Consider the following 114321-nt stretch of genomic DNA (forward strand, 5'->3'; position numbering starts at 1 on the left):
CGCCTGGTACGAGTCCATCCTGGACGCGGTGCCGTTCCCGGTCTCGGTCACCGACCTCGACACGAACTGGACGTTCATCAACCGGGCCGTCGAGACGTTCATCGGCAAGAAGCGGGCGGAGGTCCTCGGCCGGCCGTGCCGCGAGTGGAACGCAAACATCTGTAATACCTCAAACTGCGGCATCACCTGCCTGCGGCGGGGACAGCAGCAGACGTTCTTCGAGCAGAGCGGCGGCAACTTCCAGGTCGACACCTCCTACGTCAGGAATGCAAGGGGCGAGAACGTCGGGCACGTCGAGGTCGTCCAGGACATCTCGAGTACGGTCAAGGTCGCCAACTACATGGACGTCGAGGTGCAGCGGCTTGCCGGCAACCTGAGCCGGCTTGCTGCGGGGAACCTCGAGTTCGACACCGCTGTCGCCCCCGCCGACCGCTACACCGAAGAGGTCCGGCAGAACTTCGTCAGGATTGCAGAGAGCCTCGTCGAGGTCCGCGGGAATATCGGCGCGATGCTCGAAGACGCCGCGATGCTGGCGCAGGCGGCGCAGGACGGAAACCTCCGGGCCCGCGCCGACGTCGCCCGGCATGAGGGCGAGTATCGCAGGATCGTCGAGGGCGTCAACGCCATGCTGGACTCGGTGATCGCCCCGCTGAATGTGGCGGCGGACTTCATCACCGATGTCTCGATGGGTAACGAGCTCGAAAAAGTCACCGGCGACTATCGCGGCGATTACGCCAGGATCAAGGAGAGCATCAACCGGTGCCGCGAGATCCTCTACGGGGTGCTGGGCGAGATCACCATGCTCACGCAGGCGGCCGTGGACGGCAGACTCGAGACCCGTGGAGATACCCGGAAGTTCGACGGCGCATGGGTCCAGATGATCGGGGGCATCAACGCCACCCTGGACGCGGTCGTCGGTCCGATCAACGAGGCAAAGAGGGTCTCGGAGGAGTACGCGAACGGAAACTTCAGGGCCCGCGTCGATGGGAACCTGAAGGTCGCCGGGGACTTCGTCGCGTTCAAGAAGGCGCTCGACAACATCGGCGTCCAGGTCTCCGCCACCCTCGCGGAGACCAGCCGGGCGATCGTCCAGGTCGAGGAGGGGACCGCGGAGACGAGCAAGGGGTCGGAGGAGATCGCGAAGGCGGCCGAGCAGGTCTCGAACACCAGCCAGCGGTGCGCCGACCTTGCCAAGCAGGTGCTTGACCGGATCGAGGCCGTCGACCGGCAGATGGCCGACCTCTCGGCCTCGAACGAGGAGATCGCGAGCACCTCGCAGAACGTCCTCGAACGGGCCCAGAACGCGGCCCGGCAGGGCCACCAGGCGCAGGGTCTCGGTGACGAGGCCTCGAAGAAGATGCAGATCGTCGAGGGGATCGCACAGCAGAGCGTCGAGGAGATCGAGGGGCTCAACGCCCGGATGCGCGAGATCAACAACATCGTCAAGCTCATCACCGATATCGCGAACCAGGTCAACCTCCTCGCCCTGAACGCCGCGATCGAGGCTGCCCGGGCGGGAGAGCACGGGCGCGGGTTTGCGGTCGTGGCGGGCGAGGTCCGGAACCTCGCCGGGGAGGCGAAGAGCGCGACCCGGCAGATTGAGGACGTGATCGGCGGCATCCGGGCGAGCAGCCAGAAGACCGCGGCCGCGATCAAGTCGGCGCACACCGAGGTCGGGGCGGGGGTGTCGAGCGTGAACAAGACGATCGAGGCGCTCAACACCATCATCAGCGAGGCCGAGGTGGTCGCCCACGGGCTCGGCGAGATCGCCCGCGCCACCGAGGACCAGGCGAACGCCACGAACAACGCCGTCCAGGGGATGGCGGAGGGCACGAGGCTGACGAAGGAGATGCAGAACCAGATGGACGACCTTGCGGCCCTCGCGGAGGAGGCGAGCGCCTCGACCGAGGAGATCGGCAGCGCCGCCCACGAGATCAACAGGATGGCCCGGGGCCTCAAGGGGACCATGGACCGGTTCCAGGTCTGAGCGGGGGGCCTGCGACACTGAGTATCCCGGAGCCCGGCGACTGCTCGCCGGACGACCGGGAAACTCATCCCTGGAGTTCTGGGAGTGGTTAGCTCAGGATCCTGCTCTTGCAGTGCGGGAGAGTGGTGATTGGGAAAACAGGGATCCTACATGGGCGGCCGTCCTGCGGGCGCAAGAATTTTCAGATCGAACCGGCCGGATGCCTCTCCTTCCTGCCGCAATGTTGTGGCGGTTCATTCGCCGCAGGGTCTACTGGTATATCGTAAGCGCGGATCGCTGTCCCGCCGGGTTCTTCAGGTGGAGGGCCGGGGTTGAGGGAACGATGGTGCAGGGAGGCGTTACCTCCTGTAACCAATCCGATACCCCTCTCGCGCATCGGTCCGCTCATGGGATGCCGGCCCCTGCCTGCTGGAAGTTCTCTCCAGCACTAACTATGAGTTATTATTCAATACGGGTGCGGATTGGCTCTGTCGTGCTCCGCATCGCTATAATCTGACCCCCTTACTATGATCAGTTCCGGGAACCCATGCTGATATGGATCGTAGTTGCGCATGTGGTTGGGTATATCATCCACCACAATGTATGGGAATACGGTTCTGGTTGTATATGCGGTGAAATTCCAGTTCAGAGTCTGTTCGCGGCTCAGATTCTGATCGAAATAGAAGTGCTCAGGCGTCCCCATAGTATCGGACATGCCCCTCTCCTTCCATCTATAGTGTTCAAACCCCTCAAATGTGGTGACATAGAGGTTCACTGGTACTGGGGACACTATGGAGACATATAACTCGTCGCCAGGAAGCATGGGGGCAGGAAATCCATCATTCAGTCTGTCGGTAATCTCAACCTGCCCGTTCCAGAGTTCGGTAGTGTAGTTGTGCTCATACTCGAAGGGAGCCTCAACAGGCTCTTGCGGTTGTTCAGGCTCTCCGAATATGGGTTGGTTCGGTGGAGCGGGAGCATCGCTCGAATCCGGGGGCTGTGCCGGGGGGAGCCCACTGGATTGAGTCGGTTCCACCATCAGCGGTTGCGTGGGTTTTGTCTCTTCCGGTTCGGCTCCCTGCATCGGGAGCGGCTGTGCCAGGACGACCCCTGTCACACAGATAACGGCGATGATGGCGGCGATCATCGTCCTGGATGCTATACGGTTCATACGTTTCACCTTCGTTAGACTGCTGCCGGCTCTCACCTCAAGAAGGGGAGCGGGCCGTCTGCGTGCGACCACGGCCCCGCGTACGGTCTTCAACGGCAGGTGAACGGTAGATTCACTGGTTTCCGGGCGCCTCCTCCGTGCCGGGTATGCACATCCCCCGTTGGCCGTTCTCAAACGGGGCGATCTGCCTGCAGGTGGTGTAGGGTGAACTTATCCGCGGTATCGATGATCCCACGCTGCGGCGTGGTGGATAGAGGGATTATATAAGAATGACTGTGCCGGGCTTTTACGTTCAAAAAACCTGGCGATCCGGCCGGCGGCCACGCGGGATCGCCGGCCGCGGTGCCGGACCCCGCGCCTGAAAGAGGTGAATCCTGCGCCCTACTGCGCAAGGATCTTCCGCTTCTCCTGCTGGAACTCCTCCTCCGTCAGGGCCCCCATCTGCTTCAGCTCCGCGAGTTCCCTGAGCTGCGCCATCTTCTCCTCCTGGGTTATGCCTGTTCCGGCAGGCGCCTGCACCTGCTCCTCGTATGGTGCCGCCTGCTGCGCCTGCGCCGCCTTCTTCATCTCCCTCTCCCGCATCCTCCTATCGACAGCGCGGGTGGTCACGGTGGCTGTTCCCGCTATCACCGCGGTGCGGGCCACGGTGCCGATCAGGCCCGGCCGGCCGCCTCTCATGGTGCCACCCCCAGCGCTTCCTGCTCTTCGGGCTTCCATGCCAGCGCGGCGTCCACCGCCTCTTTCGGGATGCGCTCGCCCGCGATCAGCCTTCCGTTGGCGTTCAGGACGGCGTCGCGGAACCTTGTCGCCCATACGTGCTCGAACAGCAGCAGCGCCACGGAGCTGTTCTTCTCCATGACCTCGCCGACCTTCTTCACATCCTCCTCGGCGAAGAGCGTGCTCGCCTCCCGCGCAAGCGGGGCGAACGCTTCCGCCGCATCCTTCTGGAGGTCGGCAAGCTCCATCACGCTGATGCTGCCCCGATCGTCTTTCGTCACGAAGACGAGATCGATGATGCGGATGACGCCTTTATCGACCACCTCGCGCAACGCCGGGATGATCTCGCCTTTGAACTGGTTTCCCGGAAACTCGATGACCATGTATTCTACCGGACCAAGAGACATAGCACGCCTCGGCAGCAGGATGCCGGTTCGACTATATAACTCATCCTGGTGCAGGTCACCTGCGTTGTCCCTGTCTCTCGCTCCACTGTTCTTATGGCGGCGCCTCCTGGAGACCGTCATCCGCATCAGAAGACCACCCGGACGAGCCCGAGCGCCACGAGCAGGAGGAAGCCGGTGATGAGGACCCATCCCAGCGTGACGAAGAAGATGGACTGGAGTTTGTTCCAGCGCAGAAGCCACCCGATGACGACGCTGGTGTAGAGGCCGATCACCGGGAGTGCGGGGAGGACGATGAGCGTGACTGCGCCGTACCTGTGCAGGATCGGGTACCTCGCCATCTTCGCTTCCGTGCTCTTCGTGAAGCGCCGGACCCGCTCCGACTGCTCGGCAAACACGTCCAGGATCTCGTAGATGGCAAGGACGATCCCGAGCTCCGTGAGCGTCATGACGGCCAGGATGAAGAGGGGGCTCAGGCCGAACCCCACGCCGACGAACGCGGCGTTTGCCTGGAGGATGAGGGTGGAGACGATCAGGGAAAAGACTCTCCCGACCGGAACGGAGAGGAGAAGGCCGAGGAGTACGGGAAGCAGGGTGGCGACGACGAAGGCGATGGCGATTGCCCGAAACCCCTTCCGGACCCCGTCAATCGCCCTGGATCTCTCCATTCTTCCACCCGGACGCCGGGGGGCATGGACCCCGGAGGTCTAGCAATTCCGGCGTGCCATAGGATGCACACTTCGATATATGAACCTTGCCCGGAAGCATGTTCCAGACCCTCGTGCATCTGCAGCAGTCCGGGAGCATGAGGGTCCCAGGATGCTGCGGAAAACCGGGAAAATCCCCCAGGGATGAAACAACAAAGTTTCCGGCATTTATTTATGCAGACCTGCACGATGATCTATGCATGCGCCGTTTCGTGGAGCGGTTTGAGCATTGTGTCTACATTGCGCTGATTGCGTTCCTGGTAGTGCTGCTCTTCTTCACGCTCCTCGAACTGGGGTGGATGGTGGCCGTGGGCGTGTTTGAGGTCTCCGTCTACCGGCTTGACAGCGAGGAACTCTTCGGCCTCCTCGGATACTTCCTGCTGGTCCTCATCGGCCTCGAACTCCTGGCGACGATAAAAGCGTACCTCGATAAAAGGGAGTTCCACGTCGAGATCATCATCCTCGTCGCGATCATCGCCATCGCGAGAAAGGTCATCCTCCTCGACTCTCCGGATGCAGGCGAACTCATCGGCATTGCGCTGCTCATCACTGCCCTCTGCGGCGGCTATTACCTCGTGCACCGGGCTGGGATGCCGTTCTCTCTCCCGCCCGACGACGGCGCGGCTCCGCCCGGGCGGCGGGAGGCGCCGTGATACGGGTCCTCCGACCCGACCCGACGGGGCCGCTCTCCTCGTCGCTTGCGCGGAACGACTCCTGCTGAGGGCCGGAGCGCGTCACCTGAACGTGGGCGATGGCCGGCAAACACGGAGGGTTCCGGCGGCCCGTCGATCAGGCAGGGCCGGGTCAGGGTTCCGGGGCCCGGGGCACCGGGGTGGCGGGCAGCATGAGCGCGGCTACGAGGCCTACACCCGCAAACACCACCAGAACTACCAGGGCGAAAGCATAGCCCATGTTCCCCACGGCCAGGCTGGATACGATGACGGTTCCCGCAATGGCCACGCCGAGCGAGGAGCCCAGGTTCGAGACGCTGCGCGAGAGGCCCGATATCTCCCCCTGGTCCTCTTCGGGGAAGGCGGACTGGACGACGTTGACCGAGGAGGTCAGCATGACGCCAACGCCCACGCCGACCAGGAAGAGGCCCGGCACGAACGTAAAGACGTTGGATGTCTCCCGCACCAGCAGCAACAGGAGGAGGATGCCGATCACCGTCACGATAAAGCCCCGCCGGATCAGTATGGCCTGGGGACGCCTCCGTGCCAGCCTGCCCGCGGCCATCGAGGAGAGCAGAACGCCGATCGTGGCCGGCGTGAGGATCAGGCCGGTCTCGATGGCGCTATAGCCCCGCACGGTCTGCAGGTAGACGGAGACCACAAATGAGAGGCCTAAGAGGACCAGCCACTGGATGTTCTGCGTGATGAGGCCGAGGTTGGATGTGCGGTTCTTGAACATCCTGGTGTGCAACAGAGGCTCCTTGCCCGCCCGTTCCATGGACCGGATATGCCAGAAGAACAGGGCGAGTAGTACCACTCCAATAAGCACGAAGACCCATACCGGCGAGATGCCGCCTTCCGGGATCACGACCGTGTTGCCGATGACAAAATCCTGGCTGGCTCTAAACCAGCCGTACGTCGAGGCCTGCAGGATGCCGACCACCACAAAGAAGAGTCCCGCCGCCGAGAGGATGGTTCCGACGATGTCGAAAGCGGGTTTCTCGCCCTGCACTCCCGGATCGACGATCTTCCGGCTCTGGATGATGACTATCCCGACGACGAGAGCCTGCACGACAAAGGCGGCGCGCCAGCTGATCGCGGTGGTGATGATCCCGCCGACCAGCGGGCCTGCTGCCGCCCCGACGCCGCCCGCCGCACTGATCGCACCGAAAGCGCGGGCACGCGAGGTGAGGTCGGGAAAGAAGACGGTTGCAAGGATGTACACGGGCGGGATCAGCAGCGCGGTCCCGATGCCTTCGAGGAGCGAGTAGCCGAGGATCAGGACCCCGAGCCCCGGCGCCGCTGCCGCTACCAGCGCTCCCACGCCGTAGATTAGGAGGCCTCGCCTGAAGAGGTACGTGCGGCCCAGGATATCCGTCAGCTTGCTGCCGGGGATCATCAGGGCTGCCATGGTGAGCGTAAAGACGGCGATGGTCGTCTGGACGCCGCTGACCGTCGTCCCCAGGTCGGTGGCGATGTTGTTTATGGCCACGTTCATGTTCGAGGCAGCGTAGCTGCAGATGAACTGGGCCAGCGCAAGCGGCAGGAGCACGCCCTGCGGGGTTGCCGCCGGTGTCGGGGGAGCCGGATCTGCGGAGTGATCCATCGTATCAGCCTTTGAATAGAACCCTCCAGATGGGCATGGCGTATATTAACCTAACTGACCGGCGCCGTTACGGGCAGCGTAGCCTTTGTACGGGAAGACAGGGGGCCGGCGACAGCGGCTAACGTATCCTCCTGCCCCGCTTCCTCATCTGGCATTCCCGGACAGGCCGTGGGCCATGAGCCGGAACTGCGGGTCTCACGAAAACAGGAGATCCAGCATTGCATGGTGCCATTGAGCAACTCGAAATTTTATTCGTCGAAAAATATATTATATGGCGGATGGTCTGGCTCACGCATGACACCTGTGACGTTTGTGCCCAATGTGCCTGAGGGGCAGCGGCTGCTTGAGATCCGTAACAGCGGCGTCCCCTGGCGCAGGTGGGGACCCTACCTGAGCGAACGGCAATGGGGAACGGTGAGGGAGGACTATGGGGGGGACGGCGATTCCTGGGCCTACTTCACGCACGATCAGGCACGGTCCCGCGCCTACCGGTGGGGGGAAGACGGGATTGCCGGCATCTCCGACGACTCCCAGCGCCTCTGTTTTGCGCTTGCCCTCTGGAACGGCGCCGATCCCATCCTCAAAGAACGGCTTTTCGGGCTTACGAACGCTGAAGGGAACCACGGCGAGGACGTGAAGGAGTATTACTACTACCTCGACAACACCCCGACGCACTCCTACATGAAGTACCTCTACAGGTATCCGCAGGCCGCATTCCCCTATAACGATCTTGTAGAGACGAACCGGCAGCGCAACCGGTACGACCTGGAGTACGAGCTCCTCGACACCGGCATCTTTGCCGACGACCGCTACTTCGATGTCTTCGTGGAGTACGCGAAGGCGTCCCCGGAGGATATTCTTGTGCAGATCACCGTCCATAACCGCGGCCCGGAGGAGGCATCCCTCCACGTGCTGCCCACCCTCTGGTTCCGCAACACCTGGTGGCAGGGAGGCGGTGCGGAGAGGCCAACCCTCCAGAAGACGGAGGGCCCTCCGGGGACCGGCGTGATCGCGGCCGATCACCCTGACCTCGGAAAGCGCTACCTCTCCTGCGAGGGCGCCCCCGACCTGCTCTTCACCGGGAACGAGACCAACACGGAGCGCCTCTTCGGCACCCCGAACGCCTCGCCGTTCGTGAAGGACGGTATCAATGACTGCATCGTCGAGGGGCGCGCCGATGCCGTGAACCCGGAGGGTTCCGGGACCAAAGCTTCCGCGCATTACCGGTTAACCCTCGGTCCGGGGGAAACGCAGAGGATACGGCTGCGGCTGAACCAGGCCCCGCCCTCCGGGGAGAGCCCTCTCTTCGGGAACCCCTTTGAGAGCGTGCTCGCAGAGCGAACGCAGGAGGCGGACGCATTCTACGAGAACATCACCCCTCCGTCGGTCGGCCCCGATGCGGCGAACGTGATGCGCCAGGCGCTTGCCGGGATGCTCTGGACGAAGCAGTACTACCTCTATGAGGTCGACCGCTGGCTGGACGGGCACGATCCCGGCCAGCGGCCCTCCCTCAGGAACAATTCATGGTTCCATATGGTGAACGCCGACATCATCTCCATGCCCGACAAGTGGGAGTATCCCTGGTATGCGGCATGGGACCTGGCGTTCCATACCGTTGCCCTTGCCATGGTGGACCCGGAGTTTGCCAAGAACCAGCTCGACCTGATGCTGCGCGAGCGTTACCTGCACCCGAACGGCCAGATCCCGGCCTACGAGTGGAATTTCAGCGACGTCAACCCTCCCGTGCACGCCTGGGCCGCCCTCTTCATCTACCGCACGGAGAAGGAACTCCTGGGTGCGGGGGACGTGCAGTTCCTGGGACGGATCTTCCAGAAACTCCTGATGAACTTCACCTGGTGGGTGAACCGCAAGGACCGCACCGGCCAGAACATCTTCGAGGGCGGGTTCCTGGGCCTCGATAACATCGGGGTTTTCGACCGCAGCGCACCCCTGCCTACGGGGGGATACCTGGAGCAGGCCGACGGGACGGCGTGGATGGCTCTCTTTGCCCAGACGATGCTGGATATTGCCGCCGAACTCGCTGTCCACGACCCGGTCTACCAGGAGATGGCGACCAAATTCTACGAGCATTTCGTCTGGATCGCCTCGGCGATGAACAATATCGGAGAGCACCAGGAGGGGATGTGGGACGAGGAGGACGGTTTCTACTACGACCTCCTCCGCCTGCCCGACGGCAGCGCAACGCGCCTTAAGGTGCGGTCCCTGGTGGGGCTGCTGCCTCTCGCTGCCAGCACGGTCTTCACCAGAGAGATGATAGAGCAGATGCCGGAGTTCATAGAGCGGGCCCGATGGTTCAACCGGTACCATACGCGTATGGCTTCCACCGTCTCCAACATCGGCCGGCCCGGCGCCGGAGGGCGGCTCCACCTTTCGCTGCTCACCGAGGAGAGGCTGCGAAGAGTTCTTTCGCGAATGCTGGACGAGAACGAGTTCCTGAGCGACTACGGGATCCGGTCCCTCTCCCGTGCACACCTGCACGACCCCTATATCTTCTACCAGGACGGGCAGGAGCACAGGGTGCAGTACCTGCCGGCGGATTCCGACTCGAGCATGTTCGGCGGGAACTCCAACTGGCGGGGGCCGATATGGTTCCCGATGAACATCATGCTGATCCGGGCGCTGTTAAACCTCTATGCGTACTACGGAGACGATTTCACGGTAGAATGCCCGACGGGGTCGGGGAACCGGATGAACCTCTACCAGGTGAGCGAGGAGATTGGACGCCGCCTGACCCGGGTCTTCCTCCGCGATGAGAGCGGCCGCCGCCCGGTCTTCGGCTACGCCCAAAAGTTCCAGGACGACCCCCACTGGCGCGACTACCTCCTCTTTTACGAGTACTTCCACGGGGATAACGGGGCAGGAGTCGGCGCCAGCCACCAGACCGGGTGGACGGGGCTCGTTGCCCGGATCATCCAGATCTTCGGGTATATGACCCCCGAACAGGTGCTGGGAGAGGAAGCGCGGAGGCTCACCTACAGGAAAGAGGGTTCTCCTCCCCGGCCGGTAGAGGGGCCTGCTGCCCGATAACAGGTGCACCGGTCCGGTGAAGCGAGCGGTGCTCCGCCGGACCTGGCCGGGTGGCCGGGGGCAGATACCTATATATGGTGATAGCGAGCCCTCCGCGTGGTGTTGTTATGGTTGACACGCAGTTTGGTGCCGGCACCTATGAGTCCGGCGCTGCTATGGCTCCGTCACGCTGGCTCGTGCTGCTGCTCGGCGTTATCGCGGTCATCTTCGGCGTTCTCTTCTTCATCTACCCCGTCCAGACGCTGACGCTCCTCGTCACGTTCCTCGGCCTGTACTGGTTCTTCAACGGTATCGTCGCGCTCATCGGCCTGTTTACGGATAGCACCGGCCGGGGCTGGAAACTCCTGGTCGGTATCCTCGGCGTCCTTGCAGGGATCCTCGTGCTCACCTATCCCCTCTACAGCGCCGTCCTCATCCCGACCGTCCTTGCCATCATCATCGGCGTGGAGGGGCTGATCATCGGGGCGGTCTACATGGTGCAGGGCTTCTCCGGCAGCGGGTGGGGGACGGGGATCCTCGGCATCCTGAGCATCATCTTCGGCCTGGTCCTGATCGCAAACCCGCTCGTCGCCGCTGTCGGCCTGGTGCTGCTCCTCGCGGGGCTCGCCATCGTCGGCGGCATCGCGGCCATCGTCGTTTCGTTCCGGCTGCCGGGGTGACCGGAGAGAGGGGCCTGACCGGCGACCCCGGTCTTTGGGCACGACCTCCCCTCCCCTTTGCCCGTAATGAAGTGTATCCTGCTGCCGCCCTCACCGGGAGCGCTATTGCGTGACACCCGGTTCGCTGCAATCAATTGGGATAATTTTATATAAGTCGCGTTATTATCCGGCTCCGGGCAGTCATCCTGCCCGGGAGATAGGTATGAAGAAAATTGGGGTATTGTTCGTTGCGCTGTTCCTCATCCTGGCCTGCGCCGGTGCCGGATGCGTCCAGCCTTCGGAGGAGGAGGCGGAGGCACAGCTCTGCCAGGATCTCGCAGAACTCAGGGCAGCGCTTGAGAGCATGGAGAACACCAGCCTGAGGACTTCTGTCGGAGACCTCCGGGATGGGCGGGACCAGGTCCGGTCTGCTATGGAGGATGTCAGGGAGTCCGCAGGAGAGCTCGCCGATGTCCGGGTCGATGAGCTCAACGCTGCCTACGAAGACCTCGACCGGGCCGTAGAGGACCTCCCCGACGATGCGACCGTCGTTGGAGCCATCCAGGCCATCCGGCCGCAGATCCAGGCCGTCCGGGAGGAACAGCAGAACCTTTACGCAGACCTGAACTGCACGGCGTAGTGAGGGCCGCAACAAATTGGAGTAATTATATATAACTCCACATATCATCCGGCCCCGGGCAGTCGTTCTGCCCGGGAGGAAGCATGAAGAGAACAGGCGCGCTGTTCATCGTTCTGGCCCTCGTCCTTGCCGGTCTTGGTGCCGGATGCGTCCAGCGGGAGATGGGGGCCCAGCTCTGCCTGGACCTTGACGGGCTCGGAGATGCGCTCGATACGCTGGAGGATACCGGCACTCTCTCCTCGGTGCAGGATATCCGGAACGCACGGGACCAGGTCTGGTCCGCCATGGAGAACGTCAGGAACTCCGCGGTCCAGGTCCCCGGCGTCCGGATCGACGGGCTCGATGCGGCGTACGGCGACCTTGACCGGGCCGTGCAGGACCTTCCCGACGATATGAACGTCGTCGGGGCCGTCGAGACGATCCGTCCGCAGATCCAGGCTCTCCGGGATGAGCAGCAGAGCCTCTCCGCAGACCTGAACTGCACGGGGTGGTGAGCGTAGCGAGGACCGGGGTCGACCGATGAACGGATCCAACGAGAGGGCGCTCCCCGCCTTCCATGTCATGGCGAAACCGACCGGGACACGGTGCAACCTCGACTGTGCCTACTGCTTCTACAGAACGAAGGAAGGGCTGTACCCGGAGAGCGACTTCCGGATGACCGATACGGTGATGGAGGAGTACATCCGCCAGACCCTCGCGGGGCATCGCGTCCCCCATGTGACGATCGCCTGGCAGGGGGGAGAGCCGACCCTGATGGGACTGGATTTCTTCCGGCGGGCAGTGGCGGTGCAGAAGAAGTATGCAGGGCCCAAAACCCGTATAGAGAACACCTTCCAGACAAACGGCATCCTCCTCGATGACGACTGGTGCCGGTTCTTCCACGACAACCGCTTCCTCGTCGGCCTCTCCATGGACGGCCCCCGCGAACTCCATGATGTCTACCGGAGAGACCGGCAGGGCCGGGGCACGTTTGACCGGGTCATCAAAGCCGCCCGTCTGCTCCAGAAGCACCGGGTCGAATTCAACATCCTCTGTGCGGTCAACAGCATGAACGCCGATTACCCCCTGGAGGTGTACCGGTTCTTCCGCGACGAACTCGATGCGCGATATATCCAGTTCATCCCCATCGTGGAACGGGCGAACGAGGGGAAGACGGTCACCGACCGATCCGTCCGGCCGGACCAGTGGGGGCGGTTCCTGACCGGGATCTTCGATGAGTGGATCCGAAGAGACGTCGGCCGGACATTTCTCCTGAACTTCGACTGGGCGCTTGCGGGATGGTTCGGGATGGTGGGGACGGTCTGCGTCTTCGCCCCGACCTGCGGCCTGGGGGTGGCGCTCGAGCATAACGGCGACCTCTACTCCTGCGACCACTTCGTCGAACCGGACCACCTCCTCGGCAATATCCTCACGACACCGCTGGGCGAGCTCGTGAACTCCGAAAAACAGCGGCGGTTCGGGGCGGCCAAGCGCGATACGCTCCCCCGGTACTGCCGGGAATGCAACTTCCTCGCCGTCTGCAACGGGGAGTGCCAAAAGAACCGGTTCGTCGAGACGCCGGACGGCGAGGCGGGACTGAACTACCTCTGCGAGGGGTATCGGACCTTCTTCGCCCACGCCGACCGGCCGATGCGGATGATGGCCGGCCTGCTCCGGCAGGGGAGGTACGCCGACGAGGTGATGCCGATGCTCGCGGCAAAGGTGGGCCGGAACGAGCCCTGCCCCTGCGGCAGCGGGCTGAAGTACAAAAAATGTTGCGGGAGGCCGACGGCGCCCCGGAACGGTGATGGCGTCAGAGGGCGGTAAGATGACATCTCCGTCGTCTCCTGCTCATGGGTGTCGGCATCCTCAGTACTTTACTAATTCAGACATCCGACATCGAACGGTGCAGCCTCGCGTGACGACTTAAAACGGAGTTAGCAGTACCCGGACACGGGACTCGCATCTCCGATGCTCCAACTCCGCTCCGTAGGAGCGTCGTCTTTCGAAGCCTGAGGGCTTCTCACGCCCCGGTTCTACGAAGTATCACACTTCGCCCCTGGCGGTGCTCAAGCTCGTTTACGCTCGTACTTCGCGTTCTTCGCGGCTTCGCGTGAGTTTTCAGCACTGTGGTGATAGAGCCTCACGCGAAGCCGCGAAGTCGCGAAGGACGCCTCCCCCGTAGGGTGCGACGGTTCAGAGCGCGAGGGTTCCCTCAGGACCGGAGCGTGAGAGGCCATCAGGCTTCGAGAGAATTCGAGGGTTTGGCCTCCTGAGGACCGTCTCAAACATTTTAGCGGAGTACTGATCCCACATGGCGCCGTTCTCCGGGCAGTTTTGCGCTGTTCCTGTGCGGTTTGCCGGCTTCGCCACGATAATTCCGGGGAGATTTATTCTCTACCGACAATTATAATTACACCACAATATAATCGGCGCCGGCAGCTGTTCGCCCTACGTATCTCACCCGCTCGGTCACCGGGCCTGTAGCGACCCGGGCCCCGTGAGCCGGAACAGGGGCGTGGGGGCGACGGCAGCCAGAGGGTGATATCCATGATGCGAAGAAGAGCGGAAGGGGGCCTTCGCGGGCGCGAAGAGGCCGGCGGCACGCACCGGTACAAGATGAAAGAGAAACTCGTCTCCATCGGGGACGACTATTGGATCGAGGACGCGGCGGGAGAGCGGGCGTTCAAGGTGGACGGGAAAGCGCTCCGGGTGAGGAACACCCTGGTGATCCAGAGCAAGGAAGGGCAGGACCTCTACAAGATCCAGGAGCGGATGCTCCGGATCAAGGACACCATGGAGATCGAGAAGGGCGCAGGCGGCACGGCGGCGACGATCAAGAAGGCGCTGATCGCGCCGCTCCGTGACCGCTGGACGGTCAGCATCCCCGGTGGCGAGGACTGGGAGGTGCAGGGGAACATCCTCGACCACGAGTACCATATCGAGGCCGGGCGGCGGGAGCGGGTTGCCGAAGTCTCGAAGAAGTGGTTCCGGATCCGGGATACCTACGGCGTGGAGGTGGAGCCGGGCCACGACGACGCGCTCGTCCTTGCCATTACTGCGGCGATCGACCAGATGGCGCACGATTAGGCCATAAAGAGAGAAGAAAGGGGCGATGGACGACTGACGGGTTCGCCGGGGCGGGAGTACCGGAGGTCACGGACAACCCGAATGGGGAGAAACTGCCAGGAATTGGTAAACATCCGGGTCATACGATAATATGAGCACTTTTTTATACTCGACCAAATATTTTGGTTCTGAACCGCCTCCGCTCGGAATGGGGTAATGATATGTTCGAAACCGTATCGTTCACGGTATTCCTCGAGACGATCGGCGTTCTCGCGGTAGTGATCTTCGTGCTCTCGAGCATGATCGGCATGGGATTCTCCCTTACCGTGCGCGAGATCATCGAATCTCTCAAGAACCTGCGGCTGGTGATCCTCTCCCTCGTGGCGAATTTTATCCTGGTGCCGCTGCTCGCTCTCGCCCTCCTGTTCGTCTTCCCGCTCTCCGAAGGGCTCTCAATCGGCCTGTTCGTCATCGGGACCGCCGCAGGAGCGCCCTTCCTGCCGAAACTCGCGCATGCGGCGAAGGGGAACATGGCTTTTGCCATGGGGCTGATGGTGCTCCTGATGGTGGTGACGATCGTATACATGCCGCTCGTCCTGCCGCTGATGCTGACCGGCGTGGTCATCGATCCCTGGGCGATCGCCCGATCGCTCATCCTGCTGATGCTCATACCGCTTGCGATCGCCCTCTTCGTCAGGGCGCGATACGAGGAGGTTGCCAGAGGGCTTCTCCCCCTGATGAACCAGGCAGCGAATCTCTCGATGCTCACGCTGATCGTGGCGTTCTTCGTCGTCTACTTCGAAGACATCGGGGGCGTCGTCGGCACCACGGCGGTCCTCGCAACGATCGTCTTCATTTTAGTCTCGTTTGTCATCGGCTACCTCCTCGGCGGCCCGGGCGGCGACACAAAACGGGTGCTCGGTGTCGGGACGGCACAGCGAAATATCTCGGCGGCGCTGGCGATTGCCGCCCTCAACTTCACCGACCCCGACGTGATGGTCATGATCCTCGTCGTAGCGTTGGTCGGTCTCATACTGTTGATGATCACCGGCGTGGAGATGGGAAGACACGCCGGATCCACGACCGGAGCATCTCCGGAGACAGAGTGAGGCCAGAAGAAGGCTCAACCGTGGGATGGGAGCAGGAGTGCGAGCAGCAGAGTACCCGGTGGGGCATGTTCCGCGGGAGTCCGCTCGATGATCGTCGAACCTGCCGTATTTGTCGTTGTTTTTGCAGGACTTCTCTTCGCCTTCAGCCTGCTCTCCCGCCGGATATCGGGGACCGTGCTGACGGCCCAGATCTTCTTTGTCGCCATCGGGATTCTGCTCGGCCCGGCCGGTATCGATCTGCTTGGTATTCCCGCGACGAGCAGTTTTGTCCTCCTTTTGGCCGAGGTGGCGCTGGTCATCACCCTGTTCACCGATGCCGCCCGGATCGATATCCGCTCGCTCGGCGAGAACCGGCAGCTCCCCGGCCGTCTGCTCCTCTTCGGACTCCCCCTCACCATCGGTGCAGGAGTCGCTCTTGCGGCTCTCCTCTTCACGGATCTGACCCTTGCCGAAGCGGGTCTCATCGGCGCGATCCTGGCGCCGACCGACGCCGGACTCGGCCAGGCGATCGTGAATAATCCAGGGGTTCCGGTCCGGGTCCGGCAGGCCCTGAACGTCGAGAGCGGGCTGAACGACGGCGGTGCCATCCCCTTCTTCTTCCTCTTTCTCGCCCTGACGGAGGCCGAAGCGGAGGTGGCCCCGCTCTCTCTCCTGCTCTCTCTGGTCGTCGAACAGATCGGGCTCGGGGTGATCGTCGGCCTCGCCATCGGATTCGCAGGCGGGTGGCTGGGGAGATGGTCCTTATCCCGCGGGTGGATATCCGGAATCTACTGGCGGATAGACATTCTGGCACTTGCTATCATCGCCTGGCTCGTGGCCGATGCCGTAGGGGGAAGCGGCTTTATCGCTGCTTTCATCGGAGGCCTTGCTACGGCTGCGGCGTTCAAACGGGTCCGGGAAGAAGAGGTCAGTTTCGCGGAGGCCGAAGCGGATATCCTGAATCTTGCGGTATTCTTCATCTTCGGTCTCATTGCGGGAGGGCTGATCGGGAGTATCGACTGGACCGTCATCCTCTACGCGGTGCTGAGCCTGACCGTCATCCGCATGGTTCCCGTGGCGATCTCGCTTATCGGGGCACACCTGGGGCGCGATTCCGTCCTTTTCCTGGGGTGGTTCGGCCCGCGGGGACTCGCCTCGATCGTCCTTCTGCTCATCGCCGTCGATGAAGCGGGCGGCATTGCCGGCATGCAGACGATAAGCCTGATCGTGATCACGACCGTCCTGGCCAGTGTCTTTGCCCACGGGATTACCGCAAACCCGGCGATCCGCTGGTATGCCCGGCGCCTGGCAGCACTGCACCCGGACGCACCGGAACGGAAAGGAGGAGAGGAACTGCCCACACGAGGCGGCATGTCCACGACCGGCCGTGCATCGGATGGCTATAGGGGGAGGAATCCGCCGTTGTAGCCATCCAGGTGCCAGGAGGAGAGATCGGGGCGGATGATCCCTCCTTCCTGCGACCCGTTCGAAAAAGATCCGCCCCCGGCCGTACTCTCCCCGTGAGGGCGGGAGCGGGGGTGTTAATCCCGCATGATCCAGGCGGCCACCTCCTTCTCGTGGTCGACATAATGCTCGCCGCTGACATCGATCACCACCCGGTCGATGGTCCCGCCCGTAAAGGCGAAGGGTGCGGAGTAGTCCGGCGATACCGGCGATCCGCTATCCCGGCCAACGCAGAGACCGTCGCCGGTGAGAGTGAAGAATCCGGGCTGGGTCCTGATCCGTCCCTCTCCCACCTTCTCCATGTCGACGTACAGGGTGAGGGTGCCCAGAGCACTCTTTGTCTCCGTGTCCTCCCCATCCATGGCGAATTCCGCAGTGAAGGCATGACGGCCGGTGGGCACGATGCTGCTCGAGGAGATCTTCTGGATCGCATCCCCGAGCCAGTTGTAGACATAGTGAAGCCGCCCGTCTGCGATGTAGAGGCTGTGACCGCCGCCGACACCCCCGTGGGCGAAGAGCACGCCTTGCGCCTCCGGTCCGTCGATAACGGCGCCGGCCGCGATTGTATACGATCGTCTCCTGATATTGACGGCTACCGACTCGGGAACCTCGGCAGTCCCCGGGTAGTAGACGTAGCGGTTCCTCGGCCGGGAGGGTTGAGGGCGCGGAGTCGAGATGAGTTCCAGCGCGCTACGGTCATCGAGCGGCATGCCGTTGTAGATGCCCGCGTAGTAGAACCAGAGTCCCTTGAGGAGCTCGAGCATGTCCCTGTTTTCGTCTGCAATGTTCTGCACCTGGGCCCGGTCCTCCTTCAGGTCGTAGAGCTCCCAGACGTCGTGTCCGTAGTTGCCCCAGCCCGAGAGAGGCGGGTGGATGGTGTTTGCCAGCCAGCCCTTATGGTAGACCGCTCTCTGGCCGAGCATCGCGTAGAACTGGGTCTCCCGTCCCGGCGCATCGGGCTCAGTAAAGCTGGCCCTGAAACTCTCCCCCTCAAGCGGGCTCTGGGTGTAGCCCTTCAGCACCTTCGGCGGCTCGATTCCCAGCAGGTCGTAGAGCGTCGGGACGATGTCCACGGCGTGGACATACTGATGGCGCACCTCTCCGCGGGCACTGATGCCGCGTGGCCACGCGATCAGGCACATATCCGCGATCCCGCCCTCGTACCCGGCAAACCGCTTCCAGTAGGGGAACGGGGTGTCGAAGGCCCACGCCCATCCGGTACAGTAGTGGTTGTACGATCCGGGGCCGCCGAGTTCGTCGATGTGCGGCAGGTTCGCCTCGACCGTATCGGGGATGTTGTTGAAGAACTTGTGTTCGTTGAAGGAACCGCTGGGACCGCCCTCGGCGCTGGAGCCATTGTCGGATACAACGACGATGATGGTATTTTCGAGCTGCCCTGACTCTTCGAGATAGTCGAGGATCCGCCCGATCTGGGCATCGGTGTAGGTGACAAAGCCGGCAAACACCTCTGCCATGCGGATAAAAAGTCTCTTTTCGTCCTCGTTCAGCGAGTCCCAGGGAGGCACGAAGTCGATAGGAGGCCAGGGCTGGCCGTCCGGTCCGGTCGTTGCCGGCTCGCCGTGGGGGTTGATGGGCGAGAGGCTGGTATCCTCCGGCAACAGTCCCATCTTCTTCTGGTTCCTGAGGATCCGCTCACGGATCTTCTCATATCCCTCATCGAACCGGCCCTTGTAGCGGTCGGCCCACTCCTTGAAGACATGGTGCGGGGCGTGGCCGCACCCGGGGCAGAAGTACATGAACCAGGGCTTTTCGGGGGCGATCATCTTCGAGTCGCGGACGAACTCGATCCCTCTGTCGGCGATATCCCTGGAGAAATGGTAGCCTTCGTCCGGGCTGTAGGGCTGATCCAGGTGGTGGTTGTCGTAGGTGAGATCAGGGTACCACTGGTTGGTCTCCCCGCCGAGAAACCCGTAGTAGCGCTCGAATCCCCGGCCGAGCGGCCAGCGTCCCTTCCACGAGGACATGTCGGTCTCCTCCCCCGGCGTCAGGTGCCACTTGCCGATGGCGTAGGTGTTCCAGCCCCGATCGTTCAACACCTCCGAGATAAACCCGTTCTCAAACGGGATGCGGGCGGAAAGCCCCGGAAAACCGGCGGACGCCTCGGTGATGCAGGCCATGTTGTTGCTGGTTGCGTTGCGCCCGGTGAGCAGGCTCGAACGGGTGGGCGAACAGAGCGCCGTGGTATGGAAATTGCTGTAGCGTATGCCCATATCGGCGATGCGCTGCATTGTGGGTGTCTCGATGGGGCCGCCGAATACGTCCATGGCCCCGTAGCCGACGTCGTCCCAGACGATCATCAGGACGTTGGGGGCATCCCCCGGTGCCTGCGGCTGCAGGTAAGGTTCCCAGTCGGGCACCGAATCCCGGATATCGAGATTGACCGTGCCCTTCCATCTCTCGGACATCTTGCACTCTCCATGCTGTGAGGCCCGTGTAGAGTGCCGTCATGGATTAATCCCTTTCGATGCCCGGACCCGACCTCTCTGTCCGGCGCCTGCTCCTGCCCCACTCCGTCGAGCGGGCGCTTCGTCCTCTCGATCTCCGTGGTCCGGCCCGGGGTCTTCGCCGTGACGGGCCGCATGCCCCAAAAAATATAATATATTGGCAATATTATTGCAGTCCGCCGGAATCTGCGATCAGATCGGAAAAATATCGACATAAATTCATCGATGAGAGGATTGGACTGCTGATGGAGCGGAGCTGATGTACGACGGGGCCGGCTGGCCGGTGCGGGGACGGGGAGACCGGAGCGTTCGGGCCCATACAGTATGGAGGGTGCTCTTCCTGGCTCTCCTGCTGGGGGCACTGGCAGGCACGGTAGCCGCCCGGGACGATGCCGCAGTCCAGGAGCTCACCGGACGTATCGAGCCCGGCCAGGCAATCGTCTACGATCTTGACCTGCAGGCGGGCCAGACCCTGTATGCCTATGCGGAGGGGACCTCAGGAAACCTGGACCCGTTCCTCGCCGTCGCCGGCCCGGATCTCAACGCGAGCCGGGTGCATACCGAGTTCGCAAACGACGTGAACCGCTCCCTTGCAGCGGGGCAGGACGCGCTCGGGGTGATCCCGGAGGTCGCCGGCAGATACTTCCTTGCCTGGAACGACGATACGAACGGCACGTATGATTCCGCCCTGCAGTACCGGGCTCCCGCCGCCGGCGGCTATCGCCTGATCGTCATCGGTTCTCCGGCAAGACGCGGGCAGACCTTCGGGGATTACCGCCTCCTGGTCGGGATCGACGCGCCGCAGGTGCTGACCGGCCAGGCCGAGCCGACCGGAGCCGCCGTCGCGGTCCTGAATACATCCGCTTCGAGGATGCGCGTCGGTGTCCGGGAGGTGACGGGAAACCTCTCCGCCAATAGATCCTCGACCTTCTACATCCTCGACCCGGTAGAGGCGAACGACACGTTCTACGCCTCCATCGAAGCGGCATCCGGGAACCTGGTCCCGGCGATGATCCTCCGGGACTACGGCGGCAAGCCCCTCGCAGCAGTGGCTTCTACAACGGAGACGACGGGCGCCACGCTCCAGTACACCTTCTCCGGCGCCAGCAGCAACAACCGGCTGGAGGTGCTCTCAAGCCCGCTGAACGGGGTCAACACGACAGGAGATTTCCGCCTGCTGACCGGCTTGAACGCCCCTGGCGTTCTGGCGGGCAACGAACCGCCCGGAGGCCGGCCCGTCCTGCAGGAGCCCATTCAGGTCAAAGTCGGCGTCGAACTGGAGCAGATCACCGATGTGGACCAGGTCAGCGAGAACTTCGCTGCCGTGGCCAACATCTGGATGGAGTGGAACGACCCCGCCCTGGCGTTCAGCCCGGACGAATGCAACTGCCGGGTCAAGATCTACCGGAGCATCGGCGACTTCGTCGATGCCGAGGGCTCGCGGTGGCCGGAGTTCACGCTCTACAACCAGCAGGCGCAGCGCTGGACGCAGAACCAGATCATCGTGGTGCAACAGAGCGGCACCGCCACCTACTTCGAACACTTCTGGACGACCCTGCAGGCGCCGGACTTCAACTTCAGGGCTTACCCGTTCGATACCCAGGACTTCTTCATCCGCATCGACTCGCTCTATCCCGAAGAGCTGTACGTCTACGAACCCTGGCCGGAGAAGACCGCCGTAGGCACCCAGCTCGGGGAGGAGGAGTGGTACATCACCGCGAGCGACACCGGCATCAGCACGGTCGAGATCACGACCCGGAACTCCCGCTACTCCTTCCACTTCGAGGCGGCCCGCCACCTGACCTACTACATCCTCCGTATCCTGGTACCGATCCTGATCATCATCCTGTTGACCTACGTCACGTTCCTCCTCAAAGACTACGGGAAACGTGCCGAGATAGCCAGCGCCAACCTGCTCCTCTTCATCGCGTTCAACTTCACCATCGCCGGAAGCCTGCCGCGTCTCGGCTATCTGACATTCCTCGATGCCGTCCTGGTCGCCACCTTCGTGATCACCGGCGCCACGGTAGCCTACAACCTCTACCTGAGGTGGCTGGCGACGGAGAGACAGAAGGAGATTGCGGAACGTATCGACCGGTTGATGGTCTGGCTCTACCCGGCCGCATACGTCGCCGCGTTCGTTCTTGCCTCATTGTTTTTCTGAGGAGAGCGGCGCCGCGGATCTTCGCCCCCGGCCGGGCCATGTCCCTCGTGCGGCAGGGCCGCGGTCTCGAAGAAGTGGTTCCAGGTCAGGGACGCCTGCGACGTGGAGGTGGAGCCGGGGTACGATGACGAGCCCGTCCTTGCCGTGACGGCGGCGATCGACCGGATGGCGCATTGATCCGGGGCGGATAGGGGGGCGCTGGAACGGTGCTTATCCGGGGATCCGGAGATGCCAGATTTCCATTCACATAATTTTATATCTTATCGCCCATCTGGTTCTGACCCGCCCCGGGTGTGCACACTTCCAGAGAGACGAGACGTTCGCAGGCAGAGTTGCCTGCATTTGTATCCCGGCACGGGGGCAATCACGGGTGCGGGCAGGCAATCTATGCATCTGTCATAGGAGGAATCGAAAATGGCTGAAGTTATGTATGGGCCGATGCAGCTCCTGGTCATCGGATTCAAGAGCCCGGACTTCCACGGCCAGATCCGGCAGGCGTTCGGGTCGGCGATGGAAGCGGGTGTCGTCAGGCTGATCGACGTCCGGTTCGTCTGGAAGGATGCGAACGGGAACGTCGAGGGCATGGAGGCCACACAGCTCAGTGATGAGGAGCGGCAGCGTTTCGGCTCCGTCGTCGGCGCGCTCATCGGCCTTGGCGCCGCCGGTGAGGAGGGGGCACGGGCAGGTGTGGAGGCCGGCGCCACGGCGGCCGCCCGGCGGACCTTCGGTATGACCGAGGACGATGTCCGCAGAATTGCGGATCTCATCCCCAACGACAGCGCCGCCGCGATCTTCCTCATCGAGCACCTCTGGGCGAAGGAACTCAAGCAGGCGCTCCGCGATGCCAACGGCCACCTCATCGCCCAGGGCATGGTCACGCCGGAAGCCCTCGTGCTCGCCGGCGCGGCGCTTCATGAAGCGCTCGAGACTGCGGCATCGGGGGAGCAGAAGAGGTCGATGGCGGCACCGGCACGCTGAGAGAACGCCGGGCCGGCCCCGCTCTCAATTTTTATCAGGGTATCCTCCATCCCTGACGTGCCTGACCGGCGGGATCACATCCTCTTCCATGAGTACTTCCACGGCGATGACGGCACCATCGCCCGGCTTATCCGGGGATACGCGCATCTGGTGCAGGAGATGATCCTGACACCGCCAGCAAGACCGCTCAGTTACAGGAAGAATGGAACGCCTCAGAAGGCTCCGGAGGGCCCGCCGCCGATCCCCGGTGAAGTGTGCCGGGACCTCATCCCTGCAATTATATGAATACTCCCGGAAATAGTGTTATTAACTCTGGCGTAATGTTTCGGTCAGTCCCGGAGAGACAACTCCGGCAGTACCGGTACATCCCGAGGAGAAGCCGGATCCGTTGAGGAGGGAGCAAGGTTGAGCACGCTTGAATCGTATCTCGATGCCCTGCACCAGGGGGTCTTTCAGGTCGTCGTCCCGAAGGCCGTGGTGACCGAGCCGCTCGGACCTGACTGGAAACGGTCGCCGATCAACGTGCCGAGTCCCGAGACCGTCGCGAGTTACCGGAAGGGCCAGTACCACGCCCACGAGACCGTCTCGGAGTACCGCGTCCACATGGACCGCTACGACCCGGAGAAGAACCCCATCATGCACCTGGTCGACGACGCTCCCCTTCTCCTCATGATCCACGAGACGATGGAGACCATCTTCGTGACGGGCAGAGATGCGACGCGGCGAGGTCCCCGGCAGCGCCTTGCCGATCAGCAGATGAGCTGGAGACTCCGGATGGGCCTCGGCGCGGTCCTGCTCGCGATAGGCGCCGTCCTCCTCCTCCTGACACTCTACGAGACTGTAGCCGTCTTCGCCGTACTGTTGCCCTCCTTTGTTCTCCTCTTCGGCCTCCTCACGATGATCAAGGGCGTCCGGCAGAGGGACCGCAAAGAGCATGCAGACGGCGACATCGTCCGGGGCGGTATGCTGGCCGGTGCAGGTATCGTTCTCTTCGTCCTCTGGGAGCTCTATCTCCTCCTTATTCTGCTGATTCTCGCGGTCTGGTTCTTCTCCAGCGCGGTCGTCACGCTGCTCCGGGTGTTCCGGAAGAGAGGTAGCTTAACGACGGGTTTCTGGTATACGTTCGGGCTGGGCGTAAGCTCGCTGGCTCTCGGTGTCCTCGCAGTAACCCTGCCCGAAGAGCTGGTTGAGCTCCTCCTCTCCCTGCTCGCCGGGATCGTGCTCATGAGTGGTGGCTTTCTGGTCCTCGATGCCTACGGGTTGAGGAACGCCGCCCGCCTGATGGGGGCGGGGGGATGACCCTCGCGGTCCTCCGACCGTCCTGCAGCGGGGTGTCGGCCCCTTTCCGGCGATGAACTCCCGGCTCCCTTTTCCGGATGAACATTTGAAGCGGTTCAAAAGAGGTGCATTTATATTGCCCTCTCTCTCATCTTCAACTACCTGAAATGGGACTCTGGTGAACCATGCTTTTCATTGCACTGGCCAAAATGAAAGCCCCGATGAGCAAGGAAGTCATCGTTCAGAACCTGAAAGATATCGCGGCCGATACGAGAGGAGAGGTACGATACCTGGGCGTCTACTGGACGCTCGGGAGGTACGATACCGTGGCCATCTTTGAGGCCCCGAACGAGAAAGTGGCGATGAACCTCTCCTTGAACCGGGCCGATCGGATGGAGATAGAGACTCTCGTGGCCGTCCCGAAGAAGGGGTTGCCGCTGGACTGGCCAGAAATGGTTGTTGAGTAGGTTCTCCGCCCGATCCCTCTCCCGGAAGGAGGCAGATCCGCAACGGTTTTTCTCCTGCGACCGCCATGCCGGGAGAGGGCATGCCCCCACTTCAGGGGGGGAGTCATGTGTAGTGCTTCTTCAGGTACTCCTTCACTTTCCTTGAGACCAGCCATCCCTGGTCGAGCCGGTCGATGATCGCGTCGATGGCCCAGGCCTGCTCCATGATCTTTCTGTCGATCTCCGTATCCCCCATCTCCGCAAGGGCGACGATGACGGTGAGGGGGTTGCGGATGGAGTCGTTCAAGATCGCGAGCTGCTCGATGTTCTCCTCGATCTGGAGGAGCGCCCTCTTCTTGAGGTTTTCCAGCTGCTGCCGCTCGGAGGTGTCGCGGGCGCTTGTGAGCACCAGCTGCCGGCCGTCGATCGTCACCGGAAATGCCGTTATCTCTATGGTGAACCGGGTGCCGTCCCTGTCGACGGGGAAAAACTCAATCGGGCCGGCAGCGGTCCCGGCCGTGAGCCGACCGAGCATTATCTCTACCTTTGGCAGTTCCTCCCGCGGCACGAATCCGGCTTCGACAAGGCTCTTGCCGATGAACTCCTCCTTCAGGCTGCCCGCCAGTCTTTCGGCCGCCCGGTTCCCGTCGATCAGGATCCCGTTCATGTCGGTGAGGAAGAAGGCATCCGGGGCGCACTCGAAGAGGATCTTCAGCCGCTCCTCTGAATACCTCAGCGCCTCGTCCGCCTGTTTTCGGTCGGTCACGTCCACCAGGTTGCCGACGATCGCCGGCCGCCCCTCGAAGAGGAGGCGGGTAGCGAAGTTCTCAAGAAAGATAGCATGCCCGTCCCGATGCACCCCGCAGAATTCGTGGTGCTCCGACCCGGTCTTGCCGCGGAGCAGGGCCTGTAGCCGCCTGCGGAACTCCTCCTTCTCCTCCGGGTCGACCAGGGCGGCGTGTGTGCCGGGAGTCCGGAGCTCGTCACGTGTATAACCGAAGATCTCGGCGAACCGCGGGTTGACATACGCGAAACGGTCATCCTGATAGAGGTAGACCCCCACCGGCGAGTGCTCCACCGGGTTCCGGTAGACCTCCTCGTTCATCGTGCGCAGGATGGCGGAGCCGATGATGCTTGCCGCCGCTTGGAGTGCGTCGAGCTCTGCCGGCGACCATATGCGCTCCCTCCGGTTCTCGTCGAACCCGATGAAACCCCACCACTGCTCGTTGACGAAGACCGGCACAACCGCGACGGACCGGATCAACCTCGGCTCGAAGTATTCCCGCTCGTAGTCGGGGAACGTCCGCACCGGCCCGGCGATCGATCCCCCGGCCGAGAGCGCCTCATGCCAGCGGGGCATCTCTCTGTAGGAAATATTCTGCGACTCCGGTTCATCGATCTCCGCAGCGACGCCCTCCGCCGTCCACTCCCATCGCTGGCTGCAGACGGGCTCGCCGGTCCCGGGGTCCTTACCGTTCTCAAAGACGTAGACCCTGCTGACGTCGGTGGCCCTGCCGAACCGCTCGAGAACCTCCGGCATCTGCCCCTTCCAGTCCGTCTCCTTGAGGAATTTGTCCGCCGCAAAGTTCACCGCGCCCATGATGGCATCGTGCCGGCGGAGAGCCTCGGACGCCTTCTTCCGCCCGGTGATATCCTCAAAGAGGTAGAGCCTCCCGAAATACCGGTTATCCTGATCGCGGATCTGTGTGGAGACCCGCCGGATATGCCGCCCGTCAATGAACTCGATCTCGTCTTCGACCACGGCGCGGTTCTCTTCATCCTGGAGCGGTGCGCTGGACGCATCGACCGCTGCCGGGTCACGGGTGAGCGGGATGCAGAGGGGGATGATATCGCTGTTCTTGAGGTCCCCAGCCCGCATCTCATCCTCCAGGTGCGAGAGCCCCCACATCTCGCAGAACCTGCTGTTGAAGTAGAGGATGGTGTCGGTCCGATTGTCGACGACGTAATAGGCGAGCGGGGAGGCCTGCGCCATCCGGGAGAGGAGGGCTTCGTTCCACCGGAGCCGCTCTTCCACCTGCCGCTCCCCGGTCACGTCGCGGCCGCATCCCACGGTCCCGATCGTCCGCCCGCTCTCGTCACGAAACGGTGCCTTGCTGACGTCGAGGAAGAGGAACTCCCCCCTGACGTTCCCGAACTCGTCGAACCGCGCCGGCTCTCCGTTTTCCATGACGATCGTATCGGAGTCCCGGCAGATCTCGCCGAAAGTGTGCCAGGCCGGGTCGTCGGGCCGGGCCTGCTGCTCGCGTTCGGCAAAGAAGAGGTCCGTCCGGCCGAGCGGCTCATCGGTGTCTGCCGCGTTGAGGAGTTTCTCGCAGATGGCCTTGTTCGCAAAGAGGTATCGCCCCTCCATGTCTTTTGCCCATATGAGGTCCGGCACGTTGTCGCACATCATCCGGACGAGGCGGTAGAGGTCGCGGTACCGCTGGTTGGTCCGGGCGAGTTCGCCCTCGACGCTCTTCCTCCCGGTGATGTCGCGGAGCGTGACGAGGTTTGCTTCCCGCCCGTTGAACGGGACTCTCGTGCCGAGCCCCTCGACCCACTTCTCGTTCCCCTGAAGGTCCCGCATCAGGTAGTGGGCGAGGTAGCCGTCGTGCCCGGACAGGACGTTTGCCAGATCCCGGACGACGGCCTCGGCGTAGTCGGGATGGACGAACTCCATCGGGGTTCTGCCGAGCAGGTCGTCCGGGGAGGTGAGGCCGACAAGCGTTGCGGCGGCGCTGTTGGCAAAGAGGGCGGTGCCGTCCCGGTCGAGGATGAGGACGGCGTCGGGCATGGCCTTGCAGATCTGCTGGATCTCTGCGGTTTGCGTCCGAGAAGAGACGATACAGACTATCTCCGTCTCCGGGAGGGAGGATGCGGCGATTGTCACGGGCAGGAGCGTACCGTCCCGGCGGGCGAGAGTGGCGGGATAATCCGCGACCGCGTTCCGGTCGTTAAGTTTCCGGCAGAATTGTTCTCGTTGTGCTGCATCCGGCCATATGCTTGAGAGCGTGAGGGAGGCGAGGTCCTCCGGCAGGTAGCCGAGCATGCCGGCGAAAGCATCGGTGAGCCGGGAGATGCTGAGTGTTTGCGGGTTGAAGGTGAACGTGCCTGCCGATCTGTCCTTTTGCCGACATTCGGGCAGATCGGGTGTCCGGGTACCCTTGCTCATCGTAGTCAGAAATCTATTTGGCCTCCTTCCTTATACTCGTGCCTATTTTTCAACCGATAGCCGATCGGAGTCTGGTCCGGACGTTGTGAGTTTCGGGCAGGGGGCTGCTATGGGGGTTCGCTCCTCTGGATTGTGCGGGCCTGCTGGAGGACGGCGTATCTGTGGGTGCCGGTGCATCCCCCTGCCGGGCTCCCGGTTGCCTTCGACAGGGGTTGTCGCCCCCTATCAAAGCAGTTTTTATGTCCGGACCGATCGGGGCTTTACCAACACGGCGTACTCGACTGGAGCACTCGACGCGACGGCAGAGTCCCGGACCACGTTGAGCTCTGCCGGCACAAGCCCCGTCCCTTCGACGAGGTCCCGGACGGAGCAGAAACTCACGGGGGGCAGGTGCCCCCGCCACGCGATTAGGGCCCGCAGGAGGAATTTCGCCTTGCCGATCCCCGGAAGAAGCAGGATGTTGGGATTTGCGACGATCAACCTGCCGCCGGGCTTTAAGATCCGGTGGCTCTCCCGCAGGGCCTGTACTTTGTCGTCCACGCAGGGAATGACGAACCCGGCGAAGATTGTATCGAACGATGCGTCCGCAAACGGGGTGTGCTGGCAATCGACGTTCTGGAACCGGACGTTGCTGCAGCCTTTCAGGTGCTCTTCGGCCATCCGGAGCATATCGTCGGAGAAGTCCGTCGCGACCACGCTCTCTGCTCTCTCCGCGAGCGTTCTGGTGAAGTAGCCGGTCCCGCACCCGAACTCGACGACTACACCGAGATCCTTCTCTTTCTTCAGCAGCTTGTTCACGAGCGGGCGGGTATTCCCCCCGAGCGAGGCATCTACCGAGGTGTCGTAAGTGGGCGACGACCTCGACCAGTATTCCACCTTTGCTTTTGCCATGCGGTTTCTCCCCCGTACTCCGACTGTTGCTCATGGGTTATATTCTCAGGGGCGGGGGTAGTGCGTTCGCCGTGGAGGGGGCCGGGCAGGGGCACAAAATTGATGCTCGCTGTCGGGACCACCCGGTTCAACTTCGCGGTCGCGCTGGCGATGGCGGCCCTCAACTTCACCGACCCGGACGCTAGGACAATGATCCTGGTCATGGCACCTGCCGGTCTCCTGCTGCAGATGTTCGTTGCCGGGGAGCCCTGGAAGCGGGCGGAGGCACCGCTGGGGTGAGGAACAAAGAGGCGAGGGCGTATTTCTTGTTCTGCGCTTCCGGGGCGATCGATCGAGGGAGAATGCCGGTAAAAGAAGATAGTAGTCTTTTATCTCCCTGATCGACGTCTTGCGAGAACGATTGCTGAGATACCGAGGGCGGCAATCAGTGACCACAGGGAAAGGGGGGCCGAGGGGCCGGGCGCCTGTGCGGATGCATCCGCCTGTCCGGGAAGGAGTCCGGCCTCCTCATCTCCGAGTGTGAAGAAACAGACATTCCCTTGCTGATCTAACCCGGTGATAGCGATCCCCCCGACGATGGGCCGGAGGTCGATGGTGCTGCTCACATTCTCAACGGTCATCTGCCACAGGGTCTGCCCGGCGTCATCGAGACGTACGAGCCGCTCGTCCTGGCCTGAATACGGACGCTCCGCAATAACGCATCCTCCGTCTCGCGTGGATGTCATGGCGTGGAATAGACCAGGGTTCTTCTCGCCGATGCTCTGTATCCAGTCGAGGTTCCCCGACGGCAGGAGTTTTGCGACCACGGAAGAGCCGCCTCCATTGCGCTGCGCTAGGTCGCCGTCTTTCGACAGTGTAACGCCGAGAATGATATATTCGCCGTCCGGCGTCCGGACGGCCCCTGTCGCTCTGTCTAAACTGCTTCCCCCGATCGCCTTCTGCCATTTCAGATTCCCGCCGGAGTCCACGTTGAGTATCCAGATGTCCCTCGATCCGTGGCTGCCGGACACGTCGCCATCCATCGACCGTGCGTCTCCAAGCACGACGTAACCGCCGTCCCCATCCGGAATGATGGCATAGGCCAGTTCGCTGTCCGTCCCGCCATATGTCTTCTGCCATTCCACCTCGCCCTTTGAGTCCAGTTTCACGATCCAGATGTCAAGATAGGACGACATGGTTACTTCGGCAAATAGTTCATCCGGAATCGATGAAATCGGCAGTCCCTCCACCATCTCCTTTTTCTTATCGGCGCTCATGAGATGGTTCGTATAGTCGTCCCTGTTGAGGGCCTGCCCGACGAAAACGTAGCCGCCATCACGGGCAGGAATAATCTCGATCCCCATCCCGTAGTCTGTGCCGCCGATGGCATCCTTGCGCCACTGAATCTCGCCTTTCGGACTCAACTTGACCAGCCATGTCGTGCTGCCGGTAGCGATGTCCGTACGATACTTCCCGTAGGACTCGTTGTAGCCGAGGACCAGGTATCCGCCGTCGGCGCTCTGGATCAGGGACCTCGCATAAACCGGCGTATCCCCGAGTGTCACCTGCCACAGCACCACACCGGCTTTGCTCATTTCGCCCGCCACGATGTCCCGTGCCGATTCGCCCTGATTGTCGATATAACTCCCTGTACACCCCAGGTACACGTATCCGCCGTCCGGCGTCTTAAGGAGGCTTTCCAGGTAGACTTCAGGCACGCCGGCGACGGTTATCCAGGACGTGACCTCGGGGGCATCCGATGAGTTTACCAGGGACTGCTCCGGTGCGGCAGATGCGGGCTGGACACATATTAAGAGGAGGATGGTCAAAATGCCGGCAATTCCATAACAGCGATCTCTCAAGCGAGATTTAATCATGAGACATTTTATCCCACCTCGCGTGGCAAAAATCTTTCCAAATGAGGCGTGGTTTCCGGCTGCGGCACCCGTCTCCCGCGTCGGCATTGTAGTTCTCCGTGAGGATCGTGTGCGTTCGGGAAAAACGTTCCAGATAAGTGAGAATTGGGAGGGGCTTCTCGGCCGAGACCGATTACTGCCTATGGTGGGCACAGGTGGCTATAAAACTGCTACGTTAACGTCGCCGGACCTCGAACTCGTCGCCGAGCTCTTTTTTCAGATCCTCATACAGTTCTGTCGCGGCTTTATCAAAGCGCTCGTTTTCTTCATCGGTCCAGGGGCTGGCGCCCCCAGGGTTGTCCCAATCAAGAGCGGTATCGTGCCACTGGATCATCGCTTCCACGCGTTCTTTCATCCGGGGCGCGAGGGGCAAATTATCGATGTTTATTGCATAGCCGTATTTTTCATGGGCCCTGATATTCTCTCCCCATAGGCATGGCCCTCTCCACTCAAACCAATAGTTAAGCACGTACTTATCGTAGTATTCCCATTCCACGCACCAGACTTCGATAAGTTCATCTGCATCGGGGTACTCTTTCCTGAACGCCTCTCTACTCGTACCGGACGCTATACTTTTCCTGGCAATGATATCTCCATCGCTAAAGACCAGGATTCTTCTGAAATCCCAGGAAGAAGGGTGGCGGAACGGGGATTTTTTACACTGTTCCCACATCAGCGGTCCGGAGTAGTAGATCCCATTCGGACCTTCGGTCAGCACTTGCTCGTAATTGATACCATAAAAAGATCTCAGTTCGGCACTCAGCGTGCAGATGTCCGGAACTGCCTCAAAATGAAAGAATACCCCGCCCGGAAGAATCGTTCGAGGAGCAGACGCAATGATGTTTCCATATTTCATCTGCTTAATTTTCTGATCCTGCAGATCAATATGCTCGTCCGAGTAGGTGAGGCTCTCGCGAAAGTCTCTATATGCCCCTTTATTTAGAACAAGTATCTTCATACCAGCCGCAGTTGAGGTTCACTCAATAACTTTTATTCTTTGCGACTTGTAAATCGAATTCTTTGATTTTCATCCTTGAGCAATCGTGTTTTGACAATGCGAGGTGAAAACCCTATCCAAAGTCAACAGTTAATCAGGGCTTCAGCAGGCCAATCTTCACCTCTAAATTCGGCTTATGAGGTTCTGTCACGAATCCGTTGATGAGGCCGGCGTCGTTGCAAGTGAGTTTGCGGTGCTTATCGGTCTCGTGCACTGATGCCGGTCACCGGGGAGCCCAAGGAGCGGGCGGAGGCACCGCAGAAATGGGGAGCGAAGAGAAGATCTGCGCCTCCGGGGGGAAGCGATCGAGACTAGACTGCTGGAAGGAGGGCGCACGTCGTCGGGAACAGCGCAACCGGCCTGCGAATCTCCTCGCCGGATGACTGCAGTTTATTTATACGGGCCGGGTGCCACACACCAGCAGATCCTGGAATCATATATGGAGGAACGTTCATGCGCACGGCTCAGATCGTGGTCATACTGCTGATCGGCGTCATCGCCGTCCTCTACGCCCTCGACTTGGCGGGGGACGGACAGGGAGTGACGGATCTTGCACCTGCGGAGGTGCGGGAGTACCAGGGGGAGCAGCTCTCCTCGATTACAGATTTTCGTGAGAACTCGATCCGCGGTCCGCAGTACGTGAATGCAAGCACGTATACGCTCACCGTCGACGGGCTGGTGGAGGACCGGGAGGAATACTCCTACGATGCGCTCATGGAACGGTTCCCCCGCTACCGCAAGGTCGTTACCCTCTACTGCGTGGAAGGCTGGGACGTCACCATCCTCTGGGAGGGGATACGGGTGGAGGACCTCCTTTTGGAGGCAGGGGTAAAACCGGGGGCGAATACGGTCATCTTCTACGCTGCGGACGGCTACTCTTCCTCGCTTCCCCTCGCCTACATCGAGGACAGGGACATCCTGCTGGCCTATGCCATGAACAACGTCACCCTGCCGGCGGAGCGGGGGTTCCCCTTCCAGCTGGTGGCCGAGGACCGCTGGGGCTATAAGTGGGTGAAATGGGTGACCCGGATCGAGGTATCCGACGATGCGAACTACCGCGGCTACTGGGAGAGCCGGGGGTATTCGAACAACGGGAGCCTCGACCGGTCTTTCTTCGACCGGGGATAGGGAGGAAGAGGGATGGTGCGGTTCGCCTACCGGAAACTGGTCTCCCGGACCCTCCTCGTATTAACGCTCCTCTTCGTGATCAGCGGCTTTGGGATCACGGAACCCTGGCTCGTCCGGTCCCTGACGTTCGGGCTTCTCGATAAGGCGCTCTCCCAGCAGATCCACTTCCTCCTCTGGGGCCCGTTCCTGATCGTGCTGGTGCTGCACCTGTACTACTCCTGCGGGATCTTCAGGAGGTGATGCCCGTTGCGATGATGCCTCCCCGGGAGCCGGAGGAGCGCGATGGGGTCCCGGGATACCGTTCACATCATCGAGATGTTCGGTTTTGCGAGCCATGTTCGTTCGGAGCCTGCCGGGGTGCTATGCCGTCTCGATCTCCCCGACCATCAGGGAGATCCCGCCGTCGATGCCCAAAAAGAATGCAACGCCGTTCCTGCTGAACGAATCGTAGGGTAGATGGCCCGCCTGCACAAAGCCGCAGCGCTCAAACGCTCTTCTGGAGGCCGGGCCGGTGCAATCGGCAACCGCCCGGGAAAACCCACGCCTCCGGGCAGAGAGAAGCGCGTGCCGGATCATCGCCTGTGCCAGCCCGCGCCCGCGGTACGGCCGGGCCACGCCGATCTGGAAGACATGCAGCACGGTGCCTGCGGCGATCCTGTCCCGCTCGATATACTGTTCTTCCAGTTCGTCGATCATCTCGACGGTTTCACGGAACTGCGCAAGAAACTCCGCCATCGTCGCCCCTTCGGCCGCGAGGTCGCCGGTGAGGTCGAGGCAGAAGATGAACCCGGCGATCTCGCCTGTCCGACTGTCGCGGGCGATATGGCTGAGCTCTTTTCCCGCAAGAAATTCGGCGTACCGCCGTGCATACGGCAGAAAGATCTCCGGGTCCGGCGCATGACGGTGCGTTGTCGGCTCGTCGGCGATGAAGACGTCGGTGTAGAGCCGTGCCGCCTCTTCGACGTCGGCCGTTTTGAAGGGGAGATAGACGGGGGAGCAGGGGTGATCGGGGTGGGTGGCGTCCCCGGGGGGTCTTTCCATGGCTCAGTGTTTGGGCTGGCCGGACTTATAAATCCCGGACGGCATCGGGGAGACTTTTTACAAAAAACGCCTGCATGCCTGCTATGGTGCCGTTTTGAAGCAACGTCCCGATCTCTTCCTGAACTGGCCGGGGGCCGGACGTTCGAGGGATTCGTGGGCGACCGCATGTGCCTGCCGTCGTGCTCAGGCTCATCACCATCGGGGAGGCGACGAACCGGATCTCCCTGAGCGTCACCGCCCGCAGCCCGGAGGTCGAGTGGCGGAAGATTGCCGGACTACGGGAGATCAGCGTCCACTCTTACTATGCAGCGAAACCGACGCTCCTCCGGGATATCAGGAGGGTGCCTATCTCCCCTGCGTGGAGGGTCCGGTATCTTTGGCTCCCGGACCTAAAACCTCCTCCGCACCGAAGATTACGAACGCTATCAGGATGAAGAGAGCCGCCGCGATAGAGAACGTGTACTGGAAGGCCTGGGCTGTGGGCAGGGTTTGCAGGGTCCCGTTGCTGGTAACGGTTACAGTGAACGTGGCGATAAGGGCTCCGGCAATCGGGGCCCCGATGCTGCGCCCGAGATTGCGGAAGACGGCATTCATGGATGTCGCAATGCCCATATCCTGGGGATCAACGGTCAGGACGAGCAGGTTGATCGTCGAGGCGTTCAGCATGGCGATTCCCGATCCGGTGACAAATATGGCGAAGATAAAAGATGTTGAACTTTCCGAGACTGAACTCAACAGAAAGCCAGAGGCACCCACGACCGCCCCGGCGAGAGCGACGGGTTTCACACCAAAGCGGGGAACAAGCCTCCCGGTCAACGGTGCGAAGATGGCGATGGCGACAGCGAAGGGGAGGAGAGAGAGCCCGGCCATGAAGATGTCAAACCCGAACCCGACGGGGGGCGGCAGTTCGAGCCTGTACGCGTACGCCTGGAACGCCAGGAACATCCCGAGACTTGCTATGGCAAAGGTGACATGCGTGCGTGCGACGTTGCGCATCGAGAGCAGCCGCAGGTTGAGGATGGGGTCACCGACATTCTTCTGGTAATACTGCTCGTATACTGCCAGAAGGGGGAGGAGGAGCAGTCCGGCGGCAAGCAGCCAGAGGGGGTTCACTCCAGACCCGGCCAGCGCAGGGGACAGGGAGATTGCCAGCACGATCAACACCAGCGAGCCGCCGAGAAGCGCTGCCCCGATATGATCGACTTTTGCGCCGGGACGGGTGTATGGGGATTCCCGCACCTGGCTGTACACGAGGTAGGTGAGCAGCAGCACAAAGGGGATCGCCGTGTGGTAGGTGGTCTGCCAGCCGAACATGTTCGATACCAGGGCGCCGAGAGGCAGGCTTATCGCGGTTCCAATGCCGAACATCCCGCTGATGATACCCTGCGCCCGCGGGATCACTTCACGGGGGAACTCCTCCCGGAAGATACTCATGGCAAGCGGCATCACGGCGAGACCGACCCCCTGGACGGCTCTTGAGACGAGCATGAAGGGGAAGGTGGGTGAGAACCCGGTCATGGTGATGGCAGCCGAGTAGACGAGGAGGACGTAGACGAGGATTCTTTTCTTCCCGTAGATGTCCCCCAGTTTCCCGACGATCGGGGCAAGGGCAATGCCGGACACGAAATAGAGGGCAAGGACGAGGCTGACTTCCGCGCTGCTGATGCCGAAACCGGCTGCAATCGACGGGAGCGACGGGGTCAGCATTCCTTCGATGTAGAGGATCATGAAGTTGAATCCTACGAGGATGAACATCGTCCGGTAGGCATACTCCACATCAAATTCGTTGACGTCTGCCGGCTGCGGGGGAAGATTCATATTATGTACATCTCCCTGACTCCTGGATTGCGTCGCAGGAAATACGGATGAGCATGATCGCGAAGCTGAATGCGAGGAAAGTCAATTTTGAATTCAAATACCTTTCGATTCCTCTATGCGGCCGGGCAGTTCCGGCGGGCCGGGGATCCGGTGGGTTTCAGGCACATGCCGTCCTCGCAGTCGCTGAGCGGGAGTACGATGCGGTGGCCGGTGAGAGCGAGCGGGAGGGGATGTCTCCCGCCGGCCAGAAGAGAAAGTGTTGTATCAAAACGAACCACCATACATCCTCTCTACTGTGCGGCAGCAGTAAAACAGTCCGCCATACAGCTGCCGTCACCTCTTTTACGGGAGTTGTCGGCTCGTAGAACCGTTGTTACAAACGAGTTCTCTTTTCCCAGGTTAATTTTCCATGTATTCTCTTCTCCTCTTCTCCCAGTAATCCCTATCTTCAACCGTTATCGGACGCAGGACCCTGCACGGATTGCCGGCGGCGATCACGTTATCCGGTATATCTTTCGTCACGACGGAGCCGGAACCTATTACCACGTTGTTCCCGACTGTTACTCCCGGATTGATGACAACATCCGCCCCAACCCAGACGCTGTTGCCTATCGTTATCGGTCTTCCATACTCGAGAATCGCATTTCTCACCCCTGCGTCGATCGGGTGTGCGGCGGTATAGACGCCGACCCGGGGGCCGAAGAAGACGTGATCGCCTATGGTCACGTCGCAGACATCAAGGATGATGCAGTCATAGTTCGCGTAAAAATTGTCGCCGATACGGATGTGACTGCCGTAATCGCAGCGAAACGGCGGTTCGATAAAGATCTGCTCGCCTGTGGATTGGAAGAGTTCCTTGAGCAACTCTGTCCGATATGCCAGTTCCTCTTCAGTCGTCCCATTGAATAGTCGTGTCAATCTTCTGGCTCTCTGGCGGTCCCGCTTCAGTTCTTCGTCGTATGCGAAATAGAGTTCTCCGCATACCATCCTCTCTTTCTCTGTCATAGCCGGTCGCCTCATCCGGGTATAGTTGAGGCACTGGAGAAAAGGTTGATCATGAACCGTGACCGGCCCGGTGTGATCGTCCTTAGATGGTCGGGGAGGGCGGCCGGCGCTCCGGCCATGCACCCAATAGAATGGCCGGGGGCGCTCGACGGCTTACGTTCTGGCAGAGAGAAAATGAGAAGCGAATCGTCAGATAATCGTCAGGTGCGTCACCGGTAACGTCAGGACACTGATGGCGGCCACGACCGCCACGAGGAGCACGATGATGGAGGTGAGAGGGGAGGAGAAATTTCTGTCATTTTAAGCGGGGACGGGGCGGCATAACCTCGAGCGATGGCATCTCTCGTTTTCGGTTGAATCCTGGCCGGGTAAGCCTCCCGATATTCGACCGGACGCTTTAGCGAAATGACTTTCCGATACAGTCTGCTCCCGGTGCGACTATGGGACGATCTGTTGCTGGAAGGCGCGGTAGGGCATCTGATCGAGAGCCCGGGCCAGGCTCTCGCTACAGTTCATCGGTTCCACTGTTTTTCAACACATCGATAACAGAAGTTGATCGTGGGTTTAATGGCGGTGTCGATGTGCGTATAGTATTCAATCTCCCAATCAGACTCTTTTTCGGCGATCAGCCCCTTGCACACATTTCCAGCACTTCCTGCGATGCAGTCGGTGAGCCCGTCCTGGACAAGGAGCATGACGTCCTGCCGGCTTTTCAGTCCGTACTCCATGAGCGTGGTGAGTCGTTCCAGTTCCATCGAGACCGATTGTATCAGGTTGGCCGGTTCGTCGCTCTTCGGCATTGCGAGGACAAAGACATGGGCCACACTCCGGTCGATCAGTTGTTTGCTTAAGAGACGATCGTATTGCGGGTCTGAGCGATATTGCAATTCGTGAGATCTATCGTCTAAGTCTTCTGATATGCATGCGTTGAGGTAGTCGTGCCTCCTCATGGCATCTCTCAATCTGAGCAGGTCATTCTTTCTCTCCTGATAGAACGAGCCGTAAATGCCGATGGGAAGCTCTCGTTTCAACCTCTCGAAGCGGCTGCGATCCGCATTCTGTCTGGTCGAGCGTTCCCATGGAGATACCATATCTGGAAAGTATTATCATTCGGGTATTATAACTATTAGTTAGCATGTGCTAACTGATTTCAGGGTGGGAACTAATATTAGTTAGCACACTATAACTTACATTCGTGTTGGGTGAGATATGGAGCCGGCGGTTGTCGAGAAATACCTGAGTGAAGTCCCCTGTGAAGCCCGGGCTGCTATTATGGGACTGAATAATGACCTGCGGTGGGCTGTGTATACCGCCCTGGTGCTTGGGGGCCGGAAGTACTTCAACGAGATCAAAGGCGAGTTCAAGGCGAACCCAAACACCATCGGTCCGGTCCTGAAGGATCTCGTTGACAGCGGGCTGGTTGCCAGAAAGATCGCGAAGTTCGAGGACTTTACTGATAAGCGGAAGGTATTTTACGAGCCGACCGGTCTGGGGCTTCGGCTGTTTGAGGTATTGAGCGATGTCGCCATTCCGGGGGGGCGGACGTCTCGGGAGCCGCGGGCAGGGGTTACGCCGGCATCAGCCTCGGGCGCAGACGCAGGAAGGGACACAGGAACCGAGGACAGATACGCGAGGCGACCAGATACGCCGGCCTTGAGATATGCTGCAGACGTGTGCAGGCGGTGGAAACCGGCGAGAGAGATCCGGAACAGATCCGCCCGGAAGAGGGCGGCAAAACAACCCGGGCTGGTCTGATCGGGTGGTTACAGGCCCCCTTCTTTCTCTCGGGCAAGGACACGCCCCTGGAGGGCGTCATGGGTCTGGAAATCCCCCTGTTCCTGTAGCCGGTTCGTCTCCTTCGCACGCGAGGAGACCTGTCTTTTATCCTTCGCCTGGATCAGCAGTCCGATAATGTCGGGGAAGGCTGCACTTAGTACCCGAACCGGCGATCGTAGCCGGTATGGTCTGGCCACTCGATGATGACCGCTCGCGGCCTTCATCTGATCCGCAGATCCTCACGGGCCTGGTACCACCGGACAAGGTCGGGATCATGGATCCAGCAGACCTTCCCCTGTGCGTCGATAGCGATTTTATTTGATTCCTGGAGGTATTCAACGATTGTCTTGAACGTCTGGTACATGACCTTCCGCGGCAGGCGTTCCCAGAGTGCCCGGCGGCGGTATTCGCCGCTGTGCTCCCGGAGGAAGTCCTCGACCATTCGGATCGTGTCGAGTGTGGGGGAATGGGCGGATCCGGCGCTTGCAGACATGATCTCAGGGTTGTTGTATGAAGATATATGACAAACGGATCCGGCCGCGGCCATGGTTCTCTTGCGGGTCGTCACCCTCCTGGTGCTGCTTTCGGGTTCATGGGCGATCGGATGTGCCTGTCGCCGTGCTCAGGTTTATACCCATCGGGGAGGCGACGAAACAGGTTTCCGCGACCGTCACCGCCTGCCACCTTCGAAGATTTAGCCGATAAGCGGAAGTTGTTTTACGAGCCGACCGGCTTGGGGTTGAGGCAATTCGAGGTGCTGAATAACGTTGTCACTCTGCAAGACCGACCCATCAGGAACCTCGCGCCAAGGATGCGGCGATGTTAGCAGCACCGGCACTTGGCACAGAGATAAGTACAGACACACGAACTGGCGGGAAGTGTGTGAGGCAATCGAAGACAAAGACTTCGAGAAATGCTGTAAATCTGTTCAGACCTTGGAAAAGATCGAGATCTATGCGAGACAGGGTGCCTGCAGGAAGAATGCACACTGACGAAAAGCGGCGGATGTGGTCGGTGCGGCTGACCAGCGAGAGGTGAATCAGCAGTGAGGAATTACTGACCACAAGTGAGTTAAGTGATATCTTGGTCGGATTTCATTGGCACATTACTGGGGAGTTTTCCGTATCCTGAGCAGTTCTTCGCACCATCATGTCCTTGAATGGAGTCAAAACATCCGGGATGCCTGAGTCACACTAGATGAACATGCGGATACTCTTGTGGTGAAGAAACCCCATTAGCCCGCCTACATTTATACTGAGCCGAGGAGGTTCCATGAAGAAATGTAACTGATACTTCCAAACCAAAGAATGATTGGTCTGGGGAACTACCTCTTTTCACCGGTTAAAAGTCCCCATATTGTCATATAATCCTCTCCAGATAAGTATGAGTCCCTTGGACGAACCCGCTCCCAGTCGTTAATGGCTAATCCTCGCAAGTATTCTCGTGCCCGCTGTACCTGATTGCGATTTGTATTTACTCCGCGCTTTGTCCTGAAATCCGTTGCTAGATTTTCTGCTACACTTCTTGGGACAAAATTCATTCGCATCAGAACTGCTTCTTCAGTCATTACTCCATGGTAGATCATTGCGGGTAGCGTGTTAATTTTCCGCCGTTCATCTTCTGAGAGTGAATCGAAGTTAATTCCAGACATTTTACTCAGAGCAGACATGCCCCAAGATCCATTATTTACAAGAGTTTTGTATACCGCCTTGCATGTATTTGTTATAGCATCAGTATCATCGCCTCTGAAGTAAGCAGTCGCAATGTCATGAACGCTCTTTCCAGAAACCCAATCCATTGTTATTTCTGCGATATGCTTCTTCTCCAACCCTTCCCCTGCGATTTCTGAAAAAGATCTTGACAACTGGGGAACTCTCATCATCACTCCAAATAAACTGGATAAGCCACTGTTACTGTTCTTAAAAAGACTTTCTGGAGTCCAGTCGAGGGGTGTCAATTTCTTCTCTAGTTTATTTAGTCCAGTTAAGGCTCTAACAACTCCTTCTGGAGAAAAACCTGTTGTATCAGCTAGTTCTGCATAGTTCGGGTTGTTCGATAACTTCTTTGCATATTGTTTTGTGGCGTCTAGAAGGGCACGTGCTTTTCTCTCACCGTTCTGAGTTGTGCGCAGTAGTCCATATCCATAAGTACTTCGTAGCAGCACTTCTGTGTTGGAGAGAACGTCTTGGAGGTTCTTTTTCTCGTTCCATAGGTGAGCTACATAACAGCGGAAATCTTCCCATTGTTCCTCATCCATCACCGTCGCTAGATCCTGAAGACGTCCTGCCTCCTCAAGTTCATCAAGCATCTGTACTAATCGAGAAGCCAGCTCCCCTGTTGCACGTTGGACATACTCAATAATGTCTTTTTCATTTTCTCCTGCTGCAATGCCAATAACGCCCACACTGTCATGATCTATACGCCCAGCACGACCCGCAAGGTTCCAAAAGTCTCTAATCGGCATCTCTTTAGAGACTCTATTATGCTGCGGTAGAAAGCGGGTTTGCAAGAACACAGATGAGACTGGAAAGTTAATCCCTTGGGCAATTGTAGTTGTTGCACAGAGCACACGCAGTTGATTTCTTTCTGCTAACCATTCAACCAATGCTCTTACCTCATCTGAAAGTCCAGCATGGTGAACTCCAACACCGCAGGAAAGCATCTGAATTAACTCAAAGTTAGGGCTAATTTCTGTCTGCAAAAATCTATTAACTAGTGAAATCTCCTCAGGGATTGGAGAGAGCGGCTCTAGCGATTCTGAAATTGTTCTAGCCATATTCCAGACTGAATCGATTCTAGATGCCACAGCTATGCTGGTACCTCGCTCTGAGAAAACTTTTGCCATTGCCGCTGTTTGAAGACTTAATGATAACTTGCTTCTTGCCACTTTTAGTGGTTTTACACTACCCACCTCATGCACGCCATCCAAATGCATAGTCTTAGGCGTCGTAGTGAGTGTGTGGTATTTTAGTTTCCAACCTGCCTTAACAGTATTATCCGGTTCCGCGGAAAAAAGTCCAATAATTCTCTCGTTAGGCTTCCAAGGTGTGCTTCCTATGCTTATTGTCCTGCCACCACTTACATCTTGAGCCAGCCATCGAGCAAGTGTTTGAGCGTTTTCAACATATGGCATTAATAGCAAGAAATTTGCGTTTCTATATTCTTGTTTTATTGTTGCTAAAAGGAGCTCAATACGAAGTCCACGGGACTCATCCTCTATGTTTTGAGCTTCGTCCATTACCACAAGAGCCAGTGGACGCTGATGTTTCTTATTTCGAATGACAAACTGTAGTTTTTCTGGAGTTGTCACAAGAATGTCAAAATTGTGGCTATTGCTCGATTCGTCCAGTAGATCTTCTTCAAACGTATCTAGTTCGACTGCACCAGTTAAGTGTTCAACTTTTATCCCGATTGGTTCGAAATCTCTTCGTAATCTACGTGTGATTTGAGCAACGAGAGCCTTTGTAGGCGCAATATATGCTATCCAACCGCTGTCAACATCGAACTGATTCAGTGCCTGAAGAATGCGGAATTGAGCTAAAAGTGTTTTCCCGCCCGATGTAGGTAACTCAACGATAACCGCAGTGGTCCCCGGATCCAGTAATCCCTGTTCTCGTAAAGCTGCTCGCTGAGGTGGTAATAACTCAAACAGGCTTTGTTGCTTAGTAATATTGTTTATAAATCTAGTAGATCGCGGGTTAATTGTCTGTGCAACCCACCATACTGACCCTGTCACCATCTGACGCGATGCAGCGTGCAACCATTTGATTAGAATTTCCAACTGTACATCACGCGCTGCTATTGCGGCGTCGATGCTCGATTCGAAGTGTTTATCCAACTGGATCGTAATATCGGTGGGTTCCCCTTGCAGCATGTATGTGGCAAGGATCTCACTACCTTTAGCCCAGTGGTAGAACGAAATTAAACGCAGAGCCATCGCACGATCTGCGGCATTTGAACCGTTATTTAATACTTTGGGTTCATATTCGATCTGATCTTGTCTTAACCCCGCAATTATTTTTGGGACCTGGTTAAGATCTTCCCACTGTCTCTTCCGGAACAGTCTCAGCCAGCAATCAAAGAGGTGATATAATAATCGTCGATCCCATGGCGCATCGACAACAGGGGGAATATTAATAGCATCTGCATGCTCGTCTAACCAACGACGTAGATCAGACCAGCGGTCTCCACAATAGGCAAGTGCAGATAGATGGAGAATATGGTAAATCTTATCTTCAGTTGCTTCTGGTAAGTCCATGAGCCTTTCGATCTCGAAAGATCGAAAGGCACCCGCAATAGCCTGGTTACGTAGAGCATCGTCTCCATCTGCAGGGTTTATTATTGTATTAAGTCCTTCTATCGCGGCCATTTCATATGCTAGAGCGAGATCTCTCAATATCTCTAAGTCACCTTCTTGCTCTTCAAAGTTGACCCGCATTGCCTGTTTTAGGGCGTTTTTAACCAAGCGATAGTTGGCAACTTTTATAGCCCTGTTACGCTTTTCTTCGTCTATAGAGAAAACAGCCCAATGCTCATCAACTGCCCGAAGAGCAGCATCAGTGATCATTATGTCTCACACTCTCTAGCAAGACATATTGGACATTTTTCTTCCCATGATCCGATTACTTTTTGAGGTAGATAGATAGCTAACAACTCAATGGTCAATGGGGTCGAGCAATCTACACCCAGTTTATCTACTCTTGTGCGGAGATCGTCTATATGGGCTGTAACATCACGTACTAAAACTCCAAAAATTGAAAAATCAAACTTATCTGAGGTCATATAACGCGTAAAAGCCTGCTGAAATTCGCTCTTCCACGATGAATTAACTGCTCGATGCGTAAGATATCTTATAAGAGCAGATTTTACCTCAATATCATTTTTTAAATCCTCAATTTGTCCCTTTAGGCCTGAACGACCATACATTATACCTGGTGGATACTCTTCCTCACCCGATGTTTTTACTTCACCAAACGCAAAACGGCACCCATTATTATCCACTTGAAATCCTACCAAGTCTGCTCCCGGTAGACTGGAACCCCATTTTCGTTCATCTCTTCCATCCGGCCAGGGGAAAAAGCAATCTCTGTGCTCAACCAAGTAGCATTCCGCTAATGCCTCTCCTATGCGCCAAGGTTCGGGCTCACCGGTTCTCTCAAGAGTCCGCAGTGCTTCTTGTCTGTCAAAACCCGTCTCATCGATGCTTGTTATTAGTTCAGCAATATCAGCATATCCTTCATCATCCCGCAATAATGCAGCAACGGGGCCGTTGATGGCCAGTTCAAGCTCGCCATTATTTAGTGATAGACCGCATCCTGTAACCCTTGAGCAAACGAGACTATAAACAGTATTACCAGCAGCCAAGGCCATGTCTAATCTCCTCTTTCGCATCTGGTAGCCGATATCACGTTGAATACGCTTGCGAAGATACTACTGACATTGAGCACTTGGTTTCCAGAATGCAATAACAGTTATATCTGGAAAGGGTAAAATAATAAACCTTATTATTCAATCCTCGTGATTATATCTGCTGAAACTTGAAATTGCTTCTGGGTTTTATTTCTAATGTGAGGTGTCTAGATCACCCTAATGATCATGTATAATCTTGTCCACTAGGAGTTTCTATCGCCCTTTTTCTGTCCCTTGATCGATAATCAGCCGTATAGATTTACCGCTCTCTCATCTAGATCCAAACTGATCTGATTCAGGTCAGTCCTAGTCTTCCTCAGATTTCTGCGTCACGTAGAGACCATAGGCTGTTTCACAACATGACACGATAATTTCAAATTTTGAATTGGTCGAATTGTGGGACTTGATCTAGAAAACTCTAGTGTCTTGTTAAATAACCCTATATAATCCCCGTTTTCAAAAACAAGATGCTGCTAAGGGGATTTGAACCCCTGTCGTCGGCGTGAAAGGCCGACATGATTGGCCCCTACACTATAGCAGCGCGCACAACGTGCCATACAACTTCGATGCCTGAAGATAAAAAAGTTGCGCCGGGAGACCCCCGGCCGGCCGCCCGGGGACCGGGACTTCCCCGCCCCGGAGACCAGGCCCCGCTCACCTGTCGATCGGGGTTCCTTCCTTCTGGGTGGCTGCCTTGAAGGCCGCCATCAGCTGCCGGGTGATGGGGCCGGGCTTGCCGTTCCCGATGACGCGGCCGTCGATCTCGCGGATCGGCCCGACTTCCGCCGCCGTTCCCGTGACGAAGACCTCGTCGGCTGCATAGAGGTCGTAGTAGCCCAGGTTCCGCTCGAGGAGGGTGATCCCCATCGACTGCGCGAGTTCCAGCACGACCTGGCGCGTGATGCCGCGCAGGTTGTTTAAGGTCGGCGGGGTGATGATCGCGCCGTTCTTGACGACGAAGATGTTGTCTCCCGAGCCCTCCGAGATGTTGCCGTGGATGTCGAAGAAGATCGCCTCGTCGACGCCGCGGTAGTTCGCCTCGATCTTCGCGAGGATGTTGTTCAAGTAGTTGAGGCTCTTGACGTTCGGCGGCATCGCTTCCGGCGGGGTCCGCCTGACCGAGACGCAGACCGCCCGGAGGCCCTTCTCGTAGAGGTCGCCGTACATCGCGCCCCAGGTGACGGCGATGACGATGACGGTCGGCTTGGGGCACTTCCGGGGGTCGAGGCCGAGGTCGCCCTTGCCGCGGGTGACGATCGGGCGGATGTAGGCGTCCCGCAGGTTGTTCTTCCGGAGCGTCTCCTTGATCGCCTCCGCCATCTCCTCCTTCGTGATCGGGACGGCGAGGTCGATCGTCTTCGCCGAGTCGTAGAGCCGTGCGAGATGCTCGTCGAGACGGAAGACCCTTCCGTTGTAGGCGCGTATCCCCTCGAAAACGCCGTCGCCGTAGAGGAGGCCGTGGTCGAAGACCGAGACCTTCGCCTCCTCCTCCGGGACATATCTGCCGTCAAGGTAGATGATCATATGAACAGTATGAGACCGGGGCGTTTGTATGCTTTGCGCTTCACGCTCCCCCGGGGCGGTGCGGCGGCCGGTCCACGGCTGGAGAAGCCGGGTGCCTCTCACGGCGGCCAGCGTGATCGGCCTCGCCCGGTGGAGGAGTATTGCAGGATACCGGTGACTCTCATTCGCGGCTTCGCGGCTTCGCGTGAGATCCTATCACCATCTCTATACTTAGCCTCACGCGAAGGCGCGAAGAACGCGAAGAAAAGGATGGGTTGCCGATGACTTCGTGAAGTCGCAGCCTCGCGGTGCTCAAACTCCGCTCCTGTGGAGATCGTTCCCCGAAGCCTGAACAACCTATGGAGCCGGGAGTTGGGACCCGCAGCACGGGAGGAGGGGTCGCTTCGAGCCTCTCAGCCCCGGCAGCAGTCCGTGAAGTGGGCGAGCATCCCCCGGCTCGTCACCGGGTGGAGGTGCGTGTAACTCCCGAGCGTCTTATCCCGGACCGCACCGTCGTATCCTCCCCGGATCCCGCTCCCCCGGCTCAGCCGGTAGGCAAACCGGGTCTCCGGCGCGAGATCGACGCTGCTGTAGTGGAACTCGTGCCCCTTGAACGCCGCCTCGCCGACGGGACTTTCGGCCGCGCTGGTCCCGACGACGTAGCCGAGCATCCGTCGGGCCGGCATCCTCGTCTGACCTGCAAAGACCCCGGCGAGGTCGTAGGACTTCTCCTCGTCCGCGTCCATGAAACCGCGGGCAAGCACCATCCGCTCGGTGAGGTAGATCAGCCCCCCGCACTCCGCGTAGATCGGGGTGCCGTTCCGCGAGGCCTCAAAGAGCCCCTCCCGCATCGCGGTGTTCGCCTCGAGTTCCGCCCCGAAGAGCTCCGGGTAGCCGCCGCCGAGGATGTAGCCGTCGGCCTCCGGCAGCCGGTCGTGGATCGGGGAGAACGGGACCACCTTCGCGCCGCACGACGCGAGGACGTCGAAGAGGTCGGCGTAGTAGAAGTTGAAGGCCTCGTCGAGCGCGACGCCTACCCGGACGTCCGGCTCGACCGCCGGATACAGGGAACGCTCCTCCGCCGGCGACCCGGCCTCTTTTGCGAGTCCAAGCAGCGCCTCAAGGTCGACGTGATCCCCGATCATCCGCTTCACGACCTCGATCCGGCCAAGGAACTCCCCGTGCTCCTGCCCCTCCCGGTAGGGGACGAGGCCCAGGTGGCGCATGGCAAGTTCCATCTCCGCCGTCCGGGGGATGGCGCCGACGACCGGAATACCGCAGTAGTGCTCGATCGCCCTGACCGCTTTCTCCTGGTGGCGGGTCCCGGTGATGTTGTTTAAGATTACCCCCCGGATATCGACGTCCGGGTCGAAGGCCTGAAAGCCCTTCACGATCGCCGCCGCGCTCCGGGTGATGCTCCGGGCGTTGATGACTAAAACGACCGGCAGGTCGAGCTGCTTGGCGATAGCGGCGGTGCTCCCGAGGTCGGTGAGGGCTTCCGCGCCCTCAAAGAGCCCCCGCACTCCCTCGACGACGGCGATATCCGCTCCCCGGCAGCCGTGTGCATAGACCCCCCTGACCTCGGCCGGGCTCATCACGTAGCCGTCCAGGTTCCGGCAGGGCCGGCCCGTCACCCCCGCAAGGTAGGAAGGGTCGATGTAGTCCATCCCGACCTTGAAGGTCTGGACGGTCCGGGTTGCCGAGAGGAGGGCCGAGAGCGCGAGCGTGATGCTCGTCTTCCCGCTCCCGGAGCGGTCGCCGGCGACGAGGAAGGACTTCATCGCCGCATGCTCCGCAGGACTTCCCCGAACTCGCTTGCGACGATCTCGCGGACGCCGAGGGTCTTGGGGTGCAGGTCGATCTCGACCATGACGTGCCGGTGCCCCATCTCCCGCAGAGGCTCCACCTGTCGGGGGCCGTTCGTGATCGAGAAGACCTCGATGCCTTCGGTATACTCCGGCGGGACGGCGTGCGGCACCCCGACCATCAGGGCGAAGTCGGGGCTCTCGTCCCGGATCCGTTCCCCGATCGCGGTCCCGTTCGCTCCGTACTCGTCGAGCGCCCCGAGGAGGACGGGGTCGACCCCGCGCTGGCGCATACCGGCGAGGATCCGCCCGGCGTCGTCCCGCACCTTCGGGAGGCCGCGGTCCTCGAGGTTCGCGATATACGTGACGGCAGCGTCCGGGCAGGCATCGTGGAGGGCGACGAGCTCGTCGGCGAACATGTAGGCGGTCTCCTTCTTCGCGTTCATGACCGCGACCCCCTTCGCGCCGGAGTCGGCGAGTTCCACCAGCCGCTCTGCCGCGACGTGCTTCAGGTCGCCGCGGGAGGGCTCGATGTAGGTCCGGGATGCCGCCCCCCGGAGCCTCTCGACCTCGTTTGCCTGTTTGAGAAGGTAGCGCTGCCGCTCCAGTTCGTCGGCGCCGATCCAGCCTGCCGCTGCGGCGGGTTCGAGCGTCGCGAGCACCCCGTCGATGTTCTCGCGGAACCCGGCGTGGATGTCCACGGCGATCGCGGGCGTCGAGACCCCCGCGTCCTGGATCGCCGACTGGAGGTCCTCGCCGATGATCATCGAGACGCACGTCCCGACGACCGCGATCCGCTGCGGCGAGAACGTCTCCTCCGCGTAGCGGAGGACCCGCATCAGGGGGTCGTGCCCGCCGAAGATGAACTCGTTGTCGGCGAGCGACGTCGTCAACACCCGCATGCCGTCCTCCTCGAGGAGCCGGGCGTGCTTGAACGAACAGCCCGACGGGCCGTGGAGGATCGCCACGTCCACCCCCAGGTCGCGGGCGGTATACAGCGCCGCGACGATTGAACTCGGTCTTGGTTGAATGTAGTCCATAGTTATCTCCACGTCTTGACTGCGAGGACGACCGCGCCTGCCGGGGTCATCTTCCGGGCGAGGGCGAGCCCCGCCTCGAGTGTCGGGGCCTCGTGCCCCTCCCCGACGTAGACGGTCGCCGCCGGGTTGACTGCCGCCACCGTCCGCCGGATGTTCTCGGCCGAGAACCCCTCGCAGACCGCATGTGCCTCCTCGCCGATGACGAGCGTCAGGGGACAGCCGCCGGAAAGTTCCCGCGCGTAGCGGGCGGCCTCAACGGTGGTCGCCATGTTCGTCCCGCTGTTGGCGTTGTCGAGGATGAGGAGGTCTCCCTCCCGCCGTGCCGCCATCCGGCCGGGCAGGGCGGCGAATGCCGCGAGCGGGGAGGGATCGATCCCGAGGACGCAGGCGGTCGCCGCCGCGAGCGCGAGCGGTGTCCGGTAGCCGGCCAGCGTGCAGAGCGGGTTTTTGAACGTGCCGGCAACCCCGAACCCGGCATACCGGCACCTCCCTCCCTCGAAGGTGACGATTGAATCGGCCCTGACCCCTCCCGGGAGCTCGATCCCCGGCGAAAGGACGGCCTTCGCCGCCCGGCCGACCAGCCGGCACTTCTCGGCGATCGCGCTCTTCTTCCCCGCCGCGACCGGGTAGTCGTCGGGAGACGTCAGGACCGCCACGTCCCCGGCGCCGGAAACACCGAGCGACTCCTCGGCGACCAGCCAGCCGCCTACCCGCTCCGCTTCGCGGACTGCGGGGATCAGGGAGGCGGGCGTGATGCTCTTCTTCCAGAGCAGTTCCCGCTCCGGGTAGCGGTAGGTCCCGGTCGAGGTGTGCAGGATCCCCGGTCCCGGCAGAAGCGAGGCGAGGGCGTGGGCGGTGGTGGTCTTCCCCCGTGCCCCGGTGATCTCGATGAACGGGTGCGGCAACCGTTCGCCGAGGACCCGCTGCACCATCTCGTGGTGGGAGATTGCGGGCCCGTGTTCGGCGAGGAGCGGGTGGTCCGGGTCGAGATGGACCGGCGCGGTGACGAGATCGTAGGTGCGGACGAGCGCCTCCTCGATGGGGGTGCCGGCCCGCCCGCGGTAGACGTCCACCTCGTCCACCTCGTGGCCGGCACCGCGGAGTGCCGCGGCGAGTTCCGCCCCGCCGTGGATGGTGTCCAGCACCAGGATTCGCATGCGCCTCAGGGCTTCAGTTCGGCGACCGCGTCGGACGCGTTCTTCAGCATCAGTTCGGCAAGGAGCGGGTCGCTGCCGATCGGGTTCGCGTAGACGAGCGGCACGGTCTTCCCGTTCAGCCGGAACTCGCCCTTCCGGGCGCCGGCAGGGAGGCCGATGATCTCGGGAATGTCCTGTTCGATGTGGACGCCGCGTGCGAGGAAGAGCGGGACGACGACGAGCATATCGATATCCTCGCCTCTGAACGCCTCGAGCTGCTCCTCCACCGTCGGGGTGTTGAGGCTCATGAATCCGGGCCGGACGATGTATTCGCCGGACTTCCTGGCGATGAGATCGGCGGTGGTCTCGATCAGTTCCTTGTTGTAGGGGAGTTTGCTTCCGTGGCCAACCAGTAACATTCCTTTTTTGCTCATACGTTACAAGGTACTACGAGATCACCTTAAAATAATTACCGATTGTTTTTATGGGCCCGACCCCCAACCTCTATTGAATGGCAAATTTCGAACGGGATATCACCTACTGCCTCAACCGGTTCTTTTCGCACCGACAGGTCCACGGGTTTGCCTACCGGCTCAAGCAGAGCATGTTCAATACCCAGTACGTCGATGTCCTGGTCGATTCCCTCGACCCCCGCTACTACCTGGCCATCGAGTGCAAATCGATCTCCGGTAAAAAGATCTACTTCTCCCAGCACTTCCACTCCGATAAGAACAACGTCCACCAGATCGACTCGATCACCGACTTCATCAGGAAGACCGGCCGGCGGGGCTTCCTCGCCGTCGAGTTCCGGTTCGGTGCGGGGAGGGCGAAGGAGGCCTACCTGATGCCCTGGGAGAAGGTGCTCGAGTACTACGGAAACGTCCCCGGTATCCCGCTTGACGATTTCCGGCTCTGCTGCACGCTCGACCGTGCCGGGGAGGAGTACGACCTGCCGGGGCTCGACACAAATCAATATCCTCTCGCACCGCCAACAGATGGAGAATCATGATGGAAGCATATGATCGTTTTGAGCTCCTCATAAACGATCGGGTCGTAAAAACACCGGTGGCAATCGCGTCCATGGCCGGGATCGTGGACGCGGCCTACGTTCTTGAACGGGCGGCCCACATAGGCGCCGCCTTCATCGGCGGCTACTCCATCGACGCTCCCACCCTTGACGCGAGCCGGCGGATGGCGGCGGAGGGCCGAAAAGAGTTCGTATATGATGATCCCATCGAGGCGCTCGCACAGGAGATCGACGCCCTGAAACAGAGCGACGTCGTTACGGGTATCAACCTCCGCGGGAGCACGCCCGCCGCCTACGCAGAGATCGCCCGTGCGTTCGAAGATGCTGTGGTCTACGAGATCGACGCTCACTGCCGTCAGCCCGCGATGGTCGAGGCCGGGTGCGGCGAGCACCTCCTCCACCACCCGGCAAAACTCGTCGAGACCGTCCGTGCCCTGAAAGCCGAGGGCGTGACCGTTTCGGTCAAGATGCGTGCCGGCGTCGCCGCGAACGACGGCGATCTCGCCCGCGCCGTCTGGAAGGCGGGGGCGGACATCCTCCACGTCGACCTGATGGACTTCGGGCACGCGAGGCTCCGCCAGATCCGCAACGCCTCGCCCCTGATGCTCATCGCAAATAACTCCATCACCTCCTTTGACAAGGCGATGGACGCCTTCTCGCACGGGGCCGACCTCGTCTCGCTCGCCCGGCAGTCCGACCCCTGGACGCTCGCTGGCCTCGATGCCGCCATCACGCGGTTCGCCGAGGAGGGCGGCTGGTACAACGCCCCGAAACAGCTCTGCCGCGGCGGGGATATCCGGGCGCTTACCTTCTGCTGCATGCCGGTGAAGGCCTGCCCGCTCATCCCGACCCTCGATAAGATCGGTCTCTCCCGGAACGAGTACTTAAAGATCAAGCAGGACGCGGTGAAGGGGACGGAACTCGACGACGGGAAGAGCACCTGTTTCGGGAGTCTCGCCTGGTGCTGCAAGAGCAGTACGCCCTGCATGTTCCGGAACATGACGCTCGAGAAGAAAGGCCTCTCGCCGCGGGAGTACATGCGCTGCAAGCACCGCCTGGCAGACAAGATCGTGCACAGGATCTTCGATGAGAGCAAGACCGCCGATGAGTCGGGCTGAGAAGGCGCAGCTTGCGATGATGCTCGAGGTCTGCGCATACCCGAAACCGGGGAACGTGGACCGGTGCCACGACTATAGCGATACCCGCCTCGAGCACTTCCTCGCCTCGACGATCCTCTCCCGGCCCGCCTTCGATGCGGCCGAGAAGGCCGGCGGCCGGGTCGGGAGCCTGATCCGGGAGGCGGTTCTCGCGACGAACACCCATTCGGGGGGCAACACCCACTTCGGGGCGTTCATCCTTCTTTTCCCGCTCGTCATCGGGGGGGATATCGAGGGTGCCCGGCGGGTCGTCGCCGGGACCGATGTTACGGACGCAATCGAGTTCTACGCGGCGTTCGGCCTCACGCAGGTCCGGATGGGGAAGAGCGACGACCTCGACGTGAACGACCCGGCCTCGGTCGCCGCGATCCGGGAGCGGGGGATGACCCTCGCCGACATCATGGCCTACTCGGCGCCGCGGGATATGGTTGCGCGGGAGTGGACGAACGGGTTTGCCCTGACCCGCCGGTGCGCGGACCTCCTCCATGCGCACGGGTGCGGCCGGCAGGCGATCGTCGCGGCGTTCCTCGACCTCCTCGCGACGGAGCCGGACACCTTCATCGCAAAGAAGCACGGGGCCGAGGTCGCTGAGCGGACGATGCGCTGCGCGGCTGAGGTGCGCGACGGCAAACAGGACCTTGCGGCATTCGACGCCGAGTGCGTCGCCGACGGCATCAACCCGGGCTCAATAGCCGATATCACCATCGCGGGGATTTACGTGGCGCTCGGGGAGGGGTGGCAGTGGGACTGCTGACCGAGGGGATCAACGAGGTCATCGCGACCACCGATAACAACGCCGCCCCGATGGGGATCATCAACCGCGGGGGCTCCCTGCACATGGTCCTCTTCCGGGGGAGCCACACGGCGAGGAACGTCGCCCGCGACCGCTGGGTGGTGGCGAACTTCGTCTTCGATCCGGTCCTCTACGTCAGGACGGCGTTTGAGGATCTGCCTGAGGATGCCTTCGTAGAGGAGGCGATCGACGGGATGGTCGTCTCCCGTCTCCGCGACGCGGAGGCCTGGGCTGCGTTCGCCGCGGACGTCGAGCGGTCGAGCGACGAGGCGATCACTGTCCGGCTCGTCCCCGTCCACGAGGAGGTGCTCGATCTGCGGCTGCACCCGGTGAACAGGGGGTTTGCGAGCATCGTCGACGCGACGGTCCACGCCACCCGCTATGTCCGGACCCGCGACCCCTGGCTCGGGCAACTGATCGAGCACCACGCCGGTCTCGCCCGGAAGTGCGGCGGTCCCCGGGAGTGGGAGGCGCTCGACCTCCTCCGGGGGTATATCGCAGGTCTTACCGGGGAGTGAGAGGGCTGCTTTCGGGCAGGAGACTTCACGCTCCGGGATAGGCGTGTATCCATTTTCTCATATTTTCTGTAATATAATAATCAATATATACAATAATGCCTCACGAGGGCCTCCTAAAGGGAGGTATCCGATATGGCGAAGATCTTTGATACATTGAAGAACGATGGAAGGTTCACGCGGCTCGCTGAGATCATCCAGACCCTCGGCAAGGACGAGAGGTTCCAGGGCGACGGACCGATGACGTTCTTTGCCCCGGTCGACTCGGCCTGGGACGCGATCCCCGAACCGAACCGGGCGATGATCTTAAACGACAAACAGATGCTCTCGCATCTTATCGACTTCTTCACGATCAGCGGGCACAAATGCACGCTCGACGCGTTGCTCTCAAAGAATGTTGTGAAGACTGTCGAAGGGAACCCCATCATGGTCCGGAAGACCGAGCGGGGGACCCAGGTGGACGAGGCCGTCGTCATCGAGGGGAACATGGAGACGGAGAACGGCATCGTCCACGCCCTCGACGGGATCCCGTTCGTGACGCTCTCGCAGGCCTTCGAGGCCTACGCAGCAAAGTAGAGCGGTGCAGCCGGCCGGGGCGCGGCGGGCGGCGGCACTCCCGCTCCGGCGGGAGCCTGCACGTTCCCGGAGCGCCCCGTCCTTCCGGAACACGACGTGCGCCTCGAAATCCTCGATAAACGTAATTTTATATACCATATGAGGTGATCTGGGCGGCATCTGTCAGGAGGTTCATGCATGAAGGATATCGTTGAGACTGCCCGGGAGGACGGCCGGTTGAGCATCTCTGTTCGGATGCTGGAGGCCGGGGGTCTGACGGAGACCCTTCGGGGAGGCGGACCGTATACGGCATTTTTCCCGACGGACGAGGCGTTCTCCAGGTTTCCGGACGAGGCACTGGATGCCATCGCAAACGACCGGGGGAGGCTTAATGGCATGATCCTGTATCACGTGGTCAGGGGCAAGCTCACCATACGGGATCTCTCAGGGATGGAGGCCATCACGACCCTGCAGGGTGATTACCTTGAGATCGAGGCCGGGGAAGGGATGCGGGTGAACAACGCTGCCGTCGTCCAGCCCGACGTCGAGTGTACGAACGGCATATACCACGTCATCGACAGGGTGCTCCTGCCGCGGGCGGTCGAGGCACGGATGCAGAAGGCGCCCTGAGGGCGGTCTTACCCCAACCATTATATATCCCCGCCCCTCCATCTCCCCGGCGGAGCAGGTTCACATGAAGAGTATCCTCGTGACGTTGCGGGATTCGGGGTCGTTTGGGACGTTTCTCGATCTCGTGCGGGAGGCCGGCATGGAAGAGATGCTCGGCAGGGAAGGCCCTTACACGCTCTTTGTCCCGGACGACGACGCTTTCCGCGCGGCCTCCGGTGAGAGGCTCGCCGCCGTCCGCAAGGACCCCGGCCGGCTCGCCGATATTCTGAGGTACCATATGGTTGCCGGAGTCCATTCTACGGTCGATCTCATCGGTATCCGGACCCTGCGATCGCTTCAGGGCGAGGACCTGGCCGTGGAGGTCGCGCCGGAGGGGGTGCTGGTCAACAACGTGCCGGTCATGGAGTCGGACGCGTGGTGCACCAACGGGATCTGCCACGCGATCTCCGCGCTGCTCCTGCCCCGCGGTGCCGGGGTGGTTGCCGTGCCGGCCGGGACGGGTGCCCGTGAGAACGTATAAATAATCCGGCGCCTGACTGGGGCGGTTGGAGAGAGCAGTATGAAGAACATCATCGAAACCCTGGAGGACTCCGAGGGCCTCAGCGTCTTCCTCGACCTGATCCGGATAGCGGGCATGGAGCAGGCTCTCCGTGAGCAGGGACCGTTCACGGTCTTTGTCCCGACGAACGAGGCATTCTCGCGGGTCCCCGAAGAGCGGATGAACGAACTCCGGCAGGACCCGGACAAACTTCTCCTGATCCTGAGTTACCATGTCGTGCCGGGGCAGCTCACCTCAGAAGACCTCCGGAGCATCGCCGCCGTCAGGTCGAGCCTCGGGACGGACCTCATCCTCCGGTCGTCGGATCGGGGCATCACCGTCAACAGCGTCCCGCTCGTCGAGACCGACGCGTTCTGCACGAACGGCATCTGCCACGCGATAGCGTCGGCGCTCGTCCCGCCGACGATCGAGATCGTCGCGCCCTGAGCTGACCCGTTGGACAATTTCACCTTCTTTTGTTGGTCCTGATACGTGATGGTTTGGCGTCTCACGCGGAGTGCGAGCGAAGTGAGTTCGAGCACCGCAGGTGCGAGCCGCAAAGAGGATTAAAACACCCACCTACCCTCCTTCGCGTCCTTCGCTGCTTCGCGTGAGATGACGATTTATGAGCGATGATACAGCCTCACGCGAAGCTGCGAAGGACGCGAAAGGAAGATTGGGGTAGCACCCAATACTCTTCGCGGCTTCGCGATCTTCGCGTGAGGTTTCGGATGCAGGTGTCAACTAATGCTCCTGCTGCAGACGGAACCGCCCGTCACGGCGGGCGATCCCGACGGCCAACAGGGCGCTCTTCTCTTTATCCTTGATCTCGAGCATGATGTCCATATCCGTCGGTGCGGTCAGGTTGAGGAACTCCGCAAAATCGGCGGGATCAAGGCTCTCCGCGTGCCGCCCCCGCCGCCCGCCGGGCATCGCGGTGCTGTAGTCGGTCATCAGGATGCCGTCGTGCGGCTCCCAGGTCGTGGCGGCCTCTCTCACCGCTTCGGCCACCCCCTCGCCTGAGGAGTTGAGGTGGTGGTGGAAGGCGTCGAAGAGGACGGGAATACCGGTCTCCTCATGGATGCGGAGGCAGTCGGCAAGGGTGTAGCGCGAGTCGTCGTTCTCGACGACCAGCCGGCGGAGGATGCTCTCGTCGAGGTGGGAGTACTCGCGGCAGAACCGCTCCATCGCGGCCTCTTTATCGCCGTAGACGCCGCCGACGTGGATCTGGATCTTTGCCGTCCGATCGAGGTGGAGGGCGTCGAGAACTCTGGCGTGGTAGCGGAGCTCCGCGACGCTCCGGCCGATGATGTCGGGGTCTTTTGCGTTGATGACGACGAACTGGTCGGGGTGCATCGAGATCCGCATCCCGTGGTCGTCGATGAACCGGCCGAGCGCCGCAAACTCCTCGGCGAAGGTCTCCTCCCAGGGTGCGGCAGCGATCGGGTGCGACCCGAACGGGACGAGGTCGGAGGTGATCCGGAAGAAGAGGAGGTCCGATGCGAGGTTGAAGCGGAGGATCGTATCGAGGCAGCGGAGGTTCTCGCGGACGGTCGCTATCAGCCGCTCATCGGAGTAGGAGGCGAGCCGGAACGTGCGGCCGCTTGAGCAGCCGACGCTCCGGTTGATGCACGGGTAGCCGATCTTCATCCCATCAGGGGTGGCGCCCGCCCGGCATCAACCTTACCGGCAGGTGTAGGTGCCCTCGCTCTCGGCGACGAACCCCTCACGGGCGAGGTCGGCGAGGATCCGCCGCACACGGCCGGGCTCTTCCCCGGTCCGGGCGGCCGCCTCCGCCTCCGTGACCGACCCCTCCTCGAGGACGAGGGCGAGCAGCCTTCCCCTCACCTGCCGGTCGGAGCCCTCGAACCTGCTCTGCCGGGAGTACGACGCGCTCCGCCGGTTGGGGTTCGCCGTCCGCTTCTTCAGGATCGTGCCGTAGTCCATCAGGGCGCTATACCACTCCCGCGGGTTCTCGCGGTGAAGGGCCCGCTCGACGAGCGGGAGGATCTCGTCGTCCCTGACCCCCTCGCGGTCCTGGAAGAAGAAGTGGATGAAGACCCGGCGGATGTTCGTCTCGATGTAGACAACCGGCGTGTTGAAGGCATACGCGGCAATGGCCGCCGCGGTCGCCTTCCCGATGCCGGGGAAGGTCGCGAGTGTCTCGACGTCGGCGGGGAGCCGGCCGCCGTACTCCTCGACGACCCGCTGCGCGGTCCTCTGGAGCGCGAGCGCCCGGCGGTTGTAGCCCATGCCCTGCCAGGCGAGGAGGACCTCGCTCTGCGGGGCGGCGGCGAGGCTCGCGAAGTCCGGAAACCTCTCGAGAAACTCACGATACCTTACGGCGACCCGCTCGACCTGCGTCTGCTGGAGCATGATCTCGGAGACGAGGATCCGGTAGGGGTCGGCGGTCTGCCGCCAGGGGAGGTCGCGGCCGTGGGCGCGGAAGTGCGAGAGGATGAGGTCGGAAAAGAGGCCGACGGCCTCCGGGGTGGCCCCGTGCTCGCGGGTCTCTTCGAGGATCCGCCGTTCGAGGTCGTTCTGGTCGGGGTCGAGGCTGCCGATCACACCCATGATTCGGCCGGGCGGGGGATATAGGTTGGGAGCGGGGTTTCCTCACCCCTGATCTCACGCGATGGTGTGAGGTCATAGGCAGTGTCCAGGCCCTCTCTTCGCGGCTTCGCGTTCTCGCTCTTCGCGTGAGGCCATACGGCTACCTGTACCCGTTATCTCACGCGAAGCCGCGAAGAACGCGAAAGGGGCTGCCAGTAACCATCCGGACTTCGCGTCTTCGCGCCTTCGTGTCTTCGCGTGAGGATACTGCTACCTGTACCCGTTATCGCACGCGAAGCCGCGAAGCCGCGAAGAACGCGAAAGGGGCTGCCAGTAACCATCCGGCCTTCGTGTCTTCGCGCCTTCGTGCCTTCGCGTGAGGCCATACTATTCCTGTACCCGTTATCGCACGCGAAGCCGCGAAGAACGCGAAAGGGGCTGCCAGTAACTATCCGGACTTCGTGTCTTCGCGCCTTCGCGCGAGGCTGCGAGACGGGATCTCCCTTCCCTGCACCATCTTCACCCCTCCCGCGCCCGCATCACCGTGAGCCGGACCCCTTCCGCCTCCCCGCCGGGGGAGAACGTCCGCGCCTCCCCGTGGGTCCGGCAGAACTCCTGGAGGTCGAGCATCTGCTCGAGCCCCGCCGCCGCCGTCTCGTCCCCGACAAGGTCGAGCGGGGGCTCGAGCAGCGGCCGGGGGAGGAAGACGACGCATTTCGCCCGGCTCCGGGTCAGCGAGACGTTCAGGCGGTTCCTGCTGTAGATGAACTCCGCCTCCGCGAGGGCGGTCTCGACGTCGCTCACGCCGTAGCTGACGATGACCGCCTCCGCCTCCTGGCCCTGCATCTTGTCGACGGTATCGACGAACGGCCGCGACTCCCAGGCCCGCTCGCGGGCGAGACAGTCCTGAACGGCACCGATCTGGGCGTGGTGCGGGCTGACGATGAAGAGCCCGTGCTGCCAGAAGCGGGCGTCGCCGTCGCCCCCCGCAGGGTAGGGTCGGCCCGTCTCGGGGTCGATGAGCCGCTCGCGGAGCGTGGAGGCGAGCCGGGCGGCGAGCGCCGCCTCGATGCGGTTCTCGACCGTCGTCCGGACGTTCTCGAGGACGCAGAGGACGAGGGGATAGGCGGGGTCGAGGACCCACTCTATGTACTCCTCCGTTTCTCCCTCTGCGAGAGCGATACGCCGGCTCCCGACCAGATCGGTCGCGGGGGCGTATCCGGGCCCGTAGAGGGTCTCGGCCGCGAACCGCGAGAGGGTCCGGTTCATACGCCAGTTCTCCTGGAGCTGGCAGGTGTAGACCGGGCGGGCGGGGTCGTCGCGGTGCCGGAGGTAGGCGAAGATCGAGTCCTCGAGGCCCGGGAGGCCGTCTTCCGGCGCCGGATAGGCGCCCTGGACGACCGGGGGGAGCTGCAGGTCGTCCCCGGCAAGGACGAGCCTCCCCTCCCGGCCGAGCACCGAGAGGGCCATCGCGAGTTCGGCCGGCCGCATCTGCGAGGCCTCGTCGACTATCAGGAGGTCGAGGGCGGGGAGGGACTTCTCGAGTTTGCCGAAGCTGTGGACCGTCCCCCCAAGGAGGAGCGACGGGCACCCGGCGACGGTATCGGCCCGGTCGTGGGGGAGAGCCTCGAGGCTCCGCTCGCCCCTCGCGGTCCGTGTGGCGTTGAGCTTGTAGATCGCAAGATCCGCGTCCAGCCCGAACCCGCCCACGGACTCCTGGATCTTGACGAGCAGGTTCTCGATGGCGGCGTGGGTGAACGCCGTCACCCCGATCCGGACCCGCTCGTTCTGCACCCGCCGGGCCTTGACGAGCGAGAGGAGGGCGTTCGCGAGGAAGTGCGTCTTCCCGGTCCCCGGCGGCCCCCAGACCAGCGTGAGCCGGTTCGTCAGCACCTGCCGGAACGCCCGCTCCTGGCTCTTCGTGAACCCGGAATCACGGGCGAGCCGTTCTGCATCACAGATGACCTCCTCCCGCTCTCTGACGGGTCCGGCGAACCCCTGCGGGTCGCGGAGAAGGCGGATGAACGGGTTTTCCGGCTGGCCGTCGAGGTCGAGGAGCCGTTCGACGGCGCGCTGGACGGTAAAGTCGGTGAACCGGGGGTGCAGCACCGCGAGATCGCCCTCCGCAAAGGCCGGGCAGCCCTGGCCGGTCGTCACCTCAAGCACGAGCCCCCTGACCAGCCCGGCCTTCCGGTCGACGATGCTGTCGCGGACCTTCGCAAAGCAGGCCCCGCTCCTGCCGGGGTTCATGCTCGCCCGGTAGCGGGTGTCGTCAAAGGAGAGCTGCGCCTCCCTCCCCGCGTCGTCGTCTCTGACGAGGAGGTAACTGAAGACCTGCGACTGCTCGAAGAGCGCGAGGTCGAGGGGGGCGAGGACCTTCCAGAAGTTCCCCTCGCTCTTTTTGAGGGGGATGCTGATCCCGTCGCGGAGCCGGGCGTCCCACGGCCTGCTCCGCAGCTCCTGGACCTTCTGCGCACCCATGGCCGACTCGTACTCCGCGATGAAGAGGAGACGGGAGATCTCCGGCGTCGCGGCATCCCACGGCCGCGGGAACCGGAACCTCTCCGCCCAGCGGACGAGATCGCCCTTCACCCGCTCGCGGAGCCCGTCGAGGACGCTCCCCGCCGCAATCAGCCGGCGCGAGACCTCCTGTTCGATCCAGTCCGCGGCCTCCGGCCGGGACCCGCTCCAGGCCATGATGACGGCGTCGCTCCTCATCGCGTTGCTCTGCTCGTTCCAGAAGAGGTCGCCTGCGTTGAGCCGGTAGGCGAAGCGGGAGGACGGGATGGCCGCGAGGACCTCCGGCATCCGGAGGGTGAACGGGACCGGGAGGGCGAGGAGCCGCCGGATCTCGCGGGTCAGGACGACGAGCGGAAACGGGACCGATCCCGACGGGTGGGCGGACCCCGTAGCGATGCCGGGGTCCTGGTAGTAGAACCGGAGCCGGAGGGCGTCTTCTGCCGTCGCGGGGTCCTCTATCGCCTCGACGATCAGCCGCGTGAAGAGGTCCTCCTCGTAGGTGTCGTAGACGTAGGTCTGGACGGACTTCTGGTCGGTCCACTCCCGGCCCTTGTTGTACTCGTCGACGGCGCTGAGTTCCGCGGCGAGCGCACGGACGAACTCCCGCCGGATCCGGTCGCAGTCGTCCTCGCCCGCCGCAACGAAGACGGCCTCGCGGGAAGGGGTCTTAAAGACCGCTTCGCCCTTGAACCGCCGGAAGCCGAGAGCGTAGACCCGGCCGGAGACGGGGTCCTTCTGGAGCGTGAGGACGATCCCGACGTCCTCGAAGATCGGGAGGGCGAGCGACGTCGCGGCGAGGGGGACGACCTCGCCTCCCCGGAGTGCCCGGACCGTCGCCCGCAGGCGGTCGCCCCGGTCTGCAAGCGACCCGCAGCCGTCGAGGCGGCGGTCGCTCGCGGGGTCCGAGAGGAACCGTTCAAGGTCGCCGAGCGTCTCGATGGGAGCACCGCCCTCCCACGCGGCCTCGCGGAGGTATCGCCGCCCGACCGAGGAGAGGCCGGGGATCTGCGAGACCGAACCGGTCGCCTCCGCCTCGCGCCGGCAGTGGGGGTAGAACTCGCAGGCCTCGCACCGCGACGTGATGTGCCAGGGGACGTCTGCCGCCGGGCCGGCGAGAATGTCCGGGAGACGGTGACGGAAGAAGTCCTCGATCACCCGGATGTTCAGGTGCAGCCGGAACGTCTCCGGCTCGTCCTCGCCGTAGAGCCAGATCCCCGCCCGGTCGAGGTCGACCGGGAGATCGATCCCGACGAGATCGAGCGCGTGGTCGAGGATGAGGGCATAGAGCGTCGCCTGGACCCGGTGGCTGACGCTGAGGTCCTCGCTCGCCTTGATATCGATGACCGAGAGGACCGGCTTTCCGTCCTTCCCCCCGTCGAGCCGGACGAGGTCGGGGCGGCAGGGGGAGAAGCGGTGCAGGTCCGGGTCGAGGCCGTAGTTGCGGAGGAAGTGGACCGAGACCGGGATGGTCGGCTGGTAGACCGCCTCGCCCGGTGAGAGGCGGGCGAGGACCTCGAAACTCTCCTCGATCGAGAACGACCGGCCGGTGAGGGGTCCCGTCCCGTCCGGGATGCGCACCTGCCCCGCAAGCCTCGTCCGGACGACCTCTTCCTCCCACCGGACCCCTGCCTCGAGGAGGGCCTTCGTCACCGGGCTCCTGTCCGGCGGGACCGCCGGGATCCCGGCCGCCTCGCGCTCCTGCTCGGGGGTCGCGTGGTATCGGAGGTAGCGTTCGCAGTCGTGGTAGAAGTAGCGGCCGATGAGTGACGGGCTGAGGTTGAAGCGGGGCATGGAGGGATACCATCGGGTCCGGGAGGTTCCCCCGGGTTTGTCACTCATGGTGTGCGGGATCGCAAGAAAATCCTTGCCTTTCGGCATCCGGCAGAAAAGAGTGGCGGGTGCCGTCCCTCATCCGGTGCCGTTCTCTTCGGGCTCCGGCGGCAGCGTCACGTCCGGCGGGATCATGACCGCATCGATGACGTGGATGACCCCGTTTGCGGCCGGGATATCGGTCCTGACCACTGCCGCACCGCCTACCGTCACTTCGTCGCCATCGGCCTCGACAGGGGCCCGGTTGCCCTGGACGGTCGCGATCGTCCGGTTGGCGGCGATCTCGGAGGCCGTGTGCCTGCCCGGCACCATATGGTAGAGGGCGATCTCGGCGAGGGCACCCTTCGGGTCGTTGAAGAGCCCCTCCATCACGGCATCCGGAAACTGCTCAAAGGCCTCATCGGTGGGGGCAAAGACCGTGTACGGGCCCGGCCCTTCGATCGTCCCCACAAGCCCGGCCGCCTCGAATGCCTGGAGGAACGTCGTGAAGTTGCCTTCACGGTCGAGCACCCCGGCGATCGGGAGGCTCTCGACGGTCAGGGTCTCGTTCGTCTGGTTTGCGGTCGGATCCACCACCGGGCTCGTGCAGCCGCAGGCGAGGACCGTCGCCGCGACGGCCAGAGCGAGTATGAGTGCGTGCGTTGCCTGCATGGTCTTAAGGAGACCTATACCGCCCTGCGCCTAGATAAAGTACCGGTTCTTCTCACCTCCAGAGGTTCAGGGTCGAGACCGCGTGGCGGGTCGGGTCGTAGACCCTGACGACGTGGTTGCCGGTATCGGCGATGTACCAGAGCCCTCCCATCCGGACGAGACCGTGCGGCTCGTTCAGCCTTGCGTCCCCCGACAGCCCGTCACGGTAGCCGCGGTTGCCGTTCCCGACGCGGGTGAGGACCCAGCCCGTCGCGGGGTCGAACTCTTTGATCTTGTGGTTCCCGGTATCGGCGAGATAGATGAGGCCCTGGTGGTAGGCCAGCCCCGCCGCGTGGTGGATGCGGGCCATCCCGGCGATGGTGTCGAGGTCGCCGAAGTCGTCGGGCGAGTGCCCGATGAAGGTCTCGACCATCCCCCGCTTGATCCGCCGGATGGCCGACGCCCCGCGGTCGGCCACGAAGAGCGCCTCGCCGTCGGTGACGAGCCCCGACGGTCCGGCGAAGGCCGCCGCTTCGAGCGGACCGTCGGCGAGGGCTTCCCGGCCCGAACCGGCGTAGGGCTCCACCTCGTGAGTGGCAAGGTCCATCCGCCAGATCTGGTGTGACCCCGCCATCGCGATGTAGAGGTGGCCGCCCATCAGGGCGAGGTCCCGCGGCGCGCTCAGCGCCACACCTGTCCCCGGACCGGCAATGCCTGCCGCGGGCGCCTCAAGCCCCGTCCCGGCAACCGTCACGACCCTCCGGTCGGGCCACGAGATCTGCCGGATGGTATGGTTCCCGGTGTCCGCGACGTAGAGGATGCCTGCTTCTTCGTCGAAGGCGAGCCCCTCCGGCCGGTAGAACGCGGCTTTTGTAAACGGTCCGTCGGCATTCCCGGCAGTCCCGGAACCGATCGTCTCGAGGATCCGGCCGCCGGCATCGGCGACGACGATCCGGTGGTGGCCGGTATCGCTGACAAAGAGGCGCATCCCGGCGGTGTCGGCGGCGATCTTTCCCGGGCGGTAGAGGCTTCCTGCCTCCGTCGCGGCCGCGGGCTGCAGGGGTTGCCGCGAGAGCTCGCCGCGCCGCTCGAACTCCGCTTCAATCCGGGCGATCTTCGGGTTGAGTCTCCCGTAGAGGCCTTCCCCGGTGGTCCTTCCGACGACGTTCCCCGCCGGGTCGATCAGGACGAACGTCGGCCAGTCCCGCACCCCGAAGGCCTGCCAGACCCGGCGGTCGCGGTCGACGGCGACGGGGTGGTCGACTCCCGCCCGGCGGACCGCCTCGCGGACGTTTTCGGTGACCGGTTCCGCCTCAAGGCCGGGGGAGTGGATCTCGATGACCACGAGTTCCGGGTGCTCCTCCTTGAGGCGCCGGATCTCCGGCACGAGCCGCATACAGCTTGAACAGGCGAACGTCCCGAACGAGAGCAGCACCACCCTGCCTGCCAGGTCGCGGACGGCGAGGGGGCGATCGGTGTTGAGCCACTCGAGATCCGCGGGGAGATCCGGGGCTGCCGTCAGTTGCATGCGGCCCCCTCTGGAACTTCAGAGTTATCAACCTTGGCCCGTCATGCCGGCGGCGCTGCATACGCCGCCCGGGGCGCTGCGAGCATCTCCTCGCAGAAGGCGATCGCCTCCGCCACCCGGCTCTTCTGGTAGACCACGGGTTTGATGCAGGCCCTCCCCGGAAGACCGCGGACGGCCGAGAAGACCTCCTGCCAGGGGATCGTGTCGTCCGCCGCCGGAGGCATCAGGTTGTTGTGGATGTGGAAGGCCCGCAGGGCGTCGGCCGGGATCTCCCCGATCGCGCCGGGGAACTCCTCCTTCGCGGCGGCGCGGAGGTGCCAGGGGTCGAGGGCTATCCCGGCAAGCCCGGCGATCTCCGGGTGGAGGTCCTTGAGCGTCGTCCAGAACGCCCGTATCCTCCCCGCCGTCGCGACGCTCTGGTCGCTGTGGTTCTCGAGCAGCACCAGGGGCTCCACCCCGAAAGCGTTCCATTGGGCGGCGATCAGGGTGTGCATCGCCTCGACAATGTCGGCATGGGTGTTCTTCCGGTCGCCGGGGTGGATCTCGATGATCTCCGGGGGGACGCCGAGGTAGTCCTCGATCTCAAGGAGCATGTCCCCGAAGGCCGCGAGCCATTCCGGGTCGCGCCACCGCAGTTCCGCCCTGACCTGCCTGCCGTGCTGGTCCCTGCGGGGGACCGCCGGTTCGGTGTGCAGGACGTAGGCGAGGGTGCCGGGGAGGTCCGTGTCCTGCTCGTAGAGGTGCTCGACGGACGACCGGCTGAGCATGGAGCCGATCTCCTGCCCGGTCCGCTCCACCTCCGTCCGGTTCTTGATGAAGTCGGCCGGGACCTCGACGTACGTGCAGCCGAGGGGTTCGGCGAGGCCCCAGCGTTCGAGGAGCCCGCTCCGCCGGGCAATCTCGGTGACGTTCGGGTAGATGTAGTCCGCACCTGGCATGGCGATCATCAGGTTACGCCATGACGGGGGTGGCACAAAAAGATTGGGGCGGGAACCGTATCGGTGTGCTCGGGTGCCTGACTGTGGCGGCGCCGGGAGGACCGGGTCACCTGCGGTGATCGAGGACCTGCGGGCAGGCGAAGAGGATCGCTACGGGTGTATGAATGTAAGTGCAGTATGCGCACCCGGGGTCGTAGCAACTGCACGAGGCGCACCCCCACCGCTCGGCCTTCGTCCTGTCCTGCTGCATCGCCGCCACCGGGTCTCCGGACCGTTCCGGCGCTATCGGGGGGCAGGCGGGGCCGTCCTTCTCCAGCAGGCCGGTGTTCCTCTGTATGCTCATGGCGATGCGTAAGGATCTGCCCTGGCTGGTAGACATTAATTGCGTCCATGAATATTCATCGATCCGATGAATCCCGAAGGCCGGGATGCTCCGGGGCGGGGGCCGCTCCTTGCACTGAACGGGCTGGAAACCTGGTTTGCAGCCCGTAAAAAGGTTATTTGTCCGGCGGTATCGAGAGCGGGCTTGCGATGGCCCTGTAGTGTCGGAAGACCCGTTCCCCCCAGGCGACCGCAGCCGGGTCGCTGCTGACGAGGTCCGATGCGGTGTCGTAGGTGCCCGTATCGCGCCGGTACAGGCCGAGCGAGAGGCAACTCTCGGTCACTGCCATCCCCAGGCGAAACGGCGCGGGGGAGACGTAGATGACCGCGCGGCTGTACTCTTTCAGGGACTCAAGAGTGGCTCGGTACGGTTCTTTCGCCAGTTTCCCGGCAATTTCAGGGGAGACGACGAGTTCGACCGGTTTGTTCTCGATAATGACCTGCTCGATCAGGTTGGCCTGGACGGGGCTCATGATCGAGGATACGCCGTGGACCCACGATGCCTTCCTGATGATCTCTGCAAACATCGCGTGTACGGCGTAGATGTCTTCTTCGACATCCCGGATCACCATCGCGTTATAGAGGTGTCGCAGTTCGCCGAGGGATTCGGGGGGTATGCTATCGAGTTCGTGTTCGACCCAGAACTCCCGGTGGCGGCCGAGCACCCCCATGAGCGTCACCAGCCGCTCGATCTCCGGTTCGACGAGCCTCCCTATCGGGGTGAGCACGTAATCGCCCCGCACCTGCTCGACGTATTGCAGGGCCTCCAGTTGCCGGATCTTCGGGATGAGCGCCTGGGACGAACTTCCCGTGGCGTCACGGAGGGCCGGGAGCGATCGGCTCCCGCTCCCGAGAGCGATCAGCACCTGCGTCAGGAGCCTCGACCGGAAGATCGCCTGGATCTCGTCATGGTACGCGTCGTAGATCTCAAGAGGGGGAACTCCTGTCATCGGCCTTACAATTAAGGAATCCCGGCCGGCGCATATCATCCTTTCCATTCTCTCCCTCCAATTCCCGCTCCCCTTCCATACCCCAGTGCACTTATAGCCGAAAGCCCGATACCTCTTGAGACAGCATGTCGTCCGTACCCAGATACCTGCTCTGCATCGCACTCTGTGCCTGCATCATAACCTGCTTGATCACCGCCGGCTGCTCGGCCACCACGGAGCAGCCGGAGATCGTCTCCGGACTATCCGGAGACCTCGTCGTCCACTTCATCGACGTCGGGCAGGGCGACTCGACCCTTCTCGAGTTCCGCGGGAAGACGATGCTCATCGATGCCGGCGAGCGCGGCATGGGGGAGCGCGTCGTCGCGTATCTCGAGGATAGGAATATCGAACGGCTTGACGTGGTGGTCGCGACCCATCCGCACTCCGACCATATCGGCGGCCTTGCCACCGTCGTCTCCGCCTTCCCCGTCGGCCGGTTCGTCGACGCCGGGCAGGCACACCCGACGGCGACCTACGAGAGACTCCTCGCCCTGGTCGAGGAGCAGGGAATACCGTATACTGTCGCGGAGCGCGGGCAGACGATCGCCCTCGATCCCAGCCTTGAGATCCTGATCCTGAACCCGGCCGCGGAGCCGCTCGGCGACATCAACGAAGACTCGGTCGTCCTGAAGGCGACCTACGGGAATATCTCCTACCTCTTCATGGCCGACGCCGGGGTGCCTGCCGAGGAGAGCATGATGGAGGCCGGCCTCGACCTCGACGCCGACGTCCTGAAGGTCGGCCACCACGCGAGCCGGCACGCATCCTCGGCGCCGTTCCTCGCCGCGGTCAGCCCCGCGATCAGCATCATCACGGTCGGGGAGGGGAACGACTACGGCCACCCGCACGAGGAGGCGGTCGAACGGATCGAGGCGACGGGCTCGAGGATCTACCGGACCGACCTTGATAGGACCGTCATCGTCGCCACCGACGGCCAGACGCTCTCCGTCACGGCCGGCGGGGCCCCGGCCGCCACCCTGACGCCCGCGGCGGCGACGCCGACTGCGACCGCGACGCCGACTGCGACCCCTGTCACCGGCGTCTCCATCACGGCCCTCGACCTCCGTGACGAATGGGTCACCGTCACGAACGCCGACCCCGCCCCGGTCAACCTCACGGACTGGACGATCAGCGACGAAGGGGAGCGGAACACCTACACCTTCCCGGTCTATGTCCTCGAGCCGGGGGCAAACGTCACCGTCCACACCGGGCCTGGCAACGAGACCGCGACCGACCTCTACTGGGGCCGGGAAACGCCTGTCTGGAACAACGACGGCGATACTGCCACGCTCGCCGACGCGAACGGCACCGTCGTCAGCACCCTGGAGGGGTGAGCCGTGGGTGACGAGTCGGTGTTCAGGGTGAGCCTCGACCGCATCGAGGAAGACCTCGCCGTCCTCCTCGTCCGCGAGGACGAGTCGATCCGCTTCACCCTCCCCCGCTCCCTCCTCCCGGAGGACGCCCGCGAGGGGGATATCCTCACGGTAGCGGTCCGCCGCGAGGTCGCGGCGACGGAGGAGGCGAGGCAGCGGGTGGCGGAGCGGATCGCGCGGCTGCGGGCGAAGGGCAGGGACTGACTCCCCTCGCACCTGAGGGTGCTCAAACTCCTGCCCTGCAGGCAGTCGCACTTCACACCTGAGGGTGCTCAAACTCCCTCCCCTTCGGGGAGGTCGTCCTTCGCATCTGGCGGTGCTCAAGCTCGCTTCGCTCGCTCTTCGCGGCTTCGCGCCTTCGCGTGAGGTAACGGCATATGCATACTGACTCAGTCTCGCGCGAAGCCGCGAAGAACGCGAAGAGGACGGCTAAGGTTCACACCGCCTTCATGTCTTCGCGTGAGGCAGCGATCCTTCATCGTTGACGCGGGCTCCCGCGAAGTAACCCCGCCACCGCCCGCTCTTTTTATACCCTATCCCTGCCTACGGAAGCATCGATGAAGAACCGGTGCGACGTGCTCGTCGTCGGGGCCGGCCCTGCCGGGAGCACCACCGCCCGCTACGCGGCGGAGGCGGGGCTCGATGTCCTCCTGATCGATAAGCGGAAGGAGATCGGCCTGCCCGTCTGCTGCGGGGAGTTCAACGCGACTACGGAGGTCCTCGCGGAGGCGCTCCCCCATGCGCCGGGGTTCGACGACCTCTTTCCACTTGATCCCGCGCTCATCCGGCGGGAGATCCGGGGCGCCGTCGCCGTCTCCCCGAAAGGCCGGGAGTACGAGTTCGATCTTCCTGGCTATACCCTCGACCGCGACGCGCTCGACCGGCACCTCGCGGAAGAGGCCGTCCGTGCGGGCGCCGCCCTCTCGCTCGAGACGACCTTCCTCTCCTGCGACGGCCATCGGGTCCGGACCCGCCGGGGCGACGTCGAGGTCCGTGTCGTCGTCGCCGCGGACGGCCCGCTCTCCCCCGTCTGCCGGTCGGCCGGGATGGAACGCAACGCCCTCCTCGCCCCCGCCGTCACCTGCAGGGTCGACGGAGAGTTCGGCGACAGGATAAGGCTTTATTTCGGGAACAGGATCGCCCCCGGCGGGTACGCCTGGGTCTTCCCGAAAGAGGGGTGCGCCAACGTCGGACTCGGCGTCCAGGACCGGAAGACACCGGTCCCGGTTCTGCTGGACGCGTTCCTGGCGCGGATGGGGTATAGCGGCCGGGACGTCATGGCCGGGTTCGTGCCCGTATCGGGGCCGATCCCGGAGACGGTTCGCGGGAACGTCATCGCGGTCGGGGACGCCGCCGGCCACGTCGTCGCCTCCAACGGCGGGGGGATCGCGCCCGCGATGATCTGCGGGAGGATCGCGGGGCTTGCCGTGGCCCGCCACCTCCTCCACGGCGAGCCCCTCGCCGCCTACGAGCGGGAGTGGCGCTCGGCGCTCGGCCGGGAACTCGAGACCGCCGCGAAGACGAAGAGGATGGCCGACCGGTTCCTCGGCTCCGACTTCCTGCTCGAGCGGACGATTGCGGCGATCGGGGGCCGGGGCATCCGGAACCTCATCGTCTTCGGCGGCCTTGCGGGGCGCTGACGGATCGGGGAAAGGCTCATCTCCTGCGGGAGCAAGGAAGGCCGGGATGCACCGTTCGCTCGAGTGGAACCTGCCGGGGATCGAAGGAAGGCTTGCCGCGCTCAGAGACGACCTCGCGCGGGAGCAGGGCAGAGGCGCGAAGCTCCGGCGCTGGACCCGGAATATCGATACCGTCCTCGCGAAGGCGGCCGGGGCGTCGGCAGAGGTCCGGCCGGCAATCGAGGCGGACCTCGGCTACTCCCTCGGCGGCCGCGAGCAGTTCATCGTCGCGATGTTCCAGTCGAGCACGCGGAACCTCTTTGACGAGATCGCGGAGCACGCCCGGAGCGGCGGCTGGTGCAGCCTGGCCGATGCGGAACTGCGGGAACTTGCGGGACTCCACGAGGCGGCCGGGGCGCTCGCCTGGATCGGCGATGCCGCCCTGAAAGTCGGGATTTTGCCGGCGATCTGGGACCCCGACGTTGCCAGGGCCGGATCCCTGACCGAGAACCGGAAGGCCTACGACCGGAACTCGAACCTCGCCCGGCTCTGCGACCGCTGGAACCTCTACGAGCACCGGATCCACTTCGACCCGGACGCATCGAGGAGCAAGCGGAAGATCGACCACGTCAAGGGGACGCTGGTCGAATCGGTCTTCGGGATCCTCTTCCTCAGGGAGGGGCTCAGGGGGGTTGCGTCGGCGGCGCACCTCCTCGAACCGCCCGCCGTGCGGAACCATTAAGGTGCCCCGTCGCCTCCGGCCCCCCGGAGGCGATTGAACTGGTCCATGTTGTCAAGTCCGACGGCAGAAGAGAGCCGTTCGTTCGGGAAAAAGTGACCGTGAGCGCGTTGAAGGCGGGCGCCCCGCCGGAAGAGGCCCGGGCGATCAGCGAGGCCGTAGAACGGGTCGCCTACGACGGCATCCCTGCCGCCGAGATCCGGCGGCGGGTGCTCGAGCAGCTCCATGACCGAAACCCCGAGTGGGAGGAGAACTGGCTCGTCTACGACCGGGCCGTGAAGAGGCGGGGAGCCGCGGCGGTCGCTATGCCGCCCGCCCGCTGATCCCCGCGGTCTTCTCCCGTCGGGCAGGGTCGGGGCAGGGGAGCGGCGTTCCCCCTTCCGATCCTTTAAGGATTGCCCTTTTCACCCTCTCACAGCGGAAGCAATATCTACTGATCCGCGCCCATATTTGTCCTGGATACTCCTATGCCGCCCGGAGGGGCGAGATCGGGGACGGCTGCCGAGAGGCCGCTTTCCGTTCGGTCGCGTATACCGGGTACATGCGGCAATCAGCATCCACAGAACGGCACGATGTCCCATAAAGCCACTGAAACCTCCCTGATTTCGACGGGGGGCGGCGGCGTGGGCGCGCCAGCAGGCGATATGTATGCCAATCAGCGAGTCTGAAGACAACACACCTATACCCAGTAACCAGACAGATACAGAAGGAACAAAGATACTCCTCGCCGATCCGAAGACCGCGATCCTCCGGCTCTCATTGCCGATGATGGTCGCGATGACCCTGATGACCCTCTACAGCGTCGTCGACGCGTTCTGGGTTGCGGGTCTCGGTGCAGATGCTCTTGCCGCCGTCGGGTTCTCATTCCCGCTCTTCATCATCACCATCGGCTTAGCGAGCGGTCTCGGCACCGGGGGAGAAGCGGCGCTCGCCCGGATGATCGGCGCCCGCAACCGGGCCGGTGCAAGCAGCGTTGCGATGCACACCATCCTCCTGATGACCGTCCTCGCCGTCGTCGTCACCATCCCGCTCTCCCTCTTTGCCGAAGAGATCTTCGTCCTGATGGGAGCGGGCAACGCCGTCGGCCTCGCCACGGAGTACGCACGGATCCTCTTTATGGGGACGTTCGCCCTCCTCTTCGGCGAGGTGGCCTACGCCCTCCTGCACGGGGAAGGCGACGCGAAGCGGACGATGTACGCGATGGCGGCAGGAGCGGTGGCGAACATCGTCCTCGACCCCATCCTGATCTACACGTTCGACATGGGGATCGCGGGAGCGGCCTTTGCAACCATCATCGCGGAGATCATCTCTGCGGTCCCGATGGCCTACTGGCTCTTCGTCAAGAGGGATACCTATGTCTCTCTCCATCTCCGCGAGTTTATTCCGGATCCGGCCATCACGCGGGAGATCCTGCAGGTCGGGATTCCGGCCGCCGCCGAGCAGTTCTCCCTCGCCGCGATGACCCTGGTCCTGAACGGGATCATCGTCCTGATCTCAAGCACCGACGGCGTCGCCGTCTACTCGACCGGGTGGCGGATCGTGAGCATCGGACTGACGCCGATCCTCGCCATCGCCACGGCGGTGGTCGCGGTCACCGGCGCCTCCCACGGGGCGCGGGCATACGCCCGGATGGAGTCGACCCTCCGCTTCGCCATCAGGCTCGGGACCGGTATCGGTATCGGGATCGCGGTGACGACGTTCGTCTTCGCCCCCCAGATCGCCGCGCTCTTCGCGGCACCGGGTGACTCCGCCGGGATCGCCCCGGAGCTGACGGCGTTCCTCCGGGTCACGAGCCTCGTCTACCCGATGGTCGGGTTCGGCCTCTTCTCGGCCTCGTTCTTCCAGGGAACCGGGCTCGGAGCACGGTCGCTCACGATCACGGTCCTGCAGAACGTCGTCCTCTCGACCCTGCTCGCCTGGGTCTTCGCGATAGAACTCGGCTACGGCCTATCGGGCGTCTGGTGGGGCGTTGCCGCAGGGAACGCGATCGGCGCGATCCTCGGCTACGTCTGGGCACGCCGGTACACCGCGGGACTCAGGCTCCGCCAGACCGTGGCGGCGGCACCGGCGGCAGCAGCAGCGTAAAAAAAGAGGGGCCTATGCCCCTTTCACTCCATCTCTTCGTCGTCGGTTCCCTGGTGGACCACTTCGCGCAGCAGGAAACGGAACGACGCGCCTTCCTCCGGGAAGCCCGGCACGCGGTCCTCGACCCAGATCCGGCCGCCGTAGCGGGAAACGAGCATCCCGACGATATAGAGGCCGAGCCCTTCCCCGCACCCCCGGCTCCGGTCGAAGATCGCCTCTTTCATCCCATCCGGGATGCCGGGGCCGGTATCCTCCACGCTCACCACCACGGTATGCTCCTCTTCGGGGTAGTCCTCCACCCTGACCGCGACCCGGACGTCCGGCCCGCCGTGCGTGACGGCGTTGCCGATCAGGTTCGCGAAGACCTCGACCAGCAGGTCGTCCGCCCGGACCTCGGCTGCGGTGCCCTCGAACGAGACGGCAGCCTCCGGGATCCGCTCAAGCTCCGCACGGATCACGCCGCTGAGATGGACCGGTGCGAGCTCGGGGGAGGTCTGGTGGATCCGGCGGATCGTCGAGACGTTCTGGAGGATGCCGGCGCTCTTCCTGACGCATCCCCTGAGTTTCTTCGCGTACTCCGCGCCCTCTCCCTCCAGCGTATCGAGCAGGAGGTCGCAGTAGAGGCTCGCGACGTTCTCGGCGTTCTTGATGTCGTGGGTCATGATGTCGAGGTAGAGGTTCGTCTCGCGGTGGGCCGCCTCCAGCCGTTTGTGGAGCATGCTCCGGAGGACGCCTGAGCCGATCTCCCGCCCGATCGCTTCGAGAAGGTGCCGCTCGTCGTCCCCGATCTCGTCCCTCCCGCGGCTCCCGAGGAAGAGTGCCCCGACCACGACCGACTCCGCGAGGATCGGGATGCAGGCGAGGGACGCGACTCCGAGCGACGAGAGGATCTCCTCCCCGGCCGTGCCCGGTTCGCTCTGCAGGTCGAGATACCGCGGCTGTCCGGCGACGAGGACGAAGTTCCAGGGCCAGTGGTGGACTTTGATCGTCCGATTGCGCGCGAGGAACTCCTCCGGAACCTCGTGGTTGTAGCGCGTCTGCGCCGCCGTCCGTTCCGGGTTGAGGAGGTAAGTCAGCCCCACGTCGAAGTCGAGCAGGTCAAGGGTCTTTGCGAGCGACGCCTCGAGCAGTTCGTCGAGCGAGAGGGAGGATGCGGATACCCCCATGATCTGGTTGAGGACCAGGAGCTGCCGGTTCGAAGAGACCAGCCGTTCGCCCGCGGACCGCTGTTCGGTGACGTCGTGGACGGTCCCCTGGATCAGGACGGGTGTGCCGTCGTCGCTGCAGACGTTCTGGACGAACTCCCTGACCCACCGGAGGGTGCCGTCCCTGTGCAGGATCCGGTATACCCGCTCGGTGGAGAACCCCGCCACCGTCTGTAGCCTATCAGCGCTCTCCTGGAGGCGGGAACGGTCGTCGGGATGCACGATCGCATCCCAGCAGACGGTCCCGGCGAGGAACTCGTCCCCGGTGTAGCCGGTGATCGTCTCCACCGCACCGTGAAGGAAGAGAGGTTCGGAGCCGACGGTCTTGCGGTATGCGATGCCCTGGAAGTCGCGGACGAACGAGCGGTATCGCTCCTCCTCGTTCTGCCTCCCGAGGGCCCGGCCGAGCATATCCGCCGTCGCCTCAATGAGGTACTCCTCGTCGCCGGAGAACGCGGTATCGCCCGCAAGATAGACCACCTCCAGGCTCCCGGCCCGCTTTCTCTCCACCCGTATCCTGGCGGCGAGCCTGCAGGGCGTTTCCCGGTAGCGGTGGGCGTACACTGCGTCGCCGTGGGTGATCCGGACGCCTATCCGCTGGGGACGGCGAAACCCGGACGGGAGGATCCGGGCGATCTCGCGGAAGAGGTCGTCTCCGGGGAGAGCGCCGGCATCGATCAACCTCGATATTCTGTGCAGCGTGCGCAGGCCTCGGACCCGTTCCGTCTCCGCCTGCGCGGCGCCGCCCGCATGCCTGCCGGTGCCGGCCCGCAGGCGGAGCACCCACATTCCCGTAAATGGTTCGTGGTGCATCTTCCGGCTCGAGTAGACGACCTGCCGCTCCTCCCCCCGGCTTTCGGGGACGGAGAGATCGAGGCCGGGGACCTCCTCGCCGGCGCTCATCGCAGCGAGGAGTCTCCGTGCGTCCTCGTCTTCGCGGACACGCGGTATGAGGTGCTCCTCAAGAACCCGGCGGGCATCGCGCCCCAGGATCTCCTCCTCGCGGGCGGAGAGGATCTCCATGGTATGGGCGTTCGTCCAGGCCACCTTTCTGTCGCGGTCGAGCACGAGGATCCCCACCCCGGGCTCGTCGAGGATCTGGAATGTCTGTTTTGGTTGGGTAAATAGAGAATCTGCTGTGCTCATGTGAAGGTTTCGCCCCCTTGTGGCCGATATTCTGTAAAAATTATATGAGTACAGTCATATTTCTGGTGATAAGAGATTTGCGGTCGCCGGCCGCTTGAGGTCGGATATTTTCCCGTTTCCCTGGTCGCCGTTGTTCTCCCCGGTGCGACCGGATTCCACGGGGGCGGCCTCCTCCCCGGCCGCCCCCGGGCTCCCGGCCCGGAGAACCCCCTAGAGGACCCCGATCCGCGCAAGCGCCGGAGAGAGCGATGTCAGGTGACCCTGGATATAGACCGTCGAGTGGGGATCGGCGCCCATAGCGAGCGCGAGGAGTTCGGTGATGTGAAGCACCGGGATGCCCATGTGGTCGTATACGAGTTCGCACCCCGGGCAGTCGACGACCATCACGTCGAGACGGTTGTCCACGAAATCCCGGCAAACAAGCCGGTTCAGCCGGGGAACCTCGTCGGCATCGCCGTTCAGGTGCCGGTCAAAGAGGTTCTTGACACCGCCGCAGCAGTAGTGCTCCATCCTGCTCCTGACGACCTGCGCCCCGGTGATCGTCGTGAGGTCGTGCAATTTCCGCGGGACGGCAAGGCTGCCGTTCATCTTCCGGTAGTGGCAACTGACGTGAACCCCGACCCGGAGCCCCGAGAGCCGCGTCTCGACGAGCCTCTGGAGCTCGCCGAGGTAGAGCGGGTAGAGGTCGAGGATGTTCGCCACGGAGAACCCCCCCGGTTCGCTCACCTCCCGCCCGATCCTGCCCAGTGCCTCGTTCACCACCGCCCGGTTGGCGCTCCCGGCGAGGAGTTCCAGCGCAGCGACATACGAGTCGCTGCAGGTCGGGCAGATCCCGGTGACGGCGATATCGTCCTCTCCGCACGCGTCGCGGATGACGCTGAGGTTCCGGGCGGTGAGGAGGAGCCGGTCGGCAAACCCGGCGCCGCCCATGTAATGCGGAGCGCCTCCGCAGCAGGTCTGCGAACTCGAGGTCACGCACCGGACGCCGAGCGCAGAAAGGATCCTGCGTTGCGAGAGATCGGCGCCGGGGTAGTTGAAGGCGCAGCAGGACCGGAGGTGGAAGACCTGGTCCGGGGGAGTGAGCGGGCGTTTCGGCGCCGCGTGTCCGTTCAGGGAGAAGGCCGACGCGTCGACCGGACGGAGGAGGAGGCTCCCGACCTCGGCGACGGCCCGCTCGTCGACCCGGTAGGGGTGCCGGACGGCCTTCGCGACGAAGTTCCCGAGTCTCCTCCTGCTCGCGTAGACAGGAAGAAAGGCGTAAGGCGGGAGCCCTCCCCGGTCAAGGAGCATCCGGCGGAAGACCGGCTGGACATGCTCCGTCTCGTAGACGGCGTTGATGATCCCGCCGATGCTGACGGACCGCGGGCAGATCGTCTCGCAGGAGTAGCACTGGACGCAGTCGGCAAGGTTGATCTCCGGGCGCCGTCCTGCCTGGAGGGCTGCGGTCACCCCCCGTGCGAGGTAGCCGGAGTCCCCGTTCGCTCCGGGATCGTTTATCCGCGCAGGGCAGTAGGGCGTGCAGGAGCCGCAGGCGTTGCAGAGCAGGAAGTTCCGGAGCCGGGGGTCCCTCTCGTCGAGCAGGCGGCGGATGGCCCCCTCCGTGATGGCGTCCAGGACGATCTTCCTGTCCGGCCACGGGAGAGCTCTACCGAGCATGCTCAAACCGGAAGACCGTTGTCCCGGCCTCTGCTCCGTGCATCCTAAAACAGGTCGTCCGTCCTTCTCCCGGAGAACGTCCAGGGCCGGCGACCGGCCTGCACCGCTTCCAGTATCGATTCATCGCTCCCCCCGTGTTCATAACGTCGTCGGTTACAATCCTGCGAGGACTACTTAATTGTTTGGATCAGGATCCGCCGGGACTCGCCGATGAGGGAGCCGCCGGAGCAACAGTCGCCGGCACGGTCCTGCGGGGCCGTCTGAGGGGCGGCGAGCGCCGGTTCGGGCTGGAAAAAGAGGGTTAGAGGTTCTCAAGCCGCTTGTTCACGGTCTCCCAGTTCACGATCTCCCAGAACCCGTCGATGAACCCCGCCCGGTTGTTCCGGTAATCGACGTAGTAGGCGTGCTCCCAGACGTCGAGCACCATCAGGATCTTAAACGTCGGGTAGACGTGGTTGTTGTGCTTCTCGATCTGCATGATCATGGGGCGGTCGGTCAGGGTGCAGTATGCCAGCGCCGCCCAGCCGGACCCTTCGGCGCTCGCGGCCGCTTTCGTGAACTCGGCCTTGAACCGGTCAAAGGAGCCCCACTCTCTCTCGATCAGGTCGGCAAGGGCGCCGCCCGGCTTCCCGCCGCCGCCTTTCCCGGCCGGGGCCAGGTTCGGCCAGAAGAGGGTGTGCAGGATGTGGCCGCCGATGTTGAACGAGAGTTCCTTTAAGAGCGCTTTCATGTCCACCTCGCTGCCTTCCTGGCGCGCTTTCTCGAGTTTCTCGAGATTCGCGTTCGCGCCGGTGACGTAGGCCTGGTGGTGCTTGTCGTGGTGGAGGGAGAGTTGCTCCCTTGAGATCTGCGGCTCAAGGGCGTCGGGTGCGTAGGGGAGGGGCGGCAGTTGATACTTCTTTTGTGTGGTTGTCATCTTCTGTTCAGCCATGGGTATCAACTGTCCCTATGGAGAGCGAGGTATTTATGATGTTGGTGGGCCCGGGCCGGAGCGGCACCCAACACCTTTAAATATCCCGGAGCGATGGGTGGTATCCTGACCGTCCTGCACGTTCCGGTGCGCGAGCACGAGGCCCTCAGGCCGGCGGTGGCCACTTCATGAAGACGGCAGCACGCATATCGCTCTTTACCGTCACGCTCGTGATACTGGTGGCGCTCGTGCTTCTCCACGACCTCCACCTCATACTCGCCGGAGCAGGCTGGGACCTCTCTGCGAGAGCGGTCACCCTCGTCCTCGTCGGCGTCACGGCGTTCGGGGCTGTCCAGTTCCTCAGTTACGCCGATCACCTCCTGCGATCGCTTTACGCCTACCCCGTGAGCCATCCTGCGCCGCCCGTGAGCGACGGTCCTCTCCCTCCTGCCGCGGTCTTCATCCCCGCCTACAACGAGGACCCTTCCGTGGTCGAGTCCTGCGTCAGCGCGTGTGCGGCGATCGCCTATCCCGGCGTCAGCATTTACCTCCTCGACGACTCTACGGACCCGGAGAAGAGGGCGGCGCTAAAAGAGGTCGCACGGAAGTTCGGCATCCGGTACATCCACCGGGACCACAGGAAAGGGTTCAAGGCCGGGGCGATCAACCATGCCCTCTCCCTCCTCGACGACGGGACGCCCTACCTCCTCGTGCTCGACGCCGACCAGAGGGTGAAACCGACGATCCTCGCCGACCTGGTCCCGGTCCTCGAGGCCGACCCCGCCGCGTCCTTCGTCCAGACCCCGCAGTTCTTCCGGTCGGAGAAGAACGACCCGATAAGCGTCACCTTCTCCTACCAGCAGCACATCTACAACAAGCACGTCTGCAGGGGCCTCTCCGTCAACCGCACCGCCATGCTGACCGGCTCGAACTGCGTCTTCCGGACGAGCCATCTCGCCGCCGTCGGGGGGATGGACGAGACCTGCATCGCCGAGGATATCGCCACCTGCTTTGCGTTCCACCTCAGGGGACACCGCGGGATCTTCCTTGACGCCGTATACGCCGAAGGGCTCGCGCCGCCGAACCTCGCCGCCTACTTCACGCAGCAGCTCCGCTGGGCATACGGGAACACCCGGCTTCTGCTGACCATCTTCCGGCACCTTGCGGCACACCCCCGGAGCATGCCCCTGCTCCATTGGATCGAGTTCGTCGTGATCGTCTCCATGTACCTGCTCGGGGGGGTGAACGTAGCGTTCTTCCTCCTTCCCGTCGCCACGCTCCTCTTCGCCGTCCCTATCCTGCCGGTATGGCTCCCGTCGGTCTTTGCCGTGGTGCTCGTGGTGGTGATCGCCATTCAGGTCGCCATCAGCATCCGCGAGCGGCAGTACTCCCTCCGCGACCTCGCGCTCTCGCAGGCGATCTTCAACACGCTCGCGTTCGTCTACGCCCGGGCGATCCTGTACGCCGTCTCCGGCAAGGATCTCCCGTTCGTCGTGACACCCAAGGTGGCGGCGGGACCGGCCGGCCGGACGCCCCGCGTCAGGATCGCGCCGGTCCTCCTCGTGATCGCCGCCATCCTGGTCTCGATGGCCGCCGCCATCCTCCGGCTCGCCGCCGGGGAGCCGGGAGCCGCATCGGTGATCCCGTTCTTCTGGGCCGGGTACACGCTCCTCGTCCTCTCGTCGTTCCTGGTCGTCTGGCGGCGGGACGGGAGACGGGTGCCGGAGAGCGGGTGAAGATCTGACGGGGCGTTGCCGGCGAAAAAAAGATGGATTATCTGAATCGCTGCCAGAGGATCCGGCCCATCACGCGGAAGGTGAAGTCGAGTTCCTCGAAGCTCGGGATCCCGTTCTCCTTGAGGACCTTGCGGCCCCGTTCCATCGAGTCGCCGCCGAGCAGCGTCCCGACGATCATGTTCTCGGTCTTCTCCGAGAACCGGGTGATCTGGTTTGCGAGCTGCTCGGAGCCGATGACGAGGTTCGGGAACCCGACGACGAACGCGATGTCCCAGCAGTCCTGGTGCCTGGCGAGGATGCTGAACGTCTGCTCGAACCGCTTCTCGTTAGCGTCGCCGAGGAGGTCGATCGGGTTGCCTTTGTTCCAGAACTCGGGCAGGAGTTCGTTGAGTTCTTTCAAGACATCCGGCGGCAGGGTGATGATGTCGATCCCGTAGCGCTCGGCGTAGTCGGAGGAGAGCACCGCAAACCCGCCGGCGTTCGTGATCACGACCGCGCGCTTGCCCCGCGGGTAGCCCTTCGGGAGCGCGAGCATCTCCGCGACCTGGAACGCTCCGGTCAGGGTGTGGACGGGGATCACGCCGGCCTCGCGGAAGGCTTCCATGTAGACGTCGTACGACCCGGAGAGGGAACCCGTATGGGACGAGGCTGCTGCCTGGCCTTTGGCGGAGGAGCCGGACTTGATCGCCACGACGGGCTTGGTCTTCGCGACCTCGCTGACCACCTTCATGAAGGTCTTGCCGTCCTGGACCTCCTCGATGTAGAGGATGATGCCCTTGGTCTTGGGGTCGCGCTCCACGAACCTGAGGTAGTCGATGAAGTTGAGGTCCGCCTGGTTACCCACCGAGACGACCGCCGAAAAGCCGATGTCCTGCTTGATGCTCCAGTCGACCACCGTGTTGACGATGGCGCCGCTCTGGGAGATGAAGGCGATGCTACCGGGTTTCGGGGACTCGTGGACGTAGGTGGTGTCGATGCCCTTGGGGGGGACGATCAGGCCGAGGCAGTTCGGACCTATGATCCGCGTGCCGTAACCCTTTGCGATCTGGAGGACCCGGTCCTCGAGCGCCTTGCCTCCTTCGCCCATCTCCTTGAAACCGGCGGTGATGACGATCGCCATTGAGACGCCTTTCTGGCCGCACTCCTCGATGACGCTCGGCACGTGCTTTGCGGGGACGGTGATGACCGCCATGTCAACGGGGTTCGGGATATCGAGGATGGAGGGGTAGGCTTTGAGTCCCTGGACCTCGCCACGCTTGTTGTTGACGGGGTAGAGCTGTCCGGGGAAGTGGAGGAGGTTGTGCATCACGGCGTAACCCATCTTCTTGGGCTCCGACGAGGCCCCGATGACCGCGATCGACCGGGGGGTGAAGTACTCGATCGGGACGAACGGCCGCTCTTTCACCGTCCGCTCGACCGCTTCGTCGTCGACGAAGATACGGGCGTCGACGATGCAGGCCCCCGACTCGTACAGCCTGACAGGGTTGATGTCGAACTCGACGACGTTGGTGTTCTCGGCGAAGAAGCAGTTGACCGCCCAGATGATCTTGACCAGGGTCTCCTCGTCACGGGGCTTCGTCCCGCGGTAGCCCTGGATCATCGGGTAGCCGTGGATCTCCCTGACCATCTGCCGGATGTCCTCTTCGGAGACCGGGAGAATCCGCAGGGTGACGTCCTTCATCAGCTCGACGAGGGTGCCGCCCATACCGAAGGTGAGCACCTTCCCAAACGCCGGATCGGTCTTCCCGCCGATGATCAGTTCGAGTCCCGGTGCCGCCTGCTGCTCGACGATGACGCCTTTGATCTCGGCGTCGGGGTTATACGCCTTCGCGTTCGAGACGATCTTCGCGAACGCCTCCTCAGCAGCCTGTTTTGAGGATATACTGACGATAACGCCGCCAGCATCGCTCTTGTGGATGATCTGGGGCGAATAGATCTTCATGACGACCGGGAAGCCGATCTTCTCTGCCGCCTTGCCTGCTTCGGCAGGGGTCTGGACGATTGCGTGCTCCGGTACCGGGACACCGTACTGTTTCAGGAAGTCGTACGATTCAAACTCGCTCAGCATTCTCTTTGCCATGTTGTCGCCTCAAATTTGTAATCGAGCATCTCAATGTTACTGTGGTCACGTTCCTGACGGCTGAACCGTCTCCCGGAATCCCGGACCAGCAGGGCGGAATGAACCTTACAGCGTGGTCTCATATCGGTTTTATAGGTTTTGTAATGATTCAACATGATAAATTCGCCAGAGGGGCCCTGCGACCTTCTGAACCCTCCCATTGATCTCCCCGGTCGTCCGAATTGCAGAGCAAAGGGACCATTTGCGGCCGCATGCGCAAGGGGGGCCGGGGTCGCCGCCGGAGATCGCCGGCCGGAACGGGTGCCGCAGACGCCGCTCAGGCTTGAGCGGGGCGGGGTGCGGGGTAATGTTTAACCCGTCCGGAGCAGATTCAGAATGAAGACTCATGCCGGGGACGGCCTGCCGTGCCCGCTCTCCGGGGAGTGTTCCGGGACGGAGGCCTCCGGAGGGTCTGGCGGCCGCCGCCCGGAGCACCTCTTCCTCTGCTGTCTCTCTCACCGAACTGCCCGAAGCTCTCCTCCGGCTCTGCCGGGCGTAGCGCGGCACCGGAGGCCAAAGAACCGCCGGTACGAGTCAACAGGGGATGCACGGAGAGCCAGCCATGCGACGGTTCCTGCCACACGAGATCGAATACCTCTCGGACCCCGACCGGTTCACCTTCGACTCCTTCAAAAGAAGCGTCCTCGACCCGCTTCCGCCAGCCGCCGCGCTCGGCGTGGCGGACGAAGAGCTCCTGAACTACTACGAGAACGCTCTCCGTCAGGACGGCCGCTTCGTCCTCCGGCTGGACCCGAACGGCGATCACTACGAGCGCCTCGAGCGCTACGTCGCAGAGACCGCCTTCCTCCTCTTCTGGGGCCGGGACGGAGACGGACTCCCCGGTGAGAGGTTTGAGGAGTTCTCCCGGTTCCGCCACCTCTGCTACCGGACGCTCCATCCGTTTGCGGAGAGCCAGAAGGTTGCGGTCTTGAAGAAGATCGGCCTCGAGACCGGACTTCTTCCGGAGATCATCGACGAGGTCTCGACACTCTTTTCAGTCGGGAGCGGCCTCTTTGCGATGGAGCTCCTCGCCCGGCTCACGGAGACGGGAAGAGCCGACCGGTTCTCTGCACGGCTGGAGGAGGCCGACGCGCTTATGGACCTCGCCGCCCGGCCCGCTCTCCTCTGCCCCCTCTGGCCGCACCAGCAACGGGCGCTCGAGGCCTGGCTCCGTGCCGGCGGGAGGGGGATCCTCGAGATGGCGACGGCGAGCGGGAAGACCCTCGTCGGGCTTGCCGCCGCTTTGAAGCTCTACGAGGTCCACGGGCGGCTGGAGGTGCTGGTGCTCGCCCACTCCCGTGCCCTGCTGAACCAGTGGCGGCGGGAGGCCATGGAGAAGCTCGGCCTTGCCGGCAACCCCGGCGCCGATTATACGGTGCCGCTTGAGTACGGCGGCCGGTTCGTCCTCCGGTTCGAGACGCTCCAGAAAGTCTACCGCTCCCCGGACCGCTACCGGGTCGACCTCCTGATCGTCGACGAGGTGCACCACGGTGCCGGAATCCAGTTCCGGAAAGCCCTCGCCGTCGCCGCGAAGTGGAAGATGGGGCTCTCGGCGACGGTCGAGGGGGAGGAACGCCGCCAGCCGCTCGACCGCGCTCTCGGCCCGACGGTCTACACCTACACCTTGAAGGATGCCCGCGAAGACGCGGTCGTCCCGTCGTTCTCCCTCCACCTCCACACGACCTACCTCGACGTGCGGGAGAACGAGGAGTTCCGGGAGATCTCGGAGCAGATCGTCCGGGAACTCGCCGTCATCAACGGCCGGCACCGGGATATCATCCGGCGGCTCTCCGGCTCCCGGTTCGACCGCTTTGCGAGCATAGCAGAGTTTGTCGGCCTGATGCGCCACCTCCGCTACCGGACGGCCGAGGTGCCGGAGGCGTGGTACCGGCTGATCGGCCTCGTCTACCGGCGCAGGATGATCATCCACCGGTCGGCCCCGAAGACGGGCCGGGCGATCGAGCTTGCCCGGCACCTCGGGACGACGAAGAAGTGCATCGTCTTCTCGATGGACATCGCGACCTGCGAGGCCATCTACAGTGCGCTCGGCGAGACGGTGGAGGCCTACCGCGTCCACTCGGAGATGCCCCGGGCCGAGGTGCAGCGTTCCCTCAGCCGGTTTCGATCGGCGCGTTACGGCGTCCTGGTCGCGCCGAAGATGCTCGACGAGGGTATCGACGTCCCCGACGCGGAGATCGGGATCAACGTCGCGTCCTCAAAGACGCGGCTGCAGCTGGTGCAGCGCATGGGCCGGATCCTGCGGAAGCGGCCGGGAAAGGACCCGGTCTTTCACCACTTCGTCGCCCTGCCGCAGGCGTACGTCGAGGCGGAGGACGCGTTCGCCTACCAGGGCGATCTCGCCTGGATCCGCGACACCGCACTCCTCCTCGACATCCCGGTTCTGCAGACGCCCGATGAGGACGACGGGCTTGCCGGGGTCTGCCGGAGGAGCGAAGCGGCCGTGCGCGACTACCTCCGGAGCCGGCGGCACGTCGTGGCGGACGACTTCGGCACGGTCAGGATCGATGCGATCCTGGAGTCGATCCCGGAGCGCCTCCGCCGTGACCTCGCCGCGTCGCTCGATTCGTGCCCGGGAGACCTCACCGACGAGGCGTGGGAGGCAGTGGTGCGGAGCGCCTGGCGCACCGGCGAGGCTCCGGGCCTTTGTGGCATGCACTGGCTCCTCGTCCTCGCCGGCCGCGACCCCCGGGCGCTTTCCGGGCTGCTCCTGACCGGCCTTGCGCCCGCTCCCGCGGCCGGCGCTCCTCCGGGCCGGATCCGGGCGGAATCCCTGGTGCCTCCCGGCCGCGAGCGTCCCGTGGAGGATACAGTCCGGGCACTCGCACGGGCGGCGGGGCCGGAGCAGGAGCGGGCCGCACGCCGCCGGCTCGCGGAGATCGGGTCGCCGGCTCTCCCGCTGCTGATACCGCTGCTCAAATCGCGAAACGACGAGGTTGTCCTCCGTGCAATCGGGGCGATGGAGGCGATCGGGGATCCGGCGGCAATCGACCTGCTCATCCCCCATCTCTCCGACCGGCGTTACAGTGTTCGGGTGGGGGCGGCCCGGGCGCTCGGCCGGCTCGGCGATCCCCGCGCCCGCCTCGCGCTGATGCGGGCCTTGAAAGACCGGGAGCCGGAGGTGCGGAGGGCTGCGCGGGCGGCTCTCGACGCGATGGAAGGAAGGTAAGTTGCGAGATTCCCCGGTCGAGTGCCTCCCGGTGCTCCGGATTTGAGCCGATGGCGTAGACTGACCTGCCGTGCTGCTCCATACGCCGAAGGTCGCGTTCGGCGACCCCGTGGCGGGGCTCCTCGCCCGGACCTGATCACGCCTTCTTCAGCGCAAAGCGGAACGCCGTCCCGCGGTCGGGATGCCCCGGCACCCGGTCCTCGATCCAGATCCTGCCACCGTAGCGCTGGATGAGGATCCGGACCAGGTAGAGCCCGAGCCCTTCGCCTTTGCCGTGCGCTTTCCCTCGCTCGAACCGGATGAAGAGCTTCTCCTTCACCTCATCGGGGATACCCGGGCCGGTATCCTCGACCGAGACCAGCACCTCGCTGTCCTGCTCCCCGACCCGGACGGTGACCACGACGTCCGGCCCGCCGAACTTGACGGCGTTGCCGATGAGGTTGTTGAAGACGGTCGAGAGGAGACCGTCCGCCAGGACCTTGACCGGATAGCCCTGATAGCGGATCGACGCCTGGGGGAAAGTGCCGATCTCGGTCCGGATGACCGCATCGAGGTTCACCGGCACCAGGCAGACGGTCTCCTGCTGCGTCCGCCGGATGGTGGCGACGGTCTTGAGGATCTCGCTGCTCCGCTCGATGCTGTCGTGCAGCTTCTCTGCATATGTCCTCAGGTCGCCTGTCGCCAGGTCGATCAGGAGATCGGCGTACATGCCTGAAACGCTGTTTGCGTTCCGGACATCGTGGGTCATGATGTCGAGATAGAGGTGCGCCTCGTTTCGTGCCGCCTCGACCTCCCGATTGAGCCGGACAAGGTCGTCGGTGCGGCGCATGAGCGCTTCTTCCGCCTGCTTTCGCCCGGTGATGTCGATCAGGGCGGCCCGGAACGTCTGCCCCTCCGCGGCCTTCCCCTCTACGAGGACCCAGGTGGACTCGTGTTCCCGCGTCGCCCTGAGCCGCACCACGACTGTCTCTTTCCCCCCGGCCGCGAGCACCCGGTCACGGAACGCGATGAAGTCCGGGATACTCTCCCGTTCCAGGAAGTACTGGAACCGCTGATTTACAAGGGATGCCCGGGGCTCCCCGAGGAGTGAAGCGGCCATCAGGTTTGTCTCACGGATCTGCCCGTCTGCATTCAGGGTGATGTAGCCGATGGGGGCGAAGTCGTAGAGGTCGCGGTACTTCTCTTCGGAGATCTGCAGGTTATGCTGCAACTCCCGCAGCGCCTCGTTCTGGAGTTCGAGCTCGACCTGGTGCACCTCGAGCTCGTTACAGAGTCTTCGCACGTCCTGCTCCGGAAGATGTGCGGTGCGCTCTCTCTTTCGCGCTTCTTCCTCCGCGCGTTGTCGAAGGTCCGGGTCCGGGTCGGGGTTCTGCATGGTACTGTTACCGTTCTTCCGGGGCGGTCTCGTGAATCTCACCGGTCTGTGACGCGGTGACGTCCTCGATGGCGAGCAGGATCAGGTCGGGTCCTGTCTCGGAAGCGATCCGGCGTGCGTTGAGGCGCATCTTCTTCTGCCCGATCTCCGGGAAGTCGTACGTCACCTCGAACCCTTCGAACCGCACCTTCTCCGGGAGGATCTCCTCGAGCAGCCGGCGCAGGTCGGAGAGATCCCACTGCCCGCTTCCGAGCGTATAAAGGAGTCTCCCTTCGGTTTCGCCGGGCGTGACCCGGAATGTCCGGTAGAACGACCGGTTCGCTGAGACGACCCGGAGATCAACGTCAAGGACGACAAGAGGCTCCCGGATCGTCTCGATGATCTTCTCTGCATAGGTCCGGGCGTCCCGGAGCGACCGTTCGAGTTCTTTGATCTGCGTGATCTCAACGAACGTGATGACCACCCCGTCGATCTGGTTGCTCGCTGTCCGGTAGGGCAGGATCCGCATCTGGAACCACTGCCCGCCCACCGTCTGCACCTGCTTCTCCAGGGGTAGCAGTGTATCGAGCACCTCCCTGACGTCCCCGATGAGCGACTCGTTCCGGAGGCTGACGGCGAGATCCGTGACCGGCCGGTCGAGGTCGGTCGATCGCAGGCTGATGATCCCCGTGACGGCCCTGGTGAACCGGCGCACCCGGAGGTTGCTGTCCAGGAAGAGCATGGGTATCCCGGTGCCCCGGAGGAGGTTCTGCAGGTCGTCGGTCGTCGTGGAGAGCTCGTCGATCTTGGTCTGAAGCTCGCTGTTCACCGTGAGGAGCTCCTCGTTGAGCGACTGGAGTTCTTCCTTGGAGGTTGTCAGCTCCTCGTTCGTCGACTGGAGCTCTTCGTTCATCGACTGGAGCTCCTCGTTCATCGATCTCTCTACCTCCTGCGAAGCCTGCATCTCTTCGATGGTGCTCCGGAGCTGTTCCCTGGTCACGGTGAGGTCCCGCTCGAGTTCGGCGCACCGGACATCGTCCCGCACCTCTACCGGCACCTCGCGGGCCTGCTTCGTCTCTGCCTCCTCGACATCCTCAAAGGCTACCAGGAAGAGGTCTTCCGCTCTGCCCGACCGCTCGATCGGTTCGACGGTCAGGCGGATTTTCTGAAGATCGCCGTTGGTCTTCACGGATATGGGCTCTGTTACGGCTCCTTTCTTCTCCTGCCGTGCAGAGCGGAGAGCCGTGATCAACGGGTAACCGAGCCCCTCCCTGACCATCGCGTGAATGTTCAGGTTCGCCCTGCCCGGGGACGGCTCCAGGTACTTCCCCGTCTTGCCGTGGATGTACAGGATGTCCCCGTTCTCGTTGACGATCACCGCAGGCGGGGCAAACCGCTCGAGCAGCGCCCGTGGCGCGAGTTCATCGACGGGGGTTGGATGTCTCTCGCGGATGCCGGCAGTGCCGGCTGGCAGGGTGGAGGTGGCGGGGATATTGATCCTGTCTATGATGGGGGCAGACGTCTCCCGGCGCCGGAAGATCTTCTGCCTGCTGTCGACGGTTATGAAGAGCTCGCCATAACTGCCGATCGTCTCTGCCGTTCCGAGGAAGAGCACCCCCCCGGGTTTGAGCGCGTAGTGGAAGACGGGGATGAGCTTCTCCTGCAGCTCCCCGGAGAGGTAGATGAGCAGGTTCCGGCAGCAGAGGATGTCGAGATGAATGAACGGGGGAGCGGTGATGATGTTCTGCTGGGCGAAGACGATGGTCTCACGGATCTCCTGGCGGATCCGGTAGTGCTCGTCCTCTCTGACGAAGTAGCGTTCCAGGCGCTCCGGAGAGACATCCGCTGCGATGGAGGCGACGTATCGGCCGTGCCGGGCAACCTCGATGGCCTCTTCGTCAAGGTCGGTTGCGAAGATCTGGTAGCGGATCTCTCCGTGGCGGTCCTGGGCGTCCAGGCACTCGCGGAGCACGATCGCCATGGTGTAGGCCTCCTCGCCGGTGGAGCACCCCGCCACCCAGACCCGGATCACGCTCCCCTCCGGCGCGCTGCGGACGAGATCGCGGATCTTTTTCTCCTGTAAGGCCTGCCAGGCGTCAGGATCGCGGAAGAACCGGGTCACGCCGATGAGCAGTTCCTTTGCCAGGATCTCGGTCTCCTGCGGGTTTTCCTGGAGATAGCGGACGTAATCCTCGATCCGGGTCAGCTGGTGCAGCCCCATCCGGCGTTCGATACGACGCCGGATCGTGTTCTGCTTGTACATCGAGAAGTCCTGGCCGGTGCGCGTTCGGATGAGGATGAAGACCTTCTTCAGCCCGTCTACCATCGTTCTCGTCGGGGCTGCCGGTTCCCGGGCGATGGTGTCTGCGGAGCGGATGTAGGTCGTGAGCAGGCGCGGGAGTTCGGCCGCCGGTGCGACGTAGTCGGCAAGCCCGGTGGCGATGGCGTTCTCCGGCATACTGCTGTACGATGCGGAGGTGGGTTCCTGTACCAGCACCGCCCCTAATTTCTCTTTGATGGCCCGGACGCCCTGGGTTCCGTCGTGGCCCATCCCGGAGAGGACGATGCCGACTGCTCTGCCGTCCTGGTCTTCGGCGAGATACCGGAAGAAGAGGTCGATGGGCGTCCGGCTCATCCGCGTTGCCACCGGTTCAAGGAGGTTGAGGGTGCCGTGCAGGATGGCGAGGTCGGCGTTCGCCGGTTTGACGTAGACGGCGTTCGGCGCGACCGCCATGCCGTCTTCGGCCCACATCACCGGCATCTCCGTCACTCGCTGGATGAGTTCCGGGAGCATGCCTTTCTGGTTCGGGTCCATGTGCGTGACCAGCACGAATGCCATCCCGGTATCCGCCGGCATATGCGTGAAGAACTGCTCGAGCGCTTCAAGCCCTCCTGCGGATGCCCCTATCCCGACGATGGCGCGGAGAGCCTCGGGAGCCGGCACCGCGGGCATCTCCTGGCGTCCGTTCTCTTCTTCCGGTGAATCGTCCGTCTCTTCGCCTCTCATGTCCCTTCTCCTCTATGCAGGCGGCCCGCTCCACCGTTGTCGTACGCCGCAATTGCCGGGGGGTTTCCCGGGATGCTCCTCTCCCGGCATCGCCGGAAGGCCGTGCAGGGGTATTCGCGCCCCTGCGGCGCGCCGGGGTTCTGCATGCGTTCTGCCGGTACGATTGCAACGGCCAACCCCGTCTGAATGTTTCCGGATAACAGAGAAAAACAGCGGGGCATATTAGCTCATCGTGGTGTTCAAAGGGTTATCAAAGCTTCTCCGGGAGTCCCGATCAACGGCCCGCGGGCATGGGCACCGTTCCCGGCTCGCGGGTTTTGCCCTTTCATCTCCTCCGGAGTTGTGCTCCGGAGAGGGGGGTGCAGCGGGCCGATTGACGGCGGTTCCGGATGTGGTGCTCGATACCTGTGTCCGTGTCGGCGTTCTCTGCGTGACCGCAGGCCGGAGAGATGGACTCCGACTGATTTTGCGGCCGAATTCCGGGAGAGCCGGAGGCAGGGAGCGGGCCCGCAATCAGCGCGACGGCGTTGCGGGCGAAGTAGAAACTACAGTACTCCCTACGCCTCCCGCCCGTAATGCATCGTGAAGAGCGTCGTCTGCTCGTCCGCGTGGCAGGGGGAGTGGCAGCCGGGGGTGAATTCCGGGCCCAGGCATTCCGTGAAGAGCGCATGCCACTGGCTCTGCAGCATGTGATAATCGGTCCTCACACCGCGGGGCTGCGTGAGGAACGAGAGGACTTCCGTCATCAGGAAGAGGTCCACGCAGGCGACGGCCACGTCCACCGGGGCATCGTGCGAGAAGACCGCATCGATGACGCCCCCGTAGGACTGGTAGACCGAGAGCGCGAGGTCGGGGGAGTAGATCTCCGGGGTGTCGTTGTTCGCGTCCATCTCGAAGAGGACGAAGTGGTCGATCCAGGGTTTGAGCTGCGTGAGGTGGATCTTCTTCTGCTCGAGAGGCATGTGGTGGTAGGCAAGCGAGCTGACGGCGAGATCGAAACGGCGATCGATGCTGCCGGAACAGTCCTGGATCCGGTTGTTCACGGTCTTTATACGGACATCGGGGAATGCATCGCGGACGGTCTTCCCGGCGAGGGTGAGCATTGCAGGCGACGAATCGATGAGGAGGACCTCAGCAATCTCAGAGACCTTGCCGGTGTCTTGCAGGCGCCGTAACAGCGATACGGTGAGCCCTCCGTCGCCGCACCCGATGTCCATCATGGAGAACGGCGTATCGAATTGCGGCAGGGTGTTGCCGCACTGTGCGATGAACCGCTTTCGCGCCTCCCGCATCATGGGGACGCCGGCAAAGTGCATGAACGGGCGCGGGTCGGCAAACGCCACCGTGGGCATGGCGAGTTTGCCGTTGTGGCGCTCGAGAAAGCCGAGGAGGAAGCCCGCAGAGAGGAGATCCCTCTCTTCCTCCAGGGCAGCGGCGTTCAGCCATTCGATCCCTTCTGCGGCCCGTCCGTGGGCGGCAAGCACCGTCCCTGTGTAATAGTCGAAGGCGGAGAGCAGATTCGGCCGGATATCGGCGTCGTAGGTGCCCGGCGCAGTCCCGTTCCTGAGGACCTCATCTGCAAGGCCGGACCACTCCGCCGACTCCTGCGCTGAAAGGAAGAGCATGCTGATTGTATTTTGCCGGCAACCGGTATGAGCGTTCGTATTCTCTCCTGGATTCAGGATTCATGATACGGGAGAGCCGCGAGCAGGTGTTGGTGATGCCGGGGAGAAAGGTCGCTATATCAAGTTAAAACTTCAAAACAGTCGCAAAATGATGCTGCTATGGGGATTCGAACCCCAGTCGAGGGAGTGAGAGTCCCTCATGATTGGCCGGTCTACACTATAGCAGCGCGTTTGCACCTGAGTGCTCTACATTGTTCGATGTAATTCTATTTAAACCTATCTCATGGCCGTCGGTATCCGGTCCTCCCGGCAACCGGGTAATCGGAGCCGTATCCGGGCCGGGATCTCCCCGCCAATCCGCGATTTTCATCACAGACACCAATAAGTAGCTTCCCCGCATATCTGTACCGGCAGTAATGAGCAGTGTCGAAGAACAGATACGGGAACTTGAGGACGAGATCAAGAATACCCCGTACAACAAAGCGACCTCGAAGCACATCGGCCGCGTAAAGGCGAAACTCGCGAAGATTCGTGACGAAGCAGTAGTCCGGGCCATGGCCTCCTCAGGTGGGGGCGAGGGCTACTCCGTGAAGAAGTCGGGTGATGCCACTGTTGTCCTGGTCGGTTTCCCTTCCGTAGGTAAGAGTACGCTGCTCAACAGGCTCACCGGCTCTGATATAAGCGAGACGGCAGCCTATGCTTTCACGACCGTCTCCGTCATCCCGGGCTCGATGGAGCACCGGGGCGCAAAGATCCAGATCCTGGATATCCCCGGCCTGATCGCCGGCGCCGCCATGGGCAAGGGCCGCGGGAAAGAGGTGATCGCCGTCGTCCGGAGCGCGGACCTGATCCTGGTCCTGGTCGACGTCTTCAACGAGAAGCATGTCGACGTCCTCCTCCGCGAGCTCCACGACGCAGGGATCCGGATCAACCGCCCGAAACCCGATATCACCATCAAGAAGTCCGGGATCGGCGGTATCAGGCTGAACACCGTCGGCGCCGTCGACCTCGACATCGACGAGATCCGTTCGATCCTTGCAGAGAGCAAGATCGTCAACGCGGACGTCCTGATACGGAACGAGGTCAGCCAGGACGACTTCATCGACGCAATGATCGGCAACCGGGTCTACGTCCCCGCGTTCATCGCGGTCAACAAGGTCGACCTGGTCGACGAGAAGACGCGGGCAACGATCGAGGAAGAACTGGGCGAGCGGTTCGGTGACGCACCGATCATGGTCTCGGCGCACAGCGGCTACAACATCGAAGACCTCAAAGACGCCATATTCGAGAACCTGGGGTTCATGCGGGTCTACTTAAAGCCGGTCGGCGGCCCCGCGGACATGGACGAGCCGCTGATCGTCCGGAGCCCGGCGACCGTCGAGGATATCTGCAACCGGCTTCACCGGGACTTCGCGGACAAGTTCCGGTATGCAAAAGTCTGGGGGGACTCGGCCAAGCACGACGCGCAGCGTGTCGGCCTCACCCACACCCTCGCGGACGGGGACGTCCTCACCATCGTCACCCGCCGCTGATCACTTCTTTGAGGACCGCGAGCGGCGCGTCGGTCTTGAGGGCGGTGCCCGAATAGTGCGCGCGGCTCGCCCGGTAACCCCGGGCCACAAGCCGCGCGATCACCGTCTCGATGCTGCCGGGCGAGACCCGCAGCGATTTTGCCACGACATGGTAGTCGTAGTGGCTCGATGTCTCCAGTTCCTGCCGGCAGGTCGAAAGCAGCCGCGCGATCCGCTGCCCGGTCCGGGCCGTGACGGCGGGAAGCGCCTCCTGCATCGTGGAGAGGGTCGCGTCGTCGTTGATCCTCCCGGTCCAGAGCGGGCCGACAGGGACGAGTTTGGCCCCGCAGAGCGGGCACTCTTCCGGTTCGGGAAGCATCCCCATCTGCTCCGACCGGTAGAGGCAGCGCGGGCACTGCATCACGTAACCGAGCCTCGATAGCGACCGGTCGGCCGCCGCCGCCCCGTCCCGGATCCTGAGGTGCAGCCGGTGGAAGTGCTCGTGCGCGTAGCAGAAGAGGGGCTCCACCCCGCGGTCGTACTTGATCACCTCGCGCACCACAAAGCCGAGGAGCGTCCGGAGGCCGACTTCGGGGTGGTACTCGGTGTTCCGGGGCCGGGAGAAGTAGCGGCGCATCCCGGCCTTGAGGTGCGCTCCGCAGAGGGGCGCGGTGTCGGTCGCGGTGACGAAGAGGTACTTCCCGGCGCTCCGGGCCGCTGAGTCGACGAACGGCGCCGGCGTCCCGAAGGGGTCGAGGTCGACGGCGTTGAACTTCCGCTCGCTCATCAGCGCGTTCGCGTCGCCTCTGGTGACCTCGGCGCCGAGGCTCAGCGCTTCCACGTTCTGCCGGATGAGATCGACCGCTCTCTGGCTCCAGTCGTTGATCGTGACCGGGATACCCACTTCGTTCGCCACCCGGAGCCCCCGGACGCCGGATGCCCCCATGGCGTCGAGGTAGTTCTCCGGCCGCAGAACGGAGAGGAGAAGAACGGTAGAATCCCGGTTCAGTTCCATGCGCGAGTTGTAAAAGACCGGGCCGCTTCCCGGTGGGAACTGGAGGTTCGGATCCTGTCTTGGCACACAAAACCGGGTCTTTCCTTCCGTAACCTCAACGATATCCATGCTTCCGGAAAGGTGGATGCTCGATACCCTTATACCTTCTTATGAGTAATACTACTACTCCGATGTGTGGGCTTGTGGCCTAGCCTGGACATGGCGTCAGCCTCCTAAGCTGAATGCCGGGGGTTCAAATCCCCCCAAGCCCGTCCTTTTTCGTGATCCCCGTTCGTAAAACCTCTGGTTATTTATCGTCCGCGAAAGAACCTAACTCTTCGAGAATGAGCGCCGCTGCCTTTGTCAGGATCACCCGCCCGCACAACGCCGTCGTTGCCGGGCTTACCGCGCTCATCGGCTATCTCGTCGCGACCGGGACGCTCACGCCGCCGACGCTCCTGCTCGCCGTGGCCGTCGGACTCATCACCGCCGCGGGGAACGTCATCAACGATGTCTACGACGTCGAGATCGACCGGATCAACCGGCCCGACCGGCCCATACCCGCCGGGCTGATAAGCCTTGCCGGCGCCAGGACATACACGGTGGCGCTCTTTGCAGGCGGGCTTCTCGCCGCCGCCATGACGACGGCGCTCAGCTTTGCGATCGCTCTCGTAAACACGGTGGTCCTGATCGCGTACGCCGTCTGGCTGAAGCGGACGCCGGGCCTCGGGAACATCGCGGTCGCCTACCTGACGGCGAGCGTCTTCCTCTTTGGAGGGGCGTTTGCCGGGGTCGAGGGGCTCGTCCAGAACCTCTCGCTCGCGGCGATCACGTTCCTTGCGACCATTGCGCGGGAGGTCCTCAAAGACGCAGAGGACGTCGAGGGCGACGCCGTGGGGGGCGCACGCACCCTCCCCATGATCATCGGCGTCCGGGAGACCGGGTGGCTCGCGCTTGCCTGCGCCTGCGGTGCCGTGGTGGCGAGCCTCCTCCCGTCCGGGGACTGGTGGAGCCCCTTCTACCTCGTCGCCATCGCGGTCGTGGATGCCGTCATCCTCTTTGCGGCCTTCCGCGGGGCGAGATGCGCGACGCCGGCCTGTGTCCGGGCTTCAGGGGCGACCTCGATCCTGCGGGCGGGCATGTTCGCGGCGCTCGCGGTCTTTGCGGTTGCCGCGGTGATATAGGCCTGTTCTCTGTATCGACGCGACCTCTCGCGTTGGACGCGAAGCCGCGAAGAACGACCTCCCCGAAGGGGGGGAGTTTGAGCGCCGCCAGGTGTGAGGGGGGATCAGTAACTCCCTGCCGAGTTCACGTTCTTCGCGGGTCGCACCTCCGGTGCTCCCGCTTCGCTCCTGACGGCTTCTCACGCTCGCTACGCCCGCGGCTCGAAGCCTGGACGGTGCCTACACTAATCCGACCATTCTTCGCGCTCTTCGCGCCTTCGCGTGCGCCAACACTGCAGAGATGCCGATGTTGTCTTGCGTGAAGTTGCAGGGTGGCCGGCGGCCTTTTGCCGCTAAAAATCTATATTGCCCCGCACCGCGCCAAAAGCCTGTACTGATCATTTTATGTTGTCCGGGACAAAGTTATGATCGCGGGAGATCTTCATGAAAGTTTACCGGCACGGGGACACATATATAGCGCCGAAGGGTTCCTATTTCGACGGAAACGTGAAGATAGACGGGAATTTCATCGCCCCCCCGGAGACGCATATCTGGGGCAATATCGTCGTTGCCGGACGCCTCGAACTCGGCCCCTGCTCGACGGTCGGGGGCTCTGTCGAGGCGGAGAGCATCATCGTCGGCCGTGACGTCAGGATAAAAGGGCCGCTTCATGTCAGAACGACCGCCACCATCTGCGACAACGCCTGCCTCCGCTCGGTCCAGGCGGGAGGCAACATCACCCTCCGGCCGGGCGTCAGGGTCGGGGACGTCAACAGCGACGAGACGATCTTCGTCTACGGCAAGGTCACGAGCGAGCGCCTATTCGGCCGGGCCGTGAAGGTCTACGGCACCTGACGGGTGCTCGACGCCGAGCAGGGCGACGTCTCTCACCGTGGCCCAGTCCGCCATCGTCTCCACGCAGCCGTCCTTGAAGTTCACGACGCCCATGGGGACGATCCCGACGTGGTCGCACATCTCGATCCCGTCCTTCACCTCCATGAGGCAGCCGACACCGATGATCCCCCGCGGCCGGTATTTTTTGACTATCCGTTTGATGAACGTCGAGCCTGGAATGATGAAGACGCGGTAGCCGACGCTCTCCAGCCAGACAGTGTTCTCCCCGACCTGGCAGCGGCCGCAGTTCCGGCATTTCAGGCCTTCCGGCGTCAGGTGCGCCGGGCACTGGGCCGACCGCAGACAGTGGGGCAGAAAGACCGCCCGTTGCTCCACCGGGGTCTCCGAGAACGCCTTTGTGTTCATCGTGTTCCGGAGCGTTATGAAGAACGTGACGAGGTCCCGGTCGTCAAGGCCGAGGAGCTTGCAGAACGCCTTCACGAGCCCTTCGAGGAGGACCATCCCGGGGATCAGGATCCGGGGGAGGTAGAACTTCCCCCGGGTGATCGAGGCGGTGACGATGATGGCGAGGATTATTGCCGCAAGGAGCATCCCGAGAATGACGAAGAACGTGATCTCCCCGATGACGGTCATCAGCTGGATCCAGATCTCGGACTCAAAGAACATCATCGCCGGGATTCCTCTCCGGTTCTGATAAACCTGAACGATGCGGCATACGGGGGCCGGAGCACCCCTACCTCGGTGACGATGGCGTCGACGAGATCGAGCGGCGTGGCGTCGAAGGCGTAGTTGAGCACCTTCACGTCGTCGGGGGCGAGCTTTCTTTCGCCGCACCAGGCGAGTTCTTCCCGTCCCCGCTCCTCGACGGTGATCTCCGCCTCCCTCCGGGAGAGGTCGAACGTCGAGACCGGCGCCGCGACGTAGAATGGTATGCCGTGGTGGCGGGCGGCGACGGCGTGCATGTAGGTCCCGATCTTGTTGAAGACCGCGTCCTGCGTGATCCGGTCGGCGCCGACGATGACGAGATCGATCTTGCCCTTCCGCATCAGGTATGCGGCCGAGGAGTCGGGGATGAGGGTCACGTCGATCCCGTCCCGGGCAAGCTCCCAGCAGGTGAGCCGGGAACCCTGGTTCAGCGGCCGGGTCTCGCAGGAGATCACCCGGACGTTCTTGCCGGCCGCGACGGCTGAGCGGATCACGCCGAGCGCCGTTCCCCAGCACCGGCAGGCGAGCGCTCCCGCGTTGCAGTGGGTGAGCACCGTACAGTCGTCCGCAAAGAGTTCTGCGCCGAACCCGCCGAGCCTCCGGCAGGTCAGTTCGTCCTCTTCTGCGACGGCGTTCGCTTCCGCGACCGCGAGGGCCTTCGCCTCGTCGACCGATGCGGCCATCGCGATCTTTCTTATCGCCCGGTCGATCCCCCAGGCGAGGTTGACCGCGGTCGGGCGGGTGCTCTTGAGGAAATCTCCGGCCCGCCGGACCTCGTCCTGGAACCGGTCGAGGTCCGTTGCGGTGCTCCGGACGGCCGCGAGCGCCACGCCCATCGCCCCGGCGATGCCGAGGGCCGGGGCCCCCCGGATCTCGAGCCGCCGGATCGCCCGGGCGAGGTCCGTTGTGGTGGTGCACCGCATCACCTCATACCTGCCGGGGAGGAGGGTCTGGTCGATGTAGACGATGCTCCCGGTCTCCGCCTCCCACGCGACGGTGTAGGGCTCGCTCTCCGGCATGCTCACCCCGCCCTGATGACGTCGAGGTAGGCCCGCATCGCCGCTGCGCCGCCCATGGCGACCGAGTCGGGGATATCCCGCGGCGCGGTGGCCGTCCCCGCCACGTAGATCCCGGGCTTCACCGTGAGCACGGGGCCGACCTTCTGGTCGGCGACCCCGAAGAATCCCGACTCGTCCTGCGGGATGCCGAGCATCCGGGCGATCACCTCCGCCCCCCCGGCGGGTTCGAGCCCGACGGAGAGGACCACCAGGTCCGGGTGGAACGTCTCGACCTCGCCGGTCTCGGTGTTCTCTGCGGTCATCATCAGGTGGTCGTTTGCCGCGAGCACCTCGCCGGGGAACCCGCGGACGAACCGGACGCCGAGGTTCCTCGCCCGCTCGTAATACTCCTCGTAACCCTTCCCGTATGCCCTGACGTCGTTGTAGAAGACGGTGACCTCGATGCCCGGGTTCTTCTCGCGGATGAGCACCGCGTTCTTCATCGCGTACATGCAGCAGACGCCGGAGCAGTAGGGGCGGCCGGCGGCGATGTCGCGGGAGCCGACGCACTGGACAAACGCCACGCTCTGCGGGGGTTTGCCGTTCGAGAGCCGCTTCAACTTGCCGCCCGTGGGGCCGGACGCGTTGATCATCCGCTCGAACTCAAGGCTCGTGATGACGTCGGGGATGGTGAGGTAGCGGAGCTGCGTCTTGTTCCGGGCGTCGAACGTCGCATAACCGGTCGTGACGACGATGCTCGCCGCCTCGATCTCGATCAGCCGCTCCTCGTCCTCGCGGAGGATAGCCTCCCTCCCGCAGACGTCGTAGCAGAGGCCGCACTCGATGCAGTGCTCCTTGTCCTTGACGACGACGTCGGGGACCGCCTGGGCATGGGGCTTGTAGATCGCCTTTCGCACACCGATCCCGGCGTCGAACCGGTTGTAGACCTCGACCGGGCAGATCCGGGTGCAGTCGCCGCAGCCGTTGCACTCGTCCTCGACGATGTAGCGGGGGTGCTTCCTGACCCGGACGTGGAACCTGCCGACCTCCCCCTCGACCGACTCGACCTCGGCGCAGGTGTGGATCGTGATCTTCGGGTGCCGGGCCACCTCCACCATCTTCGGGGAGAGGATGCACATCGAGCAGTCATTGGTGGGGAACGTCTTGTCGAGCTGGGCCATGTGCCCGCCGATGGTCGGTTCGCGCTCGATGAGGTGGACGTGGATATCATGGCCGGCAAGGTCGAGCGCCGCCTGGATGCCCGCGACCCCGGCGCCGATGACGACGACCTCAGCCATGGCGGTACCTCCCTGCGAGTTTGACGTATTCACGTGCGTTGTGGACGGTTCCCTCCCGCTGCTCTGGCGTCGTCTCCCTGACCACCTTGCCGGGGACGCCGAGGACGAGCGAGTTTGCAGGGATCTCCTTTCCTTCCGTCACCACGGCGCCGGCGCCGAGGATCGATCCTTCGCCGACGACCGCGCCGTTCAGGACGATGGCGCCCATCCCGACGAGCACGCGGTCACGGATGGTGCAGCCGTGCAGGATGGCGCCGTGGCCGACCGAGACGTCCGTCCCGATCGTGACCGGGAACCCCGGCGTGGTATGGACGACGGCGTTGTCCTGAACATTCGAGCCTGCCCCCACCGTGATCCTGTCCCTGTCGGCCCGGACGACGGCCCCGAACCATACGCTCACGTCGTCGGCGAGCGTCACGTCTCCGATGACTGTTGCGTTCTCCGCGATAAAGACGCGGTCCCCCACAAACGATCCGCTCTCCATAGTACGTTTAGTATTGGTTGCGGCGATAGAAAATCCTCTCCCTTGATGGAGATGGGTGGCACAGACGCCGCGGTCAGGGGAGGCATGAGTCCCTATGAGATATTGCGACTCCACGCGAAGTGTGAGCACGAGCAGAGCACGAGCACCGCAGGTGCGAGTCGCGATGGACGTGAAGTTCAGTATAGTAACTCCCCTTCGCGGCTCCGCGTCCAACGCGAGAGGCCCCGTCATCGCTCATGAACTTTCAGCTCACGCGAAGCCGCGAAGAACGCGAAGAATGGTAGATGGGTATGATACTCCCCTTCGCACCTGAGGGTGCTCAAACTCCCTCCCCATCGGGGAGGTCGTTCTTCGCGGCTTCGCGCTCTTCGCGTGAGGCCGTGTCATCGCTCATGAACTTTCAGCTCACGCGAAGCCGCGAAGAACGCGAAGAATGGTAGATGGGTATGATACTCCCCTCCGCACCTGGGTGCTCAAACTCCCTCCCCATCGGGGAGGTCGTTCTTCGCGGCTTCGCGTCTTTCGCGTGAGGCCGTGTCATCGCCAATAAACTGTCCGCTCACGTGAAGAACGGTGTTCCTGCTGAACGGGATTGGAGCACCGCAGGTGCGACTTGCAGGCGGAGCGTGAGAGACCGTCAGGCTTCGAGCCGCTCTCCTCTCCCCCGCTGCCAACCACTACCCATAAAACCCCTCGCGCCAAACGCCTCCGGATGAGAGTGATGGTCGGGGGGACGTTCGATCCCCTGCATGCCGGGCACAGGAAACTCCTCGCCCGCTCCTTCGAGCTCGCCGGGCCCGACGGAGAGGTGGTCATCGGGCTGACGACCGACGAGTTTGCCGGCGCCAAGGTGCATCCCGTCCACACCTACGAGGAGCGGCTCGAGAACATCAGGGGCTTCATCCGCGAGCACGGCTACACCGCGGCCTGGAAGGTCGAGCAACTCGTCGACCGCTACGGCAGCGCGCTCGATGCGGACTTCGATATCCTCGTCGTCTCCGAGGAGACCTTCCCGGTCGCCGTCGAGATCAACGTCCTCCGTCGGGAACAGGGGCGAAAAAAAGTGGATCTCCACGAGATCTCGTGCGTCCTTGCCGAAGACGGCCGGCGGATCTCGAGCACCCGGATCTACCGGGGCGAGATCGACCGGCAGGGCCGCCTGATCAGATGATGTGTTCGGCGATATCGTCCTTGAGCAGCCAGTCGCAGTAGAGGCAGTGCAGCCCCTTCGGCAGCACCTCGAACGCGCTCGCGACGGGCTCGTTCGTGTTCGTGATGCAGCCCGGGTTCGGGCACCGCACCACGCCCCTGATGATCTCGGGGATCTCGACGCCTTTCTTCTCCACGACCCGGAAGTCGCGGATGATGTTGATCTTTGCCTGCGGCGCGATCAGGGCGATACGGTCGACCTCCTCGGTCCGGAGTTCCCTGTTCTCGATCTTGACGACATCTTTGCGCCCCATCCGCTTGCTCCTGACGTTCGTCGCGATGCTCAGGCACTCCCGCGTCGACCCGGTGATGCCGAGGATCCGCAGGACGTTTAAGGCCTCGCCGGCGGTGATATGATCGATGACGGTGCCGTTCTTGATAGGGCTGATGATCAGCCCGCCTGACGGGTCTTTCTTGGTCACTTCATCACCTCATGGAGGAGCGCCATCCTGACCGGCACCCCGTTCTTTGCCTGCTCGAAGTACCGTGCATACGGCGTGTTGTCCACCGCGGGATCGATCTCCCCCGCGCGCGGGAGCGGGTGGAGGATCATCAGGTTGTCGCGGACACCGGAGAGGAGGTCGGGCGTGATCCGGTAGCTGGACGCGACGTTATAGAACGACGCCGAGTCCGGGAACCGCTCACGCTGGATCCTGGTGACGTAGAGGACGTCGAGGTCCCGGATCACCTCCTCGACGTTCTCGTGCTCGATCACCTCCATCCCGCGCTCCCGAAGTTCGAGGGTGATGTTTGCCGGCATCTCGAGCCCTCCGGGCGCGATCGTGTGGAGCGTCACGCCGTAGAGCGAGAGGGCGAGCGCGAGCGAGTGCGCCGTCCTCCCGTAGCGGAGATCGCCGAGCAGCCCGACGTCGATCCCGTCGACCGGCATCGACTGCCGGATGGTGTAGAGGTCAAGCAGCGTCTGGCTCGGGTGCTGCCCCGCGCCGTCTCCTGCGTTGATGACCGGGACCGTGGCGAACTCGCTTGCGAGCCTGGCTGCGCCTTCTTTCGGGTGGCGGAGGACGATGGCGTCCGCGTAACCGCTCACCACCCGGATGGTGTCGGCCAGCGTCTCTCCCTTGACGATGGAGCTTGCCTCCACGGAGTCCACGCTGATCGACCGCCCGCCGAGCCGGGCCATGGCCGTCGCAAACGACATCCGTGTGCGGGTGCTGGGTTCGAAGAAGAGGAGGGCCGCCAGTTTGTCCTCAAGCCTGCAGGAGCGGCAGTTCCCCGTCTCGAACTCCCGTGCCCGGTCGAGCAGGTAATCGAGGTCCTTTCGTTCAAGATCGCGGATCGATATAATGTGGTACATCGTGTGGCTACCTTCCGGGGCCTGCCTCCTGCCGGATCGCCGCCGGGATACAGGGTAAGCCCCTCTTCTCTCCTGAATAATGGTTCTCCGCAAACCCACTAATACCTTTTTTCCCTGCCCGGCAGACGGCAACCTTTCTCACCTCCGCCTGCCTAACACTACTCCGGGAGGATAACCTATGTCCGAAGAGAAGGAAACATACGCCCCCGAGACCTGTTGCCACTGCGGGGGACTGGGATGCCTGTACTGTAATAAAAACGGCACGGTGATGGTGCCGCAGCCCTCGCAGAAGTGCAGGCACTGCGACGGGGACTGCTGCATCTACTGCGGCTACACCGGGTGGGAACGCCCGCTCCGCGAGTAACCCCACCTATTTTCGTGCGATCGTGACGTAGCCGCTGTGGGCGACCCTGGTCGACGGGCGGGTCCCGCGGGCGGAGCGCGTCAGTTCCCGTTCCATGCACTCGTAGCAGTGGACGTCGCGGAAGAGCGGCGCTGCGGCGTCGAGCGCCGTGAAGGTGTGCTCGAGGAACGGCGTGTAACAGGCGAGGTAGCCCCCTGGACGGAGGAGCGAGAAGGCGTGCTCCACGTGCGCCGGTGTCAACGTCAGGTCCAGGTGGACGACGTCGAACTCGCCCGTCGCCTCGAGCATATCGGCCGCGACCACCTCGACGTTCTCGAGCCGCGCTTCCCTGACGTTCTTCTCCGCAATCCGGGCAAACTCCGGGCGCACCTCGTAGGTCTTCACCTCGCGGGCGATCTTCCCGAAGTAGATCGCGGCGACACCGCTCCCGGTCCCGGCGTCGAGGACCGTGTCCTCGCGGTTCATCCCCGTGTAAGCGATGACGATCCCGATATCCTTCGGGAGCATGGGCGCCCCGCTCCTTTTCGCGTGGACAAAGAAGTCGGTCGGCCGGGGGCGCAGGACCGTGAACGGGACGTCGAGGTGGGTCCGGATCTCGTCGCCGGAGTTCATCCCCGCGAGCGCTCCGCGGTCGATCATCCCCCGGTCGGTGGAGAACTGCCCTTCGCCAGCCGTCACGAAGTACTCGCGGTCCTCGCCGACGAGCAGGAGGCGTTCGCCGTCTTCGATCATTGCTGCGAGAGTTTCAGGATCGCTTCGGCGATGTCGCCGCGGGTCTCGCCGAGCGCTTTCCTCGCGGCCTCTTCGGCAACCCCGGTCTGGGATGCGACGAGGGCGACGTCCTCGTCGGGGATCTCCGGGGCGGCCTCCTCGAACCGGGCCTCCCCGGTGAGCTGGTAGGTGGTGACCCCCTGCATGGTCGTCGCGACGACCTGGGCATCGTCAAAGACGTAGTTCCCCGCGGGCGTATAGATCACCACTTTCTCGACGCCCTCGATCTCCTCCATCTCCATGCCCATCTGCTTCATCATCTGCTTCATCTTTTTCGGGTTTACTTTGCCTGGAAACATCAGGATCCTCTCCCCTGCCGTACTTTTACCGCTACACCATAATTAAATGCCAGCATCTCCCTGCCGGAGAGCAGGGCGGCCCCGGTTGCGAGGAGCCGGTCGTCGGCGGCCACCACCAGCACCTCGTCTCCGGCGCGGATGCCCTCGTCGGCGGCGACGACATGCTTTGCCATCGCATTCTTCCCGTCGGCGACAAACGGCGCCACGTCCTCCTGGACCGTCACCCGGTAGGCCGGGGGAGGAAGGTGGGCTGCCAGTCGCGCCGCTCCGGCGACGCCGATGGTCAGGCGGCCGTCCTGTGCCCTGACGGTGGCGACCCGCTCGTTTCCCAGCCGCACCTGGCGGATGCGCCCCGTCGTCGAGAGCTGGAAGGTGCAGCCGTCGGGGAAGAGGGCCTCCCCCGCCCCGGCGCCGAACTGGAAGTCAGCTATTGTCCGGATCCGCCGAAGCGGATTGTCGTTTGAGTATTCGGTTGACACGATCAACAAACTCCTCTTCTGTAGTCTTCGGTATGAAGGCGCCTGCGGCGATCCGGTGCCCGCCGCCCGCGCCGCCGACCGCCGCCGACGCCTCGACGAGCGCCTCCTGCAGGTCGACGCCCCGGGCGAGCGCCCACTCGTTCGTCCGCATCGAGACCTTGGTAGTCTCCGGTTCGTCCACCATCGCGGAGAGCACCATGATCGGCTTTCTCCAGTTCAGTTTGGAGAGCGCCATCCCCGCCCCGATCCCGACGATGGTGTCGGGGAACTTATCGCCGGTGTGGACGTACTGGATGTGCGAGAGTTCCGTCACCCCCGTATCGAGGATGTACTGGAGCAGGTCGCGGATGATCGTCCGGTGGTGCGCGAGCATCTGCTCCGCGTCGCGGTAGGCGTCGCCGCGGTCCCCGCGACAGATCCTCCCGCCGATGCCGGGCCTGGCCCACCGGCCGCAGGCGTTGAGCAGGGTGGCGTACTCGGAGGCGTTCCGGAGCGCCGTCCGTTCGGGTTCGTCGGGGAAGATGTAGGTCTCTGCGAGCAGCCGGTCGGTTTCCCGCCCGTGCGCGATGAGCTGCTGGGCGAGGGCGCTGATGATCCTGCGCCGGTCCTCAAACGCGAGTTCCTCCCAGACGAACCAGCCGCCCCGGGAGTTCTTCAGTGTGACGCCGAGCCGCTCGAGGAACCGGAGCGCCGAACTGGTGCTGTTTGAGATCCCGTCGATGTAGGGGTCGTCGCAGTAGCCCAGGCAGACGTGGATGGGGCGGGTGGACGTCCCGTAGCAGTTCAAGTCCCGGCTCTGGACGATAATATTGCCGTACTCGACGCCGTCAGAGACGATCTCGCGGGCCGGGCCGACCAGCCCGCAGTTCTCGCGGGCCATCATGTCCCCGACGTTCCCGACGACGGCGAGTTTGGCGAGGTCGATGTTTGTGGAATCGAGCGCCTTCGCGACCAGGTAGGCGACGCCGGCGGCGCTCATCCGGGTGATCCCGTGGTCGAGGGAGTTCACCTGGGGGTAGGCCGTGCCGCAGGGCTGGCTGACGTGGTGGTCGAGGATCAGGACCTCGTCGGCGGAGAGGCCGTGCTCCTCAATGAGGCTCTGCTGGCCGGCGCCGAGGTCGGTGAAGAGTTTTAAGGAGTCGTCCTTTTCGACGTGCCGCATCGCCATCGGCTCGAGCTGGCGGACGAAGACTGACTTGACGGTCATGCCCTCGCGGGCGAGCGCCTGCGCGAGGATCGACTCCGTGCTGATGCCGTCGGCATCGATGTGGGAGACGATCGTTACCGAGTCCGCTTCGCAGATCAGATCCGCCGCTCTCCGCACATCTGTTTCGAGGCCCATCTCCATAGTAGTGGGTCGTGAAGTGTCAATAAAGCATGGGACCCAGGTCATCTCTTTACATCTGTCAAATAACTCATGCCTTTGCGCAGGCTACATTGCCTCACGCGAAGCCGCGAAGCCGCGAAGTTGGTTCTTGTGTCGGCGGTCCACTTCGCGTTCTTCGCGGCTTCGCGTGAGACTTTACTGCTACCCCTGCATCGCCTTCGCAACGTTTCGGTGCTCCTGCTCGGAAACGCTTCGCGTTTTCTCGTGTTCCGTTCCTACGGGCAGTCGCACTTCGGACCTTCGGTGCTCGAGCTCCTGCCCTACGCGGGCAGTCGCACTTTCAAAAATTATCTAAGATTATACCACCATAGCACCGATCAGACAACCGCCGGAGGGACGGCACATGGCAACAAACGAAATGCGTGAGTTCTTGGAGACCGGCGTGATCGATGCCGGCAGGATGCGGGCGATCGAGGAGAACGCCGTCGCGCTCGGCTACCCGGCGCTCCTGATGATGGAGAGCGCCGGGCGGGCCGTCGCGGATGCTGTTCTCGCCCGCAACCCCTCCCGCGTCCTCGTCCTCTGCGGGAGGGGGAACAACGGCGGCGACGGGATGGTGGCGGCCCGGTACCTCCAGCACCTCGATTCCGTCGACGTGGTCTATCCGGACTGCGGGTCGATGACCCCCCCGGCCACGGTCCAGGCCTCGCTTCTCTCGCACTCCTCCGTCGGCGTCCACCCGGTCAGGTGCGCCGCCGATATCGAGTCACTCGGCCGGCTCTTTGAGGAGGCGGATGTCGTCGTCGACGCGATGCTCGGCACCGGGGCGTCGGGGGCGGTGCGGGAGCCGCTCGCGAGCCTTGTTTCCCGGGCGAACGCGAGCGCCGCATCGGTCGTCGCCGTCGATATCCCCACCCCCGGCATCCGGGCGGACCGGATCGTATCGTTCCACCGGCCCAGGGTTGCGGGGGCGGACGTCGCGGATATCGGGATCCCCCTCGAGGCCGAGATCTATACCGGGCCGGGGGATCTCACGCTCGTCCCGGCGCGGGCAGAGGGGGCCCACAAGGGCGTCGGCGGCGAGGTCCTCGTTGTCGGGGGCGGGCCTTACCAGGGGGCGCCCTACATCGCGGCGATGGGAGCGCTCCGCGCCGGGGCCGATATCGTCCGGGTCGCCTCCCCGGCATACATTCCCATGCCCGACCTGATCTACGAGCGCCTGGAGGGGAAGGCGATCACGGGTGAGCACCTCGAGGCGATCCTCCCCCTCGTCGACCGGGCCGACGCGGTCGTCTGCGGGATGGGGCTTGGCAAAGAGAGCCACGACGTCGTCCTCGCCGTCGCGGAGGCGGCAAAGCGGGCGGTCTTTGACGCCGACGCACTCGTCCGTCCCCTCCCTGTGGCGAAGGAGACGATCTATACCCCCCACGCGGGCGAGTTTTCCCGGATCGCCGGGACAAAACCCCCGGCCGACCTCCTCTCGCGCGGCCGGTGCGTGAAGGCCGCCGCAACCGCCGGGACCATCCTCCTCAAAGGCCCGGTCGACGTCGTCTCCGACGGGACGCGGGTCCGGTTCAACCGGACCGGAAGCCCCGCGATGACCGTCGGGGGGACGGGCGACCTGCTTGCCGGTGTCGCGGGGGCGCTCTTCTGCCACCTCCCGGCGTTTGAGGCCGCCTGCGTCGCCGCGTACGTCTGCGGCAGGGCCGGGATGCGGGCGGCAGAGGGGCGGGGGTCCGGCATGATCGCGACCGATATGCTGGCCTACATCCCCGGCGAGCTCTTCGGCCGGGCACCCCGTGAGTGACCTCCCCCGATACGCCCCCTTTTATCCCGCGAGGAAAAAGATCTCCTGATAACATGAGCGAGTCCGGCGAACACGGCAAGACCCCGGTCTTCACCCACATCGAGAACGACCGTGCACAGATGGTGGATATCTCGGGAAAGACCGAGGTCACCCGCGAAGCGGTCGCGAGCGGGCGGATCTACCTCCGGGACGAGACCCTCCGGGCCATCCGGGAAGGAACCACGGTCAAGGGCAACGTCCTCGCAACCGCGCGGGTTGCCGCCACCCTTGCGGTGAAGGATACTCCGCGCCTCATCCCCATGTGCCACCCCATACCGCTTGCGGGCATCACCATCGACTTTGAGGAAGGCGACGGCTACATCGAGGCGATCGCCCGCGTCAAGTCCTACGGAAGGACGGGCGTCGAGATGGAGGCGCTCACCGGCGTCTCGGTCGCTCTCCTCACCGTCTGGGATATGGTCAAGTCGGCCGAGAAGGACGAGAACGGGCAGTATCCGGTCACCCGGATGGATGCCATCCACGTCGTCGAGAAGCGCAAGGGTGTTTAGACCTCCCGGACGGGCAAGGGCCCTCCGGGGGAATCCTTTATATCGGCTCTCGTCGACCTGCTAGGAACCACGGGATGCGTCCCGGAAAGGAATGTGGCGGAAACGCTGAACCTGAGGTGATTAAAAACATGGCAAAGTCAATGTATGCCTACGTTCGTGAGGCATGGAAGCGGCCGGACAGGTCCGCAGTGAAGGGCCTGCTCTGGGAGCGTCTCCAGGTGTGGCGGCGCGAAGGGACCGTCGTGCGCGTGGAGCACCCGACCCGGATCGACCGGGCCCGCTCGCTCGGCTACAAGGCAAAGCAGGGCATCGCCGTTGCGCGGGTCAAGATCCGCCGCGGTGGCCGGAGGAAGTCCCGGTACGTCCGCGGACGCAGATCCGCACGCATGGGCATGCGCCGGACGACCCCGGGCAAGAGCCTGCAGCGGATGGCCGAAGAGCGTGCATCCCGCAAGTTCCCGAACATGGAGGCCTTGAACTCCTACTGGGTCGGGGAGGACGGACGGTCCAAGTGGTATGAGGTCATCCTCGTCGACGGGCACCACCCCTCGATCCGGAGCGACCCCCACCTCGCGTGGCTCGCCAACCCGGTCCACCGGGGCAGGGCGGAGCGCGGCAAGACCTCCGCCGGCATGAAGGGGCGCGGAATGCGGACGCGCGGGCGCGGAACCGAGAAGACCCGTCCGAGCATCCGTTCCAACGCGAACCGCGGCAAGTAAATACCTCTCCTTTTTTATACGGCTACCCACGATGAAGATCACAGACGCCTGTGTGTATCCATATCCTGCCGGCGACTCTACACCGGCACGGATGGCGTTCGAGGCTCGCGATCTCGGGTTCGACAGCATCATCGCCGTCGGAGCGGGCGTCCGTCCCTCGCCCGGGGCCGAGGTTCTCCGGGGCGCCGTGATCGGTGCCGCGTCCATAAAGGACGTCCTCAAGCAGGTGCGCGACCCCGCCGTCCGGCGTGCCGACGTGGTATCCGTCAATGCACGGGACATCGCCTTCAACCGGGCCGTCGTCTCCTTAAAGGAGATCCGGGTCGTCCGGGGCATCCACGCCACCCAGAGAAACGCCTTCGACCACGTCGCCGCACGCTCGGCAGCAGAGCACGGCGTGGCGGTCGACATCTCGCTCGCCCCTCTCATCCAGCTCCGCGGGACGAGGCGCCAGAGGGCCCTCCAGCGCTACGCGGACATCCTGACGCTTCAGCGGCGCTACGGCTTTCCACTGACGATCTCGTCGGACGCACGCTCGATCCTCGAGCAGCGGCCGGTCCGCGACGTCCAGGGCCTCTGCGGCCTCTTCGGGATGACCGGGACGGAAGTGAGCGAGGCCCTCGCGTCCGTGGGGAGGCTTGTTACGCCCGATAGCCCGGTGAAGGTGGTCCGATGAAGCCGAGACCCCCCGCGATGCGGACGAAGCGGCGCTATATCCTGGTCCGGATCCTCCCCTACGGGATGGTCGCGGACCAGAAGCAGGTCTACCTCTCGGTCATCGAGGCGGCGACCTCTCTCCTTGGAGATGCTGTCGTCGGCCTTGCGCAGCCGGCAGTGGTCTCCTGCGACGGAGGATATGCCGTCGTCAGGTGCCGGCGCGGGAGCGAGGCGGATATCACCACGGCTCTTGCAACCGTCACCTCGGTCGCCGACGAACGGGCAGCACTCCGGACGGTCGCCGTCTCAGGAACCATCCACGCACTGCGCCGGCGCATGAAACCGATCCGGCCTGCTCAGGATCCGGCGGAGACGGCGGTCGGGGACGGTTGTTTCACGGCGTATCGCTATCCCCGTCAAAAAGTTGATTTGCTTGAAAAGGGTATTAAGCATCAGAAGTTATTGTTTTTCACCGAAGCTGATTTGGAGGAACGATAAATGCAACCACAATATCAGATGGGATATGACCGGGCGATCACGGTGTTCAGCCCGGACGGAAGGCTCTATCAGGTTGAGTACGCCAGAGAAGCGGTGAAACGGGGCACGACGGCCGTAGGGATCAAGTGCAGCGAAGGCGTCGTGCTGATCGTCGACAAAAGGGTGACCTCCCGTCTCCTCGAGCCGGTCTCCATCGAGAAGATCTTCAAGATCGATTCGCACATCGGCGTAGCGTCCTCCGGGCTCGTCGGCGATGCGCGGTCCCTCGTGGACAGGGCGCGGGTCGAGTCCCAGATCAACCGGGTCTCCTACAGCGAGCCGATCAACGTCGAGATCCTCGCAAAGAAACTCTGCGACCACATGCAGACCTACACCCAGTTCGGCGGTGCACGTCCCTACGGGACCGCTCTCCTGATCGCCGGGATCAGCGACGGGGAAGCCCGTCTCTTCGAGACCGACCCGAGCGGCACGCTGCTCGAGTACAAGGCGACCGGGATCGGCACGGGCCGGCCCGCGGTCATGAAGGTCTTCGAGGAGGAGTACCGGGAGGAGGCAGACCTTGCCGGCGCCGTCAGGCTCGGCATCAAGGCCCTGCACGCCGCGACCGAGGGGAAGCTCGACGTGAGCGCCATCGAGATCGGCATCGTCTCCACCGCGACCCGCGAGTTCCGGAAGCTGGAGAAGGATGAGGTAAAGACCTACGTCGACCAGTCCGAAGAGTGAGCGTCATCCTCTATGATACCCCTCGATCAGGCAGTAGTAGCGCGGCTTGAGAGCCACGGCGAGCGGTTCGAAGTCCTTGTCGACCCGGACCTGGCTCAACGCATCCGGCAGGGGGAGGAGATCGATCTCGAGGATGTCGTTGCAGCCATCCATATCTTCTCGAACGCCGCCCATGCCGAGCGGGCCGCCGACGAGGACCTCCTGAAGGTCTTCAAGACGACCGAGTTCGAACCGGTCGCCATGCGGATCATCCAGAAGGGCGAGATCCATCTCACCTCCGAGCAGCGCCGCCACCTCACCGCGGAGAAGCGGAACCGTGTCATCACGTTCATCTCGCGGAACGCCGTCAACCCGCAGACCGGCTTCCCCCACCCGCCGCAGCGGATCGAGCTTGCGATGGAGGAGGCGAGGGTGAACATCGACCCCTTCAAGTCCGTCGAGGAGCAGGTCAAAGAGGTCGTCAAGGCGCTCCGCCCCATCCTCCCCATACGTTTCGAGGAGATCCGGATCGCCGTGAAGATGCCGCCCGACCATGCCGCGCGGGCCTACGGGGAACTCCAGGGCGCCGTGACGCTCGAGCAGAGCGAGTGGCAGAAGGACGGATCCTGGATAGCCGTCGTCAGGATTCCCGCGGGTATCCAGGAGGAATTCTACGACCTGGTGAACAAACTCTCTAAAGGAAACGCAGAGACGCGGATCCTCGAACGCAAGTTGTGAGTAACTATATTAATCGACAGCACAAAAATTAGAGGACATACAAGAGGTACGCGAAATGGCAAATCGCAAACAGAGTGCAAAGGGCAGGGTAGTAGGAAGTTCCGGGCGTTTTGGTCCGAGGTATGGCCGGTTTATCCGGAAGAGAGTGAACCAGATCGAGCAGCTCACCAACGCGCGCCACGTCTGTCCCCGCTGCGACCAGGCAACGGTCAAGCGCGAGGGCACGGGAATCTGGGCATGCCGCAAGTGCGGGTTCAAGTTCGCCGGCGGCAGCTACGTCCCCGAGACGCCCGCGATGCGCGTCGCCGTACGGAGCATCGAGCGCTCGCTGCAGAGGGAGGGCTAATCGGCCGTGGCCGCCTACAAGTGCGCTCGCTGTAAGCAGAAAGTGGAGATCGACGTCAATATACGCTGTCCCTACTGTGGACACCGTATCCTCTTCAAGGAACGCGGGGCCGGCATAAAAGATCTGAAGGCCCGATGACGGTCTTCACGACGTCACGGAAACCGCTCCCCGAAGTGCGCTCCCTCTCCCGGGATATGGCGTTCGCGATCGGCGCTGAGTACGTCACCCGCGGCAAGTCAAGCCTGGGTGACCTCTTTGCCCTCGACCCGTCGATCGTGATCGTCTCCAGATCAGGTCCCATTTTTCTCGTCCAGGTCTTCGTGAACGAAGAGCCGATGGTGGAGTTCGCCGTCCGGTCGTTCTCCGTCGAGGAGCGGGCGGGAGAGATCACCCGCGGGCTTTTTGTCTCCGGTCGGCCGCTTTACGAGGCGCTCAAAGACCTGCTCGACGTCGCGTATGCCGGTGAAGCCCTCCCGGCACATCGTATCGTCTTTGACGGAAGGCAGCGGAAGCGCTACGTCCTGGAGGTCCCCGGGTGACGCATACCGCGGTCTTCCGGTTCACGACTCACGATGCCCGTGCCCTCTATCTCTCCGTCTGCCAGGAGATGGGCGACGTGGGAGACCGGTCGTCCGTCCGCGTGCGGCTGGAAGGTGAGGAGACGCTCGTCCTCGAGGTGGCCGCCACCGATATTCCTGCCCTCCGCGCAGCCCTCAACACCTGGCTCCGGCTGATCAATATCGCGATCGAGATGCGTGAGCTCGCCGCTCCGTCCGGGTGACGGCCGTTCCCCGTCGCCGGGGACGCCGGACCCTCACCTTTTAAGGCTTCCCCGCCCTATCATGTAGAGAAAGGGCATCGGGCCGGGACGGCCCCCTGTCCGCCACCCGAAGTATTGTTACAGTTCCCGTCCAGTTGAGGAGGGTTGATGATCATGGAGAATATACCACCCAAAGTACAGAACCAGCTGGCGATGCTCCAGCAGATGCAGCAGCAGCTGCAGACCGTGGTCTCGCAGAAGGCCCAGTACGAGATGACGATCCGCGAAGCCCGGCGTGCAGTCGAGGACCTCGGCGACATCCCGGAGGATGCGGCGGTCTTCATGAACGTCGGCAGCGTCATGATGCAGAAGAGCCGCGAGCAGGTGCTCGCCTCCTTAAACGAGCGGGTCGAGACCCTCGAACTCCGGATCAAGTCTCTTGAGAAACAGGAGAAGGCCCTGCAGGGGCGGTTCGAACAGCTCTCGACGCAGATCCGCGGAGCCCTCGAAGGGAAACAGCAGCCCCCCGGTGCTGCCTGAATCTAAAACCAATCTTTTTTAGCTCTGGGGAAATCCCGCTTTCAGAGGTCATACCGCCAGTCACGATTGCCAGCGAGGCACTTTCGGGGGCTGTATGAAGCATTTCTCCAGAGCCATCGATACCTCGTTCACGCGAAGAACGATGGATGGAACATCCGGAGTTTGAGCCCCGCAAGGTGCGAGGCGCAAAGCCGCGAAGTCGGGCCGGTGCTGGCAGTCCCTTCGTGTCCTTCGCGGCTTCGCGTGCGATTCCTGTGAAAAACCAGGTATTTCTCCAGAGTTTCTTTGAATTGGCAAAAATGGGGTGAGATGTTCACTCCTCATGCCTGAGGTCGTTCTTTCGCGTCCGGCAGACGAGGTTGATCGCGTTGATCACCGCCTCGACGGATGCAAGGACGATGTCGTCGCTTGAGGCGCTGGCATCGAATACCCGGCCCCGCTCGTCCTCGACGGCGATGGTGACGTGGCCGAGCGCGTCGGTCCCCCCGGAGATCGCCTCGATGTTGAACTCCTTCAACTGGACCGGGGCGGGGATGATCCCGAGGATCGCCCGCACGGCCGCATCTACCGGGCCGTTGCCGACGCTCGAGAAGATGTGCTCGACCCCGTCGACGGTCGCCCGAACGCTCGCCGTCGGGATGACGTGGTTCCCGGTCATGATGGCGACGTCCTGGAGTTCCAGGGTTCTCTCGTCGGGGGCAACCTGCATGACGCTTCCGGCGATCTCATAGAGGTCCGCATCCGTCACCCGCTTGCCCTTGCCGGCGATCCCCTTCATCCGCACGACGATCTCGTCGAGCTGGGCGTCGGTGGGCTCTATATGCGTATCGAGGAGCATCTGCCTGACCGCATGCCTCCCGGCGTGTTTGCCGAGTTTCAGCCTGCGCCGGTGGCCGACCATCTCCGGGGTCATGATCCCGGGCTCAAACGTGTCCGACCGGGTGATCACGCCGTGGGAGTGGATCCCGCTCTCGTGGGCGAAGGCGTTCTCGCCGACGACCGGCTGCGTGGCGGGGATGCTCATCCCGGCGTAGCGGGAGACGAGCCTTGAGGTCTCGACGAGCCTCGTCGTCCGGATCCCGGTCTCGATCCCGTAGATCGACTCGAGCGCCATCACCGTCTGCGCGAGGTCTGCGTTGCCCGCCCGCTCGCCGAGGCCGTTCACGGTCACCTGGACCTGTGAGGCGCCGCCCTCGACCGCCGCGATGGTGTTTGCCACCGCGAGACCGAAGTCGTTGTGGCAGTGGACGTCGATCGGGCAGTTCACCTCCCGGTCTATCCGGGTGATGAGGCGTTTCATGGCCGCCGGGGTGATCACGCCGACCGTGTCGGGGACGTTGATGATCGTCGCCCCCGCGTCCACCGCGACGCGGTAGACATCGATCAGGTAATCCCAGTCGGTCCTCGTCGCGTCCATCGCGGAGAACATGCACCGGTCGACGTGGTCGCGGGCGTAGGCAATGATCTCGCCGGTGGCCTCGAGGACCTGCTCGCGGGTCTTTTTGATGGTATACTCGCGCTGGACGTCGGACGTCGGGATGAAGACATGGATCATGTCGACGTCGCATTCGATGCAGGCGTCCACGTCGGCCCGGATCGACCGTGCCAGGCCGCAGACCCGGGTCGCCAGATCGAGGGCCTTGATGGCTTTGACTATCTCGTGCTCGGCGTCCGAGGATGCGGGAAAGCCCGCTTCGATGGTCTGGACTCCTATGGCGGAGAGCTGCTCTGCAATACCGAGTTTCTCTTCACGGGTGAATGAGATGCCCGGTGTTTGTTCACCGTCGCGCAGTGTGGTGTCGAAAACAGTGACGTTGCTTTTCGCACGGCTATCGGTGAAGAAGACAGTACGCTTCAGCGTTCCCAGGTGCTTCGGCGTTTGTAGGGTTCATATGATATCATTATCCAGTTGAGTATATAAAGAATGGCGTCCACGCCGCGTGGCGTCCCGGCGATTCGGCGAAACATATATTAACAACCACTACCAACATTAGTAGAGCAGAGACCCGCCTTAACTCAGACTGGTAGAGTGCGCGGCTGTAGTATAGTCTTCGTCTTCGGGCGAACTGCGCGGCTACCGCGATGTCCCCGGTTCGAATCCGGGAGGCGGGATCTATAGCAACATGTGCCCAGGTAGTGTAGTGGCCTATCATGACGGCCTGTCACGCCGTCGACACGGATTCGAATTCCGTCCTGGGCGTCAACTTCTTTCATTTCCGTTGCCGGGAGCAGAGCCTGTCTCGGTCCCATGCCGAAACCTGCTGCGCGTCCCCTGTTCCTCATGATTTTGCCGCGAATTCCTGACCGTCGCACTCCGGCAGCCCGCGCGATCAGATGTTTTTAAATATGTGAACTTATTTTTATTTCTCTGATAAAATATATATACCCGAATGCAGTATTCGGTCTCATGCACGTTCTGGCAAAACTGGTTAAGGGCGATCCCCTGTTCAACACTCTGGGGGCGCTCATCATCGGGACCGGCGTCTTCGTCTTCGTGAGTATGCTCTTATATGCCTGCGGTTTTCTGACCTGACAACAGACTCCGGCCGCCGGGAAACGGTGTGAAGGCACCGTCCCGGCGGCCCGGAGCGGCCCCGGCAGAGGAAGTCCGGATCGCTCTTCTCCGGGGCGAATGATCAACCCTTATGAGAGATCCGTCTCAACGTGTGATACGAGCGGCAACAGCCCGCGGATGTGACTCTGATGACCCTGACCACGAACGAACAGGACCTGCAGGCCCTCCTCGCCCGTATCGCCGACCCGGACAAGAGCGTGCGGGCGGAGGCGATGCGCGGGCTTGCTGCGCTTGGAACCCCGGCCGTGCCTGCCTGCACAGCCTTACTTCAGAATCCCGACTGGCGGGTGCGCTACCGTGCGGCGGAAGCCCTCGGCCTCATCAGAGATGCCGGGGCGTATGCGCCCCTCGTCGCCGCCCTCGGCGACGGGAAGGACCACGTCCGCTACATGGCGTCAAAAGGGCTCGGACTGCTCGGCGACCGCGGCGCGGTTGCCCACCTTGCGGCCATGCAGCGCGACTCAAACGAGTTCGTCCGGCGCTCCGCGGCCGGCTCCCTCGGGAAACTTGGCGGCGAAGAGGCGGTCAGCGCGCTCGCCGCCGCCCTCCCCGGCGAGACGGTCGAGAGCGTCCGCCAGGCGATCCTTGCGGCGCTCCGCGAGGCGGGAGCGGAGGGGTATTACAGCTGATTATACAAAACTTCGCGTTCTTCGCGCCTTCGCGTGAGCTATCAGGTGCAGATCACGATACAGTCTCACGCGAAGACGCGAAGGACGACACTCCATCAGGAGTGGAGCACCTGATGAGGCGACGGGGACTACCAATCCTCGCGCAGGTGAGCCCCGTCATCCTCTCGCGACGATCACGGTGATGTTGTCGGTGCTCGCCGCATCCTTTGCGGCCTCTATCAACCTCCGGCACGCCGTGGCAGGGTCGCTCTCAAGCGCGATCACCCGGATAACGGTCGCCGGGACATAGTCGTGAAGCCCGTCCGAACTGATGACCAGGACCGCCCCGGCGATCTCCTGTTCGTCGATCTCGGCCCGCACCCGGCTTTCGAGGCCGAGCGCCTGGGTGACGATATTCCTGCCCGGATGGCGCATCGCCTCGGCGGGGGAGAGGATACCTGCATCCACCAGGCTCTGGACGTAACTCTGGTCGCGCGTCTGCCAGACCGACGCCGGCGTGATGATCTGCGTCCTGCTGTCGCCGACCGTGCCGATCCAGCACTTCCCCGACTGGTCGACGATCGCCGCGGA

At 63.0% G+C, this 114321-nt stretch carries 106 protein-coding genes and 5 tRNA genes (2 of these 111 cut by a window edge); 59 read left to right on the plus strand and 52 right to left on the minus strand.

Features of this window, described 5'->3' with window-relative positions:
• Positions 1-1987, plus strand: partial view of a methyl-accepting chemotaxis protein gene (locus tag F8E02_RS12305; RefSeq protein WP_317065895.1) — the 3' portion only. Its footprint begins 557 nt before the window's first position; only the last 1987 of its 2544 coding nucleotides appear in the window; its start codon lies off the left edge, out of view; it ends in the stop codon at positions 1985-1987.
• A gap of 445 nt (positions 1988-2432) precedes the next feature.
• Here F8E02_RS12305 and F8E02_RS12310 read toward each other — a convergent pair whose 3' ends face one another.
• The 4 genes from F8E02_RS12310 to F8E02_RS12325 form a co-directional block, all read right to left on the minus strand.
• Entirely contained in the window at positions 2433-3137 is a 705-nt protein-coding gene (locus F8E02_RS12310) for a hypothetical protein (protein WP_317065896.1), read from the minus strand.
• Between the two features lie 381 nt (positions 3138-3518).
• Entirely contained in the window at positions 3519-3815 is a 297-nt protein-coding gene (locus F8E02_RS12315; RefSeq protein ID WP_317065897.1) for an SHOCT domain-containing protein, read from the minus strand.
• On the minus strand, positions 3812-4261 hold the full coding sequence (locus F8E02_RS12320) for a DUF6325 family protein (protein ID WP_317065898.1): 450 nt from the start codon (positions 4259-4261) through the stop codon (positions 3812-3814). Before F8E02_RS12320 ends, F8E02_RS12315 begins: the two co-directional genes overlap by 4 nt.
• 125 nt (positions 4262-4386) lie before the next feature.
• The gene (locus tag F8E02_RS12325; protein ID WP_317065899.1) at positions 4387-4926 is read right to left on the minus strand and encodes a small multi-drug export protein; all 540 of its coding nucleotides are present in this window, start codon (positions 4924-4926) and stop codon (positions 4387-4389) included.
• Between the two features lie 239 nt (positions 4927-5165).
• Between F8E02_RS12325 and F8E02_RS12330 the strand changes: the two genes are divergently transcribed.
• Positions 5166-5618, plus strand: a complete 453-nt coding sequence (locus F8E02_RS12330; RefSeq protein ID WP_317065901.1) for a phosphate-starvation-inducible PsiE family protein — start codon at positions 5166-5168, stop codon at positions 5616-5618.
• Between the two features lie 151 nt (positions 5619-5769).
• On the opposite strand, the gene F8E02_RS12335 is transcribed toward F8E02_RS12330, so the two are convergent.
• Positions 5770-7242, minus strand: coding sequence for an MFS transporter (locus tag F8E02_RS12335; protein WP_317065902.1), 1473 nt, complete (start codon positions 7240-7242; stop codon positions 5770-5772).
• Between the two features lie 294 nt (positions 7243-7536).
• Here F8E02_RS12335 and F8E02_RS12340 point away from each other — a divergent pair, with 294 nt between their 5' ends.
• The 8 genes from F8E02_RS12340 (at position 7537) to F8E02_RS12375 (ending at position 17132) form a co-directional block, all read left to right on the plus strand.
• On the plus strand, positions 7537-10290 hold the full coding sequence (locus tag F8E02_RS12340; protein WP_317065903.1) for an MGH1-like glycoside hydrolase domain-containing protein: 2754 nt from the start codon (positions 7537-7539) through the stop codon (positions 10288-10290).
• A gap of 107 nt (positions 10291-10397) precedes the next feature.
• Complete coding sequence (locus F8E02_RS12345; RefSeq protein WP_317065904.1) at positions 10398-10949, plus strand: HdeD family acid-resistance protein; 552 nt, start codon at positions 10398-10400, stop codon at positions 10947-10949.
• 202 nt (positions 10950-11151) lie between these two features.
• A complete protein-coding gene (locus F8E02_RS12350; RefSeq protein WP_317065905.1) occupies positions 11152-11568 on the plus strand; it encodes a hypothetical protein in 417 nt (138 codons plus the stop codon).
• A gap of 83 nt (positions 11569-11651) precedes the next feature.
• On the plus strand, positions 11652-12062 hold the full coding sequence (locus tag F8E02_RS12355; RefSeq protein ID WP_317065906.1) for a hypothetical protein: 411 nt from the start codon (positions 11652-11654) through the stop codon (positions 12060-12062).
• Between the two features lie 25 nt (positions 12063-12087).
• Positions 12088-13374 carry an anaerobic sulfatase maturase gene (locus F8E02_RS12360; protein WP_317065907.1) on the plus strand — a complete coding sequence of 429 codons (1287 nt, stop codon included), beginning with the start codon at positions 12088-12090 and terminating at the stop codon, positions 13372-13374.
• Positions 13375-14097: 723 nt separating this feature from the next.
• Positions 14098-14637 carry an LURP-one-related/scramblase family protein gene (locus F8E02_RS12365; protein WP_317065908.1) on the plus strand — a complete coding sequence of 180 codons (540 nt, stop codon included), beginning with the start codon at positions 14098-14100 and terminating at the stop codon, positions 14635-14637.
• A 200-nt stretch (positions 14638-14837) separates the two neighbouring features.
• Positions 14838-15725 carry a bile acid:sodium symporter family protein gene (locus F8E02_RS12370; protein ID WP_317065909.1) on the plus strand — a complete coding sequence of 296 codons (888 nt, stop codon included), beginning with the start codon at positions 14838-14840 and terminating at the stop codon, positions 15723-15725.
• A gap of 87 nt (positions 15726-15812) precedes the next feature.
• On the plus strand, positions 15813-17132 hold the full coding sequence (locus tag F8E02_RS12375; protein ID WP_317065910.1) for a cation:proton antiporter: 1320 nt from the start codon (positions 15813-15815) through the stop codon (positions 17130-17132).
• 113 nt (positions 17133-17245) lie between these two features.
• Here F8E02_RS12375 and F8E02_RS12380 read toward each other — a convergent pair whose 3' ends face one another.
• On the minus strand, positions 17246-19594 hold the full coding sequence (locus tag F8E02_RS12380; protein WP_317065911.1) for an arylsulfatase: 2349 nt from the start codon (positions 19592-19594) through the stop codon (positions 17246-17248).
• Positions 19595-19892: 298 nt separating this feature from the next.
• On the opposite strand from F8E02_RS12380, the gene F8E02_RS12385 reads away from it, so the two are divergent.
• From F8E02_RS12385 to F8E02_RS12405, 5 genes are all read left to right on the plus strand, one after another.
• Entirely contained in the window at positions 19893-21797 is a 1905-nt protein-coding gene (locus F8E02_RS12385) for a ligand-gated ion channel (RefSeq protein WP_317065912.1), read from the plus strand.
• Positions 21798-22211: 414 nt separating this feature from the next.
• Positions 22212-22775, plus strand: a complete 564-nt coding sequence (locus F8E02_RS12390; RefSeq protein ID WP_317065913.1) for a DUF1269 domain-containing protein — start codon at positions 22212-22214, stop codon at positions 22773-22775.
• A gap of 57 nt (positions 22776-22832) precedes the next feature.
• On the plus strand, positions 22833-23060 hold the full coding sequence (locus tag F8E02_RS12395; protein WP_317065914.1) for a hypothetical protein: 228 nt from the start codon (positions 22833-22835) through the stop codon (positions 23058-23060).
• Between the two features lie 120 nt (positions 23061-23180).
• Positions 23181-24074: a DUF308 domain-containing protein gene (locus F8E02_RS12400; protein ID WP_317065915.1), complete on the plus strand. Its 894-nt coding sequence runs from the start codon at positions 23181-23183 to the stop codon at positions 24072-24074.
• Positions 24075-24238: 164 nt separating this feature from the next.
• Positions 24239-24520 carry a GYD domain-containing protein gene (locus F8E02_RS12405; RefSeq protein WP_317065916.1) on the plus strand — a complete coding sequence of 94 codons (282 nt, stop codon included), beginning with the start codon at positions 24239-24241 and terminating at the stop codon, positions 24518-24520.
• Positions 24521-24623: 103 nt separating this feature from the next.
• Here F8E02_RS12405 and F8E02_RS12410 read toward each other — a convergent pair whose 3' ends face one another.
• Together F8E02_RS12410 and F8E02_RS12415 are read right to left on the minus strand one after the other, a co-directional pair.
• Entirely contained in the window at positions 24624-27671 is a 3048-nt protein-coding gene (locus F8E02_RS12410) for a PAS domain S-box protein (RefSeq protein WP_317065917.1), read from the minus strand.
• 237 nt (positions 27672-27908) lie between these two features.
• Entirely contained in the window at positions 27909-28562 is a 654-nt protein-coding gene (locus F8E02_RS12415) for a class I SAM-dependent methyltransferase (protein WP_317065918.1), read from the minus strand.
• A 102-nt stretch (positions 28563-28664) separates the two neighbouring features.
• Here F8E02_RS12415 and F8E02_RS12420 point away from each other — a divergent pair, with 102 nt between their 5' ends.
• Positions 28665-28841, plus strand: a complete 177-nt coding sequence (locus F8E02_RS12420) for a hypothetical protein (protein ID WP_317065919.1) — start codon at positions 28665-28667, stop codon at positions 28839-28841.
• Between the two features lie 89 nt (positions 28842-28930).
• Here F8E02_RS12420 and F8E02_RS12425 read toward each other — a convergent pair whose 3' ends face one another.
• Positions 28931-30505 carry a hypothetical protein gene (locus F8E02_RS12425; RefSeq protein WP_317065920.1) on the minus strand — a complete coding sequence of 525 codons (1575 nt, stop codon included), beginning with the start codon at positions 30503-30505 and terminating at the stop codon, positions 28931-28933.
• 127 nt (positions 30506-30632) lie between these two features.
• Positions 30633-31415 (minus strand): hypothetical protein, encoded by a 783-nt coding sequence (locus tag F8E02_RS12430; protein WP_317065921.1) that lies wholly within the window; start codon positions 31413-31415, stop codon positions 30633-30635.
• Positions 31416-31907: 492 nt separating this feature from the next.
• Between F8E02_RS12430 and F8E02_RS12435 the strand changes: the two genes are divergently transcribed.
• Together F8E02_RS12435 and F8E02_RS12440 are read left to right on the plus strand one after the other, a co-directional pair.
• Complete coding sequence (locus F8E02_RS12435) at positions 31908-32582, plus strand: molybdopterin-dependent oxidoreductase (protein WP_317065922.1); 675 nt, start codon at positions 31908-31910, stop codon at positions 32580-32582.
• A gap of 12 nt (positions 32583-32594) precedes the next feature.
• On the plus strand, positions 32595-32822 hold the full coding sequence (locus tag F8E02_RS12440) for a hypothetical protein (protein ID WP_317065923.1): 228 nt from the start codon (positions 32595-32597) through the stop codon (positions 32820-32822).
• A 120-nt stretch (positions 32823-32942) separates the two neighbouring features.
• Here F8E02_RS12440 and F8E02_RS12445 read toward each other — a convergent pair whose 3' ends face one another.
• Positions 32943-33623, minus strand: coding sequence for a GNAT family N-acetyltransferase (locus F8E02_RS12445; protein WP_317065924.1), 681 nt, complete (start codon positions 33621-33623; stop codon positions 32943-32945).
• Between the two features lie 179 nt (positions 33624-33802).
• Here F8E02_RS12445 and F8E02_RS13130 point away from each other — a divergent pair, with 179 nt between their 5' ends.
• A complete protein-coding gene (locus F8E02_RS13130; protein WP_394357935.1) occupies positions 33803-34057 on the plus strand; it encodes a HepT-like ribonuclease domain-containing protein in 255 nt (84 codons plus the stop codon).
• Here the strand turns inward: F8E02_RS13130 and F8E02_RS12450 are convergent.
• Positions 33969-35441: an MFS transporter gene (locus F8E02_RS12450; RefSeq protein WP_317065925.1), complete on the minus strand. Its 1473-nt coding sequence runs from the start codon at positions 35439-35441 to the stop codon at positions 33969-33971. The two genes, F8E02_RS13130 and F8E02_RS12450, sit on opposite strands and share 89 nt — an antisense overlap.
• 53 nt (positions 35442-35494) lie before the next feature.
• On the opposite strand from F8E02_RS12450, the gene F8E02_RS12455 reads away from it, so the two are divergent.
• Entirely contained in the window at positions 35495-35806 is a 312-nt protein-coding gene (locus F8E02_RS12455) for a hypothetical protein (protein WP_317065926.1), read from the plus strand.
• Positions 35807-35840: 34 nt separating this feature from the next.
• On the opposite strand, the gene F8E02_RS12460 is transcribed toward F8E02_RS12455, so the two are convergent.
• Positions 35841-36446, minus strand: a complete 606-nt coding sequence (locus F8E02_RS12460) for a sugar O-acetyltransferase (protein WP_317065927.1) — start codon at positions 36444-36446, stop codon at positions 35841-35843.
• 512 nt (positions 36447-36958) lie between these two features.
• Positions 36959-37537, minus strand: coding sequence for a hypothetical protein (locus F8E02_RS12465; RefSeq protein ID WP_317065929.1), 579 nt, complete (start codon positions 37535-37537; stop codon positions 36959-36961).
• Positions 37538-37655: 118 nt separating this feature from the next.
• Between F8E02_RS12465 and F8E02_RS12470 the strand changes: the two genes are divergently transcribed.
• Positions 37656-38201 (plus strand): MarR family winged helix-turn-helix transcriptional regulator, encoded by a 546-nt coding sequence (locus tag F8E02_RS12470; RefSeq protein WP_317065930.1) that lies wholly within the window; start codon positions 37656-37658, stop codon positions 38199-38201.
• 241 nt (positions 38202-38442) lie between these two features.
• On the opposite strand, the gene F8E02_RS12475 is transcribed toward F8E02_RS12470, so the two are convergent.
• From F8E02_RS12475 to cfbA, 9 genes are all read right to left on the minus strand, one after another.
• A complete protein-coding gene (locus F8E02_RS12475; RefSeq protein WP_317065931.1) occupies positions 38443-38715 on the minus strand; it encodes a hypothetical protein in 273 nt (90 codons plus the stop codon).
• Between the two features lie 831 nt (positions 38716-39546).
• Positions 39547-42789: a DEAD/DEAH box helicase gene (locus F8E02_RS12480; RefSeq protein WP_317065932.1), complete on the minus strand. Its 3243-nt coding sequence runs from the start codon at positions 42787-42789 to the stop codon at positions 39547-39549.
• The gene (locus F8E02_RS12485; RefSeq protein ID WP_317065934.1) at positions 42789-43592 is read right to left on the minus strand and encodes a hypothetical protein; all 804 of its coding nucleotides are present in this window, start codon (positions 43590-43592) and stop codon (positions 42789-42791) included. The genes F8E02_RS12480 and F8E02_RS12485 overlap by 1 nt, the downstream gene beginning before the upstream one ends.
• 507 nt (positions 43593-44099) lie before the next feature.
• Positions 44100-44172: transfer RNA gene (locus F8E02_RS12490), tRNA-Glu, on the minus strand.
• A gap of 113 nt (positions 44173-44285) precedes the next feature.
• Complete coding sequence (gene ilvE / locus F8E02_RS12495; RefSeq protein WP_317065935.1) at positions 44286-45155, minus strand: branched-chain-amino-acid transaminase; 870 nt, start codon at positions 45153-45155, stop codon at positions 44286-44288.
• 392 nt (positions 45156-45547) lie between these two features.
• On the minus strand, positions 45548-46915 hold the full coding sequence (gene cfbB, locus F8E02_RS12500) for a Ni-sirohydrochlorin a,c-diamide synthase (protein WP_317065936.1): 1368 nt from the start codon (positions 46913-46915) through the stop codon (positions 45548-45550).
• Positions 46912-47979: a Ni-sirohydrochlorin a,c-diamide reductive cyclase catalytic subunit gene (gene cfbD / locus F8E02_RS12505; protein WP_317065937.1), complete on the minus strand. Its 1068-nt coding sequence runs from the start codon at positions 47977-47979 to the stop codon at positions 46912-46914. The genes cfbB and cfbD overlap by 4 nt, the downstream gene beginning before the upstream one ends.
• Before the next feature lie 2 nt (positions 47980-47981).
• Entirely contained in the window at positions 47982-49136 is a 1155-nt protein-coding gene (gene cfbE, locus F8E02_RS12510; protein WP_317065938.1) for a coenzyme F430 synthase, read from the minus strand.
• Positions 49137-49141: 5 nt separating this feature from the next.
• On the minus strand, positions 49142-49549 hold the full coding sequence (cfbA, locus tag F8E02_RS12515) for a sirohydrochlorin nickelochelatase (RefSeq protein WP_317065939.1): 408 nt from the start codon (positions 49547-49549) through the stop codon (positions 49142-49144).
• A 77-nt stretch (positions 49550-49626) separates the two neighbouring features.
• Between cfbA and F8E02_RS12520 the strand changes: the two genes are divergently transcribed.
• From F8E02_RS12520 to F8E02_RS12555, 8 genes are all read left to right on the plus strand, one after another.
• Positions 49627-50124 carry a Holliday junction resolvase gene (locus tag F8E02_RS12520; protein WP_317065940.1) on the plus strand — a complete coding sequence of 166 codons (498 nt, stop codon included), beginning with the start codon at positions 49627-49629 and terminating at the stop codon, positions 50122-50124.
• Entirely contained in the window at positions 50121-51260 is a 1140-nt protein-coding gene (locus tag F8E02_RS12525) for a methanogenesis marker 9 domain-containing protein (RefSeq protein WP_317065941.1), read from the plus strand. Before F8E02_RS12520 ends, F8E02_RS12525 begins: the two co-directional genes overlap by 4 nt.
• Complete coding sequence (locus tag F8E02_RS12530; protein ID WP_317065942.1) at positions 51247-52053, plus strand: triphosphoribosyl-dephospho-CoA synthase; 807 nt, start codon at positions 51247-51249, stop codon at positions 52051-52053. The genes F8E02_RS12525 and F8E02_RS12530 overlap by 14 nt, the downstream gene beginning before the upstream one ends.
• The gene (locus F8E02_RS12535; protein WP_317065943.1) at positions 52041-52610 is read left to right on the plus strand and encodes a DUF447 domain-containing protein; all 570 of its coding nucleotides are present in this window, start codon (positions 52041-52043) and stop codon (positions 52608-52610) included. Before F8E02_RS12530 ends, F8E02_RS12535 begins: the two co-directional genes overlap by 13 nt.
• Positions 52611-52742: 132 nt before the next feature.
• Positions 52743-53183 (plus strand): fasciclin domain-containing protein, encoded by a 441-nt coding sequence (locus tag F8E02_RS12540; protein ID WP_317065944.1) that lies wholly within the window; start codon positions 52743-52745, stop codon positions 53181-53183.
• A gap of 177 nt (positions 53184-53360) precedes the next feature.
• Complete coding sequence (locus tag F8E02_RS12545) at positions 53361-53792, plus strand: fasciclin domain-containing protein (RefSeq protein WP_317065946.1); 432 nt, start codon at positions 53361-53363, stop codon at positions 53790-53792.
• 64 nt (positions 53793-53856) lie between these two features.
• Positions 53857-54312 (plus strand): fasciclin domain-containing protein, encoded by a 456-nt coding sequence (locus tag F8E02_RS12550; protein WP_317065947.1) that lies wholly within the window; start codon positions 53857-53859, stop codon positions 54310-54312.
• A gap of 39 nt (positions 54313-54351) precedes the next feature.
• Entirely contained in the window at positions 54352-54777 is a 426-nt protein-coding gene (locus tag F8E02_RS12555; RefSeq protein WP_317065949.1) for a fasciclin domain-containing protein, read from the plus strand.
• A gap of 297 nt (positions 54778-55074) precedes the next feature.
• Here F8E02_RS12555 and uvsE read toward each other — a convergent pair whose 3' ends face one another.
• The 8 genes from uvsE to F8E02_RS12595 all read right to left on the minus strand — a co-directional run bounded on the left by uvsE (position 55075) and on the right by F8E02_RS12595 (position 65660).
• Positions 55075-55980 (minus strand): UV DNA damage repair endonuclease UvsE, encoded by a 906-nt coding sequence (gene uvsE, locus F8E02_RS12560; protein ID WP_317065950.1) that lies wholly within the window; start codon positions 55978-55980, stop codon positions 55075-55077.
• A 33-nt stretch (positions 55981-56013) separates the two neighbouring features.
• On the minus strand, positions 56014-56904 hold the full coding sequence (locus F8E02_RS12565; RefSeq protein WP_317065951.1) for an HhH-GPD family protein: 891 nt from the start codon (positions 56902-56904) through the stop codon (positions 56014-56016).
• Positions 56905-57402: 498 nt separating this feature from the next.
• Positions 57403-61242, minus strand: a complete 3840-nt coding sequence (locus F8E02_RS12570; RefSeq protein WP_317065952.1) for a bifunctional RecB family nuclease/DEAD/DEAH box helicase — start codon at positions 61240-61242, stop codon at positions 57403-57405.
• A 69-nt stretch (positions 61243-61311) separates the two neighbouring features.
• Positions 61312-61884: a fasciclin domain-containing protein gene (locus F8E02_RS12575; RefSeq protein ID WP_317065953.1), complete on the minus strand. Its 573-nt coding sequence runs from the start codon at positions 61882-61884 to the stop codon at positions 61312-61314.
• Positions 61885-61936: 52 nt separating this feature from the next.
• Positions 61937-63391, minus strand: coding sequence for a thioredoxin-like domain-containing protein (locus tag F8E02_RS12580; RefSeq protein ID WP_317065954.1), 1455 nt, complete (start codon positions 63389-63391; stop codon positions 61937-61939).
• A 41-nt stretch (positions 63392-63432) separates the two neighbouring features.
• Positions 63433-64338 carry a hypothetical protein gene (locus tag F8E02_RS12585; protein WP_317065955.1) on the minus strand — a complete coding sequence of 302 codons (906 nt, stop codon included), beginning with the start codon at positions 64336-64338 and terminating at the stop codon, positions 63433-63435.
• A gap of 97 nt (positions 64339-64435) precedes the next feature.
• On the minus strand, positions 64436-64672 hold the full coding sequence (locus F8E02_RS12590; RefSeq protein ID WP_317065957.1) for a hypothetical protein: 237 nt from the start codon (positions 64670-64672) through the stop codon (positions 64436-64438).
• A 154-nt stretch (positions 64673-64826) separates the two neighbouring features.
• A complete protein-coding gene (locus F8E02_RS12595; RefSeq protein WP_317065958.1) occupies positions 64827-65660 on the minus strand; it encodes a helix-turn-helix transcriptional regulator in 834 nt (277 codons plus the stop codon).
• 125 nt (positions 65661-65785) lie between these two features.
• Between F8E02_RS12595 and F8E02_RS12600 the strand changes: the two genes are divergently transcribed.
• The 6 genes from F8E02_RS12600 to F8E02_RS12625 all read left to right on the plus strand — a co-directional run bounded on the left by F8E02_RS12600 (position 65786) and on the right by F8E02_RS12625 (position 71515).
• The gene (locus tag F8E02_RS12600) at positions 65786-67033 is read left to right on the plus strand and encodes a lamin tail domain-containing protein (protein WP_317065959.1); all 1248 of its coding nucleotides are present in this window, start codon (positions 65786-65788) and stop codon (positions 67031-67033) included.
• Positions 67034-67036: 3 nt separating this feature from the next.
• Complete coding sequence (locus F8E02_RS12605; RefSeq protein ID WP_317065961.1) at positions 67037-67276, plus strand: DUF3006 domain-containing protein; 240 nt, start codon at positions 67037-67039, stop codon at positions 67274-67276.
• Positions 67277-67629: 353 nt separating this feature from the next.
• Positions 67630-68712, plus strand: a complete 1083-nt coding sequence (locus tag F8E02_RS12610; RefSeq protein WP_317065962.1) for an NAD(P)/FAD-dependent oxidoreductase — start codon at positions 67630-67632, stop codon at positions 68710-68712.
• A 46-nt stretch (positions 68713-68758) separates the two neighbouring features.
• On the plus strand, positions 68759-69433 hold the full coding sequence (locus F8E02_RS12615) for a ribonuclease III domain-containing protein (RefSeq protein WP_317065963.1): 675 nt from the start codon (positions 68759-68761) through the stop codon (positions 69431-69433).
• 38 nt (positions 69434-69471) lie between these two features.
• The gene (locus F8E02_RS12620; RefSeq protein ID WP_317066046.1) at positions 69472-69753 is read left to right on the plus strand and encodes an ATP cone domain-containing protein; all 282 of its coding nucleotides are present in this window, start codon (positions 69472-69474) and stop codon (positions 69751-69753) included.
• A gap of 325 nt (positions 69754-70078) precedes the next feature.
• Complete coding sequence (locus F8E02_RS12625; RefSeq protein WP_317065964.1) at positions 70079-71515, plus strand: MATE family efflux transporter; 1437 nt, start codon at positions 70079-70081, stop codon at positions 71513-71515.
• A gap of 23 nt (positions 71516-71538) precedes the next feature.
• On the opposite strand, the gene F8E02_RS12630 is transcribed toward F8E02_RS12625, so the two are convergent.
• The 3 genes from F8E02_RS12630 to F8E02_RS12640 form a co-directional block, all read right to left on the minus strand.
• The gene (locus F8E02_RS12630) at positions 71539-73866 is read right to left on the minus strand and encodes an ATP-binding protein (protein ID WP_317065965.1); all 2328 of its coding nucleotides are present in this window, start codon (positions 73864-73866) and stop codon (positions 71539-71541) included.
• Positions 73867-74076: 210 nt separating this feature from the next.
• Positions 74077-75522: a heterodisulfide reductase-related iron-sulfur binding cluster gene (locus F8E02_RS12635; RefSeq protein ID WP_317065966.1), complete on the minus strand. Its 1446-nt coding sequence runs from the start codon at positions 75520-75522 to the stop codon at positions 74077-74079.
• Between the two features lie 301 nt (positions 75523-75823).
• Complete coding sequence (locus tag F8E02_RS12640) at positions 75824-76453, minus strand: superoxide dismutase (RefSeq protein ID WP_317065967.1); 630 nt, start codon at positions 76451-76453, stop codon at positions 75824-75826.
• Between the two features lie 167 nt (positions 76454-76620).
• Between F8E02_RS12640 and F8E02_RS12645 the strand changes: the two genes are divergently transcribed.
• Positions 76621-78168, plus strand: coding sequence for a glycosyltransferase family 2 protein (locus F8E02_RS12645; protein WP_317065969.1), 1548 nt, complete (start codon positions 76621-76623; stop codon positions 78166-78168).
• Between the two features lie 37 nt (positions 78169-78205).
• On the opposite strand, the gene F8E02_RS12650 is transcribed toward F8E02_RS12645, so the two are convergent.
• Entirely contained in the window at positions 78206-80248 is a 2043-nt protein-coding gene (locus F8E02_RS12650; protein WP_317065970.1) for an acetate--CoA ligase family protein, read from the minus strand.
• A 601-nt stretch (positions 80249-80849) separates the two neighbouring features.
• Here F8E02_RS12650 and F8E02_RS12655 point away from each other — a divergent pair.
• Positions 80850-83474, plus strand: a complete 2625-nt coding sequence (locus F8E02_RS12655) for a DEAD/DEAH box helicase family protein (RefSeq protein ID WP_317065971.1) — start codon at positions 80850-80852, stop codon at positions 83472-83474.
• 136 nt (positions 83475-83610) lie between these two features.
• On the opposite strand, the gene F8E02_RS12660 is transcribed toward F8E02_RS12655, so the two are convergent.
• The 4 genes from F8E02_RS12660 to F8E02_RS12675 form a co-directional block, all read right to left on the minus strand.
• Positions 83611-84756 (minus strand): sensor histidine kinase, encoded by a 1146-nt coding sequence (locus tag F8E02_RS12660; protein ID WP_317065972.1) that lies wholly within the window; start codon positions 84754-84756, stop codon positions 83611-83613.
• A gap of 100 nt (positions 84757-84856) precedes the next feature.
• Positions 84857-87835 carry a chemotaxis protein CheB gene (locus F8E02_RS12665; RefSeq protein WP_317065973.1) on the minus strand — a complete coding sequence of 993 codons (2979 nt, stop codon included), beginning with the start codon at positions 87833-87835 and terminating at the stop codon, positions 84857-84859.
• Positions 87836-88392: 557 nt separating this feature from the next.
• Complete coding sequence (locus F8E02_RS12670) at positions 88393-89460, minus strand: class I SAM-dependent methyltransferase (protein WP_317065974.1); 1068 nt, start codon at positions 89458-89460, stop codon at positions 88393-88395.
• Between the two features lie 152 nt (positions 89461-89612).
• Positions 89613-89687: transfer RNA gene (locus tag F8E02_RS12675), tRNA-Glu, on the minus strand.
• A gap of 189 nt (positions 89688-89876) precedes the next feature.
• Between F8E02_RS12675 and F8E02_RS12680 the strand changes: the two genes are divergently transcribed.
• Positions 89877-90992, plus strand: a complete 1116-nt coding sequence (locus F8E02_RS12680) for an OBG GTPase family GTP-binding protein (protein ID WP_317065975.1) — start codon at positions 89877-89879, stop codon at positions 90990-90992.
• On the opposite strand, the gene F8E02_RS12685 is transcribed toward F8E02_RS12680, so the two are convergent.
• On the minus strand, positions 90979-92094 hold the full coding sequence (locus F8E02_RS12685) for a tRNA (guanine(10)-N(2))-dimethyltransferase (protein WP_317065976.1): 1116 nt from the start codon (positions 92092-92094) through the stop codon (positions 90979-90981). The genes F8E02_RS12680 and F8E02_RS12685 overlap by 14 nt on opposite strands.
• 68 nt (positions 92095-92162) lie before the next feature.
• Here F8E02_RS12685 and F8E02_RS12690 point away from each other — a divergent pair.
• The 3 genes from F8E02_RS12690 (at position 92163) to F8E02_RS12700 (ending at position 93983) form a co-directional block, all read left to right on the plus strand.
• Positions 92163-92237 (plus strand) — tRNA-Arg (locus tag F8E02_RS12690).
• A gap of 72 nt (positions 92238-92309) precedes the next feature.
• Positions 92310-93149, plus strand: a complete 840-nt coding sequence (locus tag F8E02_RS12695) for a geranylgeranylglycerol-phosphate geranylgeranyltransferase (RefSeq protein WP_317065977.1) — start codon at positions 92310-92312, stop codon at positions 93147-93149.
• A gap of 486 nt (positions 93150-93635) precedes the next feature.
• A complete protein-coding gene (locus F8E02_RS12700) occupies positions 93636-93983 on the plus strand; it encodes a bactofilin family protein (RefSeq protein ID WP_317065978.1) in 348 nt (115 codons plus the stop codon).
• Here F8E02_RS12700 and F8E02_RS12705 read toward each other — a convergent pair.
• From F8E02_RS12705 to F8E02_RS12720, 4 genes are read right to left on the minus strand one after another with little or no spacing between them, the layout of a single operon-like run.
• Positions 93948-94652, minus strand: coding sequence for a DUF116 domain-containing protein (locus F8E02_RS12705; RefSeq protein ID WP_317065979.1), 705 nt, complete (start codon positions 94650-94652; stop codon positions 93948-93950). The two genes, F8E02_RS12700 and F8E02_RS12705, sit on opposite strands and share 36 nt — an antisense overlap.
• Complete coding sequence (gene mtnA / locus F8E02_RS12710) at positions 94649-95707, minus strand: S-methyl-5-thioribose-1-phosphate isomerase (RefSeq protein ID WP_317065980.1); 1059 nt, start codon at positions 95705-95707, stop codon at positions 94649-94651. The genes F8E02_RS12705 and mtnA overlap by 4 nt, the downstream gene beginning before the upstream one ends.
• A gap of 2 nt (positions 95708-95709) precedes the next feature.
• A complete protein-coding gene (locus F8E02_RS12715) occupies positions 95710-96984 on the minus strand; it encodes a CoB--CoM heterodisulfide reductase iron-sulfur subunit A family protein (protein WP_317065981.1) in 1275 nt (424 codons plus the stop codon).
• Complete coding sequence (locus F8E02_RS12720) at positions 96977-97468, minus strand: gamma carbonic anhydrase family protein (RefSeq protein ID WP_317065982.1); 492 nt, start codon at positions 97466-97468, stop codon at positions 96977-96979. Before F8E02_RS12720 ends, F8E02_RS12715 begins: the two co-directional genes overlap by 8 nt.
• Positions 97469-98180: 712 nt before the next feature.
• Between F8E02_RS12720 and F8E02_RS12725 the strand changes: the two genes are divergently transcribed.
• Positions 98181-98639: a phosphopantetheine adenylyltransferase gene (locus F8E02_RS12725; protein ID WP_317065983.1), complete on the plus strand. Its 459-nt coding sequence runs from the start codon at positions 98181-98183 to the stop codon at positions 98637-98639.
• Here F8E02_RS12725 and pyrI read toward each other — a convergent pair.
• Together pyrI and pyrB are read right to left on the minus strand one after the other, a co-directional pair.
• Positions 98632-99099, minus strand: coding sequence for an aspartate carbamoyltransferase regulatory subunit (gene pyrI / locus F8E02_RS12730; RefSeq protein ID WP_317065984.1), 468 nt, complete (start codon positions 99097-99099; stop codon positions 98632-98634). The two genes, F8E02_RS12725 and pyrI, sit on opposite strands and share 8 nt — an antisense overlap.
• On the minus strand, positions 99096-99992 hold the full coding sequence (gene pyrB, locus F8E02_RS12735; protein WP_317065985.1) for an aspartate carbamoyltransferase: 897 nt from the start codon (positions 99990-99992) through the stop codon (positions 99096-99098). Before pyrB ends, pyrI begins: the two co-directional genes overlap by 4 nt.
• 178 nt (positions 99993-100170) lie before the next feature.
• Here pyrB and F8E02_RS12740 point away from each other — a divergent pair, with 178 nt between their 5' ends.
• Positions 100171-100356: a hypothetical protein gene (locus F8E02_RS12740; protein WP_317065986.1), complete on the plus strand. Its 186-nt coding sequence runs from the start codon at positions 100171-100173 to the stop codon at positions 100354-100356.
• Positions 100357-100362: 6 nt separating this feature from the next.
• Here the strand turns inward: F8E02_RS12740 and F8E02_RS12745 are convergent, their stop codons facing one another.
• From F8E02_RS12745 to F8E02_RS12760, 4 genes are read right to left on the minus strand one after another with little or no spacing between them, the layout of a single operon-like run.
• Positions 100363-101088, minus strand: coding sequence for a methyltransferase domain-containing protein (locus F8E02_RS12745; protein ID WP_317065987.1), 726 nt, complete (start codon positions 101086-101088; stop codon positions 100363-100365).
• Positions 101085-101426 (minus strand): nascent polypeptide-associated complex protein, encoded by a 342-nt coding sequence (locus tag F8E02_RS12750; RefSeq protein WP_317065988.1) that lies wholly within the window; start codon positions 101424-101426, stop codon positions 101085-101087. The genes F8E02_RS12745 and F8E02_RS12750 overlap by 4 nt, the downstream gene beginning before the upstream one ends.
• Complete coding sequence (locus tag F8E02_RS12755) at positions 101426-101905, minus strand: PUA domain-containing protein (RefSeq protein WP_317065989.1); 480 nt, start codon at positions 101903-101905, stop codon at positions 101426-101428. Before F8E02_RS12755 ends, F8E02_RS12750 begins: the two co-directional genes overlap by 1 nt.
• Positions 101850-103247 carry a DHH family phosphoesterase gene (locus tag F8E02_RS12760; protein WP_317065990.1) on the minus strand — a complete coding sequence of 466 codons (1398 nt, stop codon included), beginning with the start codon at positions 103245-103247 and terminating at the stop codon, positions 101850-101852. Before F8E02_RS12760 ends, F8E02_RS12755 begins: the two co-directional genes overlap by 56 nt.
• Positions 103248-103635: 388 nt before the next feature.
• Here F8E02_RS12760 and F8E02_RS12765 point away from each other — a divergent pair, with 388 nt between their 5' ends.
• The 12 genes from F8E02_RS12765 (at position 103636) to F8E02_RS12820 (ending at position 110547) form a co-directional block, all read left to right on the plus strand.
• On the plus strand, positions 103636-105039 hold the full coding sequence (locus F8E02_RS12765; protein ID WP_317065991.1) for an NAD(P)H-hydrate dehydratase: 1404 nt from the start codon (positions 103636-103638) through the stop codon (positions 105037-105039).
• Positions 105040-105092: 53 nt separating this feature from the next.
• Entirely contained in the window at positions 105093-105587 is a 495-nt protein-coding gene (gene moaC, locus F8E02_RS12770; protein ID WP_317065992.1) for a cyclic pyranopterin monophosphate synthase MoaC, read from the plus strand.
• Between the two features lie 128 nt (positions 105588-105715).
• Positions 105716-106306: a 50S ribosomal protein L15e gene (locus F8E02_RS12775; protein WP_317065993.1), complete on the plus strand. Its 591-nt coding sequence runs from the start codon at positions 105716-105718 to the stop codon at positions 106304-106306.
• 31 nt (positions 106307-106337) lie between these two features.
• Positions 106338-106982 (plus strand): RNase P subunit p30 family protein, encoded by a 645-nt coding sequence (locus F8E02_RS12780; protein ID WP_317065994.1) that lies wholly within the window; start codon positions 106338-106340, stop codon positions 106980-106982.
• Entirely contained in the window at positions 106979-107461 is a 483-nt protein-coding gene (locus F8E02_RS12785) for an Rpp14/Pop5 family protein (RefSeq protein ID WP_317065996.1), read from the plus strand. Before F8E02_RS12780 ends, F8E02_RS12785 begins: the two co-directional genes overlap by 4 nt.
• Positions 107462-108184, plus strand: coding sequence for an archaeal proteasome endopeptidase complex subunit alpha (gene psmA / locus F8E02_RS12790; RefSeq protein ID WP_317065997.1), 723 nt, complete (start codon positions 107462-107464; stop codon positions 108182-108184).
• A gap of 12 nt (positions 108185-108196) precedes the next feature.
• Positions 108197-108901, plus strand: a complete 705-nt coding sequence (locus F8E02_RS12795) for a ribosome assembly factor SBDS (protein ID WP_317065998.1) — start codon at positions 108197-108199, stop codon at positions 108899-108901.
• Between the two features lie 55 nt (positions 108902-108956).
• On the plus strand, positions 108957-109247 hold the full coding sequence (locus F8E02_RS12800) for a 50S ribosomal protein L37ae (protein ID WP_317065999.1): 291 nt from the start codon (positions 108957-108959) through the stop codon (positions 109245-109247).
• Positions 109248-109253: 6 nt separating this feature from the next.
• Positions 109254-109385 carry a DNA-directed RNA polymerase subunit P gene (locus F8E02_RS12805; RefSeq protein ID WP_011844513.1) on the plus strand — a complete coding sequence of 44 codons (132 nt, stop codon included), beginning with the start codon at positions 109254-109256 and terminating at the stop codon, positions 109383-109385.
• Positions 109382-109786: a hypothetical protein gene (locus tag F8E02_RS12810; protein ID WP_317066000.1), complete on the plus strand. Its 405-nt coding sequence runs from the start codon at positions 109382-109384 to the stop codon at positions 109784-109786. The genes F8E02_RS12805 and F8E02_RS12810 overlap by 4 nt, the downstream gene beginning before the upstream one ends.
• Positions 109783-110028 (plus strand): KEOPS complex subunit Pcc1, encoded by a 246-nt coding sequence (locus tag F8E02_RS12815; protein ID WP_317066001.1) that lies wholly within the window; start codon positions 109783-109785, stop codon positions 110026-110028. The genes F8E02_RS12810 and F8E02_RS12815 overlap by 4 nt, the downstream gene beginning before the upstream one ends.
• A gap of 153 nt (positions 110029-110181) precedes the next feature.
• Positions 110182-110547 carry a prefoldin subunit beta gene (locus F8E02_RS12820; protein WP_317066002.1) on the plus strand — a complete coding sequence of 122 codons (366 nt, stop codon included), beginning with the start codon at positions 110182-110184 and terminating at the stop codon, positions 110545-110547.
• Between the two features lie 313 nt (positions 110548-110860).
• On the opposite strand, the gene F8E02_RS12825 is transcribed toward F8E02_RS12820, so the two are convergent.
• Positions 110861-112405 carry a 2-isopropylmalate synthase gene (locus tag F8E02_RS12825; protein ID WP_317066047.1) on the minus strand — a complete coding sequence of 515 codons (1545 nt, stop codon included), beginning with the start codon at positions 112403-112405 and terminating at the stop codon, positions 110861-110863.
• Between the two features lie 147 nt (positions 112406-112552).
• Between F8E02_RS12825 and F8E02_RS12830 the strand changes: the two genes are divergently transcribed.
• The 4 genes from F8E02_RS12830 (at position 112553) to F8E02_RS12845 (ending at position 113751) form a co-directional block, all read left to right on the plus strand.
• A tRNA-Tyr gene (locus tag F8E02_RS12830) sits at positions 112553-112659 on the plus strand.
• Between the two features lie 15 nt (positions 112660-112674).
• A tRNA-Asp gene (locus tag F8E02_RS12835) sits at positions 112675-112747 on the plus strand.
• A gap of 207 nt (positions 112748-112954) precedes the next feature.
• Positions 112955-113080, plus strand: coding sequence for a hypothetical protein (locus tag F8E02_RS12840; RefSeq protein WP_317066004.1), 126 nt, complete (start codon positions 112955-112957; stop codon positions 113078-113080).
• 170 nt (positions 113081-113250) lie between these two features.
• Positions 113251-113751 carry a HEAT repeat domain-containing protein gene (locus F8E02_RS12845; protein WP_317066005.1) on the plus strand — a complete coding sequence of 167 codons (501 nt, stop codon included), beginning with the start codon at positions 113251-113253 and terminating at the stop codon, positions 113749-113751.
• Positions 113752-113907: 156 nt separating this feature from the next.
• Here F8E02_RS12845 and F8E02_RS12850 read toward each other — a convergent pair whose 3' ends face one another.
• Positions 113908-114321, minus strand: the 3' portion of a protein-coding gene (locus F8E02_RS12850; protein ID WP_317066006.1) for a PP2C family protein-serine/threonine phosphatase. The gene runs 306 nt beyond the window's last position; the window shows 414 of its 720 coding nt (coding positions 307-720); its start codon lies off the right edge, out of view; it ends in the stop codon at positions 113908-113910.

It is taken from the genome of Methanoculleus caldifontis, assembly GCF_032842345.1.
GTDB lineage: Archaea > Halobacteriota > Methanomicrobia > Methanomicrobiales > Methanoculleaceae > Methanoculleus > Methanoculleus caldifontis.

Bases quoted from the DNA above. Each gene is read 5' to 3' on its own strand.
- F8E02_RS12785 (WP_317065996.1), top strand. From the start codon at position 106,979: ATGAAGCCGAGACCCCCCGCGATGCGGACGAAGCGGCGCTATATCCTG.
- cfbA (WP_317065939.1), bottom strand. From the start codon at position 49,549: ATGAGCAAAAAAGGAATGTTACTGGTTGGCCACGGAAGCAAACTCCCC.
- F8E02_RS12520 (WP_317065940.1), top strand. From the start codon at position 49,627: ATGGCAAATTTCGAACGGGATATCACCTACTGCCTCAACCGGTTCTTT.
- F8E02_RS12685 (WP_317065976.1), bottom strand. From the start codon at position 92,094: ATGGATATCGTTGAGGTTACGGAAGGAAAGACCCGGTTTTGTGTGCCA.
- F8E02_RS12340 (WP_317065903.1), top strand. From the start codon at position 7,537: ATGACACCTGTGACGTTTGTGCCCAATGTGCCTGAGGGGCAGCGGCTG.
- pyrB (WP_317065985.1), bottom strand. From the start codon at position 99,992: ATGTACCACATTATATCGATCCGCGATCTTGAACGAAAGGACCTCGAT.
- F8E02_RS12355 (WP_317065906.1), top strand. From the start codon at position 11,652: ATGAAGAGAACAGGCGCGCTGTTCATCGTTCTGGCCCTCGTCCTTGCC.
- F8E02_RS12540 (WP_317065944.1), top strand. From the start codon at position 52,743: ATGGCGAAGATCTTTGATACATTGAAGAACGATGGAAGGTTCACGCGG.
- F8E02_RS12600 (WP_317065959.1), top strand. From the start codon at position 65,786: ATGTCGTCCGTACCCAGATACCTGCTCTGCATCGCACTCTGTGCCTGC.
- F8E02_RS12550 (WP_317065947.1), top strand. From the start codon at position 53,857: ATGAAGAGTATCCTCGTGACGTTGCGGGATTCGGGGTCGTTTGGGACG.
- F8E02_RS12435 (WP_317065922.1), top strand. From the start codon at position 31,908: ATGCGCACGGCTCAGATCGTGGTCATACTGCTGATCGGCGTCATCGCC.
- F8E02_RS12820 (WP_317066002.1), top strand. From the start codon at position 110,182: ATGGAGAATATACCACCCAAAGTACAGAACCAGCTGGCGATGCTCCAG.
- psmA (WP_317065997.1), top strand. From the start codon at position 107,462: ATGCAACCACAATATCAGATGGGATATGACCGGGCGATCACGGTGTTC.
- F8E02_RS12570 (WP_317065952.1), bottom strand. From the start codon at position 61,242: ATGAGTGACAAACCCGGGGGAACCTCCCGGACCCGATGGTATCCCTCC.
- F8E02_RS12385 (WP_317065912.1), top strand. From the start codon at position 19,893: ATGTACGACGGGGCCGGCTGGCCGGTGCGGGGACGGGGAGACCGGAGC.
- F8E02_RS12410 (WP_317065917.1), bottom strand. From the start codon at position 27,671: ATGAGCAAGGGTACCCGGACACCCGATCTGCCCGAATGTCGGCAAAAG.
- F8E02_RS12450 (WP_317065925.1), bottom strand. From the start codon at position 35,441: ATGAATCTTCCCCCGCAGCCGGCAGACGTCAACGAATTTGATGTGGAG.
- F8E02_RS12445 (WP_317065924.1), bottom strand. From the start codon at position 33,623: ATGGAAAGACCCCCCGGGGACGCCACCCACCCCGATCACCCCTGCTCC.
- F8E02_RS12325 (WP_317065899.1), bottom strand. From the start codon at position 4,926: ATGGAGAGATCCAGGGCGATTGACGGGGTCCGGAAGGGGTTTCGGGCA.
- F8E02_RS12775 (WP_317065993.1), top strand. From the start codon at position 105,716: ATGGCAAAGTCAATGTATGCCTACGTTCGTGAGGCATGGAAGCGGCCG.
- F8E02_RS12365 (WP_317065908.1), top strand. From the start codon at position 14,098: ATGATGCGAAGAAGAGCGGAAGGGGGCCTTCGCGGGCGCGAAGAGGCC.
- F8E02_RS12840 (WP_317066004.1), top strand. From the start codon at position 112,955: ATGCACGTTCTGGCAAAACTGGTTAAGGGCGATCCCCTGTTCAACACT.
- F8E02_RS12375 (WP_317065910.1), top strand. From the start codon at position 15,813: ATGATCGTCGAACCTGCCGTATTTGTCGTTGTTTTTGCAGGACTTCTC.
- F8E02_RS12650 (WP_317065970.1), bottom strand. From the start codon at position 80,248: ATGGCAAAGAGAATGCTGAGCGAGTTTGAATCGTACGACTTCCTGAAA.
- F8E02_RS12705 (WP_317065979.1), bottom strand. From the start codon at position 94,652: ATGATGTTCTTTGAGTCCGAGATCTGGATCCAGCTGATGACCGTCATC.
- F8E02_RS12335 (WP_317065902.1), bottom strand. From the start codon at position 7,242: ATGGATCACTCCGCAGATCCGGCTCCCCCGACACCGGCGGCAACCCCG.
- F8E02_RS12380 (WP_317065911.1), bottom strand. From the start codon at position 19,594: ATGTCCGAGAGATGGAAGGGCACGGTCAATCTCGATATCCGGGATTCG.
- F8E02_RS12720 (WP_317065982.1), bottom strand. From the start codon at position 97,468: ATGGAGAGCGGATCGTTTGTGGGGGACCGCGTCTTTATCGCGGAGAAC.
- F8E02_RS12475 (WP_317065931.1), bottom strand. From the start codon at position 38,715: ATGTCTGCAAGCGCCGGATCCGCCCATTCCCCCACACTCGACACGATC.
- F8E02_RS12555 (WP_317065949.1), top strand. From the start codon at position 54,352: ATGAAGAACATCATCGAAACCCTGGAGGACTCCGAGGGCCTCAGCGTC.
- F8E02_RS12635 (WP_317065966.1), bottom strand. From the start codon at position 75,522: ATGCTCGGTAGAGCTCTCCCGTGGCCGGACAGGAAGATCGTCCTGGAC.
- mtnA (WP_317065980.1), bottom strand. From the start codon at position 95,707: ATGCCGGAGAGCGAGCCCTACACCGTCGCGTGGGAGGCGGAGACCGGG.
- F8E02_RS12795 (WP_317065998.1), top strand. From the start codon at position 108,197: ATGATACCCCTCGATCAGGCAGTAGTAGCGCGGCTTGAGAGCCACGGC.
- F8E02_RS12750 (WP_317065988.1), bottom strand. From the start codon at position 101,426: ATGTTTCCAGGCAAAGTAAACCCGAAAAAGATGAAGCAGATGATGAAG.
- F8E02_RS12590 (WP_317065957.1), bottom strand. From the start codon at position 64,672: ATGAGCATACAGAGGAACACCGGCCTGCTGGAGAAGGACGGCCCCGCC.
- F8E02_RS12530 (WP_317065942.1), top strand. From the start codon at position 51,247: ATGAGTCGGGCTGAGAAGGCGCAGCTTGCGATGATGCTCGAGGTCTGC.
- F8E02_RS12565 (WP_317065951.1), bottom strand. From the start codon at position 56,904: ATGGGTGTGATCGGCAGCCTCGACCCCGACCAGAACGACCTCGAACGG.
- F8E02_RS12390 (WP_317065913.1), top strand. From the start codon at position 22,212: ATGGCTGAAGTTATGTATGGGCCGATGCAGCTCCTGGTCATCGGATTC.
- F8E02_RS12485 (WP_317065934.1), bottom strand. From the start codon at position 43,592: ATGGCCTTGGCTGCTGGTAATACTGTTTATAGTCTCGTTTGCTCAAGG.
- F8E02_RS12630 (WP_317065965.1), bottom strand. From the start codon at position 73,866: ATGAGCACAGCAGATTCTCTATTTACCCAACCAAAACAGACATTCCAG.
- F8E02_RS12740 (WP_317065986.1), top strand. From the start codon at position 100,171: ATGTCCGAAGAGAAGGAAACATACGCCCCCGAGACCTGTTGCCACTGC.
- uvsE (WP_317065950.1), bottom strand. From the start codon at position 55,980: ATGAAGATCGGCTACCCGTGCATCAACCGGAGCGTCGGCTGCTCAAGC.
- F8E02_RS12670 (WP_317065974.1), bottom strand. From the start codon at position 89,460: ATGCTCTTCCTTTCAGCGCAGGAGTCGGCGGAGTGGTCCGGCCTTGCA.
- F8E02_RS12330 (WP_317065901.1), top strand. From the start codon at position 5,166: ATGCGCCGTTTCGTGGAGCGGTTTGAGCATTGTGTCTACATTGCGCTG.
- F8E02_RS12360 (WP_317065907.1), top strand. From the start codon at position 12,088: ATGAACGGATCCAACGAGAGGGCGCTCCCCGCCTTCCATGTCATGGCG.
- F8E02_RS12695 (WP_317065977.1), top strand. From the start codon at position 92,310: ATGAGCGCCGCTGCCTTTGTCAGGATCACCCGCCCGCACAACGCCGTC.
- F8E02_RS12680 (WP_317065975.1), top strand. From the start codon at position 89,877: ATGAGCAGTGTCGAAGAACAGATACGGGAACTTGAGGACGAGATCAAG.
- F8E02_RS12765 (WP_317065991.1), top strand. From the start codon at position 103,636: ATGGCAACAAACGAAATGCGTGAGTTCTTGGAGACCGGCGTGATCGAT.
- F8E02_RS12455 (WP_317065926.1), top strand. From the start codon at position 35,495: ATGATCGCGAAGCTGAATGCGAGGAAAGTCAATTTTGAATTCAAATAC.
- F8E02_RS12480 (WP_317065932.1), bottom strand. From the start codon at position 42,789: ATGATCACTGATGCTGCTCTTCGGGCAGTTGATGAGCATTGGGCTGTT.
- F8E02_RS12315 (WP_317065897.1), bottom strand. From the start codon at position 3,815: ATGAGAGGCGGCCGGCCGGGCCTGATCGGCACCGTGGCCCGCACCGCG.
- F8E02_RS12715 (WP_317065981.1), bottom strand. From the start codon at position 96,984: ATGGCTGAGGTCGTCGTCATCGGCGCCGGGGTCGCGGGCATCCAGGCG.
- F8E02_RS12310 (WP_317065896.1), bottom strand. From the start codon at position 3,137: ATGAACCGTATAGCATCCAGGACGATGATCGCCGCCATCATCGCCGTT.
- F8E02_RS12580 (WP_317065954.1), bottom strand. From the start codon at position 63,391: ATGCAACTGACGGCAGCCCCGGATCTCCCCGCGGATCTCGAGTGGCTC.
- cfbB (WP_317065936.1), bottom strand. From the start codon at position 46,915: ATGAAGTCCTTCCTCGTCGCCGGCGACCGCTCCGGGAGCGGGAAGACG.
- F8E02_RS12345 (WP_317065904.1), top strand. From the start codon at position 10,398: ATGGTTGACACGCAGTTTGGTGCCGGCACCTATGAGTCCGGCGCTGCT.
- moaC (WP_317065992.1), top strand. From the start codon at position 105,093: ATGAGCGAGTCCGGCGAACACGGCAAGACCCCGGTCTTCACCCACATC.
- F8E02_RS12800 (WP_317065999.1), top strand. From the start codon at position 108,957: ATGGCAAATCGCAAACAGAGTGCAAAGGGCAGGGTAGTAGGAAGTTCC.
- F8E02_RS12525 (WP_317065941.1), top strand. From the start codon at position 50,121: ATGATGGAAGCATATGATCGTTTTGAGCTCCTCATAAACGATCGGGTC.
- F8E02_RS12420 (WP_317065919.1), top strand. From the start codon at position 28,665: ATGCTCGCTGTCGGGACCACCCGGTTCAACTTCGCGGTCGCGCTGGCG.
- F8E02_RS12810 (WP_317066000.1), top strand. From the start codon at position 109,382: ATGACGGTCTTCACGACGTCACGGAAACCGCTCCCCGAAGTGCGCTCC.
- F8E02_RS12545 (WP_317065946.1), top strand. From the start codon at position 53,361: ATGAAGGATATCGTTGAGACTGCCCGGGAGGACGGCCGGTTGAGCATC.
- F8E02_RS12470 (WP_317065930.1), top strand. From the start codon at position 37,656: ATGGAGCCGGCGGTTGTCGAGAAATACCTGAGTGAAGTCCCCTGTGAA.
- F8E02_RS12425 (WP_317065920.1), bottom strand. From the start codon at position 30,505: ATGCCGACGCGGGAGACGGGTGCCGCAGCCGGAAACCACGCCTCATTT.
- F8E02_RS12595 (WP_317065958.1), bottom strand. From the start codon at position 65,660: ATGACAGGAGTTCCCCCTCTTGAGATCTACGACGCGTACCATGACGAG.
- F8E02_RS12370 (WP_317065909.1), top strand. From the start codon at position 14,838: ATGTTCGAAACCGTATCGTTCACGGTATTCCTCGAGACGATCGGCGTT.
- cfbD (WP_317065937.1), bottom strand. From the start codon at position 47,979: ATGGACTACATTCAACCAAGACCGAGTTCAATCGTCGCGGCGCTGTAT.
- F8E02_RS12440 (WP_317065923.1), top strand. From the start codon at position 32,595: ATGGTGCGGTTCGCCTACCGGAAACTGGTCTCCCGGACCCTCCTCGTA.
- F8E02_RS12665 (WP_317065973.1), bottom strand. From the start codon at position 87,835: ATGAGAGGCGAAGAGACGGACGATTCACCGGAAGAAGAGAACGGACGC.
- F8E02_RS12725 (WP_317065983.1), top strand. From the start codon at position 98,181: ATGAGAGTGATGGTCGGGGGGACGTTCGATCCCCTGCATGCCGGGCAC.
- F8E02_RS12845 (WP_317066005.1), top strand. From the start codon at position 113,251: ATGACCCTGACCACGAACGAACAGGACCTGCAGGCCCTCCTCGCCCGT.
- F8E02_RS12350 (WP_317065905.1), top strand. From the start codon at position 11,152: ATGAAGAAAATTGGGGTATTGTTCGTTGCGCTGTTCCTCATCCTGGCC.
- F8E02_RS12465 (WP_317065929.1), bottom strand. From the start codon at position 37,537: ATGGTATCTCCATGGGAACGCTCGACCAGACAGAATGCGGATCGCAGC.
- F8E02_RS12655 (WP_317065971.1), top strand. From the start codon at position 80,850: ATGCGACGGTTCCTGCCACACGAGATCGAATACCTCTCGGACCCCGAC.
- cfbE (WP_317065938.1), bottom strand. From the start codon at position 49,136: ATGCGAATCCTGGTGCTGGACACCATCCACGGCGGGGCGGAACTCGCC.
- F8E02_RS12745 (WP_317065987.1), bottom strand. From the start codon at position 101,088: ATGATCGAAGACGGCGAACGCCTCCTGCTCGTCGGCGAGGACCGCGAG.
- F8E02_RS12625 (WP_317065964.1), top strand. From the start codon at position 70,079: ATGCCAATCAGCGAGTCTGAAGACAACACACCTATACCCAGTAACCAG.
- ilvE (WP_317065935.1), bottom strand. From the start codon at position 45,155: ATGATCATCTACCTTGACGGCAGATATGTCCCGGAGGAGGAGGCGAAG.
- F8E02_RS12320 (WP_317065898.1), bottom strand. From the start codon at position 4,261: ATGTCTCTTGGTCCGGTAGAATACATGGTCATCGAGTTTCCGGGAAAC.
- F8E02_RS12430 (WP_317065921.1), bottom strand. From the start codon at position 31,415: ATGAAGATACTTGTTCTAAATAAAGGGGCATATAGAGACTTTCGCGAG.
- F8E02_RS12610 (WP_317065962.1), top strand. From the start codon at position 67,630: ATGAAGAACCGGTGCGACGTGCTCGTCGTCGGGGCCGGCCCTGCCGGG.
- F8E02_RS12615 (WP_317065963.1), top strand. From the start codon at position 68,759: ATGCACCGTTCGCTCGAGTGGAACCTGCCGGGGATCGAAGGAAGGCTT.
- F8E02_RS12760 (WP_317065990.1), bottom strand. From the start codon at position 103,247: ATGGGCCTCGAAACAGATGTGCGGAGAGCGGCGGATCTGATCTGCGAA.
- F8E02_RS12405 (WP_317065916.1), top strand. From the start codon at position 24,239: ATGCTTTTCATTGCACTGGCCAAAATGAAAGCCCCGATGAGCAAGGAA.
- F8E02_RS12415 (WP_317065918.1), bottom strand. From the start codon at position 28,562: ATGGCAAAAGCAAAGGTGGAATACTGGTCGAGGTCGTCGCCCACTTAC.
- F8E02_RS12645 (WP_317065969.1), top strand. From the start codon at position 76,621: ATGAAGACGGCAGCACGCATATCGCTCTTTACCGTCACGCTCGTGATA.
- F8E02_RS12575 (WP_317065953.1), bottom strand. From the start codon at position 61,884: ATGCAGGCAACGCACGCACTCATACTCGCTCTGGCCGTCGCGGCGACG.
- F8E02_RS12640 (WP_317065967.1), bottom strand. From the start codon at position 76,453: ATGGCTGAACAGAAGATGACAACCACACAAAAGAAGTATCAACTGCCG.
- F8E02_RS12585 (WP_317065955.1), bottom strand. From the start codon at position 64,338: ATGATCGCCATGCCAGGTGCGGACTACATCTACCCGAACGTCACCGAG.
- F8E02_RS12460 (WP_317065927.1), bottom strand. From the start codon at position 36,446: ATGACAGAGAAAGAGAGGATGGTATGCGGAGAACTCTATTTCGCATAC.
- F8E02_RS12780 (WP_317065994.1), top strand. From the start codon at position 106,338: ATGAAGATCACAGACGCCTGTGTGTATCCATATCCTGCCGGCGACTCT.